The organism is Saccharopolyspora griseoalba, assembly GCF_042665275.1.
In the GTDB taxonomy this organism is placed as follows: Bacteria; Actinomycetota; Actinomycetes; order Mycobacteriales; family Pseudonocardiaceae; genus Saccharopolyspora; species Saccharopolyspora griseoalba.
The window spans coordinates 283,225-379,680 of the sequence record NZ_JBHTCJ010000006.1 but is presented as its reverse complement, the minus strand read 5'-3'; the positions used below and the strand labels follow the sequence as shown (position 1 = coordinate 379,680).

Genomic DNA, 96,456 nt, shown 5'->3' with positions numbered 1-96,456 from the left:
CGCTTGCCGGAGGTCATCAGCTGCATGTAGTCCACCACGATCAGCTGGATGTCGTGGCGCTGCTTGAGCCGCCGGGCCTTGGCCCGGATCTCCATCATGGTCAGGTTCGGCGAGTCGTCGATGAACAGCGGCGCCTCGCTGATCTCGCTCATCCGGCGAGCCAGCCGCGTCCAGTCGTCATCGGTCATCCGGCCACCGCGCATGTCGCCGAGGCGGATCCGCGCTTCGGCGGAGAGCATGCGCATGACGATCTCGGTGCGCCCCATCTCCAGCGAGAAGATGACGCTGCCGAGCCCGTGCTTGATCGACGCCGCCCTGGCGAAGTCCAGCCCCAGGGTCGACTTGCCGACACCGGGCCGCGCCGCGACGATGATCATCTGTCCCGGGTGCAGGCCGTTGGTGAGGCCGTCGAGGTCGGTGAACCCGGTGGGGATGCCCTGGGACTCGCCGCCGCGCGAGGCGATGGCGTCGATCTCGTCCATCGTCGGCTGGAGCAGCTCCTCCAGCGCGTGGTAGTCCTCGCTGGCGCGGCGCTCGGTGACGTCGTAGATCGAGGCCTGGGCGCGGTCGACGACCTCCTCGATCGCCGAGCCCTCCGAGCCGTTGTAGCCGAGCTGCACGATCCGGGTGCCCGCCTCGACCAGGCGGCGCAGGATCGCCTTCTCCGAGACGATCTCCGCGTAGTAGCCGGCGTTGGCCGCGGTGGGCACCGTGGCGATCAGCGTGTGCAGGTACGGCGCGCCGCCGACCTTGAGCAGCTCCTGGCGGCGCTCCAGCTCGGCGGAGACGGTGATCGCGTCCGCGGGCTCGCCGCGACCGTAGAGGTCGAGGACGACGTCGTAGATGGCCTGGTGCGCAGGCCGGTAGAAGTCGGTGGGGCTGAGCACCTCGACGGCATCGGCGATGGCGTCCTTGCTCAGCATCATCCCGCCGAGCACGGACTGCTCGGCGGCCAGATCCTGCGGGGGCTGGCGTTCGAAGCTGGTCGCGGCCGCACCCGCACCGCCGCCGTCGTCGGTGAAGTACGGATCGTCCCGCTCGTCGGACACCGTCACCTGACCCCGTCACCTCCTCGGGCAGCACGCGATCGCCCGCGTCCACCGGCGATCCGCGGGCGCGCCGAGCCGAGCGGGCCCGCGGACGGGCCGTAGCGCTCGACGCACGCGCGCGAAGCTAGATCGCCTGCATGGAGCAGGCAACTCAAGTTGTGGACAGAACTCGGGACAACCTGTGGATAGGTTGTGACGAGCTGGGGATAAGTTCCGGCAGCCTTCCGGACAGCTGGGGATAACTTGGGGAAAAGCTCGTTGGATTGAGCTAAAACCCCAGGTCAACAGCTCAACGTCAGCTGTGGAAAGAATCCGTGGAAAACCTTCGGTGTGTCGCGCCGATCGGCGTGTCGCGATCAACAGCCGGGACTGATCGGCACCGCGTCCCGGTGACGGCGAGTACCCGCCCCGGAGACGGCATCGCCCACCCCTAACACGAATGCAGGAGTGGACGATGCCGTGTTGCGAACCGGTGCTACCGGCTCACTCCTCGCCGGTGACCTGGACGTTGACGTTGGCCGTCACGTCCGGGTGCAGGCGCACGTCGACGACGTGCTTGCCCAGCGACTTGATGTGACCGCGCAGCGAGACCGTCCGCTTGTCCAGGTTCGGACCGCCGGCCTTGCGAACCGCGGCGGCGACGTCGCCGCTGGTGATGGAGCCGAACAGCTTGCCCTGCTTGGAGACCTTGGCGGTCAGCGTGACCGCGCCCAGGTCCTGCAGCTGCTGCTTGAGCTCCTGCGCGTGCTCCAGGTTCCGCACGCGGCGGTTCTCCTGGACGCGGCGGATCGTCTCGATCTGCTTCTGCGCACCCTTGGTGGCCACGATGGCCAGGTTCTGGGGCAGCAGGTAGTTGCGCGCGTAGCCGTCCTTGACCTCGACGATGTCGCCCGACTCGCCGAGACCGGAAACGTCAGCGGTGAGGATGATCTTCACGACTCGACTCCTTTCCTGATCAGCGAGCGGTCGAGGTGTAGGGCAGCAGCGCCATCTCGCGGGCGTTCTTCACCGCGATGGCGACGTCGCGCTGGTGCTGGCTGCAGTTGCCGGTCACCCGACGGGCGCGGATCTTGCCGCGGTCGGAGATGTACTTGCGCAGCAGCGTGGTGTCCTTGTAGTCGATCTGCGCGGCCTTGTCCTTGCAGAACACGCAGACCTTCTTCTTCGGCTTGCGCACGGGCGCCTTGGCCATCGGTCTTCCTCCTCGAAACTTCCTGAAGCGTTGGTGCGCCGCGTCCTAGAACGGCGGCTCGTCGCTGAACCCGCCGCCGGAACCAGCGGGCGGAGCCGAGCCCCACGGGTCGTCGGCGGGCGGACCGGCTGGGCTGGGAGCGCCGCCGCCGAAACCGCCACCGCCGCCACCGCGGCTGACCTTGTTGACCTTGGCGGTGGCGTAGCGCAGCGACGGGCCGATCTCGTCGACCTCGAGCTCGACGACGGTGCGCTTCTCGCCTTCCTTGGTCTCGAAGGACCGCTGGCGCAGCCGGCCCTGCGCAACGACCCGCATGCCGCGGGTCAGCGTCTCGGCCACGTTCTCCGCGGCCTGCCGCCAGATGTTGCAGCGCAGGAACAGCGCCTCGCCGTCCTTCCACTCACCGCTCTGGCGGTCGAAGGTCCGCGGCGTGGAGGCGATCGTGAAGTTCGCGACCGCCGCACCGGACGGGGTGAAGCGCAGCTCCGGGTCGGCGGTCAGGTTGCCGACCACCGTGATTACCGTTTCACCAGCCATGACCTGGGGACTCCAGTCTGGTCGTTAGCGGGTTCGCAGTCCGTGGCTCAGACCGAGGCCTTGGCGGCCTTGGCGCGAGCGGCGGCGGCGCGGGCGACCTTGCGGGGCTCGACGATCTTGCGCTGGACCTTGGTCCGCAGGATCGACTCGTTGAGGTTGAGCTGGCGGTCCAGCTCCTTGACCGTGGCCGGCTCCGCGTTCAGGTCGATGACGACGTAGATGCCCTCGGCCTGCTTGTTGATCTCGTAGGACAGCCGGCGGCGGCCCCAGACGTCGACCTTCTCGACGGTGCCGCCGTCGTTGCGGACCACGCTGAGGAAGTTGTTTTCGAGGGACTGAGCGACGGTGCGCTCGTCCTGGCTCGGGTCGAGGATGACCATGAGCTCGTAATGACGCATAGAGACCACTCACCTCCTGTGGACTCACGGCCACGGACTTTCCGTGGCAGGAGGGTCGTCGCGTCGACGAACCGGTCAAGGCTAGCAAGCCTCACCGACAGTGCTTCCATCGCCCCGCGCGGCGCGACCGGGCGGGCTCCCGCGCTCTCCCGCGCGCCTGCGCAGGTCGGTTGCGCTGGGGTTACTGCTTGCGCAGCACCCAGGAGCGGACGAGCGCCGCGGTGACCACGGCGAGTGAGATCGCAGCCAGCAGCACCGGGAGAGCGACCTTCTCCGAGGCCTCGCCGGGCATCGCCTCGGCGCTGCCCGCCGCCCGGATCTCCTCCTGGCGGGCCTGCTCCCGCTGCTTCTGCTCGGCGCGCGCGGCCAGGTCACCGACGCTGGGCGCGGAACCCGGGATCCGGCCGTACCCGGCGTTGGCCCAGGGCAGCTCGGAGGCGCTGCGCAGGCTCGGCGGCAGCACGCTCAGCGCGCGCGGGGCGCTGCCCGCGCTGGGCGCGAGCGGGGGCGCGGAGGACTGCGCGGACGGCGGCGGTGGCGGAGCGGCCGCCGGGGCCGGGCTCGGCTCGGTGCTCTCCCGCGGCGGTGCGGACTCCTGCGGAGGCGGCGGCTGCTCCTCCGACGGCGGCTCGCTCGGCTCCGGTTCGGGCACCTTGACCGTCACCGAGTTGGCCAGGCCGACCAGGTTGTCGAAGTGGAACCGCACCGCGTCGAGCTTGTCCGCGGGCAGGCCGATCTGCTCCAGCCGCGGCGCCGCGGCGTCGGCGATCTGGGAGCCGGAGTAGGTCGTGGTCCCGACCTCGGCGGTGCCCAGCGGGATCGGGCTCTGCTGGTCGAACTGCTCGACCGCGTCGTCCGCGGGCCCGAAGGCGAGCGGCATGGCGAGCAGCACGGCCTCGCGGAGCTTGAGGTCCATGGTTTCGGGCGCGACCACGACCTGCTGCCCGGGCTCGGCCTCCACGACGGCCAGCGAGGTTCCCACCACCAGCGGTTCGGCGGCGTGCGCCGACGGGGCGCCCAGCAGCGCGAGGGCCAGGCCCGCGAAACCGGCGGCCGCCGAGCGGCGGAGCGCGCGCGGCTTGAACAAGGGATTGGGCTTGCCCCGTGGACCCATGGCTCGCCTCCCCGCGAACAGGCTGTCGATCAGCACCAGTGTTTCATCGGTCTTAACGCGCAAGTACCCCCTTTGGTTGCGGAAGATCGGCAAATCGGTTGAAGTCCCGTTACCCGGCCGCGCCGCGACTCCCGAACACCGCGTCGCCCGGGCCCGCATAGACTCGCCGCTATGCGTATCGGCGCCCACGTCCGCGATGACGACCCGTTGACCGCCGCCGAGGAGCGCGGCGCCGAGGTCGTGCAGTTCTTCCTGTCGGATCCGCAGGGCTGGAAGGCGCCCAAGCCGCACCCGCAGGCCGAGGCGCTGCGCGGTTCCCAGGTCGAGGTGTTCGTGCACGCCCCGTACGTGATCAACGTGGCGTCGCTGAACAACCGGATCCGGATCCCCTCGCGCAAGTCGGTGCTGCAGCAGACCGCGGCCGCGGCCGAGGTGGGCGCGCGGGGGTTGATCGTGCACGGCGGGCACGTGACCAGGGACGACGATCCCGCCGAGGGCGTGGCGAACTGGCGCAAGCTGTTCGAGCGGCAGGCCGCCGAGGGCGGCTTCGAGGTGCCGGTGCTGATCGAGAACACCGCGGGCGGGACGAACGCGATGGCCCGCTCGTTCGACGCGCTGGCGCGGCTGTGGGACGCGGTGGGCGAGTTCGGCGCGGGGTTCTGCCTGGACACCTGCCACGCGCACGCCGCGGGCGAGGACCTGGTGGACGTGGTCGAGCGGGTCAAGGCGATCACCGGGCGGATCGATCTGGTGCACCTCAACGACTCGCGGGACGAGTTCGGCTCCTCGCGGGACCGGCACGCCAACATCGGGGCGGGCAACATCGACCCGGAGGTGCTGGCCGCCGTGGTGCGCGAGGCCGACGCCCCGGTGGTGGTGGAGACCCCCGGTGACGGCCAGGCCGCCGACATCGAGTTCCTCCGCGGCAAGCTCTGAGAGGGGAGCCCGCCATCTGGGGAGCGGGGAGTTCGCGGCGGGCGCTCGGCCTCGCCGCGCTGGTCGGCCTGTGCGCGCTGACCCTGGGCACGCTGCTGCTGGGGTACGCGAACAAGGCGCGGTGCACCGGGCCGGAGTTCGACGAGTGGGGTCGCTCGGGACCGAACTACCAGGAGCGCGCCTACCGCGACGTCTGCTACTCGGACATCCAGAACCTGTGGATCGGCCGGGACATCGACCGGCACGTGTTCCCGTACGTGCACGGCTCGATCGACTCGGACGGCTCGCTGCACGGCGGGGTCGTGGAGTACCCGGTGCTGACCGGGGTGCTGATCTGGCTGGGCGCGCTGCCGGTGCACACCGACGCGGGGTTCCTGCTGGTGTCCGCGCTGCTGCTGACGCCGTTCGGGCTGGCGGTGACGTGGTGGCTGGGCCGGTTGAGCCGCTGGCGAGCGCTGCTGTGGGCGATCGGCCCGCCGCTGGTGTTCTACGCCTTCCACAACTGGGACCTGGCGGTGGTGGCCTGCGCGGTCGGGGCGATCCACCTGGTGCACCGGCCGGGTTCGACCGCTCCGTTGCGCCGGCGCGCGACGTGGGCCGGGGTGCTGCTGGGCGTGGGCTTCGCGGTGAAGATCTACCCGGCGATCTTCGTGCTGCCGTTGGCGCTCTACGTGCTGACCAGCGGTCCGGGCCGGGACTGGCGCGGAGCGCTGCGGGTCGCGGGGGCGGCCGCGGGCACGGCGGTGCTGGTGAACCTGCCGTTCGCGCTGGCCGGTTTCGAGGGCTGGTGGGCCTCGTTCGAGTTCCAGTCGCGGCGGCAGGTCGATCTGAGCACGAACTCGATCTGGTTCTGGGGCTTCCGCGAGTGGACCGGCGAGCAGTGGTTCCAGGACGCGATGGGCCTGGTCTCGCCCGCGCTGATGCTGGTGGCGTTCGCGGTCGCGTGCTGGGTGGGCTGGCTGCGGTGCGCGCGGACCGGCTGGTTCCCGTGGCTGCAGGTCTCGGCGGCGATGCTGTGCGCGTTCCTGCTGCTGCACAAGGTGCACTCGCCGCAGTACGCGCTCTGGTTGCTGCCGTTCTTCGCGCTGGTGCGCGTCCGCTGGGGGTGGATCGCGGCGTACCTGGTGGCCGACGCCGCGATGTACGCGGGGGTGTTCCGGTGGCTGTACCTGATCTCCTCGGGCGAGCCGAGCGGGATCTACGACGGGTTCACCGCGCAGGCGTTGATGATCGGGGTGTGGGGCCGGGCGGCGCTGCTGGTGGGGCTGTTCGCGGCGTTCCTGTCGGCGCGCTCGGTGGTGGATCCGCCGGAACGCGCGCCGTCGCCGGTGCCCCGCTAGGCGCTGTTCGCAGGTGCCGGCGCGGCAGCACCGGCGCGCACCAGGAGCGCGAGAAGGCCCGAGACGCCGGGCGCCTCGGGCCTTCTCGGTGCGGTGCGCGATCAGAAGACGTTCTCGTCCAGCTCCATCAGGGAGAGGTCGGCCGCCTCGATGACCTTGCGGCGGGCGGTGAGCTCCGGCAGCACGTTCTTGGCGAAGAACCGGTTCGCCGCGAGCTTGCCCTGGTAGAAGGACTCGTCCTTGGCCGAGGCGCCGGCGTCCAGCGCGGCCTGGGCGATCTCGGCCTGCTGCAGCAGCTTCCAGCCGATGAGCAGGTCGCCGACGCTGAGCAGGAACGACACGGCGTGCTGGCCGACCTTGTAGAGGTTGCTGACCTCCTCCTGGGAGGCGGTCAGGTACTCGAACAGGGTGCCCAGCATGCCCTGGGTGTCCTGCAGCGCCTTGGCCAGCGCGGCGCGCTCCTCCTTGAGCCGGTCGTCGGCGTCGGCCGCGTCCAGGGTCTCCTGGATCTTGCCGGCGACGTGACCGATCGCGACGCCCTGGTTGCGGACGATCTTGCGGAACAGGAAGTCCTGCGCCTGGATCGCGGTGGTGCCCTCGTAGAGGCTGTCGATCTTGGCGTCGCGGATGTACTGCTCGATCGGGTAGTCCTGCAGGTAGCCGGAGCCGCCCAGGGTCTGCAGCGCGATGGTCAGCATCTCGTAGGCCCGCTCGGAGCCGACGCCCTTGACGATCGGCAGCAGCAGGTCGTTGATCTGCTCGGCGAGCTCGACGTCGGTGCCGTCGGCCTTGCCCTGCGCGACCTGGTCCTGGAAGTCCGCGGTGTAGAGGTAGATCGCACGAAGGCCCTCGGTGTAGGCCTTCTGCAGCATCAGGCTGCGGCGCACGTCCGGGTGGTTGGTGATCGTGACGCGCGGGGCGGTCTTGTCCGCGGCCCGGGTCAGGTCGGCGCCCTGCACGCGCTCCTTGGCGTACTCCAGGGAGTTGAGGTAGCCGGTGGACATGGTGGCGATGGCCTTGGTGCCCACCATCATCCGGGCGTACTCGATGACCTGGAACATCTGCGCGATGCCGTCGTGCACCTCGCCGAGCAGCCAGCCCTTGGCCGGGGTGTCGCTCTGCCCGAAGGTGACCTCGCAGGTGGCCGAGGCGTTGAGGCCCATCTTGTGCTCGACGTTGGTGACGAAGGCGCCGTTGCGCTCGCCGGGCTCACCGGTCTCGCCGTCGAAGTGGAACTTCGGGACCAGGAACAGGCTCAGGCCCTTGGTGCCGGGCTTGCTCTCCACGCCCGGGCCCTCGGGGCGGGCCAGCACCAGGTGCATGATGTTCTCGGTCATGTCCTGGTCGCCGGAGGTGATGAAGCGCTTGACGCCGTCGAGGTGCCAGGAGCCGTCGTCCTGCTTGACGGCCTTGGTGCGGCCTGCGCCGACGTCGGAGCCGGCGTCGGGCTCGGTGAGGACCATGGTGGCGCCCCAGCCGCGCTCGATCATGAGCTCGGCCCACTTGCGCTGCTCCTCGGTGCCGTTGTTCCAGAGGATGGTCGCGAAGTTCGGGCCCGCCATGTACATGTAGACGGCCGGGTTGGAGCCGAGGATCAGCTCGCCCGCGGCCCAGTTGACGGTCGGCGGGATGCCGTAGCCGCCGAGCTCGTCCGGGAGCCCGAGGCGCCACCACTCGCCGTCCTGCACGGCCTTGTAGGACTTCTTGAAGGTCTCGTCCAGGGTTACCGAGTGGGTGGCCGGGTCGAACTGGGCGGGGTTGCGGTCACCCGTGACGAACCCGTCCGCGAGGGGGCCGTTGGCCAGCTCGTTGAGTTCGGACAGCACGCCCCGGACGGTGTCCTGGTCGGCCTGCTCGAAGGCGCCCTTGCCCAGTCGGTCCTGCACCTTGAGGACCTCGAAAAGGTTGAACTCGAGGTCTCGGACGTTGCTCTTGTAGTGGCCCATCGAAGGCTCCCTCTTGCGCGCTGCTCTGCGGCGGGCCCGGCTCGGCCCTTACTCGTCGGTAACAAGAGGGTATTACCTGGCAGTAACTTCTGTCGAGTCGACCATGCCGCCGACCGGGCGACATCACAGCGACCCGCGCTCCTGCCCGGGAAGAACCCCGGGCATCGGGAAATTCGGAGGCGGATTGTCGGATTCCGCTCCTACAGTGGCCGGACGTCGGAGGAAAATCACGGCTGGGGGCGGTAGTCGATGAGTGCCATCCGGGCGGAAGCCCTGGTCAAGAGCTTCGGCTCCACCCGCGCGCTGGACGGGGTGGACCTGGAGATACCCGCCGGGCAGGTGCTGGGGCTGCTCGGACCCAACGGCGCGGGCAAGACCACCACGGTTCGGATCCTCACCACGCTGCTGCGCCCGGACTCCGGCCGCGCGTGGGTGGCCGGGCACGACGTGCTGGCCGAACCGCACGCGGTGCGGCGATCGATCGGGCTGTCCGGGCAGTACGCGGCGGTCGACGAGCACCTCACCGGCTACGAGAACCTCTACATGGTCGGTCGCCTCTACGGGAAGTCGCGCAAGGCCGCGGCCAAGCGGGCCCGCGAGCTCATCGACCGGTTCCGGCTGCAGGAGGCCGCCGACCGGCCGTCGAAGGGCTACTCCGGCGGCATGCGGCGCAGGCTCGACCTGGCCGGCGCGCTTGTGGCCGAGCCCGCGGTCGCGGTGCTCGACGAGCCCACCACCGGGCTGGACCCGCGCGGCCGGATGGACACCTGGGAGGTCATCGGCGAGCTGGTCGCCGACGGCACCACGGTCCTGCTGACCACGCAGTACCTGGAGGAGGCCGACCAGCTGGCCGACTCGATCGCGGTCATCGACCGCGGCAAGGTCATCGCCGAGGGCACCGCCGACCGGCTCAAGGCGCAGGTGGGCGGGGAACGCCTCGAGCTGGTCGCCCAGGACGCGGTCGACCTGCCGGTGGTCGCCAGGGTGCTCGGCGAGGTCGGGGTCGGCGCTCCGCAGACCGAGGAGCAGCTGCGCCGGGTCTCGATCGCCGTGGACACCGGCCCCAAGGCGCTGATCGAGGCGCTGCGCCGGCTCGACGGGGACGGCGTCGGGGTGCAGGACGTGGCGCTGCACCGACCCACCCTGGACGACGTGTTCCTGGGGCTGACCGGGCGCCACGCCGAGGAGGAGCGGACATGACCGCGTTGACCGCGAGCCTGCGCGACAGCGGCGTGGTGGCCTGGCGGAACCTGATGAACATCCGGCGCAACCCGGACCTGCTGCTGTCCAGCACCGCGCAGCCGATCATGTTCGTGCTGATGTTCGCCTACGTCTTCGGCGGCAGCCTCGGCGGCGGGGCCTACCGGGAGTTCCTGATCGGCGGGATCTTCGTGCAGACCGTGGCGTTCAACAGCGCGTTCACCGTGATCGGGCTGGCCAACGACCAGACCAAGGGGATGGTCGACCGGTTCCGCTCGCTGCCGATGTCGCGGATCGCGGTGCTGCTCGGGCGCACCTCGTCCGACCTGGCGGTCAGCGTGCTGACCGTGGTGATCATGTCGCTGTGCGGGCTGGTCGTGGGCTGGCGGATCCGCGGCAGCCTGCTCGACGCGCTGCTGGCCTTCGGCATCCTGCTGCTGTTCTCCTTCGCGATGTCCTGGGTCGGTGCGTTCATCGGGCTGATCGCGCGCAGCGTCGAGGTGGCCCAGAGCGCCGGGCTGCTGTGGTTGTTCCCGGTGACCTTCGTGTCCTCGGCGTTCGTCCCGGCCGAGGCGATGCCGGGACCGCTGCGCGCCTTCGCGGAGTGGAACCCGATCACCGTGACCGCCGACGCGCTGCGCGAGCTCTACGGCAACCCGCTGCGGGTGACCGGCCCGCCGCCGGACAGCTGGCCCTCGCAGCACGCGGTGCTCTACTCGATCGCGGCATCGCTGGTGATCATGGCCGTGTTCATGCCGCTGGCGGTGGCCCGCTACCGCCGAGTGGCGAGCCGCTGAGGGATTTCCGATCGGCTACCACCCCAACGACGTGACAACTTCACTCGTTGGGGTGGATGCGCATGTGTCGTTCCTCCATCGTGGACAGATCGCGGAGCACCATCTGCCCGTCTCAGCCGATTCGCACGAGCGAGGTGGGCCATGCGTCGAACCAGCATCAAGTACGCCGCCGTTGTGATCACCAGCGCCGCCGCACTCCTTGCCGGGTGCGGTACCGGCCAGGAGGGCGGCCAGGGTCAACAGGGCCAGGGCCAGGGCCAGGAAGGCCAGCAGCAGGCCCCGCCGTCGGCCACTCCCGGCGGCATGGGCGAAGGCGAGCAGGGGCAGCAGGGTCAGGAAGGTCAAGGCCAGGCCGGCCAGGGCCAGGCGGGCGACGTCGCGGCCGCCAAGACCGAGCTGCAGGGCAAGATCGACGAGCTGCAGCAGAGCTCCCCGATCACCTTCAACCCGGACTCGGCCGACCTCACCGACCAGGGGCGGCAGAGCGTCACCCAGGTCGCCGAGATGCTCAAGCAGGCGCCGCAGGAGCTGCGCTTCGAGGTCTCCGGCTACACCGCCGCGGTCAACGGCTCCACCGCGGACGCCCAGGAGCTGTCCACCCAGCGGGCGCAGACCGTCGCCGACCAGCTCTCCCAGGCGGGCATCACCGCCGATCGGATGCAGGTCGCCGGCAAGGGCGACGCCAGCGGCGACCCGGAGGCCGCGCGGCGGGCCGAGATCAAGGTCATGTGATCGGGACTCGCGCGAACCAGGGGCGTCCCCGGCCGGCCCTCCCGGCCGGGCGGCGCCCCTGACCTGCGCTGGGCGGCGCACCGCCGCGCGAGTAGCCTGCTCGGGCATGGCCTTCCCCTCCGAGCTGCGGGCGCCGCGCCGACCCGCGTCCGGCGCCCCGCTGGACGTGCTGGGCGCCGTCGCGGTCGGCGGCGCGCTCGGATCGCTGGCGCGCTACGGAGCAGCCCTCGCCTGGCCGGGACCGGCGGCCACGCTGCTGGTCAACGTGCTTGGCTGCCTGGCCATCGGGGTGCTGATGCACACCATCACCGAGGTGGTCACCCCGCACCGGCTGCTGCGGCCGTTCCTCGGCGTCGGACTGCTCGGCGGGTTCACCACGTTGTCCACCTACGTCACCGACGCGCTCGGCCTGGCGCTGCGCGCGCACCCGGCGCTCGCGCTGGCCTACCTGGTCGGGACGGTCCTGAGCTGCCTGCTCGCGGTGCTCGCCGGGCTGGTGCTGACCCGGCTGGCCACCCGCGGGCTGCGGGGAGCGCGCCGATGAGCTCGGGCGGCAGGGCTCTCCGACTCACCGCGATCGTCGGCGAGGACGACACCCACCAGCACAAACCGCTGTACCACGAGATCGTGCGGCGGGCCCGCGAAGCCGGCCTGGCCGGGGCGTCGGTGTTCCGCGGCGTGGAGGGGTTCGGCGCGTCCTCGGCTATCCACACCGCGCGGCTGCTGTCGCTGAGCGAGGACCTGCCGGTGGCGGTGGTGATCGTCGACGACGAGGCGCGGGTGCGGGCCTTCCTCCCGGAGCTCGACGAGCTGGTCGGCGAGGGCCTGGTGCTGCTCGACGAGGTCGAGGTCGTCCGCCGCGCGAGGCGGGAGGACCGGTGACCGCGCTGCTCGTCGCGCTCGGCGGCGCGGTCGGGGCCTGCCTGCGCTTCCTCACCGATCGCTGGGTCCAGGCGCGGCACGACACGGGCTTCCCGTGGGGCACCCTGGTGGTCAACGCGACCGGTTCCCTGCTGCTCGGGCTGCTGGCCGGCGCCGGGCTGTTCGGGATCGAGCTGCCGGTGCTGCACCCGCTGGTCGGGATCGGCCTGTGCGGCGCGCTGACCACCTACAGCACCTTCGGATACGAGAGCGTCCGGCTGATCGTCGACGGGGCTCGGCTGTTCGCTCTGCTCAACGTGCTCGGCACGGTGCTGGTGGGGCTCGGCGCCGGCGCGACCGGCCTGATGATCGCCGCCGCGGCGTGGAGCTGACGGGGCCGGGCCGGTGATCCGTCCGCGCGGGGCGGCGCGCTCGCCCGACACACCGGCGGCAGGCGGAGGGGTCGGCGCACCCGGCGATCTCTAACCTCGTTCGCAGCACCCCGCACCCGCGAGCGAATGGAGTCGGTCATGCGCACGGTATTCATCCACGGCGAGACCGAGCGGTTCGAGGCCGCGCGCTTCGAGCTGATCACCCTCTTCACCCAGCACCACCCGGACCAGGTCTCGGCCGAGCTCGCGATGCTGCTGCTGCGCGACAAGCTCGCCGCGGACGGACTGCTGGCGCACTGGACCGAGGCCGACGTGGTGCGGTTCCTCGCCGAGGTCGCGCCGCGCAGGGTGGTGCTGTCCGAGGACTGGTCGCAGGTCCCCCGGTTCGCGCACCGCTGGCTGGACTTCCTCGCCGAGGAGGGCCTGCTCGCGGGTGATCCGCTCACCGCGCTGCACGAGGCGGTCGACGCGGCCACCCCGCGCTACCTGGCCGGGATGGCCGAGCCGACCGAGTGGGGTGCCGAGAAGTTCTGGCGCACCGCGCTGCTCGAGCACGGCGTGGACGAGAGCGACGAGGACGCGGTCGCGGAGTTCGCCGCCCAGGTCGAGCGGGGCGAGGTCGACGTGGACGAGGACCTCGTCGACCGCCTGGAGGAGGACTCCGACGACGAGGCGGTGTGGCTGCCGCCGGTGCAGCTGACCGGCGAGGGGCCGCACCGCGAGATCGCCGCCGACGCGCCGATCGTCGAGCAGGTCGCCGAGGTGATCCGGTGGGCCGAGACCGACGGCGACCCGTCGGCGGCCGACTCCCTGGTCGAGGCGCTCGGCGACACCGAGACCGCGGACCTGCTGCTGGAGTGGTGCGCTCGGGCCGGTCTGCTGCGCATGTCCGAGGAGCGCATCGTGCCGACGCTGATCGCGGCGCCGGTGCTGGCCGAGCCCGAGCTGCTGTGGAACCGGTTGTGGCAGCGGTTCGTGCTGGTCGAGGACGCCTTCGCCGAGCAGTTGGCGGACGCCGAGGAGGACGCGGTCCCCGAGATCGTGCAGACCCTGCTCAGCGCCCTGTACGCGGCCACCGAGCCGGTCCCGGAGGACTTCCTGGTCGACTTCGCCGCCGACGCGCTGGAGCTCGACGACACCGCGGGGCTGGCCTCGGTGGTGCGGACGATCACCGCGCAGTGGGCGGCGATGGACGCCGTGGTCGTGGACGACGAGGACGAGCGGCTGCTGGAGATGCGCCCGGCCGGCCGGTGGGCGGCGCGGGAGTCGCTGCGCGCCTTCGGGTTCCGGGTTCCCACGGTGGCCGAGCTGCGCACCGCCCCCGCCGAGCTGGTGGCGCTGCTGTTCGCCGAGGCCCCGCCGCAGACCCAGCAGGCGCTGTGCACCCAGTGGATCTCGCACCGGGGCGCGAAGCAGGCGGCGACCGACCTGGCCGAGCTGCTCGAGCGCGTCGACGAGCCGCCGGTGCGGCTGGCGGCGCTGGCGATCCTGGAATACGCCGGGGACGAGGGCATCGCGGCCGCGCGCGGGCTGGTCGACGACGAGCGCTGCGGGGCCACCGTGCGGGTCTGGCTGGGTGCCGCGACCGGCGAATCGATCGCTCGGCCCGGCGACGAGCTGGCGCTGACCCTGGACGGCATGGCCGCCACGGCCGAGGACGACGTCGAGAGCTTCGTCGAGGAGTTCGCCGGCCAGCCCACCGAGGACCAGTTGAAGCTGATCGGCGAGATGGCCGCCTCGGCGGAACCGGCCGCGGGTGCGCTGCTGAGCGCGCTGGCCGAGCTGCACCCGGACCAGGAGGTGGCGGAGGCCGCGTCGGCCGCGATGGGCTGACCTGCGGCGATCGCGGTCGGTGAGCCCGCTCATGTTCGTTTGTCCGGCTAATGAAGTTATTGTTAGCATTGCGAACGAAATGGTTCGCCGGGCGGTTCACCACCGCGGTCGCTGAGGGGTCAGATGAGTACCGGGCACGACGTTCGGTTGGCGGACGTCTTCAAGGGGCAGCCGAAAGCCGTTTGGATCACCGCTTTCGCCGCCGTCATCGCGTTCATGGGAATCGGGCTCGTCGACCCGATCCTGCTGTCCATCGCCGAGGCGCTGCACGCGGGCCCGTCCCAGGTGACGCTGCTGTTCTCGTCCTACCTGGGCGTCCAGGTGGTGGCGATGCTGATCACCGGCGCCTTCAGCGCCCGCTTCGGCGCCAAGCGCACCGTGATGACCGGGCTGGTGCTGATCGTGGTCGCCACGGTCGCCTGCGCGCTGGCCGGCTCGATCGGCCAGCTGGTCGCGCTGCGCGCCGTGTGGGGCCTGGGCAACGCGTTCTTCATCGCCACCGCGCTCTCGGTGATCGTCGGTGCGGCCTCCGGCGGGCAGCAGGCCGCGATCCTGCTCTACGAGGCTGCGCTGGGCATCGGCCTGTCCACCGGACCGCTGCTCGGCGCGCTGCTGGGCGACATCTCCTGGCGCGGGCCGTTCGCCGGCACCGCGGTGCTGATGGCGATCGCCCTGGTGCTCTCCGCGGGCTTCCTGCCCAAGGACGAGGCCGCGCGGCCGAAGATCGGCGTGCTGGACCCGCTCAAGGCGCTGCGGCACGGCGGGCTGCTGCGCACCTCGCTGGGCTCGGCCTTCTACACCGCGTCCTTCTTCATCGTGCTGGCCTGGTCGCCGTTCGTGCTGGAGTTCGGCGCGATCGCGGTCGGCCTGGTGTTCTTCGGCTGGGGCCTGTGCGTGGCCATCGCCGGGGTGACCCTGGCGCCGCGGCTGGCCGCCCGCTTCGGCGAGGTCGGCGGCACGGTGATCGCGGTGCTGATCTACGCGGTGGTGCTGGCGGTCATGTCGCTGGGCTCGAAGCCGGTGGTGGTCGTCGGCGTGATCGTCAGCGGCCTGGCCTCGGGCCTGCTCAACACGCTGTTCACCGGTAGCGCGATGAGCGTCAGCGACGCCCCGCGCCCGGTGGCCAGCGCCGGCTACAACTTCTGCCGCTGGCTCGGCGGCGCCGTCGCGGCCACGCTGGTCGGCCACGTCGCCGAGTGGCTCGGCTCCGACCACGCGCCGTTCGCGGTGGGCGCCGCCCTCTGCGTCATCGCCGCCGTCCTCCTGGCCCCCGGCCTGCGGAAGAACCCGCACGAGGTCCCGGCCGAAGCGGCCCTGGTCGGCGAAGAGGTCTGACGCTCCCCCTCTTGATGAGAAGAGTCCCCAGCGCCGTGCTGGGGACTCTTCTCATCAGAAGGGGAGCTCACCACTCGGCGAAGCTGCCGTCCTGGTGGCGCCAGACCGGCGAGCGCCAGCGGTGGCCCACCTCGGCGGCCCGCTGAACGGCCGCCTCGTCGATCTCGACGCCGAGTCCGGGCGCCGTCGGCCGCTGCACGAAGCCGTCGGCGAACTCGAAGACCGACGGGTCGGCGAGGTAGTCCAGCAGGTCCGAACCCGTGTTGTAGTGGATGCCCAGGCTGGTCTCCTGGATGAGCGCGTTCGGGCTCGCGAAGTCGACCTGCAGGCTGGCCGCCAGCGCGACCGGCCCGAGCGGGCAGTGCGGGGCGAAGCTGACGCCGTAGGTCTCGGCGAACGCGGCGATGCGCCGGCACTCCGAGATGCCGCCCGCGTGCGAGAGATCGGGCTGGACCACCGCCACGCCCGCGGGCAGCACGTCGCGGAAGTCCCACCGGGAGAACAGCCGCTCCCCGGTCGCGATCGGGATCGTGGTCGACTCGCAGATCCGCCCGATGTCCTTGGACAGCTCGGGGACCACGGGCTCTTCGACGAACATGGGCTGCAGCGGCTCCAGCTCGCGGCAGAGCACGCGCGCCACGGCGGGCGAGATCCGGCCGTGGAAGTCGACCGCGACGTCGCGGTCCGGGCCCATGACCTCGCGGACGGCCGCCACCCGGTCGACGGCGGCCTGGATCTGCGCGGTGGTCTCCAGCCCCCGCATCCGCCCGGTGGCGTTCATCTTGACCGCGGTCAGCCCCGCGTCCACCTGCCGGGCCGCCTCCTCGGAGACCGCGGTCGGTTCGTCGCCGCCGATCCAGCAGTAGATCCGCATCCGGCCCCGCACCGCTCCGCCGAGCAGCTCGTGCACCGGGACGCCGAGCGACTTGCCGCGGATGTCCCACAGCGCCTGGTCGATGCCGGCCACCGCGCTGGACAGGATCGGCCCGCCCCGGTAGAAGCCGCCCTTGGTCAGCACCTGCCAGTGGTCCTCGATGCGACGCGCGTCGGCTCCGATCAGGTACTCGGAGAGCTCGTCGACCGCGGCCGCGACAGTCTGCGCGCGCCCCTCGACGACCGGCTCGCCCCAGCCGACGACGCCGTCGTCGGTCTCCACCCGGAGGAACAACCAACGGGGTTCGATCAGGTAGGTCTTGATGCTCGCGATCTTCACTGGACGAGTTCTCCTGTTCGTGCTGCTTTCGGGGTCGCGCCGGAGCCGATCAGCTCCGGTGCCCGAGGTCGGCGGCGATCGCGCTCGCCGCGGAGGCGAGCCGGGGGACCAGCCCGCGGAGCGCGTCGAGGTCGGGGTCGGCCCGGATCGTGGTCACCGAGATCGCCGCCTGGATCCCCGACACGTCGGGAACCGGGACGCCGACGCAGTGGACCAGCGGCTCGAACTCGCCCAGATCGGTCGCGTACCCCCGCTCCGCGGTCTCGCGCAGCTCGGCCAGCAGCGCTTCGCGGGTGGTGATGGTCGCCTCGGTGTGGCGCTGGAAGTCGCACTCGTCGATCAGCGGGTCCCGCGCGGCCGGGTCGAGACCGGCCAGGATCGCCTTGCTCACCGCCGAGGTGTGCAGCGGGACCGGACGGCCGATCCGGGACCAGGTGCGCACCGTCGCGGAGCTCTCGATCTTGTCGATGTAGACGATCGTGCCGTCGATCAGCTGGGCCAGGTGCACCGTCGCGCGGGTCGCCTCGGCCAGCGGCAGCAGGTGCTCGCGCGCGGTGGCGTGCAGGTCCAGGTTGTCGATGACCTGCTGCCCCAGCTCGGCCAGGCGCAAGCCCAGCCGGTACTTCCCGTCGCCGCCGCGCGTGATCAGCCCGGCCTCGGCCAGCGGCTGGATCATCCGCAGCGCCGTGGACGAGTGCACCCCCACGGACTCGGCCAGCGCCGACAGCGACCGGGGCCCTTCGGCCAGCTCGTTGAGCACGACCACGGCTTTGGCGACGGTTCTCGACATCTCACTCCTTGACCTCTGGCCGGGCAGCCTACAGACTGATGCAACATTTACATAGTATTTGCACATACTGCAAGCGAGAAGGTCAGGCAACTTGAGCTCGAAGAAGATCCCGCTCGGCGAAGGGCTCCGGAGCACCCGGGTGATCGCGATCTTGCGCGGACGCTCCGGCGAACACCTCGACGCGACCGTGGACGCGCTCGTCGAGGCCGGCGTGCGCTGCCTCGAGATCACGATGAACACCCCGGGCGCGCTGGAAGCCGTCCGCGCCGCCGGGGAGCGGCACGGTTCCGCCGTCGAGCTGGGCGTGGGCACGGTGCGCACGCCCGAGCAGGTGGACCGGGCGGCCGCGGCCGGGGCCCGGTTCGTCGTCACGCCGGGGACCGACGAGGAGGTCGCCGACCGCGTGGCCGCGCGCGGGCTGGCCTACTTCCCCGGCGCGTTCACCGCCACCGAGGTCGCGAACGCGGCGAAGCTGGGCGCCAGCGCCGTCAAGATCTTCCCGGCCAGCCTCGGCGGCCCGGGGTACGTGCGCGAGCTCCGCGCCCCGCTCGACGACATCCCGATGCTGCCCACCGGCGGTGTCTCGCCGGACACCGCGCGCGCCTACCTCGACGCCGGGGCCTGCGGCGTCGGCGTCGGCGGGCCGCTGCTGTGCGACGCCCTCGAGGGCGGGGACCTCGCCGAGCTGGGCCGTCGGGCGCGCGCACTGCTGACCGAGACGAGGCCCGAGGCGTGAGCCGGCGACTGGTCACCCTCGGCGAAGCGATGGCCGTGCTCACCTCGCCGATCACCGGACCGCTGCGGCACGCCCCGAACCTCTCCCTCGGCGTCGCGGGCGCCGAGGCCACCGTGGCCATCGGGGTCGCCCGCCTCGGCGGCCGCGCCTGCTGGATCGGCCGCGTCGGCGACGACGAGTTCGGCGAGCTGATCCGGATGACGCTCGCGGGCCAGCGGATCCCGGCCGAGCACGTGCTGGTCGACGAGCACGCCCCGACGGCCCTGATGGTCAAGGAGCGGCGGACCGGCACCCGCACCCGGGTGTCCTACTACCGCTCGAACTCGGCGGGGTCCCGGCTGCGCCCGCAGGACGTCGACGAGGCGCAGGTCCGCGGCGCCGGGCTGCTGCACCTGACCGGCATCACGCCCGCGCTCAGCGAATCCGCCCGCGCGGCCGCGCGGGCGGCCGCGGAGACAGCGCGCGCCGCCGACGTGCCGATCTCGCTGGACCTGAACTACCGCAGCGCGCTGTGGAGCCCCGGCGAGGCGGCCGAGGTGCTGCGGCCGCTGGCCGCCGCGAGCTCGGTGCTGTTCGCCACCGAGGACGAGGCCAGGCTGCTGGTCGAGGGCTCGAACCCCGAAGAACTGGCCCGCGCGCTGTCCGGGCTCGGACCGCGCGAGGTCGTGATCAAGCTCGGCGAGCGGGGCGCGGTCGCGCTCGCCGACGAGGAACTGCTCCCGGTGCCGCCCCGCCCCACCACCGTCGTCGACCCGGTCGGAGCCGGGGACGCCTTCGCGGCCGCGTACCTCGCGGCCCGGCTCGACGATCGGCCGGTCGGGCAGCGGCTGGACGACGCCGCTGCCGCCGGCGCGTTCACCGTCGCGGTCACCGGCGACTGGGAAGGGCTTCCGGATCGCGCGGAGCTCACCGCGAGCGGGTCCGACGTGACCCGCTGATCACCGCGGATCAGCCGCCACCGGCGGCGCAGCGCCCCGCGGGGGCGTCGATCGTATTCGCTCAGCGTCGAGGAATAGGAAAGTATGGAAACGATGACTCCGGCCTACGGAGTAGGTCCGCTGCTGGGGATCGCGCTGGGGGCAGTCGCGCTGCTGCTGGTGCTGATCATCAAGTTCCGGCTGCACGCGTTCATCTCGCTGGTGCTGGTCAGCATCCTGACCGCGCTGGCCACCCGGGTCCCGCTGGACGAGCTCGTCGACACCCTGGTCGGCGGGTTCGGGGAAACCCTCGCCGAAGTCGGCCTGCTGGTCGGTCTCGGCGCGATGATCGGCAGGCTGCTGGAGGTCACCGGCGGCGCCGACGTCCTGGCCAACAGCCTGATCACCCGCTTCGGCGAGAAGCGAGCGCCGCTGGCGCTCGGCGTGGCCTCGCTGATCTTCGGCTTCCCGATCTTCCTGGACGCCGCCTTCGTGGTGTTCGTCCCGATCATCTTCAGCGTCGCCACCCGGTTCGGCGGCTCGGTGCTGCTCTACGCGCTGCCCTCGGTCGGCGCGTTCGCGGTGATGCACGCGTTCGTCCCGCCGCACCCCGGCCCGGTCGCCGCGGCGGAGTTCTTCGGCGCGGACATGGGCCTCGTGCTCATCGTCGGCCTGGTGATCGCGATCCCCACCTGGTACCTCTCGGCCTACGTCGGCGGCAAGCTGATCGGCAGGCGGGTGGACGTGCCGGTGCCGGCCATCTCGGCCGCCGCGGCAGGCAAGACCAGCGACGACGAGGACAGCTCGCTGCCGTACCCGAAGTTCGGCACGGTCATCGCGCTGCTGCTGATGCCGATGCTGCTGATCTTCCTCGACACCGGGCTGGACACGCTGGACACCGCCGGGGTCGTCAACGGCGACGCCACCTGGGTGCAGGCGCTGCAGGTGCTCGGCGCGACCCCGGTCGCCCTGCTGATCACCGCCATCGCCAGCATCGCGATCCTCGGGCGCGGGCGCTCGCGAGCCAGCGTGGAGGGCATCGTCAACGGGGCGCTCGCGCCGGTCTGCGCGATCATCCTGATCACCGGCGCGGGCGGCATGTTCGGCGAGGTGCTCAAGGTCAGCGGGATCGGCGACGCCCTCGCCGACACGCTGAACTCCTTCGGCTTCCCGCTCCTGCTCGCGGCGTTCGTCATCTCCACCGCGCTGCGCGTTGCCCAGGGCTCGGCGACCGTGGCGCTGACCACCACCGCCGGGCTCCTCGCCCCGACCGTGGCGGCCACCGAGGGCGTCTCCCCGCTCTACCGGGCGCTGCTGGTGATCACCATCGCCTGCGGTGCGACCGTCCTGTCGCACGTCAACGACTCCGGGTTCTGGCTGGTCGGCCGCTTCCTGGGGATGGACGTCAAGACGACGCTAAAGACCTGGACGGTGCTGGAGACGCTGATCGGCGTCATCGGCTTCGCCTTCGTCCTGGTGCTGAGCATCTTCGCCTAGGGCCCGGAACGGCGAGCCGGGACTTCCGGCGAGCAGAGCGCGGAGCCCCCGACCGGCTCGAACGCGGAGGTCCCCTGCGAGCAGCTGCTCGCAGGGGACCTCCGCGTTCGACGGGATCCTCAGTGGTACTGGTGCACCACGGCGTGCCCCTTGCCGCGGCGGATCAGGGCGCGGTTGACCGGCACGGTCAGGACGAAGGCCACCGCCAGCGCGGCGGCCAGGGCGACCCAGAACAGCCAGCTGGTCAGACCCGCTTCCATGGCACCCGGGACCAGGACCATGAACAGGTTGTCCACCACCTCCATCACGGCGATCGACAGGGTGTCGGCCGCCAGGGCCACTCCGATCGCCGCGGACAGCCCGACACCCGCCCGCAGCACCGGCCAGATGGTCAGGCTGTAGCCGAAGAAGAACGCCAGCGCGACCGCGAGCGCGATCGTCGCCAGGTTGCTCCAGCCGAGCGCGGTCCCGATCACCATCCCCATGACCTCACCGATCGCGCAGCCGGTGAGGCAGTGCGCGGTCGCCGAGATCGCCTGCCGCGTCAGCCCGGTCGATCGGTGCTCGTGGTGCTCATGTCCGTTCATGGCGAGGTCCCCTTCCCACACCTCCTTTATACCCCCGGGGGGTATATGGCCGCAACCGGGAAAACCGCTCGCCGCGCCGCGCGCGCTCGACGAAGATCAGCACCCGTGGGCGCATGGATCGACTTTCGACCGCTGCGGCACGCGCACTTCCGGCGGCTGTGGTGGGGCGGCGAGCTGTCCACCCTCGGCAGCCAGCTGACCGCGGTCGCCGTGCTCTTCCAGATGTGGCAGATCACCGCCGACACCGCGGCCGTCGGCGCGCTCGGCATCGCGCAGGCGGTGCCGCGAGTGATCGGCGGGCTGGCCGGCGGCTCGCTGGCCGACGCCGCGGACCGCCGCGCGGTCGCGCTGCTCGCCACCTCCGGCCAGCTGCTGACCGCGCTGCTGCTGGCCGCGCAGGCCTGGACCGGGCTGGAATCGATGTGGGCCCTGCTGGCCCTGGCCGCCCTGAGCGCGGGCTGCTCCGGCCTGGGCGCGCCCGCGCGCCGCGTCTTCACCCCGCGCCTGCTGCCCGCCGACCAGGTCCCGGCCGGGGTCGCCCTGGACCACGTCGGCTTCCAGGTCGCGATGCTGGTCGGCCCGGCCCTCGCCGGCGGGCTGATCGGGGCCGCCGGGACGACGGCCTGCTACCTGCTCGTCGCCGCCAGCTTCGGCGCCGCCCTCCACGCGATCGCGCGGCTGCCCAGCATCCGCCCGGACGGTCGGGGCACCCGGCCCGGCCTGGCCGCGATCCGGCAGGGGTGGCGCTTCGTGCTGGGCTCCCGGGTGCTGCGCGGGGTGTTCCTCAACGACGTGCTGGCCACCGTGCTGGCCTTCCCGATCGCGCTGTTCCCGGCGATCAACGCGGAGCGCTTCGGCGGGAACCCGGAGACGCTGGGACTGCTCATGTCCGCGCTCGCGCTCGGCGGCCTGCTGGGCGGGCTCGCCTCCGGCGCGGTGACCAGCGCGCGGCGCCCCGGCCTGGTGATGGTGCTGGCGGCGGGGACGTGGGGCGTGGCGCTCGTCGGGTTCGGCCTCGCGCAGTCGCCGTGGGTGCTGCTGGGCTGCCTGACCGCGGCCGGCGCGGCCGACACCACCTCGGTGATCTGCCGGGGCTCGATCGTGCTGCTGGCCACGCCCGACTCGCACCGCGGTCGGGTCAACGCGGTGGATCCCGTCGTGGGCGCGTCCGGGCCCGACCTGGGAAACTTCCGGGCGGGCCTGGCCGCCGACGCCACCTCGGCCACCGCCGCGGCCGTGTCGGGAGCGCTGCTGTGCGCGGTCGGGGTCGCCGTGCAGGGCGTCCGCAACCGACCGCTGCGCGAGTTCACCGCGCGCTGACAGCTGTTCGGGGACGTGACGTTCCGCGATCACCCGAACGACGCGGAGTCAACGACGATTCAGCGGTACCAGCGACTCTGTGTTGCTTGTTCTACTTCTGTTCACCCAAAGGACCAAGACACATCGCCTGATCTGCCTAACGTTTGAGTGTTCCCACAAGACTTTCAGGAGGTCCGCTTGTCCAGCCGACCGGAAAGCGGGCGGGTCATTCCGCTCCCGCTGGCCACCCACCACACGGCGAACCGCTCCTCGGTCACCTGCAAGTACCGCTGCGGCAACGCCTGCGCTCACGAGGCGCCGAACACCTCGGACAACAGCTACTTCGGCGACATCGTCGAGAGCGCGCTCAGCCGCCGCACCGCGCTGAAGGCCACCGGCGCGATGGCGCTGACCATCGGTGGAGCAGCCGCGCTGTCCGGGACCGCTGCCGCCGCCCCGGCGCAGCCGCCGGCGCAGGCCTCCGGCGGCGCGCCCGGCACCAACTTCGAGCCGGTCGCCCCGAACACCGAGGACGCGGTGGTCGTTCCCGAGGGTTACCAGCAGAACGTCGTGATCCGGTGGGGTGACCCGGTCGTCGAGGGCGCGCCCGAGTTCGACTTCGACAACCAGAGCGCCGAGGCGCAGGAGAAGCAGTTCGGCTACAACAACGACTTCGCCGAGCTGATCCCGCTCAGCAGCAACGGGCGCGAGCACCTGCTGGTGTGCAACCACGAGTACACCAGCGAAGAGCACATGTTCCGCGGCTACGACGAGAACAACCCGACCGAGGAGCAGGTCCGCATCGCGTGGGCCGCGCACGGCCTGTCGGTGGTCCGCGTCGAGCGCGACGGCAACGGCGGCCTCGCGGCCACGCCCAGCGAGTACAACCGGCGCATCAGCCTGAACACCGAGTTCGAGGTGCGCGGGCCCGCCGCGGGCAGCGACCTGCTCAAGACCTCGGTCGACCCGACCGGCACCAAGGTCTTCGGCACCCAGAACAACTGCGCGGGCAGCCTCACCCCGTGGGGCACGATCCTGTCCGGCGAGGAGAACTTCCACCAGTACTTCGCCAACGCCGACCAGGTCACCGACCCGAAGGCGCAGGAGCGCCTGGCGCGCTACGGCATCGAGGGCGGGGCCAGCACCCGCAAGTGGGAGCGCTTCGACAAGCGCTGGGACGTCGCCCAGGAGCTCAACGAGACCAACCGGTTCGGCTGGATCGTGGAGATCGACCCGAACGACCCGAGCTCCACGCCGGTCAAGCACACCGCGCTGGGCCGGTTCAAGCACGAGAGCGCGTCCATCCAGATCGCCGAGGACGGCCGCGTGGTGGCCTACTCGGGCGACGACGAGCGCTTCGAGTACATCTACAAGTTCGTCTCCGACGGCGCGGTCAAGAAGGGCTCCAGCGCGCACGCGCGCCGGCACAACATGGCCCTGCTCGACGAGGGCACGCTCTACGTCGCCAAGTTCACCGGCAACAGCCCGGAGAGCGAGATCGACGGCAGCGGGAAGCTCCCGTCCGACGGCCACTTCGACGGCACCGGCGAGTGGATCGAGCTCGCCAGCGGCGACGAGTCCTTCGTCCCCGGCTTCTCCGCCGAGGAGGTCTACGTCTTCACCCGCATGGCCGCCGACGCCGCGGGCGCCACGAAGATGGACCGCCCGGAGGACATCCAGCCGAACCCGGTCAACCGCAAGGTCTACTGCGCGCTGACCAACAACTCCAACCGCGGCACCGCCGGGCACGCCGGCGTCGACGAGGCCAACCCCCGCGTCGGCAACAAGAACGGGCAGGTCATCGAGATCACCGACGACGCGACCGGCACCAGCCTCGGCTGGAACCTGCTGCTGGTCTGCGGTGACCCGAACGATTCGAGCACCTACTACGGCGGGTTCGACAAGTCCAAGGTCAGCCCGATCTCCTGCCCGGACAACGTGGCCTTCGACCGGCACGGCAACCTGTGGATCTCCACCGACGGCAACGCGCTCGGGTCCAACGACGGCCTGTTCGCGGTCCCGGTCGAGGGCCCGGAACGCGGTCACGTCAAGCAGTTCCTCACCGTGCCCAAGGGCGCGGAGACCTGCGGCCCCGTCATCCACGACTCGGTGGTGACGGTCTGCGTGCAGCACCCCGGCGAGGTCGACGGCGCCAACGCCGACAACCCCGCATCGCACTGGCCCGACGGCGGCTCCTCGGTGCCCCGCCCGTCGGTCGTCGCGGTGCGCCCCGGCAACGGTGGGGAGATCGGCCAGGCCTGATCCCCACCCGGCGAGAGCGCGGGGGCCTTCGACCACGAGTCGAAGGCCCTCGTGGCATTCCCACCCGCAGTTTGGCCGGGAACCGCCCCCTGGAGAAGTGCGGTTCCAGCCCGAACTGCGTCAGCGGTCGTTCTCCGGTTTCGGGCTCGCGCGGAGGGCGAGGACGGTGAGGGCGGCGGCGATCATCACGATGCCCACCACCCACAGGCCGGTGCGCTGGGATCCGGTCACGTCGGCCAACGCGCCGGTGATGTAGGGAGCCGCGAAGCCGCTGACGTTGCCCAGCGTGTTGATCATCGCGATGCCGCCCGCCGCGGCCGCCCCCACCAGGAAGTTGCTCGGCAGCGCCCAGAACGTGGGCAGCGCGGCGCACACGCCCACCGCGCACACCGTCATCGCGGTCATCGCCAAGTAGGGGTCGCCCAGGTAGAGCGCGATCGGGATGGCGACACCGCCGAGGAGCATCGGCAGCGCCACGTGCCAGGTGCGCTCGCCGGTCCGATCGCCGTGCGCGGCCCAGAAGACCATCACCACCGCGCCGATCACGTACGGAATCGCCGTGATCAGGCCGGTTTCCATCGTGGACAGCTCGGTGCCGTAGGTCTGCTCGAAGCCGGTGATGATGGTGGGCAGGAAGAAGCCCAGCGCGTAGAGGCCGTAGGCGATTCCGAAGTAGACGAACGCCAGGGCCAGGATGCGCGGGTGGGTCAACGCCTTTCGCAACGACCAGCTGTGCTTGGCCTCGGTGCCGGCGCGCTCGGCGGCCAGCTCGGCGGCCAGCCACTCGCGCTCGGCGGAGCTGAGCCACTTCGCGTGCTCGGGCCGGTCGGTCAGGTAGAACCAGGTCGCCGCGGCCAGCAGGATCGCGGGCACGCCCTCCACGAGGAACATGAACCGCCAGCCGGAGAGCCCGAAGACGCCGTGCCCGGCGGTGATCAGCGCGCTGGAGACCATGGAGCCGATCGCGCTGGAGATCGGCACGGCGGCCATGAACATCGCCACCGCCTTGGCCCGCTGCGCGGCCGGGAACCAGTACGTCAGGTAGAGGATGATGCCCGGGAAGAAGCCCGCCTCGGCCACGCCCAGCAGGAAGCGCAGCACGACCAGGGTCGCCGGGTTGGGCACGAAGGCCATCGCGGTGGCCACCGCGCCCCAGGTGATCATGATCCGAGCCAGCCACTTGCGCGCGCCGAAGCGGTGCAGCGCGAGGTTGCTGGGCACTTCGAGCACCAGGTAGCCGAGGAAGAACACGCCGGAGGCGAAGCCGAACGCGGTCGCGGTCAGGCCCAGTTCCTCGTTCATCCCGTTCGGGCCGGCGAAACCGATGTTGACCCGGTCCAGGTAGTTGACGAAGTAGAGCAAGCACAGGAAGGGCATCAGCCGGATCGCGACCTTGCGCAGGACCCGGTTTCCCTCGGCGGGGGCGACATCGACACTGCTCACCCCAGTGGCATACGCGCCCGTGCCGCGAGAGGTCAAGATCCGCCCGGTGTTCGGCGAAGCCCGGTGGGTGAGACGGATCTCTGGAACGGTACCGTGAAGGACATGCCCGAACGCCCGATTGCCCTGGTCACCGGCGCCTCACGAGGCATCGGGGCCGCGGTCGCGCGCGAGCTCTCCAGCACACACGACCTGTTGCTGGGCGGCCGCGACACCGACGCTCTGCAGTCCCTCGCCGACGAGCTCCCCGGCCACGCCGAGCCGTGGGCCGTCGAGCTCACCGACCACTCCGCCGTCGCCGAGAAGGTGGCGGGCCTCGACCGGCTGGACGCGCTCGTGCACAGCGCCGGCCTGGTCGAGCTCGGCTCGGTCGCCGAGATGACCGGCGACTCCTGGCGCCGCACCTTCGAGCTGAACCTGTTCGCGGTCACCGAGCTGACCCGGCACGCGCTGCCCGCCCTGCGCGAGACGCGGGGCCACGTGGTGCTGGTCAACTCCGGCGCCGGCCTGTCCGCGAAGCCGAACTGGGGCGCCTACGCCGCCAGCAAGTTCGCGCTGCGCGCCTTCGCCGACGTGCTGCGCGCCGAGGAGTCCGCCAGCGGCCTGCGCGTGACCTCGGTGTTCCCCGGCCGCACCGCCACCGACATGCAGCGCGAGCTCCGCGCGCAGGAGGGCGGCGCCTACGAGCCGGACCAGTACCTGCGGCCAGAATCGGTCGCCCGCCCGGTCGCCTCGGCCATCCAGGCAACCCCGGACGCGCACCTGACCGAGATCATCGTCCGGCCGAGCTGAGCGCTCGCCCCTTCCCCGGGAGTCCCCCCGAGACCGGCTCGCGGGGGCTTCTCGCGCTCCCGACGCCGCTCAGCCCCGGATGTGCTGGGCAGCGGTGCGGGCCGCCGCCTGGACGGTGCGGCGGTCGACGCGGGTGGTCTCCCGCTCGGCGAGGACCTGCTCACCGGCGACCCAGACGTCGCGCACGCAGCGCGAACCCGCCGCCCACACGACGTTGGACAGCACCTGCTCGTCCGGGGCGTCCAGACCGGTGGCGAAGGCCGGGTTGTCCACGTCGAGGTGCACGATGTCGGCCCAGCGCCCCGGTTCGAGCGCCCCGATGTCCGGCCGGTGCAGCGCGTCGGCCCCGCCGCGGGTCGCCGCCAGCAGCGCCGAACGGGCGGGCAGCGCGGTGGCGTCGCCGGTGACCGCGCGGGCGAACATCCCCGCGAGCTGCACCTCTTCCCAGAGATCCAGGTCGTCGTTGCTGGAGGGCCCGTCGGTGCCGAGCCCGACCGGCACGCCCGCCGCGAGCAGGTCGACCAGTCGCGCGGTGCCGGAGGCGAGCTTGGCGTTGGAGCCGGGGCAGTGCGCCACCCCGACGCCGCGCCGGGCGAACAGCGCCAGGTCCTCGTCGGAGAGGTGCACCCCGTGCGCGGCCAGCACCCGGCCGTCGAGCACGCCGAGCTTCTCCAGCAGCGCGGGCACCGAACCGTGCTGCTCGCGCTGCTCGACGTCCTCGGCCAGGGTCTCGGCCACGTGGGTGTGCACCAGCGCGCCGCGCTGCTGCGCGGACTCGCCGATGGCCTGCAGCGCCTCGGTCGGCAGCGTGTAGGCCGAGTGCGGGCCGTAGGCCAGCTCGATCCGATCGCCGGGGCCGAAGCGCAGGCCGTCGCTGTCGATCCAGCGGTCGATCCGCGAGACCATGCCGGACCAGCCGCCGAGCGCCTCCAGCGCGGGGGTGTCGATCACCGCCGAGCCCAGCACCACCCGGGACCCGGTGGCCAGCACCGCGTCGACCACGGACTCGCCGATGAAGTACATCTCCGAGCTCGTGGTGACCCCGGCGCGCAGCATCTCCACGCACCCCAGCTCCATGCCCGCCTTGACGTCCGACGGCCGCAGCCGCGCCTCGGCGGGCCAGATGACCTCGGTGAGCCAGCGCAGCAGCGGCAGATCGGCGCCCATGCCGCGCAGCAACGTCATCGGGCTGTGCGCGTGCGCGTTGATCAGGCCGGGAAGCAGGATCCCGCCGCACTCGCGCACCTGGGCGTCGTTGGTGCGCTCCGGCGCGTTCTGCCGCGGCCCGCAGTAGGAGATGCGGCCGGTCTCGTCGACGTCGACCACCGCGTCCCGGATCACCGAACAAGCCGGATCGCAGGGCAGAACCATCGGGGCGTGCAGGCGAAGTGCGGTCGGCATGCCTGGCATTGTGCCGCACGCCCGGATCTCCCCGTGCCGGCCGATGACCTCGGTGCGGAGCTCAACCTCCGCGCATCAGACCGTTCTTCCATGCCCAGGCGGTGGTTTCGACCCGGTTGCGCACGCCGATCTTGCGCTGGACGGCGGCCAGGTGCGCCTTGGCCGTCGACGGCGACATGGACAGCTTGGCGGCGATCTCGGAGTTGGTGAGGCCGCGCGCCGCGGCGCGCACCACGTCGAGCTCGCGCTCGGTCAGGTTCATCGGTTCCTCCCGTGCTCGTGGGATCACCACGATGCGCCGGGAGGCGGCGCGAACCCCCACCAACTCACCGGCGCGACACCGGCGCGGGTGAACCCCTAGGAGCCCGACCGCCGATCTCGGGGTCGGCCTCCGGTTCGGCACCGGATCCGCGGGCCGCCGAACGCCGCGAAGCTGTTCCCGACCGCGATCGACCCCGGGAGAAGGACCAATGTTGCCCGGGTGGCCGATCCGCGAGGGGTCCCGGAGCGGTCACGCTGTGGGGTCGGGAATCGAGTCGGGGAGGTTCACCATGCTGGAAACGACCGTCGCGGCGATCGCCGTGGCCGTCGCCGTGGGCGCGCTGGTGCTGATGGCGCTGAGCTCGGTGCTGCCGGACCTGCTGGACGGGTGCGCGAACCGCGAGGGCGGTTCGGGCGGCACGGGCGTCACTGATCGGCGAGATCGGTGCCCAGACAGCGGCGGCTCATCCGAGCGAGCACGTCGTAGCGGGGCCGAGCTGGCCCTGCTGGAGCCTCGTTCCCGGTTAACCCGGGACTCGCCGCATCCCGGTTCAGCGTGAAGCGCGGCTTGCTCCCGCCGCTGCGCGGGCCGGAGCGCAACCGGGCCAGCCGGTGCAGCGCCTCGCTGTGGTGATCGGTGATCACCACCCGGGCGGCGTCGAACGAGTGCAGCACGGCCCGGTTGATCTCCACGATCGCCCGGTCCCGCCACAGCGAGCGCTCGCTCGACGTGTCCATGCCCAGCTGGTCGGCGACCTGTCGCGCGATGCCGTAGGCGTTCTCGTCGGCCAGCGCCCGGGTGCCGATCTCGGTGCCCACGAACCAGGTGTTGAACGGCGCCGCGGGGTACTGCAGGCCGCCGATGCGCAGCTGCATGTTGCTGACCAGCGGAACGGTGTGCCAGCGCAGCCCGAGCTCGCCGAACCAGCGGTACTCGGGGTGCTCCAGCGGCACCTCCTGCACCACGTCGCGCGGCACCGGGACGAGCTTGGCGCCCTCGTGGTGGGTCTCCACCACCAGCGGCAGGTGGTCGAAGCGCCCGCGGTGGGCCGGCGGCTTCCAGCCGAGCCGCACGACCTCGGAGGTGAAGTCGCGGTTGCGCGCGTCGCCGAGCACCCCGCCGTTGGCCAGCGAGTAGCCGGCGTAGCGCACGACCTGCTCGTTCCACAGCCGCGGGCCCGCGCGATCCGGGGTGTCCGGCGCGAAGACGGTGACCATCGGTTGGATCCGGCCCGCGTTGGTGGCCAGCCGCAGGTGCTCGAAGCACTCGCTGGCGATGGCCGAGGCGTTGCGCAGGCCGCGCAGGTCGCGGACGCGCACCCGCTGCCACGGCACGCCGCTGGTGCACCAGCCGCTGTCGCGGAGCGCCAGCCGGGCGCCGAAGGCGAGCTCCTCGCCGGTGTGCCGGTAGGTGCCGGTCTCGGCGATGCTGCGCCGGACCTCGGCCAGGCGCTTGGTCAGCGATCCGGCTTCGGGGTGGGCGTCGTGGAAGGCGAGCAGGAACTCCTCGGCCGCCGCGAGATCCGCGCAGCCGGGCGAGGTCGACGCTCCCGCGGTGTCGAGGACCCGTCGGCTCGCGTCGGACGGGCTCGTCTGACTCGGGATGACTTCGTCTCTGGTAGCCGTCACGCCGCGGAACGTAGTAGCCCGAGCCGATCACTCGTCACTCCTGCGCGGCAGCTCTTTGGGGTGGTTTCGAGCTACCACGGACGGGTTGTCGCTGACGTGACGTAACAACCTTCGACGCCCGGCAGCGGCACCTTGATCGGCTGACCGGGTGAACGTGGTGGGTGAAATGGCAGTTTGGCCGGGAACTGCTACACGCGCTCGTAGATGAGGTCGCGGATCTCGCGGCCCTCCTCGTGCGCCCGGTTCTCGAACTTCGTCACCGGGCGCCACTCGGGCCGCGGGGCCCAGCCGCCGGGCTGGTCGGCGTGGCGGTTGCGCAGCTGCGGCTCCGCCTCGCAGACCTCCAGCATCTGCTCGGCGTAGTTCTCCCAGTCGGTGGCCAGGTGCAGCACCCCGCCGGCGCGCAACCGCGAGGCGATCAGCTCGACCGTCTCGGGCTGGACCAGCCTGCGCTTGTGGTGCCGCTTCTTCGGCCACGGGTCCGGGAAGTAGATGCGCACCTCGTCCAGCGACTCCGGGACCAGGTGCTCGCGCAGCAGGACCATCGCGTCGCCGCGCAGCAGCCGGAGGTTGCCCACCTCCAGCTTCTCGGCGCGCAGCAGCAGCTGAGCGAGGCCGGGCTTGTACACCTCGACGGCCAGGTAGTTCACGTCCGGCTGCGCGGCCACCAGCTGCGCGGTCGTCTCGCCCATCCCGGAGCCGATCTCGAGCACGACGGGGGCGGAGCGGCCGAACCAGGACTCGACGTCCAGCGGACCTTCGGGCAGCTCGGCGACGTCGGAGCCCAGCTCGGGCCAGTGGCGATCCCAGGCCCGCTGCTGGCCGACGGTCATCCGCTCGCCGCGCTGGACGTAGCTGACGACGGTGCGGCGGAACGGAACCTGCTGGTCAGAGGCATTCACGGGAACCCAGTATCGCAAACGCGGCAGCGGCTCCGAGCACCGAACCCCACCTGCGGGCCGACCGGGGTGACGGAATTCTCAGGCCCGGCCGGGTCCGGCCTCCGCGGCGGTCACCAGGACTCGACCTTCTCCAGGATCGAGATCAGCCCGTCCAGGCCGTTCACCGGCACCGGCAGCGGTTCCTCCTCGCCGTGCGCGGGCACCGCGTCGAGCCGGCCCTGGTGCTCGTCGGTGGGCACGACCGCGGTGGGCTCGTGCACCGGGCCGCGGTCCGAGGGGGCGTACTCCCAGTACCCGGACTCGCCCGCCCCGCTCCAGGGGACGAACACCCAGCCGGGCCGGCCGGCCAGCACCGAGTGCACCGCGTCCTCGAACTCGAAGGCCGCTTCGCGCGACGCGATGTCGCCGCGGTCCAGGGCCCGCAGCCACCACGGCGCGGGCAGTCGCCTCCGGGCGCCGTGCAGCTTGCGGTACAGCCCCAGCACCTGCTGCTCCGGCGCGGTGTGGATCCAGCTGCGCCGCAGCGAGGCCGGGGTGGCGCCGTCGCACTCGACCGGGTGCGATTCGGTGGCCAGCGACCACTCCAGTCGCGGAACGGGCTCCAGGGCCACGTCGGATCCTCGATCGTGCGGCGCGTCCTGCCGGGCGCGGCTGCGCGGTTCGATCAGCGAGTCGATCGACGAGCGTTCTTGCGAGTGCAGCATGCGGCTCACTCCTCTTTGCCGAGAAGGGCGCGAGGCGGGGTCTCGTCCACGACCGCGCCTGCCCCCAAGCAACGCTGGTTCGGGACAACCCTCTGACTACTGCTCTACCACCAGAACAGCGGAGGAATGAGACGTCCGTGTAAAATGTGCCGGACATCACAGAAAAACTCGTTCGGATGGTCGGTAGCGGCACGAGTCGACAGCGCGGCCCACGCGGGGTTGGAGTGGAAGAGTGCCTGACCAGATGTACCAGCGCGTCGAGGTCGACGGCGGCGTCGTCGTCGGCGTGGACGCCTCGTCCTCGTCGCTGCACGCGTTGGAGAGCGCCGCCGAGGAGGCCAAGCGCCGCGGCACGGCCCTGCACGTGGTGTGCGCGTGGAGCATCCGCACCGCGCCGCGCCCACCGGACTGCCCGCCGAACGCGGTGCCGAGCATGGAGGCCTTCCAGCACGAGGTGGAGAAGGGCGCCGAGCGGCTGATCGCCCGGCGGCTCGGCCCGGACCCGGGCATCGACATCAAGGTGCACGCGGTGCACTCGCCCTCGCCGCAGGCCCTGCTGTCGGCCTCGCGCGGCGCGGACCTCCTGGTCGTGGGCCACCGCGGACGAGGCGGCTTCTCCGGGCTCATGCTCGGCTCGGTGGCCGAGCAGTGCGTCCGCCACGCCGCCTGCCCAGTCCTGGTGGTCCGCCCCGCGGTCTGACGAGAAGGCGCAAGCGGCGAAGCCGCGAGCCGAAGACCCACCCGGGCAACCGGCACCGCCGCGGGTTCTGAGGCGCCGCGTGGCGAGGACAGCCGCGACGCCGCGTAGGTGAGCTACTCAAGGAGCGGATCCCGCAGCCACGCGGCGCCTCAGGTTCCGCCACCCGCACCGGCGCGCAAAAGGACCACGCGAGGAGAAAGGAAAAGCACAGGGCCCGGACCATCCCCCGAATGACAGCCCGGGCCCTCCCCCGTCCCGACCGCCGGCGCCCCCGAGCGCTACTTGCAGTCGGTCGTCTGCGGTTGTGCTCGCCGGGCCGCCCACGTGCGGGAATCGGCCCGATCTTGACTTCGATCCTATCGGTCGGCGTGACCAGGCTCTCGGCCGGGCTCGGTAACGTTTCGCGTTCCCCCGCCCAGCTGGGAATTTCGGAAGTTGATCACGCGCCGCTCACCTCAAGATCGAAAAAGCTGGTCAGGCGTCCCGGTTGCGCACCACGAGCGCCGCCACCAGCCAAACACCGAGGGTGATCGCCGCGAAGTACGCGAGGCCTCCCCACGGGCCGTAGGGCAGGTCGGTGGGCATCGGCCCACCGCCCCGCAGGAACTGGTCGGCGGCCACGAACGGCATCCAGTTGTTGATGTCGGTGCCGATGTTCGGGATCAGCAGCACCAGCTGCTCCACCAGCAGCGACCACACCAGCAGCAGGGCCACCGCGCCGGCGGTCTGCCGCACCAGCGCGCCGACCGCCACCGCCAGCACCGCGCTGATCGCGAAGACCGCGCCGACACCCGCGACCAGCCGCACGGATTCCGAATCGTCCAGGGCCAGCGCGACTTCGGGTCGCAGCACCTTGGCCACCGCCCAGGAGCCGAAGGCCACGACCTCGCCGAGCAGGAAGCCGAGCCCCGCGACCAGAGCGGTCTTGGCCGCCAGCGCGACGACCCGGTTGGGCACCGCGAGGAAGGTCGCGCGGATCGTGCTGAAGCGGTACTCGGTGGTGATCGACAGCGCCGCCAGCACCAGCATCACCATCAGCCCGAACTGGTAGCCCGCCTGGGTGCTCGACACGTCGACCCGGTCGGCGTTGGTGGCCACCAGGGCCGAGAGCCCCACCGGCAGCGCGATCGCCAGCAGCATGCACCACCAGGTGGAGCGCACGGAGAACAGCTTGATCCGCTCAACGGCGAGCAGGCTCATCGGGCCACCCCCTGGCCGGTCAGCTCGGGCGCCGCGCCGAGCGAGGTCTGGTACTCCACGGCTTCGCCGGTCATCTGCATGAACGCGTCCTCCAGCGAGCCCCGCTGCTGGGTGAGCTCGTGCAGCACGATCCCGTTCGCCGCGGCGATTTCACCGATTCGAGCGGTTTCCGCGCCCTCGACCACCATGCCTCCGTCCGAATCGGACCGAACGCCGAAGCCCTGCGCGCGCACGTGCTCGGCCAGCGCGCCCGCGTCCGGCGTGCGCACCAGCACCTCCCCGCGGCCCGCGCCGTCGACGAGCTCGCGGGTGCCGCACTGGGCCAGCAGCTTCCCGCGGCCGATCACCACCAGCTCCTCCGCGGTCTGGGCCATCTCGGAGAGCAGGTGGCTGGAGACGAAGACGGTGCGGCCCTCGGCGGCGAGCCCCTGCATGAACCGCCGGATCCAGTGGATGCCCTCCGGGTCGAGCCCGTTGACCGGCTCGTCGAACAGCAGCACCTGCGGGTCGCCGAGCAGCGCGGTGGCGATGCCCAGCCGTTGCGACATGCCCAGCGAGAACCCGCCGGCCTTCTTGCCGGCGACCTCGGTCAGCCCGACCTGCTCCAGCACCTCGTCGACCCGCTTGATCGAGATCCCGTTGGCGCGAGCCATCCAGCGGAGGTGGTTGCGCGCGGAGCGGTTCGGGTGCACCCACTTCGCTTCCAGCAGCGCGCCCACGGTGTGCAGCGGGTGCTTGAGCTCGGCGTACCGCTTCCCGTCGATGCGCACGTCGCCCGAGGTCGGCGCGTCGAGCCCGAGCATCATGCGCATGGTGGTGGACTTGCCCGCGCCGTTGGGTCCGAGGAATCCCGTCACGTGGCCCGGTTCGACCTTGAAGGACAGGTCCTGCACGGCCACTTTCGAGCCGTAGCGCTTGGTGAGGCCTATCGCCTCGATCATGTTCACTCCTGTTGCGGACGCCGTGTTGGATCGGTTCCGCGACCAGCCTGCCCGATCCGCTCCTGGCTTCGCCGACAGTCAACGGGAAACGGGTGCTGCCGGACCTCAGGGTTGTCCCGGATCGATCCCCGGTGTCCCACCCCTGCCGGAGGAGGGCCCGCTCGCGGAGCCGTCAGCCGAACAGCCGGTGCAGCACCGCCGCGACGCCGTCCTCGGCGACGGGTCCGGCCACCTCGTCGGCGGCCGCGCGCACCTCGGGCCTGGCCTGCCCCATCGCGACCCCGTGCGCGGCCCAGCGCAGCATCTCGATGTCGTTGTCCCCGTCCCCGGCGGCGAAGGTCAGCTCGCCGCGCACGCCGAGCTCCACCCGCAGCTTCTCCAGCGCCGCGCCCTTGGACACCCCGGCGGGCACCACGGTCACCCACGGCTCGTACTGGTCGAGCGTGTGGGTGCAGTCCGGGAGCTCGACGCCGTCCAGCGCGGCGAGCAGCTCGTCCGGCTCGTGCCCGGACCACTCGGCGATCAGCCGGGGGACGGGCGTGGCCACCAGCTCCTGCGGAGCGGCCGGCTGCTGCGGGCCGTGCAGGTTCGCCGGGTCGAACTCGGCGGTGACCAGGCTCCCGATGCCCACCCGCTCGGTCGCGAAGATGCAGCCCGGCAGCCGTTCGGCGAGCTCGGCGAGCACCGGCGCGGCGTCGAAGGTCGTCACCGACAGCGGCTCGCGGGCGGCCACGTCGACCAGCACCGCGCCGTTGGAGCACAGCGCGTACCCGCCGGTGAGCTCCAGCTCGTCGAGCACCGGCCGGGTGCCGAGGAAGGTGCGCCCGGTGGAGATCACCACCTCCGCGCCGGAGGCCAGCACGCGTCGCAGGGCGTTCTTGACCACCGGGGAGATGGTCTGGGTCTCCGGGTCCAGCAGGGTGCCGTCGATGTCGAGGGCGACGAGCTCGGGGGTACTCACCCGCGCAGGCTATCGACGCGGGCGAGCAGCGCGCGCTCGCGCGAGGCGAACTTCACGCACCGGCGGTCGTGGCAGGATGGGCCCACCCCGAACCCGCGCCCGGAGGACCTCGACCGCTTGAGCACGGCACCCGACCAGCACTGGCCCGGCCCGCTGTCGGCCGAGGTGGCCAGGCTGTGCGCGGGGCTGCGCCCGAAGGTCTCCGAGCGCACCGCCGAGGGCTTCGCCGAGGTGCTGGACCGGCTGCGCGCGCCGCTGCAGGTCGCGGTGGCCGGGCGGATCAAGTCCGGCAAGTCCACGCTGGTCAACGCGCTGATCGGACGCCGGGTGGCGCCGACCGACGTGGGCGAGTGCACCCGGCTGGTCACCCGCTTCCAGTACGGCACGGTGGACCGCGTGGAGGTGGTGTTCCACGGCGGCGAGCGGCAGGCGGTGCCCTTCGACGCCGACGGCGGCATCCCCGCCGATCTCGGAGTGGACCTCGCCGAGGTCAGCCACCTGGAGGCCTACCTGACCAACGCGGTGCTGCGCGATCTGACGGTCATCGACACCCCCGGGCTCGGTTCGCTGGACGCCGCCTCGGTGGCGCGCACCGAGGAGCTGCTGGGCACCTCCGAGGAGCTCGACCCGGTCTCGCGCAACGCGGTGGCCGGGGCCGAGGCCGTGCTCTACGTGGTCACCCAGGGCGTGCGGGCCGACGACGAGCAGGCGCTGGCCTCGTTCACCGCGGCCACCGCCAGCCGGGAAGCCGGCCCGATCAACGCGCTGGCGGTGCTCAACAAGGCCGACACGATCGAGGCCGACACCGTCGCCGGGTCGGACGGGCAGGTGTGGCGGGCCGCCGAGCTGCTGGCCGCCAAGCAGGCCGAGCTGCTCAGGCCCAAGGTCGCCGACGTGCTGCCGGTGATCGGGCTGCTCGCCGAGACCACCGAGTCCGGCGGGTTCACCGCCGAGGACGCCGAGGCGCTGCGCGCGCTGGCCGCGCTGGACGCCGAGACCCGCGAAACGCTGCTGCTGTCCGCCGACCTGTTCACCAGCTGGGAGTGCGACGTCCCCGCGGGCACCCGCAGCGGCCTGCTGGAGCGCTTCGACCTCTACGGGGTGCGCAGCGCGCTGGAGATCATCGACGAGCAGCCGGAGATCACCGCCGGTGCGCTGCGCCGCCGGTTGCAGGACCTGTCCGGGCTCGCCGCGGTGCTGGGCCGGCTGCGCTCGACGTTCCGCGCGCGGGCCGACGGGATCAAGGCCGCCGCCGCGCTGGGCTCGCTCACCGCGCTCGCGCACGCCTCCGGCGAGCTCGAGGAGCGCGAGCTGGTGCACGACGCGATCGAGGGCCTGCTGACCAAGCCGGAGGCGCACCAGCTGCGGGTGCTCGAAGCGCTGACCCTGGTGGCCACGGGCGCGGTGGAGATGCCCCCGGACCTGGCCGAGGAGGTGCTGCGGGTGGGCGGTTCGACCGGTTTCGACGAGCAGCTCGGCCTGCCCGGGCGGCAGCGCAAGGAGCTCGCCGACTACGCGCTGGAGCGGGCCAACTGGTGGCGCTCGTTCTCCTCGTTCGGCTCCACGCCCGCGCAGGGGAGGGTGGCCCACGTGGTGCACCGGGCCTACTTCCTGATCTGGCAGCAGCTCAGGTCCGGGTGATCACCGTGCGTTGGCGTCGCGGCGGGAAATCACCCGATAGCGGAACCACATCCAGCTCCGATCCGTCCGTGCAGGAGGAGGGCACCACCGTGGCCTCGGACGCCGACGCCGAGTTGGGGACAGACATGATCGCCGTGACCAGCGAGAGCGGTGCGCTCGAGCACGCGCTCACCGAGCGGGCCAAGCTGATCGAGCTGTGCGTGTACGCGGTCGACCGCGCGCGCAGCGCGGGCGTGGCGCAACGGCTCGTCGAGGGCCTCCGGGAGATCGGCGTGTCGGCGCTGCGTCCGGACGGCGAGCGCTTCGACCCCGTCCGGCACGAGGCCGGTGGCACCCTGCCCACCGACGATCCGTCGCTGGACGGCACGATCGCCGAGACCGAGGTGCCCGGCTTCGCCGACCGCGCGCAGGTGCTGCGGGCCCCGGTGGTCACGGTCTACCAGCTCCGCTGAGGGGCCGGGAGAATCACCGCCGACGACGGGAGGGAGGCAACGGTGTCCGCATCCGGGGTCGCGGCCGCTGCGCTGCCGCAGCAGGTCAAGCAGACCAGGGACAAGCTCCTCGGGCTGCTGCGCGAAGCGGACCCGGAGGCCGCGGAATGGGCCGAGCAGGTGCGCCGCAACCGACCGGTGACTCCCAGCGTGGTCGTGCTCGGCGAGACCAATCGGGGCAAGTCTTCCCTGGTCAACGCGCTGCTCGGGCAGCCGGGGCTCTCGCCGGTGGACGCCGAGGTCGCCACCGCGACCTACCTCCGCTTCGAGCACGGCCCGGAGTGGACCGCGCACGCCTGCTACCCGGGCGTGCAGGACCCGGTGCCCTTCGACCTCGACGAGCTGGCCGACTGGTCCAGCGCGAACGGCGAACTGCCCGAGGGGCAGCTGCCGCCCCGCTACGTGCGCGTCGGGGCACCCCTGGAGCCGCTGTCCGAGCTGACCGTGGTGGACACCCCGGGCACCGGCGGGCTGGACGCGGTGCACGGGGAGCTGGCCATGGAGGCCGCGGGGGCCGGGACCGCGCTGCTGTTCGTGGTGGACGCCTCGGCTCCGTTCACCCGCGGTGAGCTGGACTTCCTGCACCGGGTCGGCGAACGGGTGGAGACCGTGCTGTTCGCGCTGGCCAAGACCGATGCGCACCGCGGTTGGCGGCAGGTGCTCGACGAGGACCGCAAGCTGCTGGCCGAGCACGCACCGCGGTTCGCCGAGGTCCCGATCCACCCGGTCTCGGCGCGCATGGAGCAGCTCGCCGAGCAGGCCTCCGGCGAGCGGGCCGCGGCGCTGATGCGGGAGAAGTCCGGCGTCGGCGCGCTGCGCGACGAGCTGGAGCGGCTGATCACCGGGCGCTCGGCGATGCTCGGCGAGGCCAACACGATGCGCGCGCTGTCCACCGCGCTCGCCGAGCTCGCCGCGAACCTGGAGGCCGAGAAGCGGGCGCTGACGGCGGGCCAGGACGAGGCCGAGTCGCTGCGCGCCCGCCGGGACGAGCTCACCGCCGCGCGCCGGTCGTCCACCCGCGGCTGGCAGGTGCGGCTGCGCGGGGAGGTCCAGCGCACCAGGGTGGAGATCTCGCACGAGGTCTCCCGGCAGGTCCGCGAGGTGCAGAACTGGTTCCGCCGGGCCATCGACACCGCCGACCGCGCGCGGCTCGGCGAGCTGCCCCGGCAGGTCGACGTCGCGCTGCAGATGGCCTCCACCCGGGTCGCCGCCACGCTGTCCAGCCGGCTGGCCGGGGTGGCCGAGCAGACGCTGGAGGAGCTGTTCTCCGCCGAGGAGCTGGACGTGATCCGCTCCCAGTTCGCCCGCGGCGCCCAGGCCCCGATCGCGCTGCGCCCGCCGGACCGGCGACCGCCGACCGCCGAGGACAAGCTGCTGATGTTCATGGGGCTGTCCGGCGGGCTCGGCATCGGTCGCGCCGCGGCGATGCCGCTGGCCGGGGCCGGGATCGCGGCGGTGAACCCGATCGTGCTGCCGGTGACGATCGTGCTGGGCCTCGGGGCGGGCTGGTGGATGGCCCGCACCCGCAAGCACGCCGCGGACAAGCAGCACCTCAAGCAGTGGCTCACCGACGCGATCGCCGACGCGCGCTCGGCGCTGGACCAGCTGGTCGCCGAGCAGCTCATCGAGGCCGAGCAGCAGCTCTCGCTGGCCCTCGACGACGCGCTGACCAGGCGGATCGAGGCGATCGAGGAGGAGCTGCGGGAGGTGGACAAGGCGCTCAAGATGGACGCCGCCGAGCGCAGCCGCCGGCTGCAGGCCGTCGACCACCGGCTGACCGAGGCCACCACCGGCCGCGACCGGGCCGAACACCTGCTGGCCGCGATCCGCGACCTGCGCGACACCGCGCCGCGCGCCGAGCAGATCCCCTGATGGGATGGTTTCGGGGTGGAACCCCCGGGCCCTAGGCTGCGTCCCAGGACGGACGGAACCGTCTAGCACGGGGATGGCGTGCGAGCGGCGCAGCCGCGAGGCGTTCGACTGCCGGCCGCCCTCGCGGCTCGCACCGCAGCGGGTTCTGATCGGCTTCCCGGCGCGGCCCAGGGGCCGGTCAGGTTCCGCTACCCGCACCGCCGCGCAGGGCGAGCTCGGTATCGGGCTCTTCAGGGACCGAGGGGTTGGCGTGTACATCGAGGAGACCGGCACCGGTGACGGGGACATCAAGGTCACCGTCGGCGGCGAGGACTACACCGCGGAGGCGAACTTCGACCTCGACGGCGACGGGATGGACGACACCGTCGCGGTGATGACCGACGACGGCTACCTCGCCTACATCGACGAGGACCACGACGGCCGCGCCGACGTGATGCAGACGATCAACGGCGAGGGCGCGGTCACCCGGCAGGCGCGGTTCCACGAGGACACCGGGGAGTGGACCGGCGAGCGCCCCGGGCAGAACCCGGCGCCCGGCCGCGAGCACGCGGAGCAGCACGACCGGCGGATGGTCATCGACACCCCGGAGGGCGACAAGAAGGTCGGGATGCCCACCGAGGACACCAACTCCGACGGCGTGGCCGACACCGCCGTGGTCGAGGGCCGCGACGGCGGGACCATGATGGTCACCGACCTGGACGGCGACGGATCCGCCGACCAGGTCGTGGAGATCTCCACCAGCGGCGACGTGACGATCTCGCACCACACCGGCGAGGGGCAGTGGACCGTGGTCGAGCAGGGCAAGATCGACGACCGGGGCGGCTACGCGCCGGACCCGAACGCAGCGGCCACCGATGACGCGACCTGGACGTTCGAGGAGCCCGCGCCGCAGCAGCACCCGGTGCAGGAGACCAGCGCGGACGTCGACCGGGGCGGCGCGCACCGCGGGAGCGCCGCGGCCGCGGATTCCGACCCCACCTCGGACGCCGTCTGGAACTGATCCACCTGCGGTTTTCCGCGATGCAGATTCACCACCTCAGTCCCTTTGCGGAAAACACCACCTGAGAAGGTGAATTCACCACTCGACCGAGGGTCACATTCAGGCCTTCGGGCGGTTTTGCATTTGCGGCAACCGCCATTCGGCGGTGGGCTGCCACGCGCCAGAGGTTCGCGGCCACGTCCGGTTCGCCGGAAATCCGGCAGCGCACGGGCCTCTCCACGAGCAGATTTCCGTTGGCGACGACGGTGAATTTGGTACTGAATCGATTCCCTTATCGTTCCTGTGAGAGAACCGACATCGCTGATCTTCAATGCTCGCGCTTATCGCCGTTAGCCTTTGTGCATCCCTTTTTTCACTTCGCCCGGCTCTCCGGGCCGGGCGAAGCGTTCCCTGCAGAGGTCGGTGGGAAGTCCCATCGACGCCTATCCGGGCTGTGGCGCCCAGTCAGGAGACACGACGCGATGACCGCATTGACCATCCCCGGTCTCGACCAGGCCCCGACCAAGCACGAGCGCCTGCTGTCGTGGGTGCGTGAGGTCGCGGAGCTGACCACACCGGACCGCGTGGTGTGGTGTGACGGTTCGCAGGACGAATGGCAGCGGATGACCGACCGGCTGGTCGAGGCCGGGACGTTCAAACGACTGGACAAGAAGCCGGACTCGTTCTACGCGGCGTCGGACCCCTCTGACGTGGCGCGCGTCGAGGAGCGCACCTTCATCTGCTCGGTCGACGAGAAGGACTCCGGGGTCACCAACAACTGGATGGACCCCGGCGAGATGAAGGCGATCATGACGGAGCTCTACCGGGGCTGCATGCGTGGTCGCACGATGTACGTCATCCCGTTCTGCATGGGTCCGCTCGACGCCGACCCGCCGCGCATCGGCGTGGAGATCACCGACTCCGAGTACGTGGTCGCGTCGATGCACATCATGACCCGGATGGGCGCCAAGGTCATCGAGCGCCTGGGCGAGGACGGCGACTTCGTACCCGCGCTGCACTCGGTCGGCGCGCCGCTCGAGCCCGGTCAGCAGGACGTGCCGTGGCCGTGCAACGACACGAAGTACATCACCCACTTCCCGGAGGAGCGCAAGATCTGGAGCTTCGGCTCCGGCTACGGCGGCAACGCGCTGCTCGGCAAGAAGTGCTACTCGCTGCGCATCGCCTCGGCGATGGCGCGCGACGAGGGCTGGCTGGCCGAGCACATGCTGATCCTCAAGATGATCTCCCCGGAGAACAAGGTCCACTACGTCGCGGCCGCGTTCCCCTCCGCCTGCGGCAAGACCAACCTGGCCATGCTGCAGCCGACCATCCCGGGCTGGAAGGTCGAGACCCTCGGCGACGACATCGCCTGGATGCGCTTCGGCGAGGACGGCCGCCTCTACGCGGTGAACCCCGAGGCCGGCTTCTTCGGCGTCGCCCCGGGCACCAACTGGAAGACCAACCCGAACGCGATGCGCACCATCGAGAAGGGCAACTCGCTGTTCACCAACGTCGCGCTGACCGACGACGGCGACGTGTGGTGGGAGGAGATGGAGCACCAGCCGGAGCACCTCACCGACTGGAAGGGCCGCGACTGGACCCCGGACTCCGACGAGAAGGCCGCGCACCCGAACTCCCGCTACTGCACGCCGATGTCGCAGTGCCCGATCCTGGCCCCGGAGTGGGACGACCCGAACGGCGTGCCGATCTCGGCGATCCTGTTCGGCGGCCGCCGCAAGACCACGATCCCGCTGGTCAACGAGTCCTTCGACTGGCAGCACGGCGTGTTCATGGGTGCCACGCTGTCCTCGGAGAAGACCGCCGCCGCGGCGGGCAAGGTCGGCGAGGTCCGCCGCGACCCGATGGCCATGCTGCCGTTCATCGGCTACAACGTCGGCGACTACTTCCAGCACTGGGTGAACATGGGCAAGGAGGCCGACTCCTCCAAGCTGCCCAAGATCTTCTACGTGAACTGGTTCCGCCGCGACGAGTCCGGCGAGAAGATCGTGTGGCCGGGCTTCGGCGAGAACTCCCGCGTGCTCAAGTGGATCATCGACCGGATCGAGGGCAACGCGGCCGCGGAGGACACCGCCATCGGCCGGGTGCCGTCCTCCGACCAGATCGACCTCGAGGGCCTGGAGTGCCCGCGCGAGGACGTGGACACCGCCCTGCACGTCGACATCGACGAGTGGAGGGCCGAGCTGCCGCTGATCGAGGAGTGGTTCGACACGATCGGCGACGCCCTGCCGAGCTCGATGCGCGATGAGCTGGAGGCCCTCAAGCAGCGCCTCGGCGCCTGAGACCCCGGACGGGTGGCCGCGATGTGTCGTGGGAAACCTCGCGGCCACCCGTCCGGCGCGGCGGATGGCAGGATCCGCGCGCGCTCCTGGCGGCGCTCCCCCCGGCCGGCATGACCGGGGGGAGCGCCGCTTTGCTCTTCCCGGGAAGAGCAGAACTGCTCACCCGGGTCGAGTAGAAGAGAATTCGACGACGATCAGCAACCAGCCGGACACTTTCCGCGTCCAACGAATACCGCTCCACCCGGGAGCGGTCGATGGGACGAGGAGGTGCTGAACCATGGCCGGCTTGGCGTTGTTGGTGTTGGCGTTGGTCGCCGTGGCCGCGGTGTTCGTCGCCTTGCGCGACGAGGGGGCCGAGGAGATCGCGGTCACCGACGAGGACGTCGAACTCCCCCGCGAGACCCCGCGGGCGGGCCGATGACCGAGATCGTGCGCGCACCGCCCCGGGTGCTGACCCCTTTTTCATCAGACGTCCCCTGCGAGCTCTTCGCCCGCAGGGGACTTCTGATGAAGAAAGTGCCGGCGCCCCGCGCGCGGCGGTTGCGGTTAGGCTGAGATCTGGATCACACTCGGGGCCGAGCCAAGTCCATTCGCTTGCACAAGTCAATGATCATGCCGGTCTCAACCACAGGAGCTTCGATGACGAAGGCGTCCTGGCAGGGGACGAATCTGCCCCGCGTGGGCGGGTTCAACCGTGCTGTCGTGCTCGACACGATCCGCAGGCACGGCGAGATCAGCCGCGTCGAGCTCGCGCAGCGCACGGGGCTGACCGCGCAGACCATGTCGAACATCGTGCGAGCGCTGATGGACGACGGCCTGGTGACCGAGAACGGCCACGCGCCCTCGACCGGCGGCAAGCGGCGGGTGCTGCTCAAGGTGGTGCCCGACGCCTGCGCCGCGGTGGGACTGCACCTGGACCCCGAGCGGATCACCGGAGTGCTGCTCGACCTGGCCGGCGGGGTGCTGCTGCGCACCACCAGGAGACTTCCCGCGGACCCCGCCCCGGCAGCGGTGGCCGCGGCGCTCACCCGCACCGGGCAGCACCTCGTGCGGCGCTCCGGGCTGCCCGCCGAGCGCGTGCTGGGCACCGGGCTCGCGGTCCCCGGGCCGATGGACTCCGCGCACCGAACCGTGCTCGACCCGCCGAACCTCCCGGGATGGACCGAGGTCCCGCTCGCCGACCTGGTCGAGGAGCGCTTCGAGGTCCCGGTGGTGATGGACAACGACGCGACCGCCGCCGCGATCGGCGAGCGCTGGTCGGGCTGCGAGCGGCGCACCGGGTCGTTCGTCTACGCCTACCTGGGAACCGGGGTCGGCATCGGGGTGGTGCTCGACGACCAGGTGCACCGCGGGGTCAGCAACAACGCCGGCGAGATCGGGCACGTGCACAGCGGCGGCGGACGGCCGTGCCACTGCGGGCGGCGCGGCTGCCTGGAGGCCTACTGCTCGATGCGCTCGATCGTCGCGGACTGGCGGGAGGCCAACGGGCAGCCCGAGCCCACCTCGGTCGCCGCGGCCTACGACCAGCTCTGCCGCGAGGCGGTGGCGGGCAACTCCGCGGCGCGCAACGTGCTGCGCCGCACCGCCACCCGGCTCGGGCAGTCGTTGGCCTCGGTGGTCAGCGTGCTCGACGTGGACCGGGTGGTGCTGGGCGGCCCGGCGCTGCGCCACGTCGCCGAGCTCGTCCGGTCCCGGGTCGCCAAGGTGGTCAACACCCAGGTCTGGGCCCCGCACGTCCGCCCGGTCCAGGTGGAGTCGGCCCTCATCGGGACCGACGCGGCGGCGGTGGGCGCGGCCTCCCTGGTCTTCGATCACACCTACTCGCCGCGCCTCAACACGCTCCTGGGCTCGTAGGCACCGCTCAGCCCGCCAGGTCGCGGGATCCGACCTCTTCGGCGACCGCGCGGCCGAAGGCGGCCATGCCCCGCTCGTTGGGGTGCAGCGGCGCGGCCGGCGCGGTGGGCACGAAGCCCTCGAAGTACTTCTCGCCCTTCGGCGCGCAGACGTCGTGACCCTCGCTGACCGGGCGCAGGTCGACGAACGAGGCCCCGTGCGCCGCGGCGCGCTCGGCGAGCATCTCGCTCAACTTGTCCACACTGGACTGGAGGTAGTCCGCGTCGCGGGGGAGCACCGGCTGCGCCGGGTAGCAGCCGCCGGGGCGGATGTAGGTGCCGTAGCCGACGACCACGACCCGCGCGTCCGGCGCCCTGGCGGTGATCTCGTCGAGCACCGCGTCGATGTCCGGGGTCAGCGCTTCCACCCGATCCGCCAGCTCGTCGCCCTCGGCGGTGAACCGGTCGGCGCAGGAGCGCGCGATCGGCTCGGGAAGCGGGTTCAGGCAGGACACCGCGGCCTGCACCAGGTCGATGTCGTTGCCGCCGATGCTGACCGTGACCAGGTCGGTGCTCGGGCTCAGCGCGTCGTACTGCGGTGGCAGCACCAGGTGCTGGCGGCCGGCGAAGTCCTCGGTCTCGGCGCCCGAGCAGGTCACGTCGGTCAGGTCGGCGCCGAGCTCGGCCGCGGCGACCTGCGGGTAGTTGTTGGTGGACCGGAAGCACAGCAGGTTCGGGTCGGGATCGGGCACCAGCGGCCCCGCCGCGGCGGAATCGCCCATCGCCACGTACTCGAAGGAATCCGCCGCCTGCGCGGGCGCGACGGGCAGCGCCGCCACCGCGATCGCGGACGCCACCGCCAGGGAAAACCGAACCACGCGAACCTCCCGTGCTCTGCTCGACCCCGTCGATCAGAGCACGAAAGTCCGCCGCTGCCAGCCTAGATCACCCGTTCACGGCGCGGATTCGCCCGAAAGGAATCCCCCGATCACCGCACGTCGCGCCGCAGCGCGCGGGTGATGCCCGCGGCGACGGTGGTCGCCAGTATCCAGCCCGCGGCGATGAGCACCACGGTGATCCACTTCGAGACCCCGGTGCTCTGCCACATCGAGTCGTGCCCGAGGTTGATGATCGGCACCAGCTGATCCACCGTGTACAGGAGCGGGTCCCACACCGGGTTGTCGTCGGAGTTCACCGGGTGGCGCAGCGGGTTCCACGCGAACCACGCGGTTCCGGCGGCGGTGAGCAGCACCAGCCAGATCAGCGCGCGCAGCGGCCGGTAGCCGTAGCTGACCGTGGCCCGCTGCAGCAGGCTCCACAACCGCACGGGCGGCCGGAAGACCGGCCGGGTCGCGTGCGCGATGGCCTGGTACCTCCTGCGCTGCTTCTCGATGAGCACCGTCACCGCGTGCTCCTCGTTGCCGTTTCCGTTGAACACCCGGGCCAGCTGGTCGTAGGGGCCCGGCTGGTAGCGACCGCCGGAATTGGCGCGCAGCCAGCCCAACCGCTCGCGCACCATCTCCCGATCGCTCGGCTTGACCACCCGGGAGAGGTTGTCGTAGCTGAAGTCCTCGACGTCCACGCCGCCGTCGGCCTCCCACAGCTGCGCGTTGTCGCCCAGCAGCTCGCACTGGGCCTGCCGCAGCAGGACCCGGCCGCGCGGCGGCTCCTCGGGCAGCAGCGTGAGCTCCTGGGCGACCAGGCCGAACGCGCCGACCGCGTTGGGGCTCATGTAGTCGCCGAGCCGGGAGCCCCAGAAGTTGGCCTGCCGCCCCACCTCGGCGCGCCGCAGCTGGATCTCGCCCTCGGCCTCGAACGAGCGCCTGCCCGCCGCGCACACCAGGTCCCGCGCGACTCGCGCGGCGCGCAGGTCCAGCGAGGGCTTGTAGGCCAGCTTGTGGTGGTGCCAGGCGGGTCTGGTCAGGTGCGTCGAGCGCAGGTCCAGGCTCGCTCCGACGGCGATGCCCTGCAGCTGCACCGAACCGGCGATCTCGGCCTCCCGGCACTCCAGGTTGCTGCCCACGCTGCTGCGGCTGGCCTGCAGGACGTCGGTGCGCGGTCCGTGCAACAGCGCCTTGTTGAGCTGGAAGCTGCCCTGCACCCGCACGTCGATCATCCGGAGCATGCCGAGCGCCACGAGCTGCCGCGCGTCGAAGTTGCCGTTGATCACCGCCCCGTCGATGTGCAGCGCGCGCAGCGGTTCCTGCACCGCCTGCTGCGGGCTCTGCGCCCAGCTCAGGTCCAGCCAGGCCCGCGACATCCGCAGGTCGCCGCCGATCTCGGAGCTGACCATGCGGATCGTCCCACCGCTGCAGAAGCCCTCGTCGAGCTGCGCGTCGCCGCTGATCCGGCAGCGGTCCACGATCAGGGTGCTGGTCGGGTCGTCGTGCGGCGACTCGCCGCGCTGCGGCGCGGCCACCCCCGGCTCCAGCACCGCGTCCCGCATCCGCAGGTCGCCGGCGATGTGCGAGCTGGGCAGGTACACCCGCCCGGCCACCGTGACGGCACGTCCGGAGGTCGGGTCGACGTCGCAGCGCAGCGAACCGCCGAGCTGGATCCCGTTGGCGTTGAGCGCCAAGCGCCCCCGGTTGCGCAGCGCCGACCCCGACAGGGTCAGGTTCCCGCCGATCTGCGCGCCGGGGATGCGCAGCTCACCGGCCACCCGCAGCCGCATGCCCAGCATCGCGCCGGCCACGCGCAGCCGGTCGGCGTGTACCGCGCGCTTGCCCGGGTTGATCAGCTCGCTGTCGTTGAGCACCAGCGACCCGCCGAGCTCGGCGTCGGCGAGGTGGATCAGGCCGCCGCGGCTGGTGCACCGCTCGATCACGGTGTCGCTGCCGATGCGCAGGTTGCGCGCGCTGAGCCCGGGCAGCAAGCACTCCCGCAGCACCAGGCCGGCCAGCGCCGCCTGCCGCAGGTCCGGTTGCCGCTCGAACCGGCAGCGGACGAACTCCAGCAGGTAGGGCAGATCGGCCGCGCGCAGGTTGAAATCGCCGGTGATGACCGCGTCCTCGATGACGATCACCGGTTGCTGGCCCCCGCCGCCCTTGGCGAACGGGCCCCAGCCGGAGGAGCCCTCCTCCGGCGACTCGATCAGCCGCCGGGTCAGGAACCCGCCGCGGATCTCCCGCTCGGGATCGTGCTCGGCGGCGTGCACGTCCAGCGGCCCGGCCTCGGTGCGCTCGCCCCGACCGCTGCGCAGGAGGTCCTCCACCCGCCGCTCGGCGGCGGTGGCCGGACCGCTCCCGTTCTCCTTGACCCCAGGCATTCTGGCCCCCGGAAGAATCGCCATGATCCCCGATCGTCCCCGATCGGCACCCGGTAGACGCGCGATCCGGACGATTGGTTTCTAGCACCGGGGCATGACACTCCGAACGGAGCAGCGGCGCGGAGCGGTGTTCCACGTGAAACGGCCCCGGCGGGTCGTCAAGCGACTCGCCGGGGCCGTGACCGCTTCGATCACTCGGTCGCGTGCGTCGGGTTCAGCACGCGCGCGAGGAAGGCGCGGGTGCGCTCCTCCTTCGGAGCGCCGATGACGTCGGCGGGGTTGCCCTGCTCGACGATCCCGCCGCCGTCCATGAACAGCACCCGGTCGGCGACCTCGCGGGCGAACTGCATCTCGTGGGTGACCACCAGCATGGTCATGCCCTCGTCGGCGAGCTGGCGCATCACGCCGAGCACGTCGCCGACCAGCTCCGGATCCAGCGCCGAGGTCGGCTCGTCGAAGAGCATCACCTTCGGGTTCATCGCCAGCGCGCGGGCGATCGCCACGCGCTGCTGCTGGCCGCCGGAGAGCTGCGCCGGCATCGCGTCGACCTTCTCGGCCAGCCCGACGCGGTCCAGGTTCTCCCTGGCGATCTTGACCGACTCCTCCTTGCCGCGGCCGAGCACCTTGCGCTGCGCCACGGTGAGGTTGTCCAGCACCGACAGGTGCGAGAACAGGTTGAACTGCTGGAACACCATGCCGATGTGCCTGCGGGCGCCGTCCAGGTCGGTGTCCGGGTCGGTGAGCTCGTGGCCGTCCACCACGACCTTGCCCGCGGTCGGCTCCTCCAGCAGGTTCACGCAGCGCAGCAAGGTCGACTTGCCGGAGCCCGAGGGCCCGATGACGCACACGACCTCACCGCGCTCGACCCGCTGGTCGACGTCGCGCAGCACCTCCAGGTCGCCGAACGACTTGCAGAGGCCGGAGATCTCGATCATCACGTCGCTCATTTGGTGGCTCCCTTGGTTCGCACCCCGCCGTACTTGCGCTCCAGCAGATCGGAGAGCCGGGACAGCGGAATCGTAATGACGAGGTAGCACAGGCCGGCGATCAGGATCGGCGTCAGCGACTGGTACTGGTTCAGCGCGCCGCGGCCGAACTTGGCCAGCTCGTACTGCTCCGAGGTCAGGCCCAGCAGGTAGACCAGGGAGGAGTCCTTGGTCAGCAGGATCAGCTCGTTGGTCAGCGGCGGCAGGATGATCCGGAAGGCCTGCGGCAGCACCACGGTGAGCATGGTGCGGGCCGGGGACATGCCCAGCGAGCGGGCCGCCTCGACCTGCCCCTTGGGCACCGCCTGGATGCCCGCGCGGATCGTCTCGGCGATGTAGGCCGAGCCGACCAGGCCGAGGCTGAGCATCACCGTCGAGTAGATGTCGAAGCGCAGCTGGAAGGCGATCGGCACGCCGAAGCCCAGCGCGATGAACACGAGCAGCGCGGGCAGGCCGCGGAACAGCTCGATGTAGGCGGTCGCGATCCAGCGGTACGGACCGACCGACGAGAGCTTCATCAGGGCCAGCACGATGCCCAGGCCGAGGCCGAAGGCGAAGCCGACCGCGGTGTAGACGATGGTGTTGACCAGCGCCGTGGTGATCACGTCGGGGAACTGCTTGGCCCCGACCTCGATGTTGAAGAAGGCCCGGCCGATCTGACCCCAGTCGGCCAGGAACGCCAGCACCACGGCCACGACGACCAGCAGGCCGTACTGGATGCCGCGGCTGAGTCGCGCCCGTTGCCGCCTGCCCATCCGGGCCTTGGGCCGCTCCTCGATCTCGGTTGTCATCGAATCTCCATGTGTCCGGCGGGGGCGCCGTCGTCCGGCGCGGGTCCGGCGCACCGCTCGGGGCCGGTGCGATCGGCACCGGCCCCGTGGTGGCGACGAGTCAGGTCCTCACTCGGGCTTCTTGCCGAACCACTTCTCGTAGATCTTGTCGTACTCGCCGGACTGCTTGGCCTTGGCCAGCGCCTCGTTGACCTTCGACAGCAGCGCCTTGTTGCCCTTCTGGACGCCGATGCCGTACTTGTCGCCGGTCACGAACTCCTTGGTGACCTCGGTGTCCGGGTTGTTCTTGGCGAAGTTGTAGAGCACGCCGTTGTCGTTGATCGCCGCGTCGACGCCGCCGGTGCGCACGTCGGTCTGCTGCAGCGCCAGGTCGTCGAAGACCTTGATCTCGTAGCCGAACTTGTCCTTGTTCTCCTCGGCGTAGATCTGGCCGGTCGTGCCGACCTGGACGCCGAGGGTCTTGCCGCGCAGCTGGGACAGGTCGGAGACCCCGGAGCCCTTCTTGACCAGCAGCGCCTGCTCGGCGTTGAAGTACGGGTCGGAGAAGTCCAGGTTCTGCTTGCGCTCCTCGGTGATGGTCATCGCGGCGGCGGCGACGTCGCACTGCCCGGAGTTGAGCGACTCACCGGACTGGATTCCCTCGTCGAAGGGCGCGTCGACGATCTTCTGCTTGACGCCGAGGTCCCTGGCGACCAGGTCGACCAGGTCCACGTCGAACCCGACGGTCTTGCCGCCCTGCTTGAACTGGAACGGTTCGTAGGGGAGGTGGGTGCAGGTGGTCAGGACGCCGGGCTCGACGAGGCTGACCTCGCCGCCCGCGGCGGTTCCCTGACTCTTGGTGGACTCGGCACAGCCGGCCGCTGCCACAGCCATGGCCAACGCGGGCACGAGTGCCAGCGCACGAAGGGTTCTGCGACGCGCCACTTTGTCACTCCTAGTAGGTGAGAACGCAAGTGAACGAATGGTGCCACTCGATCGGACGTAAGCCCAATAGTTCTTGGCGCGGTTCCGTCGAGCTCTTCGGAAATCGCCGGTCACATGACCGATCACGCTTGGTAAAGCTTTCCCGCCCGAACGATCCAGCGCGGAGGATTTCCGGCGGTTCGCCCCGCAACGCGATCGATGTCCGGTCGCGCCTCCCCGCAGCGCACCCCCGCGCTGTGGCGACCACCACTGCGGAGCGGCCGGGAACCGGACGTTCGGGCGCCAGTTGCGCGCACCCAGCGTGTTCGAACGGCTCCGCGGGACTCGCCCGAGTCGACAAATCGCCAGCTCGACGAATCACCTGAACGCACCATCGCCCTGTCGGCAAATCGCCGTCCGCTCAGCGAAAGAGGGCCCTCCCCGCCGAGGCGGGGAGGGCCCTCTTCGGATCGATCAGCGCGGACCGGGAGGCGGCGGCGCCCCGCAGTGGATGATCGGGTGCGGGTCGTAGACCGTCTTCTGGTTCTCGGTGCGGACCTCGCCGGTGGTCAGGTCCCGGATGGTGCGGGTGTCGACCACCGAGAAGCCCGGCTTGCCCTTGCTCGGCTCGCAGGGCGCTCCCGGCGGCACGACCTTCTCCTCCGGCGGGGTCGGGTCGAACCGCGGACCGGTCTTGGACTGCACGTCGAACTGCTTGGTGCCCCACAGCGTCACCGTGATGTCCGAGGGCGTCCAGCTCGTGGTGATCATGATGCCGCTGTTGGAGACGTTCTTGAACTTGACGTCGATGATGCTCTTGCCGGACGACGACTGGAACACCGTGGCTTCCCGGCCCTCCGGGTAGCGGCTGATGTAGTAGCTGTGCGGCTTGTGCTCGAGGTCCTTCATCCCCGCGAAGTACGAGGCGTTGTAGAGCGTCGTGGCGAACTGCGAGATGCCGCCGCCCACCGCCTTGTCCGGGCGGCCGTCCTTGATGATGCCGGACTCCACGTAGCCCTGCGGCTTGCCGCGCGGACCGGTGTAGCCGTTGAGGCTGAACGTCTCGCCGGGGCGCAGCAGCGCGCCGTTGACCTGCTCGGCCACCCGCCGGATGTTCACGCCCGAAGCGGGCTCGAACCCGCCGGTGGTGAACTGGCCGACGACCTCGCGCACGCCCAGCTGGTTGGCCTGCTCGGTGGTGAACTGGGCCGGCTGCGGCCTGTAGACGGCGTTGATCTCGCGGCCGTCCTGCGCGCGCAGCTTCTCCATCAGCGGTTCGAAGGACTTCTTCCAGTCGATGCTCACGCCGTCCACCGACGGGTGCACGGTCGGCCTGCCGCCCTCCAGGACGATCTCGGCGTCCTTGCCGGGCTTGATCGTGTCGCCCAGCTGCTGCTCCAGCTCGCCGATCGCGGCGGGCTCGTCGATGCTCGCCTTGAGCCCGCCCCTGCCGTCCGGGGCGAAGCGCAGGAGGTCGGCGATGTCCTGCGGCGACAGCTCCGCGTCCTTGCCCTCGCCGTGCACGACGAGCGGGCCGGAGACCGCGGGCTCGGCGACCTGCTCCAGCGCGCGCCGCACGCCTTCCGCGGTGGTGCCCACCGGCTTCTGGCTGGCGGGCAGCGTGATCGCCGAGTTCTCGGTGTAGTGCGCGATGATCTTGTCGGCGGAGCGCTGCACGTCCAGCGCCTGGCCGTGCACCGGGTCGACCGCGACCGGGGTGGCGCCCTCGAAGCGGATGGTGCCCTCGATCGACGGGCGGTCCAGCTGCGCGCGGGCGCCCTCCAGCGCCCGCACCAGCTTCTGCCGGTCGGCGGTGCTGACCGGCTCCACCTCGTGGGTGGAGAAGAACGAGGCGATCCGGGTGAAGGGGTTCAGCGGCTGGTCGTCGGCCTTGTCGACGGTGGCCTTCCAGTCCGTCCGCAGCCCGACCTCGCCCGGCTTGATGCTCGTGGAGGCCTCGCCGACCTGCAGCTTGATCGGATCGGACGGGTCGCCGCCGAGCCGGTCGCGCAGCTTGGCCTCGGCCTGCTGGTTGCTCAGGGTGCCGACGTCGACCCCGGCGACCACGGTGCCCCGCGGCAGCGAGCCGCTGGTGAACACCAGGTCGCCGATGTAGAGCAGGATCAGCGCGGCGGCCGCGATCCCCGCGATCAGCCCGCCCTTGAGCAGCTGCTGCCGCTTGGCGTCCGCGGGCTGCTGCGGGGCGTCGGGCTGGTTCCAGCCGAGGTCGCTGCCCGCGACGCCACCGCCGACCGCGCCGAAGCTGGTGGTCTGCTCCTCGGCGCCGACGTTCGGGATGGACTGGGTCGCGCCGATCGGGAAACCGCTGAAGTCACCCGGCACGGCGGCGATCTGCTGAGTCCGCTCGGCATCGGATTCCGGCGCGGGCGGTTCCTGCTCGGCGGGCATCTCGATCTTGCCGGTCTGCTCGGCCGCGGACTCCGCGGGCGCGGCGTCCGCAGCCGGCCACTGGGGCTCGTCCTGCGCGTCGTCGGAAGGCCGCTGGTCCTGACCGGAGCGGATCCGCTCGGTGGGATCCGCTCCGCTGGGGTGATCGTGGTTTTCCGGCACCGCTTCCCCTTCTCCTCGGTCCTGCGGTGGGGGCGTTGCGCCCGCTTCGCCGGGGGTCCGGCTGGGGACTACAAGTACAGGCCCGTGCCCTGCTCGGTGTCGTGAGTGGCCACGGCGTGCAGGTCGCGTTCCCGCATGACGAGGTAGGCCTGGCCCTGCACCTCGAACTCGTACTGCTCGTCGGGGTTGAACAGCACCTGGTCACCGACCTTCACGGTGCGCACGTGGCTGCCCACGCCGAAGACCTCACCCCAGATCAACCGCTTGGCCACCTGGGCGGTCGCCGGAATCACGATGCCGCCGCTGCTGCGGCGTTCCCCGGTCTCCGGGGAGATGCGCACCATGACCCGGTCGTGCAGCATCTGGATCTCGAGCTTGGCATCGGTCACCCGAAAAGTTTACTTGCCCCCAACGGATGACCTACCAGCAAGGGGGGTGCGCCGCGCGGGACGCCGGACGTTTGCCGGATTCGCCTTGTTTCCGCATCTCAGAACCCCTTTTCGGGCTCGGTGAACGCGAAGAACGCTCGCCACTGCGGGTAGCGGACCGGCCGACCGCTACCCGACCGGGTAAGCCCGGCCCACGACGGACCGATCAGGCGTCCAGACCGCCCATCACCAGCGGCAAGCGGTCCGGGCCGCCCGGGGTGACCCGGATCGGCACGCCCCAGTCCTGCCGGGTCAACCGGCAGGCCGGGTGCTCGACGGTCTCGTCGTCGTCGCAGCTGGCGGCCTGGGCCACGACGTGCAGGACGCCCTCGGAGATCCCGTCGGCCAGCACCAGCCCGCGGGACAGGTCGGTCCCGACCCCGGCCCCCTCGACCAGCAGTTCCTCCGGCGTCGAGGTGATCTCCAGGCGGGTGGACGGGCCGTAGCGCTCGTCCAGCTTGGTCCCCGGCGGCGGGGTGAACACGACCTCCAGCTCGACCGCCCCGGCGCCGACCTCGGTCGCGGGCCGCTTGACCTGCTGCGATGCGCCTTCGACCAGCTTGGCCGCCAGGCCCGGCGGCACCGGCCGCTCCAGGCGGTGCGCGGCGGAGGCCACCACCACGAGCTCGCCGTCGACCACCGCCGCGCCCGAGGGCTCGGCGACGTCGGTGGCCAACGTGGAGACCTCCTCGGTGGCGGGCTCGTAGCGGCGGATCGCGCCGTTGTAGGTGTCGCAGACGGCGACCGTGCCGTCCGGCAGCACGGCCACGCCCAGCGGGTGCTGCAGCAGCGCCTCGGCCGCCGGACCGTCGGCGTGCCCGAAGTCGAACAGCCCGGTTCCCACCGCGGTGCGCACGGCGAACCCGTCCCCGTCGGCCTCCACCCAGCGCAGCGCGGAGGTCTCCGAATCGGCCAGCCACAGCCGCTCGCCCCCGGCGGCCAGGCCGGAGGGCTGCGCGAAGAAGGCCTCCTCGGCGGCCCCGTCCCGCAGGCCCTCGACCGTGGTGCCGGCGAACCGGCGCACCTCGCCCGCGATCGGGTCGAACAGGCCCAGGGTGTGGTTGCCGGCCATCGCGATCACCACGCCACCGGCGGGCTCCCACCAGGCGACGTCCCACGGGCTGGTCAGCGGGATCTCGGTGGCCGCGCCGGAGTCCGCGCCGTCGCGCCACTGCTCGCCGGTGCCCGCCAGGGTGCGCACCGAGCCGTCGGACAGCCGCAGGCCGCGCAGCAGGTGGTTGACGGTGTCGGCGACGACCACGTCGTACCCCGCGCGCGCGGCGACCTCGGCGGGCAGCAGGGTCAGGCCGGCGGGTTCGGAGAACTGCGGTTCGGCGCCGTCGGCCCACCCGCGCGCCCCGGTCCCGATCCGGCGCAGCACGGTCTCGCCGTCGGCGGCGAACTCCACCAGCGAGTGGTTCGCCGAGTCCGAGACCAGCAGGCCGCCGTCGGGCAGCGGCAGCACCTTGCCGGGGAAGCGCAGCGTGGTCTCCGGCGCGGGCGGCGGCACGTAGGGCCCGTCGCCGCGGTGCAGCGTGCCCTTGGCCTCGTGCTCGGCGACGACCTCGGCGATGATGCTGCGCAGCGCCTCGACGTGCCCCTCGCCGGCGGCCACGTGCACCACGTAGCCCTCGGGGTCGATCACCGCGAGCGTCGGCCACGCCTTGACCGCGTAGTTCTGCCAGGTGGTCAGCTCGGGGTCGTCGAGCACCGGGTGGTGCACCTCGTAGCGCTCCACGGCCGCGGCCAGCGCGTCCGGGTCGGCCTCGTGCTCGAACTTCGGCGAGTGCACCCCGACGGTCACCAGCACGTCGGAGAACTCGTCCTCCAACGGCCGCAGCTCGTCGATCACGTGCAGGCAGTTGATGCAGCAGAACGTCCAGAAGTCCAGGACGACGACCTTGCCCCGGAAGTCCGCGAGCTGCAGCTCCCGGCCACCGGTGTTCAACCACTGCCGCCCGGCCAGCTCCGCAGCGCGGACCCGGGCACGACGCTTCTGCTGATCGCTCACGTGGGAAGTCAACAACACGCGCCCGGTCGCTGTTCCCCAGGGCGGGGCCTGCTGAGTCGCGTCTCACGACGCCAGGAACGGCCGGCTAGCGGTCGAGCTGCCCGCGCACCCGCGCTCGGAGGAGCTCGTACTGCACGTCGAGGCGGGTGCCGCCGGTCGGGCGGGGGACGAGTTCGCCGGGGCCGACGTGCTCGTCAGCCGCGAACTGCTCCCGGGTGAGGTCGAGCTCCAGGCCGTCGCCGAAGCGGTTCCACCAGTGGTAGTCGGCCCATTCGCCGCCGCGGCGGACATCGCCCCGCACGAGGACGCCGCCGAAGAGGTCGTTGAGGACGAGGGCGGTGGTCCCGCATTGACCGCGAGCCGGGTTGCCCGGGTGCCAGTAGGGCACGTCTTCCGGCGCGCAGGTGTCAGCACCCCACGAAGCTCGGATCGCGCGTTCCACGGCGGACAACGACCTGAGGACCATGCGCCGCAGCTTGCCGCGAGGCACCGACACCGAAGCCCGGCCGCAGCCTCGTCGCGTCGGTCCGCCGACGAGCAGTTCGGCCTGGAGTTGCGCGCCCCTGGGGCGCGCAACTCCAGGCCGAACTGCGGTGGTGCGCGATGCGCTCGGTCAGCTGGTGGCGATCGCCTTGATCACCGCTTCCTCGAAGGCCGGCAGGTCGTCCGGGTTGCGGCTGGTCACCAGGTTGCCGTCGACGACGACCTGCTGGTCGGCGACCTCGCCGCCGGCGTTGCGGATGTCGGTGCGGATGCTCGGGTAGGACGTCAGCTGGCGCCCCTCGACCACGCCGGCCTCCACCAGCGTCCACGGGCCGTGGCAGATCGCGCCGACCGGCTTGCCCGCGTTGACGAAGTCGCGGACGAACGACACCGCCGCGGCGTCGCGGCGCAGCTGATCGGGGTTGATGGTGCCGCCGGGCAGCACCAGCGCGTCGTAGTCGCGCACCGAGACCTGGGAGACCTCCCGGTCCACCGGGAAGCGGTCGCCCTTGTCGATGTCGCCGTTCATCGCCTGGATCTCACCGGCCCGCAGCGACACCACCTCGACCTGACCCCCGGCCTGCTCGATGGCCTTGCGGGGGCTCTCCAGCTCGACCTGCTCCACCCCGCTGGTCGCCAGGACGGCGACCTTCCGGCCGTTGAGCTCTTCAGCCATCTTCGAACCTCCTTCGCGGTACCCGGCTGCTGAACTACCCGCTCGCGACCGCAGCTCAAACGCCTCGGCCACCGGCCAAGTCCTCGGTGGCGGTCCGGGACGCGGTGGCGGTGCGGTGCAGGAAGTCGACGATCAGCTGGAGCTCCCGCTCGTCGTAGTCGGCGCAGATCTCGTCCATCGCGGCGCTCATCCCGGAGTAGAGGCGGAACAGCTCGGCGTTCCGCTCGGGCGATGCGCGGACCACGACCGCGCGCCGATCCGACGCCTCCGGGTCGCGCTCGCGGGTGATCCAGCCGCCGCGCTGGAGCCGGTCGAGGATCCCGGTCACCGTCGCGGGGTGCAGGCCGGCGCGCCTGGCGAGCGCGCTCGGGCCGAGCGGGCCGTGCGCGTTGATCAGGTCGAGGCAGTCGAGATCGACGTCCTTGAGCCCGGCGCGACCGCTGACCTCGTGGTTGAGCTGCGCCAGCTGGGCGCGCACCTCGCGCAGGCCCTGCTTGACGCCCACCACCAGACGACGCCGACGCCGCCCCGAATAAAATATGGAACTCATATGATATGTTTCTCGTAGTAGTCGGTCCGATGGGAGCGTACCCCGACGACAGGCGAGGAGGCGCAGCATGTCCAGCGCGTACGTCGTCATCACCGCGCTCGCGGTCGCCGCGAACGGCGCCTCGGGCATCGTCGGCCCCTTCGCCCGCGAAAGGACGGCTCCCGCGATGCGCCGGGTGGGCGTGCCGGAGTCCTGGGTGCTCTTCCCGATCTCGACGCTCAAGCTCGCCGGTGCGCTGGGCCTGCTGCTCGGACTGCTCGGCGTGCCGCTGGTCGGGCTCGCCGCCGCCGTCGGGCTGTGCATGTTCTGGGCGTGCGCCGTGCACACCCACCTCCTGGCCCGCGACCGCTCCCCGCAGCTCGGCCTGGCGCTCGGCTTCCTCGCACTGGCCCTGGCCTCCCTGGCGCTGACCCTGGCCGGCTGAACCCCACCGGCGCCCTCGCGGGGCGCGGAAGCGGGTGCTGAAGGCGAAGGCGAGCCGGGGCCGCGGGCCCCGCGGCGAAGACCGCGCCGGTGAGAGCGGGACGTCATCGCGGCGGCCGGCCGCAGTACGTCAGCAGAGCGGCGGCGGGCCCGCCGCCGCTCTGCACGTCGACGCGTCGATCACCGACCACCCGGGCGTGGCCGGGAGCGGCGCGGTCGGATTCGGCGCCGAACCGGCGAGCGCGGCGTAGCGGTCGGCCGTCGTTCGGATCGCCTCACCGGCTCGGGGCGTCCCCCACCGGCGCACTCGACCCTCTCCCGCGACGCGGATGCAGGCGACCAAGACCTACCAGGCGAGTCATCGCGTCGGGGGAGATTCGGGAGGAAGCCCGAGAAATTGAAAGCCCCGCGATGCTGCCAGGTCGGGGGTCCGACAGCACCGCGGGGTCATCCTGAATATCGACGCCCGCCCCCTGTTCGTTACACGGGTTTCGCTATATGACGTAGGTCACATGAAATCACCCGTGCAAGTGACGGATTCACACCGTTCGTGTCGATTTTTCGACCGCAACTGGGACTGTATCCGTCTCTCTAGCGTCTTTTCTATACAGAGGTAGAGAGCTGTATCGAGCACTAGTCCTGGGTCAGCAGGTAGCGGCCGAAGTGCGGGACGGTGAACGCGATCTGGCCGCGCTCGCCGGAGTAGACCAAGCCCTTCTTGATCAGCGCGTCGCGCGCGGGCGACAGCGAGGACGCGCGGCGTTCCAGGTACTCGGCTACGCGGGCGGTCGGGGTCGGCTCGTCGCGACCTCCGGCGAGCTCGGCCATCGCGCGCAGGTACTCGCGCTCGGCCGGGGTGGCCCGCTCGTAGCGGGAGCCGAAGAAGCCGACCGCGAGCTCCTGCTCGGCCTCCGGAGCCGCGAGCCGCACGTCCTCCTCGGCGATCTCGGCGCGCACCGCCGCGTCCCACGCGGCCTTGCCGTAGGCCTGCACGAAGTACGGGTACCCGCCCGACACGCTGAACAGCGTGTCCAGCGCCTCCGAGGTGATGCCGGCGTCCTCGCGCTCGATCGGGGTGACCACCGCGTGGTCGGCGTCCGAGCGGTCCAACCGGTCGATGCGCACGTAGCGGAACAGCCGCTCGGAGTAGGACTTGCTCGCCGAGAGCACCGCGGGCACGTGCGGCAGCCCGGCGCCCACGACCACCAGCGGCGCGCCGGACTGGGAGAGCTCGTGGCAGGCGGCGCACAGCGCGGAGACGTCCTCGGGCTGCACGTCCTGCATCTCGTCTAGGAGCAGCGCGATGCCGGTGCCCACGTCCGCGGCGAGCTCGGCGACCTCGGTGAACAGCTCCACCAGGTCGATCTCCATGTCCCCGGAGTCGGCGCGGCCCTGCGCGGCGGGCACGTCGATGCCCGGCTGCCAGCGATCGCGCAGCTTGGCGTCCTGCGGATTCGCCTTGAGCGCGAAGGCCTTCAGCACCGACAGCACCTCCTCGACCCGGTCGGGCGCGCGGTGCTTGACCGCCAGGTCCCGGATCGCCCGGTGCAGCGCCGCCGAGAGCGGCCGCCGCAGCCCCGCGTCGGGGCGCGCCTCCACCTTGCCCGCACCCCAGCCGCGGCGAACGGCCATCGAGCGGAGCTCGCCCAGCAGCACCGTCTTCCCGACACCGCGCAGGCCGGTCAGGACCAGGCTGCGCTCCGGCCGACCGCGCGCGACGCGCTCCAGCACGACCTCGAAGGCGTCGACCTCTTTGTCACGACCGGCCATCTCGGGCGGGCGCTGCCCGGCGCCGGGGGCGAAGGGATTGCGGACGGGGTCCATAGCTCTGGGACTGTATCGACTTCTCTAGCCCTGAACCGATACTTCGCCAGACACCCGAATCGCGCGTGTCGACGATCGGCCGGTATTCGGCCGTATAGGGCCGTCGCTAGACGCCTCGATACGAAGTGAGATGCAGGATGCCTTTTTCATCGAAAGTCCCCTGAGCGCGGAGCGCTCAGGGGACTTTCGATGAAAAAGGCTCGGTTCGAGGGCTCGACTCGGGCTCAGCGCTCGATGATCGCGGTGAGGCCCTGGCCGCCCGCGGCGCAGACCGAGACCAGGCCGCGGCCCGAGCCCCGCTCGGCCAGGAGCTTCGACAGCGTGGCCACGATGCGGCCGCCGGTGGCCGCGAAGGGGTGGCCCGCGGCGAGCGAGGAGCCGTTGACGTTGAGCTTGGCCGGGTCGATCTCGCCGAGCACCTTGTCGCGGCCGAGGCGGTTCTTGCAGAACTCCGGGTCCTGCCAGGCCTTCAGCGTGGCCAGCACCTGGGAGGCGAAGGCCTCGTGCACCTCGTAGAAGTCGAAGTCGCCGAGGCCGAGGTCGTTGCGGTCCAGCAGCTTCGGCACCGCGTACGCCGGGGCCATGAGCAGGCCCTCGTCACCGCTGACGTGGTCGACCGCGGCCGGGGCCACGTCGGTGAGGTGGGCCAGCACCGGCAGGTTGTTGGCCTCCGCCCACTCCTCGCTGGCCAGCAGCACCGTCGAGGCGCCGTCGGTGAGCGGGGTGGAGTTGCCCGCGGTCATGGTGGCGCCCTCGCCCTCGCCGAAGACCGGCTTGAGCTTGGCGAGCTTCTCCGCCGAGCTGTCCGGGCGCAGGTTCTGGTCCTTGGCCACGCCCAGGAACGAGGTCATCAGGTCGTCGAAGAAGCCGCGGTCGTAGGCGGCACCGAGCCTGCGGTGGCTGCGGGCGGCCAGCTCGTCCTGCTCCTCGCGGGCGATCCCCCAGGCCAGCGCGGTCTTCGCGGCGTGCTCGCCCATGGACAGGCCGGTGCGCGGCTCGGCGTTCTGCGGGATCTCGGGCACCACGTGACCGGGGCGCAGCCCGCCGAGGGCCTTGATCCGGTCGCCGGTGGACTTGGCGTGGTTGGCCTTCAGCAGCACCCGGCGCAGCTCGTCGTTGACCGCGATGGGTGCGTCGCTGGCGGAGTCCACTCCGCCGGCCACGCCGACCTCCAGCTGCCCGAGCGCGATCTTGTTGGCGACCGAGACGACCGCCTCCAGGCCGGTCGCGCAGGCCATCTGCACGTCGTGGGCGGGGGTGCGCGGATCGAGCTTGGACCCCAGCACCACCTCGCGCGCGAGGTTGAAGTCGCGGCTGTGCTTGAGCACCGCGCCGGCCGCGAACTCGTCGACGGTCCTGCCGGACAGGCCGAAGCGGGCGACCAGCCCGTCCAGCGCTGCGGTGAGCATGTCCTGGTTGGAGGCGCTGGTGTAGGGACCGCCGGATCGCGCGAACGGGATCCGGTTGCCGCCGAGGATCGCGACTCGCCGAACGGTGGCCATGGGCTGACTCCCTCGTTGCTGCTTCGTTCCTGGCCAATCTAACCTACCCGCGGGTAGGTTAGCCGTCGAGCGGCAACCTGGCTTTCGTTCACCAACCCACATTGACCGTTGCGGGAGTGCCCCATGGCCGATCGATACCAGCAGTTCACCCAGTCCTCGCTCGGACGGCAGGTAACCAAGCGGCTCGGGCTGCCCGACCCGACCCCGCTGCGCCGCTACCAGCCGGGCGAACCGCTGCTCACCGGTCCGGTGCTCCTCGGCGGCAACGGCAGGCTCGTCGACGCCGTCGGCAACCTGCTGCGCGAGATCGGCGCGCCGGTGCACAAGGAACCGGCCACCGGCGAGCGCTACTCGGGCCTGGTCTTCGACGCCACCGGCATCGACGGCAGCGAGCAGCTGCACGCGCTCTACGAGTTCTTCTCCGCCTCGATCAAGCAGATCGACCGCTGCGGCAGGCTCGTCGTGCTGGGCACCCCGCCGGAGTCGCTGAGCGACCCGCGCGCGGCCACCGCGCAGCGCGCGCTGGAGGGCTTCACCCGCACCGCGGGCAAGGAGCTCAAGCGCGGGGCCACCGCCCAGCTGGTCTACGCCGCCGAGGGCGCCGAGGGATCGCTGGACTCCACGCTGCGGTTCCTGCTGTCCGGCAAGTCCGCCTACGTCTCCGGCCAGGTCGTCCGGGTCGGCGCGAGCAGCGCGCCGGAGGTCGATTGGGAGAAGCCGCTGAACGGGAAGGTCGCGCTGGTCACGGGCGCCTCGCGGGGCATCGGCGCGGCGATCGCCCAGACCCTCGCGCGCGACGGGGCGCACGTGGTGTGCCTGGACGTGCCCGCGCAGGGCGGTGAGCTCGCGCAGGTCGCCAACGAGATCGGCGGCTCCGCGCTGCAGCTCGACATCACCGCCGAGGACGCGCCGAACAAGATCACCGAGCACTTCCGCGAGCGGCACGGCGGCCTGGACGTGGTGGTGCACAACGCCGGCATCACCCGGGACAAGACCATCGGCCGGATCAGCGCGGCCCAGTGGGACTCGGTCATCGCGGTCAACCTCGCCTCGCAGGAGCGCATCGACGCCAAGCTGCTCGGCGAGGACTCGCCGCTGAACCCGGGCGGCCGGATCGTCTGCGTGTCCTCGATGAGCGGCATCGCGGGCAACGTCGGCCAGGGCAACTACGCCACGTCCAAGGCAGGCGTGATCGGGCACGTGCAGTCGCACGCCCCGCTGGCCGCGGAGAAGGGCGCCACGATCAACGCGGTCGCGCCCGGCTTCATCGAGACCAAGATGACCGCCACCATCCCGCTGTTCGTGCGCGAGGCGGGCCGGCGGATGAACAGCATGTCGCAGGGCGGGCTGCCGATCGACGTCGCCGAGACCATCGCCTGGTACGCCAGCCCGGCCTCCGCCGGGGTCAACGGCAACGTCGTCCGCGTGTGCGGGCAGAGCCTGCTCGGCGCCTGAGAGGAGTCCACGGATGCCGGAACTGACCACCGCGCCGAAGCTCGGTCCGCTCTACCTCAAGGCGGCCGCGACCGGGCCGACCCGCCGCGGCGAGGCGCTGCCGGACACCGAGTACGTGCGGCGCGGGATCACCATCGACCGCGCCGAGCTGGCCGAGTACAACCGGGCCTGCGGGTTCGGGCTGCGCGACGAGCTGCCCATCACCTACCCGCACGTCCTGTCCTTCCCGCTGTCGGTGCAGCTGATGACCGACGCGGACTTCCCGTTCGCGCTGGTCGGACTGGTGCACGTGAGCAACCGGATCCGGCAGCACCGGCCGGTGCTGGTCACCGACGAGCTGACCCAGCGGGTCCGGGTCGCCGACCTGCGCCCGCACCCGAAGGGCAGCCAGTTCGACGTGGTCACCGAGACCAGCGTCGGCGACCAGGTGATCTGGGAGGAGGTCTCGACCTACCTGCGCCGCGGCAAGTCGAACCCGGACGCGCCGCAGGCCGAGCGGCGCGAGATCGAGCCGGGATCGCCGTCCGGGACCTGGAAGGTGCCCGGCGACATCGGCCGCGCGTACGCGCAGGTCTCCGGTGACCACAACCCGATCCACCTGCACCCGCTGACCGCCAAGGCGCTGGGCTTCCCGCGCGCCATCGCGCACGGCATGTGGTCCAAGGCCCGCTGCCTGGCGGCGCTGGAAGGACGGCTGCCCGAGGCCTGCACCGTCGAGGTCGACTTCGCCAAGCCGCTGCTGCTGCCGTCGAAGGTGGACTTCACCATGCGCCGCAACGGCGCGGGCTGGGACTTCGCGCTGCACTCGCGGTCCGGCAAGCCGCACCTGACCGGTACCGCGGGCTGAGCCCGGGCATTTGGCCCTTTTTCATCAAGAGTCCCCGGCGAGCAGCGCTCGCCGGGGACTCTTGATGAAAAAGGGCAACCGGGCCTACCCCTCGTCGGCGGGTCGCCAGGTGTTGCCCTCGACCAGCTCGCCGAAGCCGAGCCACAGCAGGTTCATCAGCCGGCGGGCCATGCCGTCGGCGGTGTGCTCGGGATGCTGGAACCACCACTCGACCAGCGATTCGCCCGCGCCCACCAGCGCGGCCGCGAAGGGCTCGGTCTGCGCGCGCTGCATCGGCTGCTTCTGGTCCTCGGTGGCCTCGGCCAGCAGCGCGGCGATCAGCTCGATCGCGCGGTCCCGCCACTCGGTGAGCTCCTCGACCCGCGGTTCGCCCGAGACGTCGCCCTGCCGGTGCAGCAGCCGCCAACCGTCCTTGTTGCAGCGCACGTACTCGAAGACCAGCCGCAGCCTGCGCCAGAGCTGGTCGGCCGGGGAGAGCCCCGGTTCGATCTCGCCGCCGATGGCCTCCACCAGCCGCGCCGCCTCGCGCCGCACGCAGGCCACGAACAGCTCGTCCTTGGCGCCCAAGTAGGCGTAGAGCATCGGCTTGGAGATGCTCGCCGTCTCGGCGATCTCGTCCATCGAGGCGTTGTGGAAACCGTGCTCGGCGAACACCTCGACGGCGGCGTCCAGGATCTGCCGCTCCCGCACCGCGCGCGGCAGCCTCCGGGAACGTGGGCGCCCGTCTTCGCGCTGATCGACCATCTCACCTCATACCCGCTGGCAAACCTGGATCAGGTTAGTCCAGACCCCCGTCGACTTCCGATAGCTTGCCCGCCAACCTACTCCTACGTAGACTTACCGCTCGGTAGCTAATGGAGGTGGCAGCGTTGCCTCAGCCGCAGGACGACTCCATCACGGCGCTCGGCGAGATGGACCCGCGACGGCTCGGTCGCGACGAGTTCGTGATGCGACTCGACGCGGCCTCCTCCGGCAGCGGCGAGCTCGACCTCTCGCAGCTGAGCCCGGAGCAGTTCGCCGTGCTCGTCTCGCGGGCCACCGGCGAGCAGCTCAAGGCCGTGCTGGAGCGCCCCGCCCTGCGCGAGGCGGTCCTGGCCGAGATCTTCCGGCGGATGAGCGAGCGCTACACCGGCGGGACGACCACCGGGGTGGTGCGCTGGCGGATCGACACCGGCGACGAGCTGCTGCGCTGGGAGTGCGAGCTCGACGCCGACCGGTGCGCGGTGACCAGGGACTCGGCCGCGGAGGAGCCGCGCGCGACGCTGACGCTGCCCCCGCTCGAATTCGTCAAGCTGACCTCCGGCAACGCCACGCCGACCAAGCTGCTGATGACCGGCAAGCTCAAGGTCTCCGGCGACCTCACCTTCGCCGCGGCCCTGCCGAAGCTCTTCGACGTCCCCAAGCCCTGACCTCGGCTGCGGGCCCGCCGCATCCGCCCCCCGACGACCGGCCCGCAGCTGATGACGATCGGCCCGCCTCCCGCCCGGGGCGGGCCGATCGCTCTCCCGATCGGGTTACGCTCGGGTAAGCGGAGGATTAAGCCTTCGCGTGTCGTAGGACACCGTGCGGAATTGCACAATTCGATCGCGTGTTTAACCCTCTGGCAGGCAGGATCTCTCCGGCCATCTGGCCGTTCGGCAGGGGCGGGTGCAACGTGCGCGTGGGCGACGTGTACCAATCACTAGTCCGAACGGATGAATGTCTGGCGCTGTCGCGTCATGCGGCGCGACAGTGTGCATCCCACCGGTGAGCGACGGGCGCAAGGAACCCGCCGCGAGTCGGTAAGAGCTCTGCGGGGAGAGCTCGAGCTCGACCAACGCTTCGAAGATGAACGGGAGGGCGAAGCGGTGAAGAAGTTGACCCCTGAGGCGGAGACACCGATCTTCCAGGAAGTGAACCGGGAGCTCGGCGAACTGCCGGAGATCGACATCCACGACTTCGACCAGCACGCGTTCGAGTTCCTCCGCGAATACGACGAGCAGAAGTCCCAGCAGAAGGCGCCGGACACCTCGGTGTCCGCCGACGCCGAGGAAGCCGAGGACGAGGAGACCGAAGAGCCGGTCGCCGCAGCCGCCGGTGCGGGCTCTCGTCGCGGCGGACGTCGTCGCAAGGGGAACTGAGCGCCCCACCCGCGGCCGCGCGTGAGCGGCCCCCAGGACCACCGGCGCGATCCGCCGGGATGCAGGCGTCGCGGCCTTCGAGAGCTGGCGCGAACGATGCTCGAGAAGGCATGACGCGGGCGAACGGCCCGTTCACCTCCGGGGGGATGGTGGACGGGCCGTTCGTCGTGCCCGGGTTCGTCGGTGACGCGTGCCACGATCCGCGGCATGACCGACTGGGAAGAGTTCGCCGCGGAGGAACCCGAGCTGGCCGCCACCGTCCGGGCGCGCCTGGAAGCAGCGCAGCACCACGTCCTGGCCACGCTGCGGGCCGACGGATCGCCCCGGGTCAGCGGCACCGAGGTGTCCTGGCACCGCGGCCACCTGACCCTGGGCTCGATGCCGGGCGCGCGCAAGGCCCTCGACCTGCGCCGGGACGGCCGCTGCGCGCTGCACGGCAACCCCGGCGACGGGTCGATCACCGGTGCGAGCCCGGACGTGAAGATCAGCGGTCTCGCGACCGAGGTCACCGGCGAGGAGCACGCGGCGTGGGCGAGCGAGGCGCAACCGCCGAGCGCCGACTCGCACCTGTTCCGGCTCGACCTCGCCGAGGTCGTCACGACAGCGGTCGCCGACGACCAGACGCACCTGGTCATCACCCTGTGGACCCCGGAGCGGGGCGTGCGCGCCTTCCACCGCTCCTGAGCGGTGCGCCGCGGGGGCCCGACGACCTCCGCGGCGCACCACCGGGTCAGTAGGTGATGGCCATGCTCGGGTTGGACAGCAGGGCCCCGACGTCGGCCAGGAACTGCGAGCCCTGCTGGCCGTCGACCACGCGGTGGTCGAAGCTCAGCGCGAGCTGGCAGACCTTGCGCGGCACGACCTGGCCGTCGACCACCCACGGCATGTCCCGGATCGCGCCGAAGGCCAGGATCGCCGACTCGCCCGGGTTGATGATCGGGGTGCCGGTGTCCACGCCGAACACGCCGACGTTGGTGATCGTGATCGTGCCGCCGACCATGTCAGCCGGAGGCGTCTTGCCCTCCCGCGCGGTCTCGGTGAGCTGCTCCAGCGACTCGGCCAGCTCGCGCAGCGACATCCGGTCGGCGTCGCGGACCTTGGGCACCACCAGGCCGCGCGGCGTGGCCGCCGCGATGCCCAGGTGCACGTAGTCCTTGTAGACGATCTCGCCGGCTTCCTCGTCCCAGGTCGCGTTGACGTCCGGGGTCCGGCGGGCCGCCAGGCACAGCGCCTTGGCCGCGAACGCCAGCGGGGTGACCTTCACGCCGCGGAACTGCGGATCCGACTTGAGCTGCTCGCGCAGCTCCATCATCGGCGTGACGTCCACGGTGAGGAACTCCGTGACGTGCGGCGCGCTGAAGGCGCTGTGCACCATCGCCTGCGCGGTCGCCTTCCGGACGCCCTTGATCGGCACCCGGTGCTCGCGCTCCCCGGTCGACGCCGGTGCCGCCGGCGCGGTGGCCCCCTCCGCGGCGGAGCGGACGTCCTCGCGGGTGATCACCCCGCCCGATCCGGACCCGGCCAGCGAGCGCAGGTCGACGCCGAGGTCCTTGGCGAGCTTGCGCACCGGCGGCTTGGCCAGCGGCACGTAGCCGCCCTCCTCGACCTCCGGCGCGGCCGCGACCGGTTCCGGCTCGGCCGGGGCCGGCGCGGGTGCCGGCTCCGCAGCGGGCGCGGGCCGGTCCTTGCGCGGCCGGCGCTTGGCCGAGGAGGTCCGCGGGCCGTACCCGACCAGGGTCGCGATCCTGCCGTTGGACTCCTCGCCGATCTTCCCGGAACTCTCGCCCGAGCCGCTCTCGGCGGGTTCGGGCTCCGGCTCGGACTCGGCACCGGCCATGTCGATGGTGATGATCGGCGCGCCCACGTCGACCGTCTGGCCGGGCTCGACCAGCAGCTCGCGGACCGTGCCCGCCCACGGGCAGGGCAGCTCGACCGAGGCCTTGGCGGTCTCGATCTCCACGATCGTCTGGTTCACGGTGACGTTCTCACCGGGCTGGACCTTCCAGCCCACGATCTCCGCCTCGGTCAGCCCCTCGCCGACGTCGGGCAGCGGGAATTGCTTGACTGCCATGGAAGTCCCCCTCAGTACGCCAGCGAACGGTCGACCACGTCCAGCACCCGGTCGAGGTCGGGCAGGAAGCCCTCCTCCAGCTTCGACGGCGGGTAGGGCGTGTCGAACCCGGTCGCGCGCAGCACCGGGGCCTCCAGCGAGTAGAAGCACTCCTGCTGCACCCGGGCGGCGACCTCCGAGGTCACCGACGACTCGGCGGCCGCCTCGCTGACCAGCACCAGGCGACCGGTGCGGCGCACCGACTCGAACACCGGGTCCAGGTCCAGCGGGGACAGCGAGCGCAGGTCGACGACCTCGATCTCCTGGCCGTCCTCGGCCGCGGCGGAGGCGGCGTCCAGGCAGGTGCGCACCATCGGCCCGTAGGACGCGACGGTCACCACCGAGCCGGGGCGCACCACCCTGGAGCGCAGCAGCGGCAGCGCGTCCGCGGAGGTGTCCAGCTCGGCCTTCTCGTAGTAGCGGCGCTTGGGCTCGAAGAACAGCACCGGGTCGTCGCAGTCGATGGCCTGCTGCATCATCCAGTAGGCGTCCACCGGGTTCGAGCAGGACACGACCTTGAGCCCGGCGATGTGCGCGAACAGCGACTCGGGGGACTCCGAGTGGTGCTCGACGGCGCCGATGCCGCCGCCGAAGGGGACCCGGATCACGATCGGCATCTTGAGCTTGCCCTGGCTGCGGTAGTGCAGCTTGGCCAGCTGGGACACGATCTGGTCGAAGCCGGGGAAGATGAAGCCGTCGAACTGGATCTCGCACACCGGCCGGTAGCCGCGGATGGCGAGCCCGATGGCGGCGCCGATGATCCCGGACTCGGCCAGCGGGGTGTCCAGCACCCGGTGCTCGCCGAAGTCCTTCTGCAGGCCGTCGGTGATCCGGAAGACGCCGCCGAGCTTGCCGACGTCCTCACCCATCACCAGCACCTTCGGGTCGCGCTCCAGGGAGGCGCGCAGACCCATGTTCAGCGCCTTGGCCATCGTGACGGTCTGGGTTCCCGACGCGGTGGTCGGGCGTTCGAGCGCGGGCGCGGCCATCAGCGAGCACCTCCTGCCACCGCTTCGTCGGCGAATCCGGACAGGTAGCGCAGGTAGTCCTCGCGCTGCGCGACCAGCTGCGGGCTCTCCTCGGCGTAGACCTCGGAGAAGATTCGCTCCGGTGGTGGTTCGGGCATGTTGAAGCAGAACTCGCGGAACCGCTCGGCCAGCTCGTCGGCCTCGCGATCGATCTGGTCGAAGAAGTCCTGGTCGGCCTCGTGCACCCGGATCAGGTAGGCCTTGAGCCGCTCGATCGGGTCCTTGAGCTTCCAGGCCTCCTGCTCGTCGGACATCCGGTAGCGGGTCGGGTCGTCGGAGGTGGTGTGGGCGTCCATCCGGTAGGTGAAGGCCTCGATGAGCACCGGGCCGTTGCCGTGCCGGGCCTCCTCCATCGCCCACTTGCTGACCGCCAGGCTGGCCAGCACGTCGTTGCCGTCCACCCGGATGCCCGGGAAGCCGTAGCCCTTCGCGCGCTGGTAGAGCGGCACGCGGGTCTGGCGCTCCAGCGGCTCGGAGATCGCCCACTGGTTGTTCTGGCAGAAGAAGACCACCGGCGCGTCGTAGACCGCCGACCACACCATCCCCTCGTGCACGTCGCCCTGGCTGGTGGCGCCGTCGCCGAAGAACACCATGGTGGCCTCGCCGTCGTCGTCGCCGACCTTGCCGTCGAAGCGCTGGCCCATCGCGTACCCGGTGCCGTTCAGGCACTGGTTGCCGATCACGATCGTGTACAGGTGGAACCCGGTCGAGATCGGGTCCCAGCCGCCGTGGTCGGTCCCCCGGAAGATGCCGAGCAGCTCGGTCGGGTCGATGCCCCGGCACCAGGCGACGCCGTGCTCGCGGTAGCTCGGGAAGGCCATGTCCTGCGGCCGCAGCGCGCGACCGGCGCCGATCTGCGCGGCCTCCTGGCCGAGCAGCGGCACCCAGATGCCCAGCTGCCCCTGGCGCTGCAGCGCGTTCCCCTCGCGATCGGCGCGGCGCACCAGGACCATGTCCCGGTACAGGTCGCGCAGCTGCTCGGCGGAGAAGTCGATGTCGAAGTCGGGGTGGTGGACCCGCTGACCTTCTGGGGTGAGGAGCTGAACGAGGTCAGCTCCGCCTTCGCTCGTCGCGCGCAATCCGGCGATCACCTGCTCCCGTGTGGGTTTCGCTGCGGTAGCGGCAGGCGTCGTCGGAGGCTGGTCGCCGGATGGTTTCGGTCGCGTCCATTGCTCGGGGGACATAGGTGATCTCCTCTTGTCGTGCCGGCCGCTCGCTTGTGGCGATTGGCCCGGCATACCCCGCCGGCCGATCGGCGTGGACCTGGTGGGTCGCCCGGTCGGCCCAGCGGGGCGTTGGATCGCTCCCCGCCATCCTGGCATGAAACACAGCACTTCCGTGAGTCCTGCCACACGGATTCGGATCGATCCAGTGCGGATCGATCACCTTCCGCAGCGCCACGGTAGTTCGCCCGCAAAAGGGGCATATCCGCAGGTCATCGAAGTAATGGACGTCCAACTGACGAATTGCGGACCTTCGCGGTACCGATATTGGGTCGAGCGGGGCTGATCTTTCGCAAAGCCGCCAGTCAAGAAGCCGACCCCCGAGCGGGTCGCACGGCCGACGGCGAGCCGATCCGGGCGATCCTGGCACCGAGCAGAGGATTCGGTGCCAGAATCGGAACATGCACCGGCTGAGCCTGCCCCAGGAGTTCGTCCTGCTGCTCCACCGGCAGGAGGGCTCGTACTACGCGTGCGATCACACCGGCGCCGCCGAACTGGCGGAGCTGCTGCTCACCCAGCGGATCCAGCTGGCCGACAAGAAGGTCTCGCCGCTGGTCCACGAACCCACCGCCGTCGCGTGGGTCGACGACGCGCTGTCCTGGCTGCACCGCAGGGGCAAGCCGGTGGCCGCGGCGACGTTCATCCAGTCGCGCACCGACGCGCGCAACCAGCACGCGGAGTCGCTGCTGGCCAGCGGGCTGATGCGCCGGGAGGACAAGAAGTTCCTGTTCATCCCCTACCGGAAGTACCACCCGGAGCCGCACACCCGGCAGCTGCTCGTCGAGCGGATCCGCTCGTCGGTGCGCGGCATGGCGGCCCTGGACGAGCGGATGGTGCTGCTGTGCGCCCTGGTGCACGCCACCGGTCTGGCGCCCAAGCTCGGGCTTGACCGCCAGGAGCGCGCCCGGCTCAAGGAGATCAGCAAGGGCAACGAGCTGGGAACCGCGGTCCAGGACGTCACCGCGGCCACCGTCGCGGCGGTGACCGTCGCCGCCACGGCCGCGGCCGCCGCGGGCGGAGCGGCGGCCGGGAGCAGCTGACCGACGCGCCGCAGGCCCCACCCGCTCGCCCACATCGCGGGATTCGCGGGCTTAGGATCGCGGACGTGGATCGAGCTGCCGTGACCAAGACCGTGGACCAGACGTGGAACGACTCGGTGCTGCCGAGCCTGAGCGAGCTGGTCCGGATTCCCGCCGTCTCACCCGCCTTCGACGCGAACTGGGCCGAGTCCGGGCACCTGGACGCCGTGATCGAGCACGTCCGGGAGTGGATCGTCGCCCGGGGCATCGAGGGAGCCGACGTCGAGGTCGTGCGCCTGCCGGGCCGGACCCCGCTGCTGCTGGTGGACGTCCCGGGCACCGCGGGCGCCGCGGACGACACCGCGCTGCTCTACGGGCACCTGGACAAGCAACCGCCGGTGGGCGGCTGGTCCGAGGGCCTGGGCCCGTGGACCCCGGTCCTCCGCGGCGACAAGCTCTACGGCCGCGGCGCCGCCGACGACGGCTACTCCGGCTACGCGGCGGTGACCGCCATCGAGGCGGTCCGCGCGAACAGCGGTGCGCACCGGCGCTGCGTGGTGCTGCTGGAGACCGGCGAGGAGTCCGGCAGCCCGGACCTGCCCGCCTACCTGGAGCACCTCGCCGAGCGCCTCGGCTCGGTCTCGCTGGTGGTGTGCCTGGACTCCGGCGCGGGCGACTACGAGCGGATGTGGCTGACCAACTCGCTGCGCGGCATGGTCTCGGTCGAGGTCACGGTGAAGGTGCTGGACAGCGGCCTGCACTCGGGCATCGCCAGCGGCATCGCGCCCAGCTCCTTCCGGGTGATGCGCCAGCTGCTGGACCGCATCGAGGACGCCTCGACCGGCGAGATCCTGCTGCCCGAGCTCAACGTGGAGATCCCGCAGAACCGGCTGGCCGAGACCCGCGCCGCCGTCGAGGCGGTGCCGGGCCTGGTGCGCGACTCCGTCCCCTGGCCGGAGGGCATGCGCCCGGTCAGCGAGGACGAGGTCGAGCTCGCGCTGAACAACTTCTGGCGGCCCACCCTCTCGGTGATCGGCGCCGACGGCCTGCCGCTGCCTGCCGACGCGGGCAACGTGCTGCGCCCGTCGACGACGCTGGTGCTCAGCTTCCGCCTGCCGCCCACCGCCGACCCGCAGGCCGCGCTGGAGGCCGTCGAGCGCGCGCTCACCGAGGACGTGCCCTACGGGGCCGAGGTGACCATCGGCTCCAGCGAGGCCGGTCTGGGCTGGAACGCCCCGGAACTCGCCCCGTGGCTGACCGAGGCCATGGACCGAGCCGGTGCCGAGGTCTTCGGCGCGGACTGGCGCACGATGGGACTGGGCGGCTCGATCCCGTTCATGGGCCTGCTGCACCGCACCTACCCGGACGCGCAGTTCGTGGTCACCGGCGCGCTGGGCCCGGACAGCAACGCCCACGTCCCGGACGAGTCGCTGGACCTGCCGTTCGCCGCCAAGATCACCTCGGCGATCGCCTACATCCTCGACGCGCACGCGCGGCGGTGACCCCGCCCGCTGCGCCGGAGCTCCCGCGGTGGCGCCGGCGCAGCGGGTCAGGACTTGGGAATCATGATCCACAGGACGATGTAGATCACGAACTGCGGTCCCGGGAGCAGGCAGGACAGCAGGAACAGGATTCGCATCGTGGTCGGTTTGGTCCCGAAGCGGCGGGCCAGGCCGGCGCACACGCCGGCGATCAGCGCCTCGTCGGACGGGCGGGTCAGGGAAGTGCTGCTGTGCGTGGTCATGCCTCCACGGTGACCCCGAGCGCGCCGCGCGGCCTCGGGGCCGGCCCCTGACCCGCCCCCGAGGCCACCCCGGTCAGCAGCTGGGGTGGTAGGTGCGTGCGGCCAGGGTCCGATCCCCGGAGACGATCTCGACGGTGACCTCCCGGTTGTTCGGGATCGACGTCGAGGAGGCCACCAGGCCCTGGGCTCCGACCACGCCGGAGCCCTTGGTCTCGCCGTCGACCTTGAACTCGTACTCGGTCGTCGGTGCGTTCTTGCCCGCGGTGATGCGGTAGGCGACCACCGGGGTGCGGGCCGGGTCGGGGTGCTCCGCCTGCAGCTCGGGGACCATCGCCACGGCCGCGCTCAGGTCCTTGCACTCGACGTCGGCGAGGTGGACCTGGACCGGCGGCGCGGCGGCGACCGCGGGAGCGGACAGGGCCGCGGCGGCCGCGGCGGCGAGGACTGCTGCTGCGGTGGTTCGAAGCATTGCTCGGGACACCTCCGGTGTGGCGTTCGGTCAGCGCTTCGAAGCTAGAGGGGTCGGCCGAGTTTCGAGCGCTGGTTGAGCCGAACGTGCGACCCACGGTAGGACGAAGTGATCTCGGGCGCCGTCCAGGAAACCGCCGCACGGGTCGTCCACCGCGCCCGCCGGGCGATCGCTGCGCGCGGCCAGCGCGGCCCGGACCTTGTCCCGCTCCGGGTGCAGCACCTCGTGCACGATCACCGCGCAGACCACCAGCACCACCAGGTCCCGGATCAGCACGGCGCCCAGGAACCAGCCCTCCGGCAGCCCCTTGTTCGCGGTGCCGAGGTAGAAGTACATCCGAGGCGCCCAGATCGCCGCGTCGACGAGCATCCAGACCACCAGCAGCCGCCAGCGCGGCACCGCCAGCACCGCCAGCGGCACCAGCCACAGCGAGTACTGCGGGCTCCACACCTTGTTGGTCAGCAGGAAGGCCGCGACCACCAGGAAGCACAGCTGGGCGAGCCGCGGTCGGGTGGGCGCCGCCAGCGCCAGCCAGCCGATCGCCGCGCAGGCGATCAGGAACAGCAGCAGGCTGATCGCGTTGAGCAGCGTCGGCGCCGCTCCCTCGGCGGGTGCCAGCCCGGACCAGCCGGTGAAGTGCATCAGCACGTTGTAGATCGAGTCCGGGTCGGCCGGGCGGGTGCTGTTGAGCCGGAAGAACTCGCCCCAGCCCACCGGGAAGGCCAGCCAGATCGGCAGGTTCACCGCCAGCCAGCCGACCGCCGCGCCCAGCACCGCGCGCGCGCCCTCCGGCAGCTTCCCGGCGCGCCAGGACAGCACCAGCAGCGGGCCGAGGAACAGCAGCGGGTAGAGCTTGGTCGCCCCGCCGAGGCCGATCAGCAGGCCGGCCAGCACCGGTCGTCGGCGCGACCAGGCCAGCAGACCGACCGCGCTGAGCGCGGTGGCCAGCGCGTCGAAGTTGGTGAAGGCGTGCGCGAACACCAGCGGCGAGAGCGCGGCGATCGCCGCGTCCCAGACGCGGCGGCGGCACAGCGTCACCACCGCCCAGATGGTCAGCAGCCACGCCCCGGCCAGCCACAGCGCGCTGATGTTGAAGTACAGCACCGTCCGCACCCCGGCGGGCAGCAGGCCGAAACCGGCCAGGGTGGCCCAGCCGTCGGCGGCGCGGGCGTTGATCCACTGGAAGAGGCCGGTGAGCACCGGGTACTCCATGTACCGGACCTGCTCCTGCGGCGTGCCCCGGTTCTCCACCCAGCTCGTCTCGTACGGGAAGGCGTTGTCCGGCGCGAGATCGCCCATGCCGTAGCGCGGGATGATGTCGGTGTAGCACATGGCGGTGTACTGCTTGTCGTTCCGCCAGTCGAGCTGCTTGCCCGCTTCGGTGTCGTAGGTGGTCTGGCAGGGCGCCTTGAACAGCCACGCGGCGGCCAGCATCAGCACCGCCAGCAGCAGCACCACCCGCATCGGGGTGAAGAACCACTGCCGCCCGATCTGCGCGTGCCTGCCCAGCGGCCCGCCGATCACCCGGCTGAGCTGCCGGGCCGTCGACTCCGTCCACGTGGGAGCGATGCGGTCGGCCGGGCCCAGCGAGTCGCGGTCCACGGTCGCCGAACTCACCTGTCGCGCGGCCGGTTCGCTGTCGGGGGCGGGATCAGTGGACACGCCCGGATGCTACTCGGCGCCGAACAGGCGAAGGGGCACCCGCCGGATCGGCGGGTGCCCCTTCACTCGGACCGGTCGAACCCGGTCAGTTGCCCCATTCGTCCTCCGGGTCGCGGCCGAACTGGTCCGGCGCCGACTCGGTCGTGCTCGGCATCTGCGACTCGTCCTCGCACGGCGGCTGGAACAGGCCGCCGCACTCGTCGCTGCCGTTGCCGTTGCCCTCCCCGTTGCCCGGCTGGGTCTCCGAGGTGGTCGGCTGCTCCGAGGTCTGCGTCGGCGGCTGGGTCTCGGAGGTCGGCGGCTGCGTGGAGGTCGGCGGCGGAGGCGGCGGGAGGTCCTTGAACCGCCCGATCGGCTCGCCCTTCTTGAACTCCTCGACCGGCTTGTCCTCGAGGTAGATCTGCATGAACTCCTGCCACGCCCGGCCCGGGTACTTGGACCCGTAGAAGCTGACGCCGCTGTTGTCCTCCAGCGCGGCCGGAGCACCGTTCTCGGTACCGGTCATCGCCACCGCGGTGGAGATCTGCGGCGTCGCGCCGATGGTCCAGGCGTTCTGGTTCTTCTTGGTGTCCCGGAACTGGTGCGTACCGGTCTTGGTCAGCACCGGGCGGTCCAGCGGGATCTTCGAGTGCTCGGCGACCTCGAGCATCGAGGACAGGGTGTTCCACGCGAGGTCGTTGGCCATCTTGTCCGACTCGTCGTAGAGGTTCGTGACCTTCTCCTCGCGGTGCCGGAGGGTCTGGCCGTCCCGGCTGGTGGCCGACTCGACCATGAAGTGCGGGTGGTGCTTGCCCTCCGCGGCGAAGGTGCCGTAGGAGCTGGCCATGTCGACCGGCTTGATCGGGTACATGCCCAGCGCGATGCCCGACTGCACCAGGCCGTTCGGGCTCTGCAGCACCGGTCCCTCGCCGTAGTCGCGCGGGACGCCCGCGGTGTAGGCGGCCTCGGCGACCTTGGGCGGGCCGAGCTGGGCGGTCATGTTGACGAACACGGTGTTGACCGACTTGGTCATCGCCTCGCGCAACCCGCAGCGCTGCGGGGTGTCGCACTCGACGCCCGGGGCGTTGGCGAACTCGGTGCCCGCGATCTCCTGCGGGCTGCTGCCGTCGTAGGTCTCGCCGATGCCGCGACCGGACTGCAGACCGGCCAGCGCCACGAAGGGCTTGAACGACGAACCGGGCTCCTGCCTGGAGTCGACCCAGTCCCAGCCGCCGACCTCGCCGTCGCCGTAGTAGGCCTTGACCTTGCCGGTCTTCGGCTCGACGGCCACCAGCGAGGTCTTGACGGTGTCCGGCAGGTTCTCCTTCTGCGTCTCGACGGCCTTGATCGCCGCGCCCTGGGCCTTCTTGTCCAGCGTGGTGCGCACGGTGTAGCCGCCGCGCTGCAGGGTGCCCTCGTCCAGGCCCTGGGCGGACAGCTCCCGCACCACCTGCTTCTTGACCATGTACTGCTCGGGGGTGAGGCGGCTGTTCTTCCGCCACTCGCTGCTCGGGCGGGTCTCCGGGAGCACCATCTGCTGGCGCTCGGCCTTGTCGACGTACCCGTTGGCCACCATCTGGTCGGCGACGTACTCGAAGCGCTGGTTGGCCTGGTCCAGGTTCTCCCTGGGGTCGTTCTCGGTGGGCCGCTGCACCATGCCGGCCAGCACCGCCGACTCGGAGGGGGTGAGGTCCTTCGGGCTCTTGCCGAAGTAGGCCTCGGCCGCCTCGGTGATGCCGTTGGCGCCGCGGCCGTAGTAGGCGGTGTTGAGGTAGGAGACCAGGATCTGGTCCTTCGGCCGGTCGTTCGTGATCTTGAACGCCAGCACGATCTCCTTGACCTTGCGGACGTAGTCCGGGTCCTTCTTGTTCAGCTCCAGGTCCAGCTTGATGAACTGCTGGGTGATCGTGGAACCGCCACCGACGCCGGAGCCGGTGAACATGAAGTACACCGAGCGCATGATGCCGGAGAAGCTGAAGCCCGGGTTGGAGTAGAAGTTCGCGTCCTCGGCCGACAGCGTGGCGTTGACCAGGTGCGGGGAGACCTCGTCGACGTTCTTGATGACCTCGCGCGTGTCCCCGTCGGCGATCGTCGCCATCGGGCTGCCGTCGCTGAACTCGATGGTCCACGGCTGCTTCATGTTGAGCAGCTTCTGCTCGTCCGGCGGCTGCCACATGATGTAGCCGTAGATGAACACCAGGGTCGGGATGATCACCGCGGCCGCCGCGGCGACGTAGCAGCTCCGTCGGACGCGCCGCCACAGGGCGGCGCGCTTGGCTTGCTCGGCACTCATTTCGTCGTCCGGATCCTCGCCGATCTCGGCAGCGCCCTGCCGCGCACCGGCGGAGTCCAAGGACTCCTGGCCGCCGGGCGGGACGTCCGGCCCCCCGTAGGGGTCCGCGTCGAGATCATCGTCGTAGTCGGCGTAGTAGTCGTAGCCCCCCTGATCTTGGTGGGTGATCAGGTTCGGCTCCCGGGCGGCTCCCCCCGCGGCGGCGCCCGCAGCAGCTCCGGCACCGGCCGCACCGGCCGCACCCGCGGCACCGGCCGAGGCGGATCCCTCACCGGAGGTCTTGGGGATGTTCTGCGTCGGCCGCTCCTCGGGCGGCGTCGGCGCGCCCGGCGGGACCTGGCGCGTCGCGTCGGGTCCCGGCGGCGGTCCGGGTCGTCCCGGCGGGGGCGGCGCGGGCGAGCCGCTCGGCCGCTCCGGCTCGTCGTCGCCGCTGAGGCGACTGCTCAACGACGACCCCGCGGAGGAGTCGTCGTCGAAGTCCGGCGTCCAGGAACCGGTCTGCTCCTGCGGCTCCTCGGGCCACTGGTCGCCACCGGGCGGTTGCTGCCCCTGCGGCGGGCCCGGCCGCTGCGGGCGTCCGGGCGGCGGTGGCGGCGGGTTCTGGCCGCCCTCACCGGGCCACCCAGGACCGCCCGGCCCGGGTGCGCCAGGTGGCGGACCGGGCCGGTTCGGCGGTGGCGGCGGGGGTTGTTGCGGTGGCCGCCCCTGACCACCGGGCGGTGGGCCCTGGGGCGGTGGCGGCGGAGTGGGACGACCCTCGGGGTTCTGCGGCCGGGAATGCCGACCCGGCTGGTCGTCTCGCTCGTCGTTCACGAGTTGGCCTCCAGTGGCGTCGGGCAGACGCCGGTGATGCGTTCACGTCGGGGTTGCGCCGCATCGGCGCGAGCGCTCCGGGGGACGCGGAGCGATCTCACTCTGCTGCAGTCTTGCGCCGGGAGGGCCGGTCGTTCAACCCACCGGTTCCCAGCACGTACGAAAGCACCAGGTGGTTCCAGCTACATGTGCGGCACACCTCGACGACGTAGACGTTGAACTCCTCGAAGCGGTTCGCCATCCGGTCGAGCTCCTCGGGCTTGCGCGCCTGCCCGGAGGCGTTCTTGAGCTCGTCGCCGAACACCCACGCGACGTTGGTCAGCTGCTCTTTCCGGCACACCGGGCAGATCGTTTCGCTGGGCTCACCGTGGAACTTCGCCGCCTGCACCAGGTACGGGTCGGCGTCGCAGACCTCCATCACCCCGACTCGGCCAGCGTGCAACCGCGTTAGCAGCGCTCGGCGCTGCAACGCGTAGTCGACCACTTGCCGCTGGGTCCGCACGACCACAGGGTACGTGCCGGTCGGGACTCCTCCATGCGCCCGTTCAGGGCAGGCGTGCCCGCGGAGGCCACGACCAGTGACGACCGCCACGGGGGCGGCAGCTCGTTGGTGTTACTCGATATATCGACGCGATATACTCCGAACGGAGTTCGCCACGGGGCTGCGGGCAGCGGAGCCCCGCGCGGGATCCCGTTGGCTTCACCGGAGCAACGTCGATCGGCAGCGGGACGTCGTCAGGAGGTGCGGATGCTCGAACTCGCCGTGCTTGGGCTGCTGCACGACGCCCCGATGCATGGCTACGAGCTGCGGAAACGGCTGAACGACTCGCTCGGCGTCTTCCGCGCGCTCTCCTGCGGATCTTTGTACCCGACGTTGCGCCGGCTGCTGCGCGCCGGGCTCATCGAGGAGGACGCCGAGGACACCCGGGGCTGGGGGCGCCGTGCCCGCCGGGTGTACCGCCTCACCGACGCGGGCGAGCAGCGGTTCGCCGAGCTCGTCTGCGACTCCGGTCCCAGGGCCTGCGACGACAACGCCTTCGGCGTGCACGTGGTGTTCTTCTCGCGCACCCCGGCCGAGGTCCGGCTGCGGATCCTGGAGGGGCGCCGGCGCCGCGTGGAGGAACGCCGGGACGACCTGCGCAGCGCGTTGAGCAGCGAATCCGGATCCCTGGACCACTACACGCGGGAGCTGCACCGGCTGCGCCTGGACCACAGCGAGCGCGAGGTGCGCTGGCTCGACGAGATCATCCACACCGAACGCGCCGGGCAGACCGCTGCCGCGGCGCCCCGGCCCGGAGCCGGTGACCGAGAAGTGCAAGGACACGACAGATGACCGAGAAGGAGGCCCCTGCCATGGGCGAAGATCGTCCCGGCCGCGCCGTGCGAGTGGCGATCGTCGGCGTTGGGAACTGCGCTGCATCGCTGGTGCAGGGCGTGCACTACTACGCCGATGCCGAGCCGGGGAGCAGGGTGCCCGGGCTGATGCACGTCACCTTCGGCGACTACCACGTCGGGGACGTGGAGTTCGTCGCCGCGTTCGACGTGGACGCCAAGAAGGTCGGCAGGGACCTCTCCGAGGCCATCGTCGCCAGCGAGAACAACACCATCAAGATCACCGACGTCCCGCCGCTGGGCGTCACCGTGCAGCGCGGGCACACCCACGACGGCCTGGGCCGGTTCTACCGGGAGACCATCGAGGAGTCCGACGAGCAGCCGGTCGACGTCGTCCGGGCGCTCCGCGACGCCGAGGTCGACGTGCTGGTGTCCTACCTGCCGGTGGGATCCGAGGACGCCGACAAGTTCTACGCCCAGTGCGCCATCGACGCGGGCGTGGCCTTCGTCAACGCGCTGCCGGTGTTCATCGCCTCCGACCCGGAGTGGGCGCAGAAGTTCACCGACGCGGGCGTGCCGATCGTCGGCGACGACATCAAGTCGCAGATCGGCGCCACCATCACCCACCGGGTGCTGGCCAAGCTCTTCGAGGACCGGGGAGTGCACCTGGACCGCACGATGCAGCTCAACGTGGGCGGGAACATGGACTTCCTGAACATGAAGGAGCTGGAGCGCCTGGAGTCGAAGAAGACCTCCAAGACCCAGTCGGTGACCTCGCAGGTCGACCGCGACCTGGGCAAGCGCAACGTGCACATCGGCCCGTCCGACTACGTGCCGTGGCTGGACGACCGCAAGTGGGCCTACATCCGGCTGGAGGGGCGCGCCTTCGGCGACGTGCCGCTGAACCTGGAGTACAAGCTCGAGGTGTGGGACTCGCCGAACTCGGCGGGCATCATCATCGACGCGCTGCGCGCCGCCAAGATCGCCAAGGACCGCGGCATCGGCGGCCCGATCCTCTCGGCCTCGTCGTACTTCATGAAGTCCCCGCCGGAGCAGTACGCCGACTCCGACGCCTACCAGGCGGTGGAGGACTTCATCGCGGGCAACGCCGACCGCTGACGCGCGCCCCCGGGCGGGGCGGCCAGGTCGCAGAAGGGCCCCGGCGCACGGCGCGCCGGGGCCCTTCGCGCGTCCGCTCAGCGCTGCAGCTGCTGCTCGGCCCGGGACAGCACCGAGTGCACGGCGGCGTGGCCGTCGGTGGTCACCCAGGAGACCCGCAGGCCGGGCCGTTCCCGGCGGCGCCCGACGCGAACCGGCCACCCGGCCACCTCGCGGGTCTGGGCGGCGATGCGCTCCCCGGTGCCGCTGGGGTGCTCGGCCACCACGGCGAACTCGTCGCCGCCGTAGCGGGCCACGGTGTGCTCGTCGCTGAGGCCCTCGCGCATGCGGCTGGCCAGGGTGTTGAGCAGCTCGTCGCCGCGCTCGAACCCGTGCCGCTTGTTGACCTCGGCGAGCTTGTGCACGTCCACCAGCACCAGGGTGGCCAGCGTGCCGCGGCTGCGGGCCCGCACCAGCGCCTGCTCCAGGCGGTCCAGCAGCAGGACGCGACCGGGCAGCCCGGTCAGCGGGTCCAGCAGGCCCCGGCTGTGCGAGACGTCGGTGTGCACCGGCTGCAGCAGCACCAGCACGCGGCTGCGGCCCTGCACCCGCACCGCGTGGTAGTCGGCCCAGATGCGGCTCTGCGGCTCGCCGTCGCGCGCGATCACCAGCGGGATCGACAGCGGGTTGCCGGCGCGCAGCACCTGCCCCGCCAGATCGGACCAGTCGGGCATGTGCGCGCCGGTGTCGTCGCGCACCTGCCACCCCTCCGGGCGGACGCCGGTGAGCAGGTCGGACTTGGCGAGCTGCATGAGTTCGGCCGCGACGTCGTTGGTGGCCAGCACCTGACCGCGCTCGTCGGTCAGCAGTATCCCGACGTTCAGACCGCCGACGAGCTCGTCCCACATCGGCGCCAGCTGGGCTGCAGCCACGTCAAGGACACTCATTCGGGCCCCTCCCCTCACCCGCCGAACGGAGCAGTCCGTTTGAGCCTCCCCTCGGCGCTGGGTCTCTTTCAAGAGTGAAGCCACCACCCGTAATGGTGGTGATAACGCAGCGCACATAACCGTGAGTCAGTTCTTCAAGCTTCATTCACCCACCCGCCTCCTGTGTGCGATCAACTTGATCGTTCGGGCAGGTGAATCGAGGGAGATCCGGGGCGGCCCCGCATCCGCCGATGCCACCGGGATCGGCACCCCGTCAGATCTCTACCCTGATCGCAACTGGCAGCGAGAGGATGGTGCAAGTCGATGCCCTTGAACGCGGACCGGGTTCCGCTTGTCGAACGGCTCCGCGAGCAGCGCAGCTTGCTGCTCGCCATCGCGTTCGCGGAGCTGCTCGCGGTCGTGATGGTCTCCACGATCAACACGCACGACCACATCGACGGCGAGGTCTACCGACTCGGCGCGCAGGCGCTGCTGCGGGGCGAGGACCTGTACCACGGCCTGCCGACCACCGAGTCCGGTCTGAACCTGCCGTTCATCTACCCGCCGTTCGCGGCGATGATCTTCGCCCCGCTGGCGCTGGTGCCCAAGAGCATCTCCACCGCGGTGATCATGCTGGTCAGCCACGTCGCGCTGCTGATCTCGCTGTACGTGGTGCTGCGCGAATCGATGTTCCTGCGCGCGCACCGGGACAAGGTGATGCTGGTCGCGATCGCGGTGCTGCCGCTGACCACGATCAGCGAGCCGATCATGGAGACGATCACCTACGCGCAGATCAACCTGGTGCTCATGGCGCTGGTCGTGGTCGACTGCCTGTGGCGGGTCAACGGCACCAAGAAGCTGCCCTACCCGCGCGGCCTGCTGATCGGGATCGCCGCGGGCATCAAGCTCACCCCGCTGGTGTTCCTGCTGCTGCCGCTGCTGCGCCGGGACTTCCGGATGATCATCACCGCGCTGCTGACCTTCGTCGGCACCGCGCTGCTCGGCGCGCTGGTGACCTTCGACAACGCGCGCCGGTTCTGGCTGCACGAGATGTTCGCCACCTCCAACGTGCAGTTCGGGCCGAAGTTCACCGGCGACGCCTCCGTCTACGCGGGCAACCAGTCGCTGCGCTCGCTGCTGACCAAGCTGCACGTGCCGCACCTGACCATCGTGTTCGGCGTGCTGGCCGTGCTCGTGCTGGTCATCGCCGTGCTGGGGATGCTGCACGCGATCCGGCGCCGCGACCTGCCGATGGCGGTGGTGATCAACGGCGTGCTGGGGCTGATGCTCTCGCCTATCTCCTGGTCGCACCACTGGGTGTGGGCGATCCCGGGGTTGATCCTGCTGATCGGCGCCGCCTCCCAGCGCCGGGACTGGGGCCTGGTCGTGGTGCTCGCCGTGATCGGCGGCTGCTTCATGTTCGGCCCGCACTGGAAGGTCCCGCAGGGCGACGGCCTGGAGCTGCGGTGGAACGCCTTCGAGAAGTTCGTCGGCAACTCCTACGTCTGGTTCGGCCTGGCCTTCCTGGTCGTCCACGCCCTCCTCTGGTGGCGCCACCGCCGGGAGGCCCCGGAGACCGCCGACCCGCGGGGCGAGGAAGACGCCCCGGCCTGACCACGTGCCCTTTTCATCAGAAGTCCCCTGCGAGCCGGAGCTCGCAGGGGACTTCTGATGAAAGCAGGCTGCTACCTCAGATGCGGGCCATGACCATGGTCTCGGCCTCCTCGAACGCGCGGATCATCTCCGGGGTGAGGGCCGGCATCGGGGTCGTGGCGTCGCGCACGTCGGGCAGCGTGTGCAGCAGCGGCGAGTCGCCGGTGCGCGGCTGCTCGTCGAGCGCGGCGTTGATCCGGCTCGGCGCGGGAACCGAGGTGTGCCCGCCTTCGAGGGCGTTGAGCCTGCCCAGGCCCGGCAGCGGCGCGGACGCGCCCGGACCGCCGCGCACCGAGGTGCCCACGATCCGGCCCAGCTCGTCGGGGCTGAGCCCGTCCAGCGGCGGGACCTCGTCGACCTTCGCCTGGTCCTCGCCGGGGACGTGCAGCGGCACGAACTCGGCGCGCGGCGAGGGCTCCACCGGCAGGATCGACAGGGCGTTGGCCAGCACCAGCGGTGGCACGGTGTGCAGCCGGTCCCGGAAGCCGGGCAGCTCGGCGTCGGTCAGATCGACCGAGTCGAGCGCCAGCAGGTCGGAGTCGCCCTGGCCGGCCAGCGCCGGGTCCCAGAGGTCCATGATCCCCTCGGCCTGCCCGAAGCCGTCGAAGTAGACCAGGTCGTCGTGCGGGATGACCAGGTCGGCGCTCGGCTCCTCGTGCTGCACCACCTCGCCGATCGGGCCCGCCCAGCTCAGCGAGCGCTGGAAGCCCTCGGACGGGGTCACCGGCGGCTGGCCGTGCGCCGAGCGGCCGAGGTCCAGCGGCTTGGCGGCGCTCGGGTCGGCGACCCAACCCGCCAGCTGCAGCGGGGAGTTCAGGAACCGCAGCGCGGGCAGCTCGCGGGTCATCTCGTTCTCGACCGAGGGCATCAGGTCGCGCTCGACGTCGAGCCGACCCGCCAGCGCGGGCCCGGAGCGCTCGTCGACCACCGGCCGGTTGCGCTGCGCGTCGGGCGCAGGACCGCCGTGGCCGCGGGTGGGCGGGAACACCGACTCTCCCAACGGCATCGGACGCTGCGGGGCGTCCCCGGCGGACGCGACCCCCGAGCCGACGGCCAGCATGCCACCGGTGACCAGCGCGGCTTGCACTCCGCGCTTCGCCCAAGTCTGCATGGATCTCTCCTTAACCAGGTTCCCCAGCTGGTGGGGGAAAATCAACTTCGGGCGCCGCACCGCAACCAGAAATTGATCATGGTTCGGCCGGCGAGGACTGCGCTGGTTCGCGACGCGCGGGCCCGCCTCGTCGCGGGCTCGTCGTCGGGCGCGGATCAGTCGGGCGTCGACCCGGGTCGCGGCGCCGGGACGCCCAGCAGGGCGCGCTCGCCGTGCCGCGCCAGCGCGCCGCGCGAGACGCGGTCGCCCCGCGGGAGGTCCGGGTGCCTGCCCAGAGCGGCACCGGTCTGCTGCAGGTCGGCGGTGTGCGGAGCCCCGGCGCCGGTGGTGGCCGGCGGGGTCCGGTCGAGCGCGAGCTCGCCGGGCGCGCGCGGGGGTTCTGGGGTGCGCTGCTCGGCGACCGGCGCCATCCCGGCGGTCGCCGCCGATCGGGTCTCGGCGGTCGGCTCGTGCGGCGGGATCCCGGCGGGGGCCGCGGGCCGGGGAGGCTCGCGGTGCGCCTGTTCGGGTGCGGGGGTGGTCGGGGGGTTCGTCGGGGTCGTCACGGACGGCTCCGGCGCGGGGGATTCGGGGGTGCGTCCGCCGTCGACGTCCGCGGGCCCGGTGACCGGCAGCGCCTCGGCGAGCTGCCGGACGCCGTCGGTGGAGTCCCGCAGCGCGCCGCCGACCGGGGCGAGCACCTGCTGCGCCGGTTCGGACCGGACCAGGGTTCGGGGGTCGAGATCGCCGAGCGGCGAGTCGGCCGGGTCGGCACCGGCCCGCGAGTCCACGACCCCGGACAGCGGGGGAGACTCGGTGGTCTGCGCGGGAACCGGTGCCTCTTCCGCGACCAACGGCCCGGCCGCGGCGTCCGCCGGATGCCCGGCGCCCGCCAGCCAGACCGCGGAGGTCCCGGCCACCGTCGCTCCCGCCACGACGAGGGCACGCCCCAGCAGCCGCCGGGCGGCGGCAGGTCTCGTGCGATCGCGGACGGACATCGCGGTGCCAGAACCCCCTAGGTCGTGTGACTCCCCACTCGGAGCTCGTCCTCCCTTGCGCGGGGCAGCCTTTCAAACCGGGTCCCGACTTCGTAAGCGCAGGGAACAGTGTTCGCTACATCGTGTTACATCGACCGACTTGCGGGACCACCGCCACCATCGAGCTCGTCGGGGCGATGCGACGCCAAGATCGGCGCTACGGTGTGGGCGTGAGCGACACCGAGATCGACGAGCGGGACGCGGCCGCGGACATCCCACCGGTGCTGCGGGTTTCGGCCGCGCTGGCCTGGCGGACGCTGGTGCTGGCGGCGGCGTTGTACCTGATCGGGATGGTGATCGGCCGGCTGTACGTGGTCGTGATCCCGGTGGCGATCGCGCTTCTGCTGTCAGCGCTGCTGGCACCGGCGGTGGCCACGCTGACCCGGCGGCGCGTGCCGCGGTCGCTGGCCACCGCGATCGTGCTGATCGCCGGGCTGGCCGCGGTCGGCGGCGTGCTGAGCTTCGTGATCAACGCCTTCATCGACGGCTTCCCGAGCATGCAGCGCCAAGTGCTGGCCAGCCTCAACCAGCTCCGCGGCTGGCTGGCCACCTCGCCGCTGCACATCGGCGAGGCGCAGATCAACCAGTTCCTGGAGCGCGCGCGGGAGTGGCTGGAGACCAACCAGTCCGCGCTGACCAGCGGCGCGCTCAACACCGCGGGCACCTTCGGCAGCTTCCTGACCGGGCTGGTGCTGGCGCTGTTCACGCTCATCTACTTCCTCTACGACGGCCGCCGGGTCTGGCTGTTCGTGATCAAGCTGGTGCCGCAGCACGTCCGGCACCGGGTCGACGTCGCGGGCGTGGCCGGGTTCAACTCGCTGGTCGGGTTCGTGCGCGCCACCGCGCTGGTGGCCGTGGCCGACGCGATCGGCATCGGCCTGGGCCTGGCGATCCTCGGGGTGCCGCTGGCGATCCCGCTGTCCGCGCTGGTGTTCCTCGGCGGCTTCGTGCCGATCATCGGTGCGGTCGCCTCGGGTTCGGTCGCGGTGCTGGTGGCGCTGGTGACCAAGGGCTGGATCGTGGCGCTGATCGTGCTCGGCGTGGTGCTGCTGGTCCAGCAGCTGGAGGGCAACGTCCTGCAGCCGCTGATCCTCGGCCGCGCGGTGCACCTGCACGCGCTCGGCGTGGTGCTGGCGATCAGCGTCGGCGTGGTGGTCAACGGCATCGTGGGCGCGCTGCTCGCGGTCCCGATCGTGGCGGTGCTCAACTCGGCGATCCGGGCCCTCAACCAGCCCGAACCGCCGGAACCCGAACAGGCCGAACCCGAACCGGCGCCGGCCGAACCCGAACCGGCGCCGGCCGAACCCGAGCCGGCCGGCGAGGAATCCCGGGACGAGGAACCGGGGGAGGACGAGAGCTGAGCCGGCCGCCCGGACGAGCTGCCCCCGCACCGGGGCGTTCTCGTTCCGGCGGCACCGGGTCAGGCCAGGCTGATGGCGTTCCGGCCGTTGGCCTTGGCCGCGAGCATCGCGGCATCGGCCGCGACCAGGAGATCGGTGAGGTCGTAGCCGAACCGGCTCGTGGTCGCCACGCCGACGCTCACCGTGAGGTCGGTGAGATCGCGGTGGTTGCCCCGGATGTCCCGCGCGGGCACCGACAGCGAAGCCGCGGCCTGCCGGATCCGCTCGGCGACCTTGCAGGCGGTCTGCGGGTCGGTGCCGGGCAGCAGCACCACGAACTCCTCGCCGCCGAAGCGGCCCACCGCGTCGTCCCCGCGCACGTTGCCCTGCAGCATCATCGCCACCGCCGCCAGCACGGTGTCGCCCGCGAGGTGGCCGATCTCGTCGTTGACCTTCTTGAAGTGGTCCAGGTCGGCCAGCAGCACGGCGACCGGGTGCCCGCGCTGGCGGGCGCGCAGCAGCTCCATCCGGGCGGTGCGCTCCCAGTGCTCGGCGTTGGACAGCCCGGTCTTGCCGTCGCGCTGCGCCGAGCGCCGCCAGGTCGGCAGCTGCCCGGCCAGGTCGAGCAGCACCATCGCCGGGGCGGCCAGCAGCACGCTCACCGGTTGGGCGTGCATCGCCACCGCCAGCAGACCGCCGAGGCTCGCCGCGACGATGCCCAGCAGCACGTCGATCGGCTCGCCCATCACCGCCTGCCGCTTGGCCGCGGGGTTGCGCAGCCGGATGCCGCCGGCGACCACGATCGCGCGCATCATCAGCAGCACCACGCCGAGCGCGAAGAAGGTCAGCGGGTTCCAGCGCGGCTCGTCCCAGCCGACCACCGCGCGTCCGGTGAACATCGCGATGCCGGTGGCCGCGGTGGTGAACAACCAGCGGTAGGGCTCCGGGCGGTTGTCCAGCACGCCGTGCAGCGTCGGCCCGAGCAGCAGCAGGACCAGGAGGTTGGGCGGCAGCAGCAGGATTCCGGCCGCCAGGTAGACGATGTGCAGGGTCCAGGGGTCGCGCCGGATCTGCTTGCGCAGCTTGATCGAGATCGAGGTGATCACGATCACCGCGAACGCGGTCGCCGACAGCGCCGCGAAGGTCTCCAGCTCCTGCTGATGCGGTCTGCGCCCCGTGGCGAACACGAAGGCCACCAGCGCCACCGCCGCCGCTTCCACCCCCAGCACGTACCCGATCGCCGCAGGCGGCAGCCGCCACAGCAGCCAGTTCCGCATTCCTCACCTCCCCGTCGCAGCCTCGCACAGCAGGTCACCACCCAGAAGCACAACGCGGCAACGCGAGCGGCGTTTCGCGTCGAAGCCCACGACCGGGCGTTTCTTGCGATGCGGACTCAAGTCCGGTGCTGATCCGACCGGTGGTCGCGCCGAGCCGATTCTGGGGCAGGATGGTCCGCCGGGAGGATGCTTTGACCGGTTCGCAACCAACGCCGCCGCAGGTGCCCGACGGCCGCACGCCGCTGTGGCGCAGCCACAACGTCTTCCGCGTGGTGACGTTCTGCTACGCGCTGTTCTGGTTCGGCGTGCAGTACGAGCGGTACCAGCGGCCGTGGCTGGCCACCGCGTGCATCGGCGCCATGGCGGTCTGGACGGCGCTCACGGTCTGGCGCTACTGGAACCGCAAGGGCCGCACCGACCGGATGGTGCTTGCCGACGTCGTCGTGGTGAACGCCCTGTTCGGCATCAACGAGCTCATCCTCACCGAGGACCAGATGCTGGCCGGGGACCCGTCGGTGGTCACCGTCTGGCACTCCACCGGCGTCACGGCGGCCGCGGTGCAGTGGGGCGTGCCGGGCGGCCTGATCACCGGCGTGCTCGCGACCGCGGGCAACTACCTGGTGCGCGGGCGCGGCGGTTCGGACATGGCCATGGACGCGCTGCTGCTCGTCGGCGTGGGCCTGGTGATCGGCCTGGCGGCGCGCACCGCCCGCAGCTCCACCGAACGCCTCGCGCGCGCGATGCAGGCCGAGGCGGCCACCGCCGAGCGCGAGCGGCTGGCCCGGTCCATCCACGACAGCGTGCTGCAGGTGCTGGCCAGGGTGCGGCAGCGCGGCGCGGACCTGGGCGGCGAGGCCGCCGAGCTGGCCGAGCTGGCCGGTGAGCAGGAGATCGCGCTGCGCTCGCTGATCGCCACCACCCCGGAGACCGCCGCCGACGGCGGCGAGGCCGACCTGGCCGCCCGGCTCCAGGTGCTGCGCACCGCGCGGGTGCAGGTCTCGGTGCCGGGCAACCCGGTGCGGCTGCCCGAGCCGCGGACCGCGGACCTGTTCGCGGTCGTGCGCGAGGCGCTGGCCAACGTCGACGAGCACGCGCCGGGGGCGCAGGCCTGGGTGCTGCTGGAGGAGCTGCCCGACGAGATCGTGCTCAGCGTCCGCGACGACGGCCCGGGCATTCCCGAGGGCCGGTTGTCCGCCGCGGCCGCCGAAGGCCGTCTGGGGGTCGCCAAGTCCATGCGGGGCCGGGTCGAGGCGATGGGTGGGAAGATCAACCTCGACACCGCGCCCGGCGAGGGAACGGAGTGGGAGCTCCGGGTGCCGCGCGAGGCGGCACCGCCGGGGAAGAGGCGCAGAGGAGGGCACTGATGAGCGAGCCGCCGGTGACCGTGATGGTCGTCGACGACCACCCGATCTGGCGCGACGGGGTGGCCCGCGACCTGGGCGAGCGCGGTTTCGAGGTCACCGCGACCGCGGGCGACGCGGCCTCGGCGCTGCGGATCGCCAAGACCGTCAAGCCGGACGTGGTCCTGATGGACCTCAACCTCGGCGACACCTCCGGGGTGCAGGCGACGCTGCAGATCACCCAGGAGATCCCGGGCACCCGCGTGCTGGTGCTGTCGGCCTCCGGCGAGCACGAGGACGTCCTGGAGGCGGTCAAGGCGGGCGCCTCGGGCTACCTGGTGAAGTCGGCCTCGGTGGAGGAGCTGGTCGACGCGATCCGGCGCACCGCCGCGGGCGACGCGGTGTTCACCGCGGGGCTGGCGGGCCTGGTGCTCGGCGAGTACCGCCGGATGGCCATCACCCCGGACTCGGCGACCGAGGCCCCGCAGCTCACCGATCGGGAGACCGAGGTGCTGCGGCTGGTCGCCAAGGGCCAGACCGCGCGGCAGATCGCCAACAAGCTGGTCATCTCGCACCGCACGGTGGAGAACCACGTCCAGTCCACGCTGCGCAAGCTCCAGCTGCACAACCGGGTCGAACTGGCCCGCTACGCCATCGAGCACGGTCTCGACCAGGACGGCGAGCCCGAGGACGAGGCGGAGTAGGCCCTCCCTTCATCAGAAGTCCCCCCGATCGCCGAGCGCTCGGGGGGACTTCTGATGAAGAAGGTGCCGCGTCCGGTCAGCCGGTGGACTTCGCCGCCTGGCGGCTCTGGCCGGGGCCGGCGGCCGCGCGGGCGGCCTCGGCGGCCGCCTGGAGATCGGAGAGCGAGCGGGCCGCCAGCGCCGCGCCGACGGCCTGCAGCGAACCCGCGTTCATCGAGAGGCTGGTCACGCCCAGCCCGGCGAGAACACCGGCGAGCTCGGGATCGCTGGCCGCCTCGCCGCAGACACCGATCGATTTGTCGACTTGGCGACCGGCCTCGCCGATGGTTCCGATCAGCCGCAGCAGCGCCGGCTGCCACGGGTCGTTGAGCTCGGCGAGCGCTCCGGCCATCCGGTCGGCCGCGAAGACGTACTGCGCGAGGTCGTTGGTGCCGATCGACACGAAGTCCACCGCCCGCAGGATCTCCGCTGCGCACAGAGCCGCGGCCGGGACCTCGACCATCACCCCGGCCCGCTCGATGCCGGCGGCGCGCACCCGCTCGGCGAACCAGGCCGCCTCCTCGGCGGTGGCCACCATCGGCGCCATCACCGACACCTCGGCGCCGGAGTCGGCCGCCGCGCCCGCGATGGCCTCCAGCTGGCGGTTGAGGACGTCGGGCCGGTCGAAGGCCACGCGCAGCCCGCGCACGCCCAGCGCCGGGTTCGGCTCGGTGCCCATGCCCAGGAACGACAGCGGCTTGTCGGCTCCGGCGTCCAGCGTGCGCACCACGACCGGCTTGCCCGCGAAGGGGGCCAGCACCTCGGCGTAGGCCGCGCGCTGGGTCTCCACCGAGGGCTCCTGGTCGGCGTCGAGGTAGCAGAACTCGGTGCGGAACAGGCCGACGCCCTCGGCCCCGGCCTCCGCGGCGGCGCGGGCGTCGGCGGGCGAACCGACGTTGGCCAGCACCTTCACCCGGTGCCCGTCGGAGGTGCGCCCGGTCCCGTCCCACTCGGCCGCGGCGGCCCGCTCGCTGACCGTCACCTCGACCTCGACCTCGGAGAGCTCGACCTCGCCGCTGCCGCCGTCGACGGTCGCGCCGACGCCACCCGCGTCGAGCACGCCCCGCGCGGCGACCACCGCCGGGATCCCCAGCGATCGGGCCAGGATGGCGGTGTGGCTGGTCGGGCCGCCCTCCTCGGTCACCAGCGCGAGGACCAGGGACGGGTCGAGGTCGGCGGTGTCGGCGGGAGCGAGGTCGCGAGCGACCAGCACGCTCGGCCGCTGCAGTTCCGGCACTCCGGGCGGGGCTACGCCCTCCAGCTCGGCGATGATCCGGTCCCGCACGTCGTGCACGTCGCGGGCGCGCTCGGCCATGTAGCCACCCGCGGCGCGCAGCGCCTCGGCGAAGCCGTTGGCGGCCTCGAAGACGGCGCGCGGCGCGGGCAGCGAGCGGGCGGCGACGTTCTGCTCGGCCTGCGAGGTCAGCGCCGGGTCCATGGCCATGGCCGCGGTCGTCTCCAGCACGGCCTTGGCGTCCCCGGAGACCTTCGCGGCCCGGGCGAACAACGCCTCGGCGACGGCGTCGGCGGCCGGGCGGATCCGCTCGGCCTCGGCGGCGGGATCCGCGGGCGCGGGGGCCGCGGCGGGTTCGGGCAGCGGGTCGGCCACGCGGACGACGGGCCCGCCGGCTCGGCCGGAGCTCACTCCGACGCCAGTCAATCGCGACATGGTCTAGACCATACCTTTCCACGTTGCTCAGCAGAAGTGCCCGGACTTCGGCGGACCGCATCCGACAGCCTGTCCCCGCCCGCGCACCGGCGCTCGCGGGGTGCGCGCGAGGCCGGGACGGCCAGTGACAGCTTCGGCGTCGAGGGAAGCACGCATCCCCCGAACGGCGCGAACGAATGCGACCGGGGAAACACCCGGAGTGGCTCCAGTGGTTACTACGTCGCCCGGATGCAGCAGCCCTGGGTACTACCCATAGGTAACAACTGAGTAGCCGTACGGATCCGCTGCGCACCCCCCGCGAAGCACGCTTGTGGCATGACGATGACCGTGCAGCTCACCCGGCCGACCACCCGCCTCGACCGGCTCGTCGAGCAGCTGCAGGAGATGATCGGCTTCTTCGCAGCCCAGCCGCAGCCGTCCCACGACGCCCCCGACGAGCACCCGCGCGCCGAGAACGCGCGGACGTCGGATCGATTGCCGCCGACGAGCGAGTTCCCCGGGGATCCGGTGGACACCAGCCACCACGACCCGAACCGAGCCCCGGCCGACGAGGCCGGGGGCCTTCCCGCGTCTCGGGAGAGCGGGAGGGATCGCGACGAACAGCAGCGGTAGTCGCACGACCAGCGAGAACGTCGAACTTTCCGAAAGTGCTGTGTTCCAAACCACAAACGATTATTCCACTATGGATACACCGTTCGAGCTAAATCCACTGTCAAGGTGGATCTTTTTCCCGTCCTGCGGGGTCACACTGAGCGGAGTTGACGCTCGTCGGTATTCGCGCCATCGACGATCGCAACCAGAGAGAGCCGGTCGCAACGCCCCCCGTGCGGCCGGCTCTCTCCTTGCGCGGCGCTACTCCCCGGCGGCGGCCAGAACCTCGGACGCCGAGGGGTTCACGGCCTTCCAGCCGCCGACGACCACGGTCGGCACGGTCTCGTTGCCGTCGGCGATCGAGCGCACGACGGCCGCCGCATCCGGGTCCTGCCAGATGTCGATCTCGGTGAAGTCCAGTCCGGCGCGCTCCAGCCCGGATCGCAGCGACATGCAGAACGGGCAGCCCGGCCTGCTGTAGACGGTTACCTCGGACATCCGGTCCTCCAAGTGCTCACGTGCTCGCACCCCAGCTTGTACAACGCGGACCCCGCTGCGCTGCCGCGCGAGACGCACATCTCCCACCGGTTCGCGGCCTAGGCCGTGAGCGCCCCGAACCGCTACCGTGTCGTGAACACCGTTTACCCAGCTCAGGAGCGAGGATGACCCACGCGCCGCGGCGCGACCGGGATCGCGCCGCCACCGACCAGGAGATCCGGCAGCACGCCAGGGCCCTGCTGGTCGGCAGCGGCAGCGACGCGGTGACGCTGCGCGCGATCGCCCGCGAGCTGGGCATCACCGCCCCCGCGCTGTACCGCTACTACGACTCGCGGGAGGCGCTGCTGCGCAGGCTGGCGACCGACATCTGCGTGGACCTCTCCGACGAGCTGCGGGTCGCGCTGGACCCGCTCGGCCAGGACTTCCTGGAGCGGATGTTCGCGGTCTGCCGCCGGTTCCGCTCGTGGGCGCTGACGCACCGCGAGGAGTTCGCGCTGGTCTTCGCGACCTCGCGCGAGTGCGAGGGCGAACCCGACCAGTTCGGCGGCGTGTTCCTGGGCGTGGTCGGCCCGCTGATGGCCGAGAGCGCGCGGGGCGGTGGGCTGCGCGACCAACCGGCGGTCGATCTGCCCGACCTCTCCGCGCACCGCGAGGCCTTCGCGGAGGCGTTCGCGCGGGCGGGCGTGCGGCTCCCGCCCGGCGCGCTGGGCGACGAGGCGGCGTACTTCCTGCTGCGCTGGTGGATCCGGCTCTACGGGCACATCGCGCTGGAGGTCTTCGACCGCTTCCCCTTCGACCTCGCCTACGCCGACCGGCTCTTCGACACCCTCCTGGAGGAACTGGCCCAGGAGACCGGCCTCCGCTAGTGCATGGCCGACCGCTCCAGCGCGATCTCGACGCGCAGCGGGTGCAGGTCGACCTTGAACTCCGGCGGCCACTCGACGAGCCGGTGCTTGCCGACGTAGGGCGGTGGCAGCTCGAACTTCTCGCGCACCCGCCTGGGCAGGTGGTCGGATTGCGCGGCGAGCCGGGCGAACTGCTCGGGAGTCGGCTTGCGCGGTCGTGGCGGCGCTTTCAGCCGCTCGCCGAGCTGCGGGACGGTCAGCGCGCCCGGCCCCGCGTGCGCGTGCTGACCGCGACCGCCGCCGCGCAGCGGCAGGACGAGCGCGAAAACGCCGAGAACGGCGATGATTCCGATCGAGGACGCGGCCACCGGCCGAGCGTCCAGCAGTGCGAGCACGATGTTCATCAGAACCTCCAAGTTCGTCCTATTCGGACTGATCGCCGTCGCGCGGCGCGAGCGCGGCGGTCCAGCAGGATTCGCAGGTCGGCGCGAGCCAGTCGAGCTCCGAGGCGTCGACGATGTTCAGGAGCTCGCCGCACAAGGTGCGCCGCTCCTGACCGGTCCGCGGCAGCTCGGTGGCCGCCACACCGTGCCGGAGACCCCCGAGCGGCCGCCAGTGGACCACCGGCCGCTCGGGCTCCAAGCCGGGGAAGAGCATCAGAACCTCCTCGACGTTGAGGGAAGCGCGACGACGACCGAAGACGAGAGGAGGAGTCCCGACCGCCGCCGCTCGGACGACAAGATATTATTGGAGATATCTCGTCGGTATTCCCTGATCGAGTGCTTCGATCACGGCTCGTACGCTTCCGAGCACCGAGCGGAATGGAGTAAACCCAATGCCACCGACATCGCCGGTCGTCGCCGCGTGGGAACTCGGCATCCGACTTCGAGAGGCGCGTGCGGAGTCCGGCCTCAAAGGCATCGCCGCCGCCCGAGAGCTCGGCCTCTCGCAGAACTTCCTGAGCGATGTCGAGCACGGCAAGCGGCGCTTGAGCAACGAGAAGCTGCTCGCGGCCATCGAGCTCTACTCCGTTCCCGAGCAGGACCGCGAAGATCTGCTCGGGCTTCGCGATGCGTGCGAGCAGCGCGGGTGGTGGTCAGCTCATTCCGCCCTCTACGGCCCCGAGCTGCAGCGGTACTACGGCTTCGAATGGGCCGCTCAGGAGATCCGGGCGCACGAGAGCCTGCTGATCCCCGGCCTCCTGCAGACCGAGGCGTACGCGTACGCGCTCATGACCAACGACCGCCCCAACTTGCGGACCTCGGAAGCCGACGCCCGGGTGCGCAACCGCATGCTCCGGCAGCGCAGGCTCACCGACGACGACCCGGTTCGGTTCACCGCCGTCATCAGCGAAGCCGTGCTCATGCAGCAGGTCGGCGGGCCCGAGGTGCTGGGTGAGCAGCTGCGGCACGTCCTGGACCTGATCGAGGACCGCCCCGAGACGATTCGAGTCCACGTCGTCCCGTTCACCGCGGGGGCTTTCGGCGCCTTGGGGCAGGGAACGATCAACCTCCTCGACTTCCCGAGCCCGCGAGTGCCGATGATGGCCTGGTTCGAGAACCTCACGTCCGTCGGCCTGCTGGACAACCCCGCTCGGGTCCGCGAGTACGACGCGAGCTTCGACGAGCTCATGGGCGAGGTCCTGAGCCGCGACGAGAGCGCGGACCGGATCCACCGCGCCATCGAAGAGCTAGCATGAACGCATGCGCGAGTTAGCCGAGCTGGCCGACGCCCGGTGGATCACCTCGAGCTACAGCTCCAGCGGCGTCAACTGCGTCGAGGTCGCCGTGACGCCGCGCGCCGTCGGCGTCCGCGACAGCAAGAACCGCGCCGCCGGCACCCTGACCTTCCACACCCGGACCTGGTCCAACTTCCTCGACCACCTCAAGCGATAACCAACGCGACCCCACGCAGTTTTTCCCCGAACTGCGCCCCACGTGGGGCGCAGTTCGGGGAAAAACTGCGTTTCTCGGGGGCGCGGGATTCTAGGGATACGTGGCGCGGTGATCAATCGCTCGGGGGAGTGGGGGTTCTGATCACGCTTCGGCACCTGATTGCTGCGCGAAACACTTTCGGGGAATTCGGGTTTCGCGTGGTAGCTTCGGTCGAGCGGGCGTGATTTCGGGGAATTGCTCTCCACGGATGCTACGGAGTATTTCCAGTGGACTTCGCATTCTGGGTACTGGTCGCCGTCGCCGTCGTCGTGGTGTGCGCGCTGCTGGTGCTGATCTGGCGGCTGACCACGCGAATCCGGTTGCGGGACGCGGAAACCCACCACCTGGTCATCCGCAGGCTGCCCGCGCTGATGGACGCCGAGCGGGGGCTCCCGATCGACGTCCCGGGCCCGGTCTCCGCCCAGCTCGCCGAGACCACCTTCGGCCACGACGTGCAGAGCGCGGTCGGCCAGTTCGCCGGGTTCGCCGAGGAATCGCAGCAGCGCGCGGAGCGCACCGCGCGCTCCACCCTGATCTCCAGCATGCACCGGATGCAGGAGCACGCCGACGAGCTGCGGGACATCATCGCCCAGCTGCCCGACGGCGCGCGGGTCCGCGTCGAGCTGGAACACCGCTGCGCGCAGCTGATCCGGCGCGCGCAGGCGACCGCCCTGCTGTGCGGATCGCGCCCGGCGCAGCGCCACCACGCCACCTCCCTGCCGGACGCGGTCAGCGCGGCCACCGCGCGCATCCGCGACCACTCGCGGATCGAGGTGCACAACGACTCGACCGCGGCGGTGATCGGCCGGACCGTCGAACCGGTGATCCTGGTGCTCGCCGAGTTCCTGGACAACGCCGCGCGGTACTCGCCGCCGGAAACGCCGGTCCAGCTGCAC

The 96,456-nt window shown here is 71.4% G+C and carries 90 protein-coding genes and 2 pseudogenes (1 of these 92 only partly in view); 43 read left to right on the top strand and 49 right to left on the bottom strand.

What is annotated here, in order from left to right:
- The 6 genes from ACFQRI_RS14690 to ACFQRI_RS14665 form a co-directional block, all read right to left on the bottom strand.
- A partial coding sequence (locus tag ACFQRI_RS14690) for a DnaB-like helicase C-terminal domain-containing protein (protein WP_380668717.1) occupies positions 1 to 1,055 on the bottom strand: 1,055 nt, incomplete at its 3' end.
- Positions 1,056 to 1,532: 477 nt separating this feature from the next.
- Positions 1,533 to 1,985 carry a 50S ribosomal protein L9 gene (rplI, locus tag ACFQRI_RS14685; RefSeq protein WP_380668715.1) on the bottom strand — a complete coding sequence of 151 codons (453 nt, stop codon included), beginning with the start codon at positions 1,983 to 1,985 and terminating at the stop codon, positions 1,533 to 1,535.
- Between the two features lie 19 nt (positions 1,986 to 2,004).
- Positions 2,005 to 2,241, bottom strand: a complete 237-nt coding sequence (gene rpsR / locus ACFQRI_RS14680) for a 30S ribosomal protein S18 (protein WP_093151213.1) — start codon at positions 2,239 to 2,241, stop codon at positions 2,005 to 2,007.
- A 45-nt stretch (positions 2,242 to 2,286) separates the two neighbouring features.
- On the bottom strand, positions 2,287 to 2,778 hold the full coding sequence (locus ACFQRI_RS14675; RefSeq protein ID WP_380668713.1) for a single-stranded DNA-binding protein: 492 nt from the start codon (positions 2,776 to 2,778) through the stop codon (positions 2,287 to 2,289).
- 47 nt (positions 2,779 to 2,825) lie between these two features.
- Complete coding sequence (gene rpsF, locus ACFQRI_RS14670; RefSeq protein ID WP_380668711.1) at positions 2,826 to 3,176, bottom strand: 30S ribosomal protein S6; 351 nt, start codon at positions 3,174 to 3,176, stop codon at positions 2,826 to 2,828.
- 181 nt (positions 3,177 to 3,357) lie between these two features.
- Entirely contained in the window at positions 3,358 to 4,290 is a 933-nt protein-coding gene (locus ACFQRI_RS14665) for a hypothetical protein (protein WP_380668709.1), read from the bottom strand.
- Positions 4,291 to 4,461: 171 nt separating this feature from the next.
- On the opposite strand from ACFQRI_RS14665, the gene ACFQRI_RS14660 reads away from it, so the two are divergent.
- Both ACFQRI_RS14660 and ACFQRI_RS14655 read left to right on the top strand, forming a co-directional pair.
- Positions 4,462 to 5,226: a deoxyribonuclease IV gene (locus tag ACFQRI_RS14660; protein WP_380668707.1), complete on the top strand. Its 765-nt coding sequence runs from the start codon at positions 4,462 to 4,464 to the stop codon at positions 5,224 to 5,226.
- A gap of 245 nt (positions 5,227 to 5,471) precedes the next feature.
- Positions 5,472 to 6,566: a glycosyltransferase 87 family protein gene (locus ACFQRI_RS14655; protein WP_380668705.1), complete on the top strand. Its 1,095-nt coding sequence runs from the start codon at positions 5,472 to 5,474 to the stop codon at positions 6,564 to 6,566.
- Between the two features lie 101 nt (positions 6,567 to 6,667).
- On the opposite strand, the gene ACFQRI_RS14650 is transcribed toward ACFQRI_RS14655, so the two are convergent.
- Positions 6,668 to 8,512 (bottom strand): acyl-CoA dehydrogenase, encoded by a 1,845-nt coding sequence (locus ACFQRI_RS14650; protein ID WP_380668703.1) that lies wholly within the window; start codon positions 8,510 to 8,512, stop codon positions 6,668 to 6,670.
- 249 nt (positions 8,513 to 8,761) lie between these two features.
- On the opposite strand from ACFQRI_RS14650, the gene ACFQRI_RS14645 reads away from it, so the two are divergent.
- The 8 genes from ACFQRI_RS14645 to ACFQRI_RS14610 all read left to right on the top strand — a co-directional run bounded on the left by ACFQRI_RS14645 (position 8,762) and on the right by ACFQRI_RS14610 (position 15,662).
- Positions 8,762 to 9,712, top strand: coding sequence for an ATP-binding cassette domain-containing protein (locus ACFQRI_RS14645; protein ID WP_380668701.1), 951 nt, complete (start codon positions 8,762 to 8,764; stop codon positions 9,710 to 9,712).
- On the top strand, positions 9,709 to 10,509 hold the full coding sequence (locus ACFQRI_RS14640) for an ABC transporter permease (RefSeq protein WP_380668699.1): 801 nt from the start codon (positions 9,709 to 9,711) through the stop codon (positions 10,507 to 10,509). The genes ACFQRI_RS14645 and ACFQRI_RS14640 overlap by 4 nt, the downstream gene beginning before the upstream one ends.
- A gap of 141 nt (positions 10,510 to 10,650) precedes the next feature.
- A complete protein-coding gene (locus tag ACFQRI_RS14635) occupies positions 10,651 to 11,241 on the top strand; it encodes an OmpA family protein (protein ID WP_380668697.1) in 591 nt (196 codons plus the stop codon).
- A 106-nt stretch (positions 11,242 to 11,347) separates the two neighbouring features.
- Positions 11,348 to 11,785 (top strand): fluoride efflux transporter FluC, encoded by a 438-nt coding sequence (locus tag ACFQRI_RS14630; protein WP_380668695.1) that lies wholly within the window; start codon positions 11,348 to 11,350, stop codon positions 11,783 to 11,785.
- Positions 11,782 to 12,123, top strand: coding sequence for a DUF190 domain-containing protein (locus ACFQRI_RS14625; protein ID WP_380668693.1), 342 nt, complete (start codon positions 11,782 to 11,784; stop codon positions 12,121 to 12,123). The genes ACFQRI_RS14630 and ACFQRI_RS14625 overlap by 4 nt, the downstream gene beginning before the upstream one ends.
- On the top strand, positions 12,120 to 12,494 hold the full coding sequence (locus tag ACFQRI_RS14620; RefSeq protein ID WP_380668691.1) for a fluoride efflux transporter FluC: 375 nt from the start codon (positions 12,120 to 12,122) through the stop codon (positions 12,492 to 12,494). The genes ACFQRI_RS14625 and ACFQRI_RS14620 overlap by 4 nt, the downstream gene beginning before the upstream one ends.
- 138 nt (positions 12,495 to 12,632) lie before the next feature.
- Positions 12,633 to 14,327 carry a hypothetical protein gene (locus ACFQRI_RS14615; RefSeq protein WP_380668689.1) on the top strand — a complete coding sequence of 565 codons (1,695 nt, stop codon included), beginning with the start codon at positions 12,633 to 12,635 and terminating at the stop codon, positions 14,325 to 14,327.
- Between the two features lie 123 nt (positions 14,328 to 14,450).
- Positions 14,451 to 15,662 carry an MFS transporter gene (locus ACFQRI_RS14610; RefSeq protein ID WP_380668687.1) on the top strand — a complete coding sequence of 404 codons (1,212 nt, stop codon included), beginning with the start codon at positions 14,451 to 14,453 and terminating at the stop codon, positions 15,660 to 15,662.
- 67 nt (positions 15,663 to 15,729) lie between these two features.
- On the opposite strand, the pseudogene dgoD reads toward ACFQRI_RS14610, so the two are convergent.
- Positions 15,730 to 16,881: pseudogene (dgoD, locus tag ACFQRI_RS14605) on the bottom strand (galactonate dehydratase); the annotation flags it as partial.
- 43 nt (positions 16,882 to 16,924) lie between these two features.
- Positions 16,925 to 17,665 carry an IclR family transcriptional regulator gene (locus ACFQRI_RS14600; protein ID WP_380668685.1) on the bottom strand — a complete coding sequence of 247 codons (741 nt, stop codon included), beginning with the start codon at positions 17,663 to 17,665 and terminating at the stop codon, positions 16,925 to 16,927.
- A gap of 91 nt (positions 17,666 to 17,756) precedes the next feature.
- Here ACFQRI_RS14600 and ACFQRI_RS14595 point away from each other — a divergent pair, with 91 nt between their 5' ends.
- The 3 genes from ACFQRI_RS14595 to ACFQRI_RS14585 all read left to right on the top strand — a co-directional run bounded on the left by ACFQRI_RS14595 (position 17,757) and on the right by ACFQRI_RS14585 (position 20,815).
- Positions 17,757 to 18,401 (top strand): bifunctional 4-hydroxy-2-oxoglutarate aldolase/2-dehydro-3-deoxy-phosphogluconate aldolase, encoded by a 645-nt coding sequence (locus ACFQRI_RS14595; RefSeq protein ID WP_380668683.1) that lies wholly within the window; start codon positions 17,757 to 17,759, stop codon positions 18,399 to 18,401.
- Entirely contained in the window at positions 18,398 to 19,339 is a 942-nt protein-coding gene (locus tag ACFQRI_RS14590) for a sugar kinase (protein ID WP_380668681.1), read from the top strand. Before ACFQRI_RS14595 ends, ACFQRI_RS14590 begins: the two co-directional genes overlap by 4 nt.
- An 84-nt stretch (positions 19,340 to 19,423) precedes the next feature.
- Positions 19,424 to 20,815 (top strand): GntP family permease, encoded by a 1,392-nt coding sequence (locus ACFQRI_RS14585; RefSeq protein ID WP_380668679.1) that lies wholly within the window; start codon positions 19,424 to 19,426, stop codon positions 20,813 to 20,815.
- Positions 20,816 to 20,934: 119 nt separating this feature from the next.
- Here ACFQRI_RS14585 and ACFQRI_RS14580 read toward each other — a convergent pair whose 3' ends face one another.
- Positions 20,935 to 21,402, bottom strand: coding sequence for a DUF4396 domain-containing protein (locus ACFQRI_RS14580; protein ID WP_380668677.1), 468 nt, complete (start codon positions 21,400 to 21,402; stop codon positions 20,935 to 20,937).
- 105 nt (positions 21,403 to 21,507) lie between these two features.
- On the opposite strand from ACFQRI_RS14580, the gene ACFQRI_RS14575 reads away from it, so the two are divergent.
- Complete coding sequence (locus ACFQRI_RS14575) at positions 21,508 to 22,722, top strand: MFS transporter (protein ID WP_380668675.1); 1,215 nt, start codon at positions 21,508 to 21,510, stop codon at positions 22,720 to 22,722.
- 177 nt (positions 22,723 to 22,899) lie between these two features.
- Positions 22,900 to 24,963, top strand: coding sequence for a PhoX family protein (locus tag ACFQRI_RS14570; RefSeq protein WP_380668673.1), 2,064 nt, complete (start codon positions 22,900 to 22,902; stop codon positions 24,961 to 24,963).
- Positions 24,964 to 25,083: 120 nt separating this feature from the next.
- On the opposite strand, the gene ACFQRI_RS14565 is transcribed toward ACFQRI_RS14570, so the two are convergent.
- A complete protein-coding gene (locus ACFQRI_RS14565) occupies positions 25,084 to 26,340 on the bottom strand; it encodes an MFS transporter (RefSeq protein ID WP_380668766.1) in 1,257 nt (418 codons plus the stop codon).
- Between the two features lie 168 nt (positions 26,341 to 26,508).
- Here ACFQRI_RS14565 and ACFQRI_RS14560 point away from each other — a divergent pair, with 168 nt between their 5' ends.
- Entirely contained in the window at positions 26,509 to 27,195 is a 687-nt protein-coding gene (locus ACFQRI_RS14560; RefSeq protein WP_380668671.1) for an SDR family oxidoreductase, read from the top strand.
- 69 nt (positions 27,196 to 27,264) lie between these two features.
- Here the strand turns inward: ACFQRI_RS14560 and ACFQRI_RS14555 are convergent, their stop codons facing one another.
- From ACFQRI_RS14555 to ACFQRI_RS14535, 5 genes and pseudogenes are all read right to left on the bottom strand, one after another.
- Positions 27,265 to 28,605, bottom strand: coding sequence for an amidohydrolase family protein (locus ACFQRI_RS14555; protein ID WP_380668669.1), 1,341 nt, complete (start codon positions 28,603 to 28,605; stop codon positions 27,265 to 27,267).
- A gap of 52 nt (positions 28,606 to 28,657) precedes the next feature.
- Positions 28,658 to 28,858, bottom strand: a pseudogene (locus tag ACFQRI_RS14550) (response regulator transcription factor); the annotation flags it as partial.
- A 425-nt stretch (positions 28,859 to 29,283) separates the two neighbouring features.
- Positions 29,284 to 30,486 (bottom strand): nitric oxide synthase oxygenase, encoded by a 1,203-nt coding sequence (locus ACFQRI_RS14545; protein ID WP_380668667.1) that lies wholly within the window; start codon positions 30,484 to 30,486, stop codon positions 29,284 to 29,286.
- 188 nt (positions 30,487 to 30,674) lie between these two features.
- The gene (trmB, locus tag ACFQRI_RS14540; protein WP_380668764.1) at positions 30,675 to 31,319 is read right to left on the bottom strand and encodes a tRNA (guanosine(46)-N7)-methyltransferase TrmB; all 645 of its coding nucleotides are present in this window, start codon (positions 31,317 to 31,319) and stop codon (positions 30,675 to 30,677) included.
- Between the two features lie 179 nt (positions 31,320 to 31,498).
- Positions 31,499 to 32,092, bottom strand: a complete 594-nt coding sequence (locus ACFQRI_RS14535; RefSeq protein WP_380668665.1) for a hypothetical protein — start codon at positions 32,090 to 32,092, stop codon at positions 31,499 to 31,501.
- A 232-nt stretch (positions 32,093 to 32,324) separates the two neighbouring features.
- Here ACFQRI_RS14535 and ACFQRI_RS14530 point away from each other — a divergent pair, with 232 nt between their 5' ends.
- Complete coding sequence (locus ACFQRI_RS14530; protein WP_380668663.1) at positions 32,325 to 32,792, top strand: universal stress protein; 468 nt, start codon at positions 32,325 to 32,327, stop codon at positions 32,790 to 32,792.
- 474 nt (positions 32,793 to 33,266) lie between these two features.
- On the opposite strand, the gene ACFQRI_RS14525 is transcribed toward ACFQRI_RS14530, so the two are convergent.
- From ACFQRI_RS14525 to ACFQRI_RS14515, 3 genes are all read right to left on the bottom strand, one after another.
- Positions 33,267 to 33,992, bottom strand: a complete 726-nt coding sequence (locus ACFQRI_RS14525) for a hypothetical protein (RefSeq protein WP_380668661.1) — start codon at positions 33,990 to 33,992, stop codon at positions 33,267 to 33,269.
- Positions 33,989 to 34,933, bottom strand: a complete 945-nt coding sequence (locus ACFQRI_RS14520; RefSeq protein WP_380668659.1) for an ABC transporter ATP-binding protein — start codon at positions 34,931 to 34,933, stop codon at positions 33,989 to 33,991. Before ACFQRI_RS14520 ends, ACFQRI_RS14525 begins: the two co-directional genes overlap by 4 nt.
- A gap of 172 nt (positions 34,934 to 35,105) precedes the next feature.
- Positions 35,106 to 35,894, bottom strand: a complete 789-nt coding sequence (locus tag ACFQRI_RS14515; protein WP_380668657.1) for an HAD family hydrolase — start codon at positions 35,892 to 35,894, stop codon at positions 35,106 to 35,108.
- A gap of 117 nt (positions 35,895 to 36,011) precedes the next feature.
- On the opposite strand from ACFQRI_RS14515, the gene ACFQRI_RS14510 reads away from it, so the two are divergent.
- From ACFQRI_RS14510 to ACFQRI_RS14480, 7 genes are all read left to right on the top strand, one after another.
- Entirely contained in the window at positions 36,012 to 37,535 is a 1,524-nt protein-coding gene (locus ACFQRI_RS14510; protein WP_380668655.1) for a dynamin family protein, read from the top strand.
- 125 nt (positions 37,536 to 37,660) lie between these two features.
- Entirely contained in the window at positions 37,661 to 37,987 is a 327-nt protein-coding gene (gene grpE / locus ACFQRI_RS14505) for a nucleotide exchange factor GrpE (protein ID WP_465269724.1), read from the top strand.
- A gap of 42 nt (positions 37,988 to 38,029) precedes the next feature.
- Positions 38,030 to 39,898: a dynamin family protein gene (locus tag ACFQRI_RS14500; protein ID WP_380668651.1), complete on the top strand. Its 1,869-nt coding sequence runs from the start codon at positions 38,030 to 38,032 to the stop codon at positions 39,896 to 39,898.
- A gap of 250 nt (positions 39,899 to 40,148) precedes the next feature.
- Positions 40,149 to 40,898 (top strand): DUF6802 family protein, encoded by a 750-nt coding sequence (locus tag ACFQRI_RS14495; protein ID WP_380668649.1) that lies wholly within the window; start codon positions 40,149 to 40,151, stop codon positions 40,896 to 40,898.
- 461 nt (positions 40,899 to 41,359) lie between these two features.
- Positions 41,360 to 43,177: a phosphoenolpyruvate carboxykinase (GTP) gene (locus tag ACFQRI_RS14490; protein WP_380668647.1), complete on the top strand. Its 1,818-nt coding sequence runs from the start codon at positions 41,360 to 41,362 to the stop codon at positions 43,175 to 43,177.
- A gap of 277 nt (positions 43,178 to 43,454) precedes the next feature.
- A complete protein-coding gene (locus ACFQRI_RS14485) occupies positions 43,455 to 43,598 on the top strand; it encodes a hypothetical protein (protein WP_380668645.1) in 144 nt (47 codons plus the stop codon).
- Positions 43,599 to 43,816: 218 nt separating this feature from the next.
- Complete coding sequence (locus ACFQRI_RS14480) at positions 43,817 to 45,031, top strand: ROK family transcriptional regulator (RefSeq protein ID WP_380668643.1); 1,215 nt, start codon at positions 43,817 to 43,819, stop codon at positions 45,029 to 45,031.
- Positions 45,032 to 45,038: 7 nt separating this feature from the next.
- Here the strand turns inward: ACFQRI_RS14480 and ACFQRI_RS14475 are convergent, their stop codons facing one another.
- The 11 genes from ACFQRI_RS14475 to ACFQRI_RS14425 all read right to left on the bottom strand — a co-directional run bounded on the left by ACFQRI_RS14475 (position 45,039) and on the right by ACFQRI_RS14425 (position 57,676).
- Positions 45,039 to 45,887, bottom strand: coding sequence for an SGNH/GDSL hydrolase family protein (locus tag ACFQRI_RS14475; RefSeq protein ID WP_380668640.1), 849 nt, complete (start codon positions 45,885 to 45,887; stop codon positions 45,039 to 45,041).
- A gap of 110 nt (positions 45,888 to 45,997) precedes the next feature.
- Complete coding sequence (locus ACFQRI_RS14470) at positions 45,998 to 48,277, bottom strand: oxidoreductase (RefSeq protein WP_380668638.1); 2,280 nt, start codon at positions 48,275 to 48,277, stop codon at positions 45,998 to 46,000.
- Positions 48,278 to 48,468: 191 nt separating this feature from the next.
- Positions 48,469 to 49,224, bottom strand: coding sequence for an amino acid ABC transporter ATP-binding protein (locus tag ACFQRI_RS14465; protein WP_380668636.1), 756 nt, complete (start codon positions 49,222 to 49,224; stop codon positions 48,469 to 48,471).
- Positions 49,221 to 50,018: an amino acid ABC transporter permease gene (locus ACFQRI_RS14460; protein WP_380668762.1), complete on the bottom strand. Its 798-nt coding sequence runs from the start codon at positions 50,016 to 50,018 to the stop codon at positions 49,221 to 49,223. The genes ACFQRI_RS14465 and ACFQRI_RS14460 overlap by 4 nt, the downstream gene beginning before the upstream one ends.
- A 144-nt stretch (positions 50,019 to 50,162) precedes the next feature.
- Positions 50,163 to 50,927: a basic amino acid ABC transporter substrate-binding protein gene (locus ACFQRI_RS14455; protein ID WP_380668760.1), complete on the bottom strand. Its 765-nt coding sequence runs from the start codon at positions 50,925 to 50,927 to the stop codon at positions 50,163 to 50,165.
- Positions 50,928 to 51,431: 504 nt separating this feature from the next.
- Entirely contained in the window at positions 51,432 to 53,528 is a 2,097-nt protein-coding gene (locus ACFQRI_RS14450; protein WP_380668634.1) for a VanW family protein, read from the bottom strand.
- 68 nt (positions 53,529 to 53,596) lie between these two features.
- Positions 53,597 to 53,917, bottom strand: a complete 321-nt coding sequence (locus ACFQRI_RS14445; RefSeq protein ID WP_380668632.1) for a GroES family chaperonin — start codon at positions 53,915 to 53,917, stop codon at positions 53,597 to 53,599.
- A 205-nt stretch (positions 53,918 to 54,122) separates the two neighbouring features.
- Positions 54,123 to 55,967, bottom strand: a complete 1,845-nt coding sequence (locus tag ACFQRI_RS14440) for an NHL domain-containing thioredoxin family protein (protein WP_380668630.1) — start codon at positions 55,965 to 55,967, stop codon at positions 54,123 to 54,125.
- An 85-nt stretch (positions 55,968 to 56,052) separates the two neighbouring features.
- The gene (locus ACFQRI_RS14435) at positions 56,053 to 56,409 is read right to left on the bottom strand and encodes a YunG family protein (protein WP_380668758.1); all 357 of its coding nucleotides are present in this window, start codon (positions 56,407 to 56,409) and stop codon (positions 56,053 to 56,055) included.
- A 171-nt stretch (positions 56,410 to 56,580) separates the two neighbouring features.
- A complete protein-coding gene (locus tag ACFQRI_RS14430; RefSeq protein WP_380668628.1) occupies positions 56,581 to 57,126 on the bottom strand; it encodes a type 1 glutamine amidotransferase domain-containing protein in 546 nt (181 codons plus the stop codon).
- Positions 57,127 to 57,181: 55 nt separating this feature from the next.
- Complete coding sequence (locus tag ACFQRI_RS14425) at positions 57,182 to 57,676, bottom strand: MarR family winged helix-turn-helix transcriptional regulator (RefSeq protein WP_380668626.1); 495 nt, start codon at positions 57,674 to 57,676, stop codon at positions 57,182 to 57,184.
- A gap of 67 nt (positions 57,677 to 57,743) precedes the next feature.
- On the opposite strand from ACFQRI_RS14425, the gene ACFQRI_RS14420 reads away from it, so the two are divergent.
- Positions 57,744 to 58,100 carry a DoxX family protein gene (locus ACFQRI_RS14420; protein ID WP_380668624.1) on the top strand — a complete coding sequence of 119 codons (357 nt, stop codon included), beginning with the start codon at positions 57,744 to 57,746 and terminating at the stop codon, positions 58,098 to 58,100.
- A 632-nt stretch (positions 58,101 to 58,732) separates the two neighbouring features.
- Here ACFQRI_RS14420 and ACFQRI_RS14415 read toward each other — a convergent pair.
- Positions 58,733 to 59,923, bottom strand: coding sequence for an ATP-binding protein (locus ACFQRI_RS14415; RefSeq protein WP_380668622.1), 1,191 nt, complete (start codon positions 59,921 to 59,923; stop codon positions 58,733 to 58,735).
- 224 nt (positions 59,924 to 60,147) lie between these two features.
- Entirely contained in the window at positions 60,148 to 61,425 is a 1,278-nt protein-coding gene (locus ACFQRI_RS14410) for an acetyl-CoA C-acetyltransferase (protein ID WP_380668620.1), read from the bottom strand.
- Between the two features lie 123 nt (positions 61,426 to 61,548).
- Between ACFQRI_RS14410 and ACFQRI_RS14405 the strand changes: the two genes are divergently transcribed.
- Together ACFQRI_RS14405 and ACFQRI_RS14400 are read left to right on the top strand one after the other, a co-directional pair.
- Positions 61,549 to 62,880 (top strand): 3-oxoacyl-ACP reductase, encoded by a 1,332-nt coding sequence (locus ACFQRI_RS14405; protein ID WP_380668618.1) that lies wholly within the window; start codon positions 61,549 to 61,551, stop codon positions 62,878 to 62,880.
- A 13-nt stretch (positions 62,881 to 62,893) separates the two neighbouring features.
- Complete coding sequence (locus ACFQRI_RS14400) at positions 62,894 to 63,727, top strand: MaoC/PaaZ C-terminal domain-containing protein (RefSeq protein ID WP_380668616.1); 834 nt, start codon at positions 62,894 to 62,896, stop codon at positions 63,725 to 63,727.
- 84 nt (positions 63,728 to 63,811) lie between these two features.
- On the opposite strand, the gene ACFQRI_RS14395 is transcribed toward ACFQRI_RS14400, so the two are convergent.
- Positions 63,812 to 64,471 carry a TetR/AcrR family transcriptional regulator gene (locus ACFQRI_RS14395; RefSeq protein WP_380668614.1) on the bottom strand — a complete coding sequence of 220 codons (660 nt, stop codon included), beginning with the start codon at positions 64,469 to 64,471 and terminating at the stop codon, positions 63,812 to 63,814.
- A gap of 116 nt (positions 64,472 to 64,587) precedes the next feature.
- Here ACFQRI_RS14395 and ACFQRI_RS14390 point away from each other — a divergent pair, with 116 nt between their 5' ends.
- From ACFQRI_RS14390 to ACFQRI_RS14380, 3 genes are all read left to right on the top strand, one after another.
- A complete protein-coding gene (locus ACFQRI_RS14390; protein WP_380668612.1) occupies positions 64,588 to 65,136 on the top strand; it encodes an SCP2 sterol-binding domain-containing protein in 549 nt (182 codons plus the stop codon).
- A 285-nt stretch (positions 65,137 to 65,421) separates the two neighbouring features.
- Entirely contained in the window at positions 65,422 to 65,847 is a 426-nt protein-coding gene (locus ACFQRI_RS14385; protein ID WP_380668610.1) for a hypothetical protein, read from the top strand.
- Between the two features lie 207 nt (positions 65,848 to 66,054).
- Complete coding sequence (locus ACFQRI_RS14380; RefSeq protein ID WP_380668608.1) at positions 66,055 to 66,531, top strand: pyridoxamine 5'-phosphate oxidase family protein; 477 nt, start codon at positions 66,055 to 66,057, stop codon at positions 66,529 to 66,531.
- Positions 66,532 to 66,577: 46 nt separating this feature from the next.
- On the opposite strand, the gene ACFQRI_RS14375 is transcribed toward ACFQRI_RS14380, so the two are convergent.
- The 3 genes from ACFQRI_RS14375 to pdhA are packed head-to-tail and all read right to left on the bottom strand — an operon-like array spanning position 66,578 to position 70,169.
- Complete coding sequence (locus tag ACFQRI_RS14375; RefSeq protein WP_380668606.1) at positions 66,578 to 67,918, bottom strand: dihydrolipoamide acetyltransferase family protein; 1,341 nt, start codon at positions 67,916 to 67,918, stop codon at positions 66,578 to 66,580.
- An 11-nt stretch (positions 67,919 to 67,929) separates the two neighbouring features.
- The gene (locus tag ACFQRI_RS14370; protein WP_380668604.1) at positions 67,930 to 68,946 is read right to left on the bottom strand and encodes an alpha-ketoacid dehydrogenase subunit beta; all 1,017 of its coding nucleotides are present in this window, start codon (positions 68,944 to 68,946) and stop codon (positions 67,930 to 67,932) included.
- The gene (gene pdhA / locus ACFQRI_RS14365) at positions 68,946 to 70,169 is read right to left on the bottom strand and encodes a pyruvate dehydrogenase (acetyl-transferring) E1 component subunit alpha (RefSeq protein ID WP_380668602.1); all 1,224 of its coding nucleotides are present in this window, start codon (positions 70,167 to 70,169) and stop codon (positions 68,946 to 68,948) included. Before pdhA ends, ACFQRI_RS14370 begins: the two co-directional genes overlap by 1 nt.
- A 440-nt stretch (positions 70,170 to 70,609) precedes the next feature.
- On the opposite strand from pdhA, the gene ACFQRI_RS14360 reads away from it, so the two are divergent.
- Positions 70,610 to 71,248 carry a GOLPH3/VPS74 family protein gene (locus ACFQRI_RS14360; protein ID WP_380668600.1) on the top strand — a complete coding sequence of 213 codons (639 nt, stop codon included), beginning with the start codon at positions 70,610 to 70,612 and terminating at the stop codon, positions 71,246 to 71,248.
- Between the two features lie 56 nt (positions 71,249 to 71,304).
- On the top strand, positions 71,305 to 72,729 hold the full coding sequence (locus ACFQRI_RS14355) for a M20/M25/M40 family metallo-hydrolase (RefSeq protein ID WP_380668756.1): 1,425 nt from the start codon (positions 71,305 to 71,307) through the stop codon (positions 72,727 to 72,729).
- A 47-nt stretch (positions 72,730 to 72,776) separates the two neighbouring features.
- On the opposite strand, the gene ACFQRI_RS14350 is transcribed toward ACFQRI_RS14355, so the two are convergent.
- From ACFQRI_RS14350 to ACFQRI_RS14330, 5 genes are all read right to left on the bottom strand, one after another.
- Positions 72,777 to 72,971: a PspC domain-containing protein gene (locus ACFQRI_RS14350; RefSeq protein ID WP_380668598.1), complete on the bottom strand. Its 195-nt coding sequence runs from the start codon at positions 72,969 to 72,971 to the stop codon at positions 72,777 to 72,779.
- A 73-nt stretch (positions 72,972 to 73,044) separates the two neighbouring features.
- The gene (locus ACFQRI_RS14345; RefSeq protein WP_380668596.1) at positions 73,045 to 73,440 is read right to left on the bottom strand and encodes a hypothetical protein; all 396 of its coding nucleotides are present in this window, start codon (positions 73,438 to 73,440) and stop codon (positions 73,045 to 73,047) included.
- Between the two features lie 30 nt (positions 73,441 to 73,470).
- Positions 73,471 to 75,102 carry a glycosyltransferase family 87 protein gene (locus ACFQRI_RS14340; RefSeq protein ID WP_380668594.1) on the bottom strand — a complete coding sequence of 544 codons (1,632 nt, stop codon included), beginning with the start codon at positions 75,100 to 75,102 and terminating at the stop codon, positions 73,471 to 73,473.
- 85 nt (positions 75,103 to 75,187) lie between these two features.
- Positions 75,188 to 78,187 carry a transglycosylase domain-containing protein gene (locus tag ACFQRI_RS14335; protein WP_380668592.1) on the bottom strand — a complete coding sequence of 1,000 codons (3,000 nt, stop codon included), beginning with the start codon at positions 78,185 to 78,187 and terminating at the stop codon, positions 75,188 to 75,190.
- A gap of 97 nt (positions 78,188 to 78,284) precedes the next feature.
- On the bottom strand, positions 78,285 to 78,689 hold the full coding sequence (locus tag ACFQRI_RS14330; RefSeq protein ID WP_380668590.1) for a DUF5318 domain-containing protein: 405 nt from the start codon (positions 78,687 to 78,689) through the stop codon (positions 78,285 to 78,287).
- A 246-nt stretch (positions 78,690 to 78,935) separates the two neighbouring features.
- Between ACFQRI_RS14330 and ACFQRI_RS14325 the strand changes: the two genes are divergently transcribed.
- The gene (locus ACFQRI_RS14325) at positions 78,936 to 79,520 is read left to right on the top strand and encodes a PadR family transcriptional regulator (protein ID WP_380668588.1); all 585 of its coding nucleotides are present in this window, start codon (positions 78,936 to 78,938) and stop codon (positions 79,518 to 79,520) included.
- A 20-nt stretch (positions 79,521 to 79,540) separates the two neighbouring features.
- A complete protein-coding gene (locus ACFQRI_RS14320) occupies positions 79,541 to 80,638 on the top strand; it encodes an inositol-3-phosphate synthase (protein ID WP_380668753.1) in 1,098 nt (365 codons plus the stop codon).
- 77 nt (positions 80,639 to 80,715) lie between these two features.
- Here ACFQRI_RS14320 and ACFQRI_RS14315 read toward each other — a convergent pair whose 3' ends face one another.
- Positions 80,716 to 81,549, bottom strand: a complete 834-nt coding sequence (locus ACFQRI_RS14315) for a sensor domain-containing diguanylate cyclase (protein ID WP_380668586.1) — start codon at positions 81,547 to 81,549, stop codon at positions 80,716 to 80,718.
- Positions 81,550 to 81,867: 318 nt separating this feature from the next.
- Here ACFQRI_RS14315 and ACFQRI_RS14310 point away from each other — a divergent pair, with 318 nt between their 5' ends.
- A complete protein-coding gene (locus ACFQRI_RS14310) occupies positions 81,868 to 83,157 on the top strand; it encodes a glycosyltransferase 87 family protein (protein WP_380668584.1) in 1,290 nt (429 codons plus the stop codon).
- Between the two features lie 76 nt (positions 83,158 to 83,233).
- On the opposite strand, the gene ACFQRI_RS14305 is transcribed toward ACFQRI_RS14310, so the two are convergent.
- Together ACFQRI_RS14305 and ACFQRI_RS14300 are read right to left on the bottom strand one after the other, a co-directional pair.
- Complete coding sequence (locus ACFQRI_RS14305) at positions 83,234 to 84,307, bottom strand: hypothetical protein (RefSeq protein WP_380668582.1); 1,074 nt, start codon at positions 84,305 to 84,307, stop codon at positions 83,234 to 83,236.
- A gap of 155 nt (positions 84,308 to 84,462) precedes the next feature.
- Positions 84,463 to 85,284, bottom strand: a complete 822-nt coding sequence (locus ACFQRI_RS14300) for a hypothetical protein (protein ID WP_380668580.1) — start codon at positions 85,282 to 85,284, stop codon at positions 84,463 to 84,465.
- Positions 85,285 to 85,493: 209 nt separating this feature from the next.
- On the opposite strand from ACFQRI_RS14300, the gene ACFQRI_RS14295 reads away from it, so the two are divergent.
- Positions 85,494 to 86,684, top strand: coding sequence for an AI-2E family transporter (locus tag ACFQRI_RS14295; RefSeq protein ID WP_380668578.1), 1,191 nt, complete (start codon positions 85,494 to 85,496; stop codon positions 86,682 to 86,684).
- A 59-nt stretch (positions 86,685 to 86,743) separates the two neighbouring features.
- Here ACFQRI_RS14295 and ACFQRI_RS14290 read toward each other — a convergent pair whose 3' ends face one another.
- On the bottom strand, positions 86,744 to 87,940 hold the full coding sequence (locus tag ACFQRI_RS14290) for a GGDEF domain-containing protein (RefSeq protein ID WP_380668576.1): 1,197 nt from the start codon (positions 87,938 to 87,940) through the stop codon (positions 86,744 to 86,746).
- Between the two features lie 191 nt (positions 87,941 to 88,131).
- On the opposite strand from ACFQRI_RS14290, the gene macS reads away from it, so the two are divergent.
- Together macS and ACFQRI_RS14280 are read left to right on the top strand one after the other, a co-directional pair.
- A complete protein-coding gene (gene macS / locus ACFQRI_RS14285; RefSeq protein ID WP_380668574.1) occupies positions 88,132 to 89,304 on the top strand; it encodes a MacS family sensor histidine kinase in 1,173 nt (390 codons plus the stop codon).
- Positions 89,304 to 89,984 (top strand): response regulator, encoded by a 681-nt coding sequence (locus ACFQRI_RS14280; RefSeq protein ID WP_380668572.1) that lies wholly within the window; start codon positions 89,304 to 89,306, stop codon positions 89,982 to 89,984. Before macS ends, ACFQRI_RS14280 begins: the two co-directional genes overlap by 1 nt.
- Before the next feature lie 76 nt (positions 89,985 to 90,060).
- Here ACFQRI_RS14280 and ptsP read toward each other — a convergent pair whose 3' ends face one another.
- Positions 90,061 to 91,692 carry a phosphoenolpyruvate--protein phosphotransferase gene (gene ptsP, locus ACFQRI_RS14275; protein WP_380668570.1) on the bottom strand — a complete coding sequence of 544 codons (1,632 nt, stop codon included), beginning with the start codon at positions 91,690 to 91,692 and terminating at the stop codon, positions 90,061 to 90,063.
- Between the two features lie 315 nt (positions 91,693 to 92,007).
- On the opposite strand from ptsP, the gene ACFQRI_RS14270 reads away from it, so the two are divergent.
- Entirely contained in the window at positions 92,008 to 92,304 is a 297-nt protein-coding gene (locus ACFQRI_RS14270; RefSeq protein ID WP_380668568.1) for a hypothetical protein, read from the top strand.
- 240 nt (positions 92,305 to 92,544) lie between these two features.
- Here the strand turns inward: ACFQRI_RS14270 and ACFQRI_RS14265 are convergent, their stop codons facing one another.
- The gene (locus ACFQRI_RS14265; protein ID WP_380668566.1) at positions 92,545 to 92,781 is read right to left on the bottom strand and encodes a glutaredoxin family protein; all 237 of its coding nucleotides are present in this window, start codon (positions 92,779 to 92,781) and stop codon (positions 92,545 to 92,547) included.
- A gap of 164 nt (positions 92,782 to 92,945) precedes the next feature.
- Here ACFQRI_RS14265 and ACFQRI_RS14260 point away from each other — a divergent pair, with 164 nt between their 5' ends.
- On the top strand, positions 92,946 to 93,647 hold the full coding sequence (locus tag ACFQRI_RS14260; protein WP_380668564.1) for a TetR/AcrR family transcriptional regulator: 702 nt from the start codon (positions 92,946 to 92,948) through the stop codon (positions 93,645 to 93,647).
- Here the strand turns inward: ACFQRI_RS14260 and ACFQRI_RS14255 are convergent.
- Positions 93,644 to 94,030, bottom strand: a complete 387-nt coding sequence (locus ACFQRI_RS14255; protein WP_380668562.1) for a hypothetical protein — start codon at positions 94,028 to 94,030, stop codon at positions 93,644 to 93,646. The genes ACFQRI_RS14260 and ACFQRI_RS14255 overlap by 4 nt on opposite strands.
- Positions 94,031 to 94,049: 19 nt before the next feature.
- Positions 94,050 to 94,283, bottom strand: coding sequence for an HC3 family zinc finger protein (locus ACFQRI_RS14250; protein WP_380668560.1), 234 nt, complete (start codon positions 94,281 to 94,283; stop codon positions 94,050 to 94,052).
- Positions 94,284 to 94,461: 178 nt separating this feature from the next.
- Here ACFQRI_RS14250 and ACFQRI_RS14245 point away from each other — a divergent pair, with 178 nt between their 5' ends.
- The 3 genes from ACFQRI_RS14245 to ACFQRI_RS14235 form a co-directional block, all read left to right on the top strand.
- Positions 94,462 to 95,325 (top strand): helix-turn-helix domain-containing protein, encoded by an 864-nt coding sequence (locus ACFQRI_RS14245; RefSeq protein WP_380668559.1) that lies wholly within the window; start codon positions 94,462 to 94,464, stop codon positions 95,323 to 95,325.
- A gap of 4 nt (positions 95,326 to 95,329) precedes the next feature.
- Positions 95,330 to 95,521: a DUF397 domain-containing protein gene (locus ACFQRI_RS14240; protein ID WP_380668557.1), complete on the top strand. Its 192-nt coding sequence runs from the start codon at positions 95,330 to 95,332 to the stop codon at positions 95,519 to 95,521.
- A 266-nt stretch (positions 95,522 to 95,787) separates the two neighbouring features.
- Positions 95,788 to 96,456, top strand: partial view of an ATP-binding protein gene (locus tag ACFQRI_RS14235; RefSeq protein ID WP_380668555.1) — the 5' portion only. 369 nt of this gene lie beyond the right edge of the window; the window shows 669 of its 1,038 coding nt (coding positions 1–669); the start codon lies at positions 95,788 to 95,790; the stop codon falls past the right edge of the window.

Coding starts and splice junctions, on each gene's coding strand:
- rpsR (WP_093151213.1), bottom strand. CDS start 2,241: ATGGCCAAGGCGCCCGTGCGCAAGCCGAAGAAGAAGGTCTGCGTGTTC.
- ACFQRI_RS14675 (WP_380668713.1), bottom strand. CDS start 2,778: ATGGCTGGTGAAACGGTAATCACGGTGGTCGGCAACCTGACCGCCGAC.
- rpsF (WP_380668711.1), bottom strand. CDS start 3,176: ATGCGTCATTACGAGCTCATGGTCATCCTCGACCCGAGCCAGGACGAG.
- ACFQRI_RS14665 (WP_380668709.1), bottom strand. CDS start 4,290: ATGGGTCCACGGGGCAAGCCCAATCCCTTGTTCAAGCCGCGCGCGCTC.
- ACFQRI_RS14660 (WP_380668707.1), top strand. CDS start 4,462: ATGCGTATCGGCGCCCACGTCCGCGATGACGACCCGTTGACCGCCGCC.
- ACFQRI_RS14650 (WP_380668703.1), bottom strand. CDS start 8,512: ATGGGCCACTACAAGAGCAACGTCCGAGACCTCGAGTTCAACCTTTTC.
- ACFQRI_RS14645 (WP_380668701.1), top strand. CDS start 8,762: ATGAGTGCCATCCGGGCGGAAGCCCTGGTCAAGAGCTTCGGCTCCACC.
- ACFQRI_RS14640 (WP_380668699.1), top strand. CDS start 9,709: ATGACCGCGTTGACCGCGAGCCTGCGCGACAGCGGCGTGGTGGCCTGG.
- ACFQRI_RS14635 (WP_380668697.1), top strand. CDS start 10,651: ATGCGTCGAACCAGCATCAAGTACGCCGCCGTTGTGATCACCAGCGCC.
- ACFQRI_RS14630 (WP_380668695.1), top strand. CDS start 11,348: ATGGCCTTCCCCTCCGAGCTGCGGGCGCCGCGCCGACCCGCGTCCGGC.
- ACFQRI_RS14625 (WP_380668693.1), top strand. CDS start 11,782: ATGAGCTCGGGCGGCAGGGCTCTCCGACTCACCGCGATCGTCGGCGAG.
- ACFQRI_RS14615 (WP_380668689.1), top strand. CDS start 12,633: ATGCGCACGGTATTCATCCACGGCGAGACCGAGCGGTTCGAGGCCGCG.
- ACFQRI_RS14610 (WP_380668687.1), top strand. CDS start 14,451: ATGAGTACCGGGCACGACGTTCGGTTGGCGGACGTCTTCAAGGGGCAG.
- ACFQRI_RS14600 (WP_380668685.1), bottom strand. CDS start 17,665: ATGTCGAGAACCGTCGCCAAAGCCGTGGTCGTGCTCAACGAGCTGGCC.
- ACFQRI_RS14585 (WP_380668679.1), top strand. CDS start 19,424: ATGGAAACGATGACTCCGGCCTACGGAGTAGGTCCGCTGCTGGGGATC.
- ACFQRI_RS14580 (WP_380668677.1), bottom strand. CDS start 21,402: ATGAACGGACATGAGCACCACGAGCACCGATCGACCGGGCTGACGCGG.
- ACFQRI_RS14565 (WP_380668766.1), bottom strand. CDS start 26,340: ATGCCCTTCCTGTGCTTGCTCTACTTCGTCAACTACCTGGACCGGGTC.
- ACFQRI_RS14560 (WP_380668671.1), top strand. CDS start 26,509: ATGCCCGAACGCCCGATTGCCCTGGTCACCGGCGCCTCACGAGGCATC.
- ACFQRI_RS14555 (WP_380668669.1), bottom strand. CDS start 28,605: ATGCCAGGCATGCCGACCGCACTTCGCCTGCACGCCCCGATGGTTCTG.
- trmB (WP_380668764.1), bottom strand. CDS start 31,319: ATGACCGTCGGCCAGCAGCGGGCCTGGGATCGCCACTGGCCCGAGCTG.
- ACFQRI_RS14535 (WP_380668665.1), bottom strand. CDS start 32,092: ATGCTGCACTCGCAAGAACGCTCGTCGATCGACTCGCTGATCGAACCG.
- ACFQRI_RS14525 (WP_380668661.1), bottom strand. CDS start 33,992: ATGAGCCTGCTCGCCGTTGAGCGGATCAAGCTGTTCTCCGTGCGCTCC.
- ACFQRI_RS14520 (WP_380668659.1), bottom strand. CDS start 34,933: ATGATCGAGGCGATAGGCCTCACCAAGCGCTACGGCTCGAAAGTGGCC.
- grpE (WP_465269724.1), top strand. CDS start 37,661: ATGATCGCCGTGACCAGCGAGAGCGGTGCGCTCGAGCACGCGCTCACC.
- ACFQRI_RS14490 (WP_380668647.1), top strand. CDS start 41,360: ATGACCGCATTGACCATCCCCGGTCTCGACCAGGCCCCGACCAAGCAC.
- ACFQRI_RS14485 (WP_380668645.1), top strand. CDS start 43,455: ATGGCCGGCTTGGCGTTGTTGGTGTTGGCGTTGGTCGCCGTGGCCGCG.
- ACFQRI_RS14480 (WP_380668643.1), top strand. CDS start 43,817: ATGACGAAGGCGTCCTGGCAGGGGACGAATCTGCCCCGCGTGGGCGGG.
- ACFQRI_RS14470 (WP_380668638.1), bottom strand. CDS start 48,277: ATGCCTGGGGTCAAGGAGAACGGGAGCGGTCCGGCCACCGCCGCCGAG.
- ACFQRI_RS14465 (WP_380668636.1), bottom strand. CDS start 49,224: ATGAGCGACGTGATGATCGAGATCTCCGGCCTCTGCAAGTCGTTCGGC.
- ACFQRI_RS14460 (WP_380668762.1), bottom strand. CDS start 50,018: ATGGGCAGGCGGCAACGGGCGCGACTCAGCCGCGGCATCCAGTACGGC.
- ACFQRI_RS14455 (WP_380668760.1), bottom strand. CDS start 50,927: ATGGCTGTGGCAGCGGCCGGCTGTGCCGAGTCCACCAAGAGTCAGGGA.
- ACFQRI_RS14430 (WP_380668628.1), bottom strand. CDS start 57,126: ATGGCTGAAGAGCTCAACGGCCGGAAGGTCGCCGTCCTGGCGACCAGC.
- ACFQRI_RS14425 (WP_380668626.1), bottom strand. CDS start 57,676: ATGAGTTCCATATTTTATTCGGGGCGGCGTCGGCGTCGTCTGGTGGTG.
- ACFQRI_RS14420 (WP_380668624.1), top strand. CDS start 57,744: ATGTCCAGCGCGTACGTCGTCATCACCGCGCTCGCGGTCGCCGCGAAC.
- ACFQRI_RS14415 (WP_380668622.1), bottom strand. CDS start 59,923: ATGGACCCCGTCCGCAATCCCTTCGCCCCCGGCGCCGGGCAGCGCCCG.
- ACFQRI_RS14410 (WP_380668620.1), bottom strand. CDS start 61,425: ATGGCCACCGTTCGGCGAGTCGCGATCCTCGGCGGCAACCGGATCCCG.
- ACFQRI_RS14405 (WP_380668618.1), top strand. CDS start 61,549: ATGGCCGATCGATACCAGCAGTTCACCCAGTCCTCGCTCGGACGGCAG.
- ACFQRI_RS14400 (WP_380668616.1), top strand. CDS start 62,894: ATGCCGGAACTGACCACCGCGCCGAAGCTCGGTCCGCTCTACCTCAAG.
- ACFQRI_RS14395 (WP_380668614.1), bottom strand. CDS start 64,471: ATGGTCGATCAGCGCGAAGACGGGCGCCCACGTTCCCGGAGGCTGCCG.
- ACFQRI_RS14385 (WP_380668610.1), top strand. CDS start 65,422: ATGAATGTCTGGCGCTGTCGCGTCATGCGGCGCGACAGTGTGCATCCC.
- ACFQRI_RS14380 (WP_380668608.1), top strand. CDS start 66,055: ATGACCGACTGGGAAGAGTTCGCCGCGGAGGAACCCGAGCTGGCCGCC.
- ACFQRI_RS14375 (WP_380668606.1), bottom strand. CDS start 67,918: ATGGCAGTCAAGCAATTCCCGCTGCCCGACGTCGGCGAGGGGCTGACC.
- ACFQRI_RS14370 (WP_380668604.1), bottom strand. CDS start 68,946: ATGGCCGCGCCCGCGCTCGAACGCCCGACCACCGCGTCGGGAACCCAG.
- pdhA (WP_380668602.1), bottom strand. CDS start 70,169: ATGTCCCCCGAGCAATGGACGCGACCGAAACCATCCGGCGACCAGCCT.
- ACFQRI_RS14360 (WP_380668600.1), top strand. CDS start 70,610: ATGCACCGGCTGAGCCTGCCCCAGGAGTTCGTCCTGCTGCTCCACCGG.
- ACFQRI_RS14350 (WP_380668598.1), bottom strand. CDS start 72,971: ATGACCACGCACAGCAGCACTTCCCTGACCCGCCCGTCCGACGAGGCG.
- ACFQRI_RS14345 (WP_380668596.1), bottom strand. CDS start 73,440: ATGCTTCGAACCACCGCAGCAGCAGTCCTCGCCGCCGCGGCCGCCGCG.
- ACFQRI_RS14325 (WP_380668588.1), top strand. CDS start 78,936: ATGCTCGAACTCGCCGTGCTTGGGCTGCTGCACGACGCCCCGATGCAT.
- ACFQRI_RS14320 (WP_380668753.1), top strand. CDS start 79,541: ATGGGCGAAGATCGTCCCGGCCGCGCCGTGCGAGTGGCGATCGTCGGC.
- ACFQRI_RS14310 (WP_380668584.1), top strand. CDS start 81,868: ATGCCCTTGAACGCGGACCGGGTTCCGCTTGTCGAACGGCTCCGCGAG.
- ACFQRI_RS14305 (WP_380668582.1), bottom strand. CDS start 84,307: ATGCAGACTTGGGCGAAGCGCGGAGTGCAAGCCGCGCTGGTCACCGGT.
- ACFQRI_RS14300 (WP_380668580.1), bottom strand. CDS start 85,284: ATGTCCGTCCGCGATCGCACGAGACCTGCCGCCGCCCGGCGGCTGCTG.
- ACFQRI_RS14290 (WP_380668576.1), bottom strand. CDS start 87,940: ATGCGGAACTGGCTGCTGTGGCGGCTGCCGCCTGCGGCGATCGGGTAC.
- ACFQRI_RS14280 (WP_380668572.1), top strand. CDS start 89,304: ATGAGCGAGCCGCCGGTGACCGTGATGGTCGTCGACGACCACCCGATC.
- ptsP (WP_380668570.1), bottom strand. CDS start 91,692: ATGTCGCGATTGACTGGCGTCGGAGTGAGCTCCGGCCGAGCCGGCGGG.
- ACFQRI_RS14270 (WP_380668568.1), top strand. CDS start 92,008: ATGACGATGACCGTGCAGCTCACCCGGCCGACCACCCGCCTCGACCGG.
- ACFQRI_RS14265 (WP_380668566.1), bottom strand. CDS start 92,781: ATGTCCGAGGTAACCGTCTACAGCAGGCCGGGCTGCCCGTTCTGCATG.
- ACFQRI_RS14260 (WP_380668564.1), top strand. CDS start 92,946: ATGACCCACGCGCCGCGGCGCGACCGGGATCGCGCCGCCACCGACCAG.
- ACFQRI_RS14255 (WP_380668562.1), bottom strand. CDS start 94,030: ATGAACATCGTGCTCGCACTGCTGGACGCTCGGCCGGTGGCCGCGTCC.
- ACFQRI_RS14250 (WP_380668560.1), bottom strand. CDS start 94,283: ATGCTCTTCCCCGGCTTGGAGCCCGAGCGGCCGGTGGTCCACTGGCGG.
- ACFQRI_RS14245 (WP_380668559.1), top strand. CDS start 94,462: ATGCCACCGACATCGCCGGTCGTCGCCGCGTGGGAACTCGGCATCCGA.
- ACFQRI_RS14240 (WP_380668557.1), top strand. CDS start 95,330: ATGCGCGAGTTAGCCGAGCTGGCCGACGCCCGGTGGATCACCTCGAGC.